This is a genomic window from Solibacillus sp. FSL K6-4121 (genome assembly GCF_038002585.1).
GTDB lineage: Bacteria > Bacillota > Bacilli > Bacillales_A > Planococcaceae > Solibacillus > Solibacillus faecavium.
On sequence record NZ_JBBOCS010000002.1, the window covers coordinates 461,180 to 576,522 of the forward strand.

Consider the following 115,343-nt stretch of genomic DNA (forward strand, 5'->3'; position numbering starts at 1 on the left):
AAAATTAATCCGGGTCAAATTTATACGACTCTAGACCGTCTAATACGTGATCAACTTGTCTTATCTGGAGGAATGGATGACCAAGAAAGAAAACTTTATGAAATCACTACGGAAGGTAAAAAAGAGTTGGAATATTGGTTATTGGAACCTGTACCCTATCATTCTACTAAAGAAGACTTTCATTTTAAATGGAGCTGTGCGCGTAAGATTAATTTCGAACAAGAAAAGAAAATGCTGGATGAACAAAAAGCGATGATAGTGAAAGATGTCATGGAATTGACTAAGTTTAAAACGGAATTTCTTCTTCAAGGTGACGAGAATAGGTATTTATTAATCACAGGTACCCTCTTACATTTAGAAGCAGATTTAAACTGGATTAATCAAGTTGAAAATCGAAATAGACCATAATTCTAGGCAAAGGTTTTTCTTTAAAAACCTTTGCCGCTATTCAATTCTTATGAAGGGGAGTGAGAACGATTGGATGTTATACTCGATTACAATTGGGAATTGTTTATCTTTTTAGAGGTATTGTCATTGGGGTGCCTGATCTTATTCGGTATATTTCGCTATTTTTTAAAAAAACCTCGATTTAGCATAATGTTTATTTTGTTATTTCTGTTTTTGTTGATAATTGAGGGATTACTCGGACTGTATGTCTATCGTCAAACAGGAGAAATATCAACTTTTCAAATCGTTATTATCATATTCATCATTTATGCTTTTACATTTGGTATACTCGATTTTATCAAATTGGATCGTTGGATGCGTAAAAAAATTGGGAAGTTACGTGGCGTTGAATTATTAACTGATAAAGATTATGAAATTATTGAAAAAAATAATAATCCTAAATATATTGCAAAGAAATATCGCGTATCATCTTATATTCATTTAGTTTTGTTCATCACAGTCCAAGCTATTCTGTGGGAATTTGGTACAGAAAGTTTGGCAGAAATAAAGATGTACTTAAGTGACTTTTCGTGGCTAGGAAATGGAAATGCTGAAGGGTCACCTTATCCAAATGATGCTGCGTTTGCAATAGGTGTAATTTGGGGAATTGTATTTATTGCTGATTTTATTAATTCATGGTCTTATACATTTTTTCCTAAAAATAGGTAGAAGTAAGTTTGAACTTAAAAATTATACATTTCTACTATCCTAGCCTATTCTTTTTTGGACATTATTAGAAATAAAGCTTTTAGCTATAGTCCTTGTTTTGTTTTTGTAGGAGAACAAAGCCCAAAGCGGGAGGCGTTCCGCAGACCAGCTTGCTGGGTGAGGACCTTAAAACGTGGTTAATGAGGTATATATGGGTTGGAGTAGCCAATTTAATTTGATGATGCATTAATCTTTGTGATGTGAAAAGAATCCTTTTGGACGATTAAGTTTATGAAGCAATGTACTTAACTAACGGGGAGGTTAGTGGCTAAATATGATAAAGTATCCATTCTTAGATAAAGACACAACGATAGGGGTAACTGCACCATCATCTGGAGTACCAAGTGAATTACATGGATTGTTAATTTCTGCATTTAAAAGTATGGAAAAGAAAGGTTTTAATATAATTAGTGATGAAACTGCTTGGACTCAGGATAAGGCAAAGTCTGCGTCTGCTAAAAAGCGTGCGGAAGAGTTTAATAAAATGATGCTTAATGGGGAAATACAACTAATTATTCCTCCTTGGGGTGGACAACTACTTATTGAGACGCTTGAGTATATTGACTTTGAAAATATACAAAATAAATGGGTATTAGGTTATTCTGATATTAGTCTGCTACTGTTAGCAATCACATTGAAAACTGGTGTTGCTACGGCCCACGGAACAAATTTAATAGATTTAAGAGGAGAGTATTCTGATGATACGACAGCAATGTGGCAATCTGTTTTATCCACCAAAATGGGTGAAGCAATTCTCCAAAAATCATCAGAAAAATATCAGAAGGAATGGCAACATGATAACCCTACTCCTTATATTTTCAATCTAACAGAACGAACTTACTGGAAATCAATTGAAAACGAAAAAGTTAAGGTGCAGGGGCGATTACTTGGAGGATGTATTGACACAATTAGGCATTTAGTTGGTACACCATATGGCGATGTACAGAACTTTAAAAAGAATTATATAGAAGGAGATTCTATCATTTGGTATTTCGAAAATTGTGAGTTATCAACCACTGACTTACGTAGATCCCTCGTACAAATGAAATTTGCTGGTTGGTTTGAGAATTGTACTGGTATTATGTTTGGTAGAAGTCCAGCAAATACACCTGTTACAAATTATACAGTGGAAGATGTCTATAAAGAACTTTCAAACGAGCTTCAAATTCCTATTTTATACGATATTGATTGCGGTCATGTTCCACCACAAATCACTTTCATAAATGGTGCATATGCTGAAGTTGAATCATATAATGGTCAAGGTATTGTATTACAAACTTTTAAATAATATTGTGCGAGATATTATTTAAACAATGTTAAGCTAATAGGGCTTTAGTCTATTAACGATCTACCACAATCGCGCACAATTGTGGAAGATCGTTTGTCTTAATAAAAGGCAACCCCCAGTATAAAACTGACAGCTGCCTTCCTATGTTTTTTTACCCTCCTAATTTCTGAACACAAGCTGGAAACGTATTAACTTTATTTACAGCAGGAAGAATCGCTTTCACAATTACAACAACAATCACATCAAATTTAGCGTCAAACAGCTGATTATCAGCACTATTATCAATAAAACCAACTTCCATAAGCGATGCGGGAGCCCTTGTATTTTTTAGTACATAAAATTGAGCTTCTTTCACACCTCGATTTCTAAATCCAACGCTCACTAAAGCATTTGGGATCTTATCTGCAGGATGCTTTGGGAACTAAATAATGGTATTGAGCGTTTTTAATAGACTGAACATGTATTTAAAGACATATTAACGAGAGGAGGGACTTATGAGAAAAAACCATTACATTATTGTTATTGTTGTTATTATCCTAGGCTGATTACTACTTTTTTGGGGAAGTCAAGCAGGCGAAAATTCAATTTCTGCTAATGAAATATACATAATGATAGAACAAGGAGAAACACAAATCGATTTAACAAAACTAACTGATTTAGAATGGACCCAAGTTGATGTGTTTGGACCGTATACAACAGATGAAATGATAGAAGATTCAATGGATATTCAATTTAATTTTCTATTTGGAGGAATTGATGTACTCGAAACTGATTTCTTGTTAGTATTTGCCAATGAAAAAAAACCAGTGGGGAAAATATACCTCTCTAGAAAATATGGAGATTATACAGTAAAAAACAATAAAATTCTGATTGTTGAATAGTAATTTATTTTTACATAAATATAAATTTTCTATAAAAATAACGTTCCCAAATGCAAGTTTGGCAAGAAGTGAAAAGGGCAGAAATGTTGTTAAATCAATATTTCTGCCCTTTTCTATCGGCATATTACTTATGCATAGTTATATGCATTTTTCATAAAAGCCAGTGCTAGTAATGATTTGAGGGTACTTTTTGATGTGTTGCGTCATTGGTTTTCTTGTATAAAATCATGCATATCATTATCGGAGTAAATTTGTATTTTCGAAGTAACCCCAATTAGAGTAAAATATAATGCTCAGAAATTATCGGAGCATTCTTAATCGCCTTTTATATAGAGAATTTACTGTCTAAATATAATGCTAATTAGCGTGTCATTTACATTGTTTTTAATACTTATCTTCTTATCAAGCGAACCCGTTATACTTATGTCCTAGCCTCTTTTTAAAATTTTTATCAACAATAAAAGATTAAATTGTTAACGACCCTCTGAATCCTCGCGCACTATAGTAAGAGTCTGCACCATTATGATACATGAAGACCGTATCATATCGACGATCGCAGAAAATCGCTCCTCCAAGTTTACGTATTTCCGGTGGTGTCAAAACCCAGCTAGAAGTTTTCAAATCAAATTTTCCAAGCTGCTGTAATGAGCGATATTCGACTTCTGATAAAATTTCGATGCCCATCGTTGCCGCCATATTCATTGCACTGTCTTCCGGCTTGTTTTTCTTTCTCGCATCCAATGCCTCCTGGTCATAACAAATACTTCTGCGACCTTTAGGGCTTTCAGGTGAGCAGTCCATAAAAGTATACGTGTCCGTTTCATAATGATAGGCAACGACATCAGGCTCACCTTCTGTACGTTCCATTTCATGAAGAGACCAAAGCTTTTCGGGATTTGCTTCAATTTTTACCTGCACATTTTCCCAATCCATATTCGGGTGACGCTCCATATGCTGTTCAAAGCGTGCTTTCAAAGTTGCAATTAATTTAATTTGTTGTTTGTTTGGTAACGTTTTTTTAGTTGCCATAAAAGAGAACACCTCGTTAAGTAGTTGATTGAGTTAATGATACTGTACATATGATAAAAATGTAAATATTTACAGCTAACGGTGCTGTAATAATGGTAAAATTTGAGGAAAGGGGCTAGGTGTCCCGAAGGCAATGCGCTACTATAGCATAAAAATGCGATAATGTTTCAACTTCTAAATATCATAAAAAGGGGTACTTACTTTGGAATATAAAATTTTTCAAGAAACCGATTTAGTTAAATGTACTGAAACGTTTATTAAAGTGTTTAATGATGAGCCGTGGAATGATGAATGGACATTTCCGAATGCTCAAAAGTACTTATTAGATTTTTATCATACGCCTGGATTTTTTGGGGTTATCGCACTAGAAAATGAAGAAGTAATCGGTTTTATAATGGGCGTACAAAGAAAATGGTGGAGTGGGGATGAATTTTATATCCATGAAATGTGTGTGGACTCCGAACATCAAAATAGGGGAATTGGTAAAGCATTGCTGGATTATTTAATTAACTCTCTAGAAAATAAGATAAGCAACATTACGCTTCTAACTGACAGAGGAATTCCAGCTGAAGCATTTTATAAGAAAAACGGGTTTGAAGAAATTGAACGTCTTGTCTTCTTAAGCAAAAATCTTGAATCATAGATGGGGGTGTAAATAATTGAAAAGAATCTTAATAGGCTTAAGTTTTATGTTTATGCTCGTTGGCTGTTCGAATAAGAATGAGGAAAATTCTCCAAATAGTGACAAAGTAGAAGAAGTAAATGCTTCAACTCAGCTTCTGGAAGATAACACTGCCCAAATCGACAAATTAGAACTACAAAACGAAGAATTGCAGGCTACTTTAGATAATCTTCAAACGGATTTTAGCTATAAAGAAGAGGAAGCGGCGTATTATAAACAATTGATTGCTGACCTTATTAAAGATTATAGTGACGCCCAATTAAAAGATTTAGCAATAAATTTATGGGATTACGAATTGCAAATTAACGGGGTACTGGTTCCAGTGAATGGTTTAGTTGATATTCAAGATCAGTCGATTGAAATTTCTTTGATAGAAAGACAAACAGAATATCCGATTTTGCCATCGGAAATATTTATGCAAGGGCAAATTAGCGGGGATTATATAGATCATATAAAAGTGAATTCAAATCCCTCTGAAACCTACGTCACTGATGGCACGGTTGTGACTGCTGTACATCATAAATATGAAAATGTAGAAAAAGGTTCAACTATTTCATTTACGATAACGGAAGAATTAAAAGAACGATTGGGACTGGAAACTACCGAAATAACGATTAATAAGAAATAATATTGATTTCGAAACATTATTTGGAGAACAGCTACTTGAATCCCTAATGAGATATTTGGATCGTGAAATTAAATTAAATCAAGATATATACCCCTGTCCTTTAACTGGAACAGGGGTATAGTCATTTTACACAAAACTAATATTTAATTTGTTAAAAGCATATTCGCAACTTCAATAAAAGTTTGTAAACTCACATTTTCTTCTGAGATAACAGGATTTCGAATTGAGATTAAATAATTTTCTTCTGGTGTTTGCTGAACAAATACTAATTTTCGTTGTTCTTCACTATAATAAGCATTTGTGGTCAAAACATTATCCAGTTTGACAAAACTAGACAGGTCTTCGCTTGTTTTTAATCGCTTGTTAATACTATCAATTGTAATATCAAATGCTTTACTGAAAGGAAATTCATTCGTTTCATACCATAAAGATATCGAGTGAACGGAAGATAATAACTCTCCTTCTAATACTGCGTAATGTTGATTTTGTTTCAGTGCTTGTTGTTTTAACTGCTCTATAATTTCCATCATTTCCTCGTAAGATTTTTCAGGGGTATTGTAAATTAAGCTTCCTTCTTTGAATTCGTATTGTTCTAATAAAGTTTTTGGAAATGTCCATCTAGTTGTTAAGTCAACAGGTAGATTATCGAATGAGCGAAACGTATCAAAATTATACAGAGAGAATATATCTGGCTCACCATATTGCTCAAATGCTTCTACATCTAAAAAGTATAAAAATTTCCCTGGTTCAATTGTTTTCCTTAATTGATCCATTAGTTCTCTATTTTTCATATTAATGTCATTCGCTTGATTGTGAGGAATCATTTCTTCATCTGTCATTGTTTCTAACTCAATTACAGAAGATGCATCCTTATTAAAAAACGCCAATCCATTGAAATTCATTGCACCGACTGTTGCGACAGAAAGAAATAACCCGAAACAAATCATAGCAAACATTGGAAACCGTCTCATCTTTTTATCTTTATGAGATGAGATTCTTTGGATAACTTGCTGTTTGTTTGGACTTTCGATTTGCTCGTATTGTTCCTTCAACTTTTTCTCAAACATATCGAAATCTTTCATATACCCAACCCCTTTCTATAATAAATTTTTCACTTTTATTTTTAATCTTTCGTAGCGTTTTCGAATTGTTGCTGGTGGTTTTTCAAAAATCTGACCAATTTCCTCAAAACTATAATTTTCAATAACACGTAATAGCAGGAGCGATCGTTCTTCAGGCTTTAAATGGACAAGTATTGATTCAAGCTGATCATCATTGTCGTGATCAAAGACTGCTGTCTTTGCTTCCTGCTCAATAAAGGGAATGAAAGACTTTAATTTTTTTCGCTTTATTTTATTAAGACAATGAAAATACGAAATTTTATAAAGCCAGGCATTCGGATTTTCAATCGAGGCTAGTTTGCCGTGCTTCATCGCCTTTATAAAAACTTCCTGTACGGCATCTTCAGCGTCATATGTATTTCGTAAGAGGCTGAAGCAATATTTATAAATTTTGTCATAGTACGCTTCAATGAGTTCATCCATCGCATGTGTAAATGATTGTTTATTGGCGATAGTCATCATTTTGTGTTGCATTAAACCACTCCTTTCGTAAATATTAGACAATTTAGAGGTTGGAAATGTGACATGATTTGGAAAATATGTATATAGAAAAAATAATGATTCAGTGATAAAATCAAAATCACTATTAAATTAGAAAATTATGTTAATAAAGAATAATTCAAATTCTCTTAAAAATAAAGGGGGGCAATCGCTTGAACAATATCATTGAAAACAATAAAAAAAGCTGGGATATCGTAGCGAAGCATTTTGCAGGGGGAGACGCGTTGCCGAGCTACGGGCCTTTAGCTCAAACAGAGGAAGAGCTGCATTTAATCGGGTCTGTTGCAGGGAAGAAGGTGCTGGAAATCGGATTTGGCAGTGGCCACTCTCTTTTATATATGAATCACAATGGAGCTAAGGAGCTTTGGGGTGTTGATTTTTCGAGTGCACAAAAAGAACTGGCTCAAACGACGTTAAATGGCATTGAGGCGAACTTACATACAGCGCCAATGGAACAGGAAATTGGCTTGCCGAAAAACTATTTTGATCTCGTGTATTCGATTTATGCAATCGGCTGGTCGAGTGATTTGTCAGCAACGTTTCAGCTCATACATAGCTACTTAAAAGAGGGTGGCGAGTTTGTTTTCAGTTGGGAGCACCCTTTTTATAGTCAAATTAAATGCCGAGATCATCAGTTTTTATTAACCGATTCTTATCAGCGTGAAGGATATATTGAAACGACGACATTTAAAGGGGAAGATGCGCCAATGCAAATACCTAAATATAAAATGGCGACCTTTATTAATGCACTGTTACGGGCGAACTTTGAAATTGTAGAGATTGTTGAAAGTGATATACCTGAACACGCAAAAAATGAAGAAGTAACGTATTCCGAGAGATATTATTCACTGCATAAAGCCAGTCACTTTCCTACAACGTTTATCGTAAAGGCTAGAAAACGCAGTTAATCAAATAGGGGGTAAGTATGATAATAAGAAAATTAACAAATAATGACCGCAAACTAACAATGGCACTAATAGAAAAAAAGCCGGCAGAAAACTTATTTATTATTGGTGATATAGAGGCTTATGGAATGGAATCGGATATTCAGGAGTTGTGGGGACAATTTGAAGATGATCAGCTGATTGCGGTTTTACTGCGCTACGATCAAAACTATATTCCCTATAGCGAAGGGGACTATGATGCAGCAGGGTTCGCAGAAATTATTAATAAAAACAAAGGTCCTATTGAAATTTCGGGGTTGCAACATTTAGTCACACCATTACGTAAATGGATTAATCGAGGGATTCGTCGGGATAGTGAAACGTATTATGCAAAATGTACAAAATTGACGGTTCCGATTTCAGATTTGGATTTTTCAAATGTGACGTATTTACAGCCGCATGAATATGAAGAAAATATTGAAATGCTCAAGTCTATTCCTGAGTTTTCAACAGGGACATTTAGTATTGAAGGAAGAGAACGTGCGGAAAAGTTTAAAACAGGACGTACATATATTATTCGAGATGAACAAGGTGTAATGGTGTCCTCTGCATCGACAACGGCTGAAAATTCTCAATCCGCCATGATCGTAGGTGTTGGAACGAGACCGGGTTACGCAAAAAAAGGGTATGCGACACACTGTATGCTAAAGCTTTGTCGAGACTTGCTTGCTGAAGGAAAATCGATTTGTTTGTTTTATGATAATCCGGCTGCAGGGCGCATTTATAAGCGAATTGGATTTGAGGATATCGGTTTTTGGTCAATGATTCGTTTTGAAGAGGAAAAATAAAGGAGGGAAATGAATTGCGCACTTTATTAGCAGAACAGCCAATACAAATAAATGCCTATGATATTGATGCAATGGGCATTGTCAGTAATATTGTGTACGTACGATGGTTTGAGGATTTACGCATGGCTTTTTTAAATGAGCATTATCCACTAGCAGAAATGATGGCAGTGAAAATTTCACCAATTCTAATGAAAACAGAAATAGAATACAAAGCCCCTTTAACGATTTTTGATAAACCGGTCGGACGGTGCTGGATGGTGAAAATCGGGCAATCCAGTTGGGAGATGGAACTGGAAATTACTACAGAAAAACATATCCATTGTACCGGCAAACAATCCGGCTGCTTCTATCATTTAGAAAAGAAAAAGGTTGCGAAAATACCGGAGCCATTGAAAAAGATTTTTGAAACAAGCAGTAGTAAATAGTTTAGGAGATTGTAATAGATGACTATAAAAATTCAGCGATTTAATTCAGAAATTCAGGAGTTAACGGATTTTCTTACTAACAACGAATGGCAGTTTTTCGCGAACCCTATAGTGAATCCTATTGAAATAAAAGAAAAAGTAGCGAATGGTTATTATGAAGATGGTCGCGAAACATTTTGGATTCTACTCGATCATGAAAAGATTGGGCTTGTAATCATTCATGATATCAATGATTCGATTCCATTATTCGATATCCGGTTAACGCCTCAAGCAAGAGGAAAGGGAGCTGGTACGCAAACTTTACGCTGGTTGCAAAACTATTTATTTGGAGAAAAACAGAAAATTCGTATCGAAGCGTATACGAGAGCGGATAATGTATCAATGCGAAAATGCTTTTCAAAGTCGGGATTTGTTAAAGAGGGCTATTTACGAAAAGCCTGGGAAAATGAGGATGGCACGGTTGTAGATAGCGTGTTGTATGCAGCTATTTATGACGACTGGAAAACTGGCAAAATAACACTAGTTCAACTTGATGAGGTGCCTTATTGAAAGGAGAAATAATCAAGGTATGAAAGAGACACTGGAATCTATTGTAAAAAAAGAAGATATAAATTTAGACGTAATTAAAGTAAATGAACTGTTAGAATTCATGCTGCAAAACATAGGAAACACGGATGCTTATTTACGTGATGACTTAATTTATCGTGGGTTTTGCGATCTAATATTGGATGAAAAGCTCAAAGTGGAACAATCAATTGTGTTATTAAAAACGTGCATGGATGACGAGCACCTTTACTTAAATATTACGCACAACTGTCCTTCAGATGATGTATTTACACGGTCTTTTTCGACCCTTGTCATCGCGCTAATTTTAGGTAAAGACCGTGAAAACAGGAAATTGCCTGAAGCGCTCATTCTGGAGGCGATTCAACGTAGTGTCGATTATTTAAAGCTTGAGAAGGATTACCGGGGGTTCGTCCATGAAAAAGGCTGGGCACATACGGTTGCACATGGGAGTGACTTATTAGCTGAAGCCATTGCACATCCGCTTATGAAAGATTTACATTTGTGTCATAAAGCATTGCAAAGTTTAAAAAGCTGCCTGCACACGGACTATGCTTTTATAGACGATGAGGAAGAACGCATGCTACCGGTAATTGAAGCTTTACTAGACAAAGGATTGACAGACGAACAGTTATTAGCGTGGGTAAAAGATTTAAATGAAGTTGAAATTGATGAATGGCATACGAAATACCGGTTTGAATGGAATGTGAAGAAGTTTGAGGGCACATTATTACGGCATTTATTAAAAACAAATAAATGTGTACTTACAACCAATTGGATTATTGAGGCTTAGCAGAAGGGAGATGAAATGGTGAAACGAGTTACCCTCATTGTTGTGCCGTTCATTTTATACATAGTCGGTTTACTCGCATATTATTTTGATAAAATTAATAGTTTTGTATTTTTTATTTTATTTGTAACGGGCTTGATCATTACACTGTCAGGGTTTTATCTTTATAGGCATGACAATAGACATAAACAGATTTTCGCAGGGTGTTTTTTGGCACTATCTTTAATTTTTTTGTTTGAATATCGACTGATGTTTTATGAAAAGCATACATATTTTGTTACTTCCTATAACGAGCCTTTTGAAATTGTAGAAGATTCAGGTATACATATACTGTCAGTGGATATCTTCGAAGCGGCATATATTGATGATTTGGATTACTTAATAAAGACGCTAGAATTATCAAATGATCAAGAAGTATTGGATGCGGAAATTGTCACGAATAAAATCAGGTATAATTCGAAAAATGAAGAGTTATTAAGTTATATACGTCCAGCGGAAAGGCATTTTGAAATAATGAAGGAAAATGTTATGGCTTATCTGCCGGAAACTTCTTCAGCAATTAAGGACTTTTTAAATAGAGAAGATTTTAATGGTGACAGTGCAGGTCTTGCCACTGTATTAAGCGGACTCGCAGAAAAAGGCAGCTTCACCAATAACGTACCGATTGCCGTAACCGGTGCGATTGACGGAGAAGGGAATGTAAAGGAGATTGGCTCGATGAAAGCTAAAACTCTGATTGCCGAAAAAAGCGGCTTTTCGCATATTTTCATACCAGAGGAAAATGCAAAAGAGGCGAGAGAAGTAAAGGACATACACCAACTTAACATCGAAATTATTGAAGTGGCAACGGTTGATCGTGCTGTAATAGAAATAGAGAAGCTAAATACGTAAGTCTTTAGAGCGCTATGGTGATTTTTCCATAGCGTTCTTATATTTTAAATAAATGGATAAATTTAAAGCCAAAGTGCATGTACAATCGTTATATAGTCAAGTGAGGTGAAGGAATGGATTTTGAACGACTTGTTCATACATATAGAGCGGCAAATTGAATAAGAATCTTTTATTTAGTGAATTTCGTTTATCCTATGCATATATTGTAATTAAAGTGACTTTACAACCGTTAATATAGGGAGGATATGCCGATTAATAATAATGGAAATAAATCCAATCAACCCTCTGATTCCACAGATATTCAAATTGCTAGACTTGCATTTATTGCAGCAACCATTACTACGCTAGGAGATGGTTTAGCAGCATTGGCTGCAGGCCTTGCTCTACAAGAATTGGAAAAATCGAACAATCAAAGTACACAACCTCAATATGATCAATCAAAACAGATGGATTCTACACAAAAGCAAATTGATTATTTAATAAAGGAACTAAAAAAAATTAAAAAGATGTTAAGTTAAGAAGAAGAAAATAGTTTTAGTTCACAAAAAAAATCGAAAAGCATCATGCTAATCGATTTTTTGTGCATTATGGTAGAAGTTTTAGAGAGGATTTAACCTCTCTTTACCCACTATTATTTATTATGATGATAATGTTTTATTTCCCCGTTTTTGAATTTTACTTCAAGCTCAAAGGACTTATAGTTTTCATCGAGAGCAAATGCTTTTAGTACTTCTTTACGAACATCGTCATCACTTGTAGTTTCGTCAAATGTTAACTGTTTTAACGCATCGACAAAATTTTCGTACGCTTGATCACCTTTATACTCGATACCTTTAATTTCATCATCTATTTCTGCATAAATATTGTTTCCATCGTTCTCATATTCAACATCATATGAATTGCGATTCGCATATTCTACGTCTAAATCAAATTCAGTAAAAGCATAATTTACATCTGCGACCTTAATTCCAGTACGTTCATTTTCATTTTCCGAGTTATTAGTGGTATTTTTGTTATTCGCTGTTTCATCAACAGTACTATTATTTCCTGTAACATCCTTATTTGTCTTTGTATCATCGTTGTTACATGCGTACAATAACCCCAACAATAATGGCATTGTAAGTAATAATTTAAATAATTTCATTTTATACTCTCCTTTAAAAGTGGCTTGATAACTTAATTTAAGCCTCTAATTTTTAATAAAAGTATTCCCAAATTAAAATAAGCTATCCATTTCTACTGAAATTAGAATTTCCCTTATTGAAGGTGACAGAGCAGGACTTGCCGCTATATTAATTGGTCTTAGCGAAAACGCCAGCTTTAATAATAACGTACCGATTGACGTAACAGGTGCGATTGACGGTGAAGGAAATGTGAAGGAAATTGGCTCAATGAAAGCTAAAATTCTCATTGCTGAAAAAAGCTGTTTTTCGCATATTTTCTTACCTGTGGAAAATGAAAAAGAGGAGAAGGAAGTAAAAAAGATGAGCAGCTTAATATAAACATTATTACGGTGGCTTCTATAGAAAATGCTGTAAAGGAAATAATGAGGCTCAATAACGACTAACCGGTATCGGGAATAGTCCTATCATTTTTAAACAGACTGTGTTATTTTTATAATAATTTAATAATTTGCAATTGATTAAGTGCTTACAGATTTTTGTAAGGTAAAAGGGAAATTAGTGAAAGACTAATGCAGCCCCCGCTACTGTAATAGCTGATGAACTCACAACAAATCACTGTCGGAATGATGGGAAGATGTGAAAGTAAAAGGAAGCTTAAGCCAGGAAACCTGCTTATTCAAACGATACTTACTTTTCGGAGGGAAAAGTATAGGCGAAACTAGTCATTGTTTTTGTGTATTTAAACACTATCCTATAATTAATTTCACATGCCTGTACCTCTTTTTCGATAAGAGGTACAGGCATTTTTAATTTTATTTGGAGATATTTACAGTAAGGAGGAAATTTAAGTGCAGGCAATTATGATTCAAGGTACAGCATCCGATGTGGGGAAAAGTGTACTATGTACAGCACTTTGCCGCATTTTTGCAAATGACGGTTATCGTGTGGCTCCATTTAAATCACAAAATATGGCACTTAATTCGTATATTACAAAAGACGGTGGAGAAATCGGGCGTGCACAGGGGGTTCAGGCAGAAGCCGCAAAAATTGACGCAACAACGGATATGAACCCGATTTTACTTAAGCCTAAAGGGGAAATGGTATCGGAAGTGATTCTCCACGGTAAACATTATGCCAATATAGATGCGCTTAGTTATCGTGAAAATATTGTTGAAGCAGTGATGCCTGAAGTTCGTTCATCACTTGCCAGTTTGTCGGAGAGCTATGATGTTCTTGTTTTGGAAGGTGCGGGAAGTCCGGCGGAAATTAACTTAAAGAACCGGGATATTGCCAATATGCGGATGGCCCATGAAACTGATGCTGCTGTAATTTTAGTTGCCGATATTGACCGGGGTGGTGTATTTGCTTCAATTGTCGGGACGTTAATGTTATTAGATGATACGGAAAGGTCCCGTGTCAAAGGAATTGTTATTAATAAGTTTCGAGGTATGAAAGAATTGCTTAATGATGGGATCGAGTGGCTGGAGGATTATACAGGTATTCCTGTGCTTGGCGTAATTCCATACTTTGATGTTCAAATTGAAGCAGAAGATTCGCTCGCTTTATCCAGCCTGCGTTTTAAAAAACCGCAGCACCATGAATTTGCGATTGACGTCGCAGTTATCCGGTTTCCGCACATTTCGAATTTTACCGACATAGATCCGCTTATTGAAGAGCCGGATGTAGGTGTGCGCTTTGTTACGGCACTTAATGATTTGAAAAATCCGGATGTCGTGATTTTACCGGGGACGAAAAATACGGTGGAAGATTTTTTATGGCTTCAGCAAACCGGGTTAATGCAAGGGATTTTACAGTTAGCGCATCAAAATGTCCGCATTATCGGTATTTGTGGGGGTTACCAGATGCTAGGTGAAATTATCCGTGATGAGCAGGCGGTTGAAAGCACGGGAGGCACATATTTAACTTTAGGTTTGCTGCCGATTGAAACAACATTTATTAATAGTAAGCAAACAGTGCAAGTTTCCGGAAGGAGCTGTACAGGTCATGAGATTGAAGGGTATGAAATTCATTTAGGGCGCAGTGTAGCAACAAAACCGTTGAAGCCTTTCATTCAATTTTATGACGGCCGGACAGATGGTGTCTTTACGGAGCAAGTATTTGGTACATATGTTCACGGGATTTTCCAAAACCGTCCGTTCACTCGCGATTATTTTAATACAATCCGTAGGCAAAAAGGGATGGAGCCTATTTTAGGTGATGTTTTATCCGATTTTGAACGCCGCGAACAAGCGTATGAAATGCTGGATCACCATGTTCGTTCTCACTTAAATATGGAGAGGATTTATTCGTTTATTTCGGAAAGTAAGATTGAAACGAAGTGAATGGATAGGTAGATATTTATAAAAAAGGGGAATGGACACGATGTATTTTATTATTTGTGTAATCGCAGTGCTCATCGATTGCATTGTAGGGGATCCAAAAAAGTGGACGCATCCTGTCATTTATATTGGCAACGTGATTTCGTTTTTTGAGAGGAAATGGAATAGCGGGAGTGACAATAGAAGACGGATCAATGGCTATCTAACAGTTTTTCTCACGGTAAGTATTACAACGGGCTCTGTTTTTTTTATTGTCATTCTTGCACTGAAAGTACATCTTCTTATTTGGCTAGTAGTCGAAATCTTTTTGATTAGTTTAGCACTAGCCCAGAAATCATTAAAAGAAGCGGCGATGCTCGTTTACGATTCTTTGGAAGCGAATGATTTATCCGAAGCAAGGAAATATTTAAGTTGGATTGTGGGCCGTGATACGAATCATTTGGATGAAACTGAAATTGTAAGAGGTGTCATTGAAACCGTCTCGGAAAATACGAGTGACGGCGTGACGGCTCCGCTTATGTATGCGCTATGTTTCGGGGCAACCGGTGCATGGTGCTATAAAGCTATTAATACGTTGGACTCGATGATCGGCTATAAAAATGAACGGTATGCAGATTTCGGATTTGCTGCAGCAACATTGGATGATGTTGCGAATTATGTGCCTAGCAGAATTTCCGGGTGGTTCCTTATAATATTTACAAAATGTGATACGGCACAACCACTCAAACAACGCTATAAAAACTGGCTAAAAGAAGCTAAAAAACATCCAAGCCCGAATAGCGGATATTTGGAGGCCGCTACAGCCGTTCAGTTAGGAATCCGTTTAGGCGGGTTTAATCGTTATGATGGGATGGAATCATTTCGTGCTTATATGGGTGAACCGGACAATACGATGCAGAAAAAACATATAAAAAAATCGATCCAGCACATGTATGTTTGTACTTGGTGTGTTGTGATAACAGGAGGAATATTGTATGGAATTGCCTGCACATGGGGCTAATGCAGCAGCGTTATATAAAGCGATGAACTTACATATGCCAGACAAAGTCATCGATGTTAGCGAAAATGTCAATCATCTCGGGTATCCGAAGCTAGTAGAGCAACAGTGGGCGATTTTGATAGATAAAATAGCGGGGTATCCGCATGAACAAGCGGAACCGTTTCGCTCGCAAGTGGCAGATGTACACGAAGTGGCAGCACAACACGTTGTCATTACAAACGGTGCAGCAGAAGGCTTAATGGCTTTGGCTCAACTTTTTAAAGGACAAGAAGTAGCTTTATTACAGCCTTCCTTTTCGGAGTATGCCAGAACATTAAAACAGCAGGGTTGTGTCATTCATTCTATTTTAGCTGAGGATATTGAAGCGTATCGATTTAATGAAGTAAAGTTGGAGAAACAGCTGAAAAATGTCCATGCCTGCTATATTTGTAATCCGAATAATCCAACAGGCATATTAATGAAAAAAAATTGGATTGAACAGTTGGTTAAAAAGTACCCTCATTGTAATTTTGTTGTCGATGAAGCGTTTATGGACTGGACCGATGAATCGGAGAGCGTCATTCCATTAGTGAACAGTTATCCTAATTTATTTGTTGTACGATCCATGACGAAAATGTATGCGCTGGCAGGAATTCGTCTCGGTTATATCATCGGGCAACAGGCAGAAGAACTCCGTCATTACTTGCCGCACTGGAATGTTAGTGCAATCGCAAATGAAATCGGCTGTCTCTGTTTACAGGACAAGGATTTTGTAATGAAATCTCGTGAAAAGAACAGCAAATTACGAAGTCAGATGGTGATGGAATTAAAATTGATGGGTTGTAAAGTATCAAACAGTGCAGCGAATTTTTTACTGTTCCAATTACCGAAACAATATAATCCAGATGAATTTTTTAAATATTTATTAGAGCGAGGTATCGTTTTACGCCATACAAAAAACTATGTCGGCTTGGACGGCGCATGGTTTCGAATCGCTGTCAAAAGTGAAGAAATCTGGAGTAAATGCAAGGATGAAATAACGTATTATGTCAATAATCATTAACTACTACCGTCATGGTGAAACTGTATGGAATAAAGAAGGGCGGCTGCAAGCATGTTTCCTGACCAGACCATTCACCAAACTGGAAATTTGCGTGAAATTAACTTAGGGCATTGGCAAGGTAACTCTATAAAAGATCTTCAACTAGATGAACAGTATTATTGCTATTTGAATACACCGCATTTATTTATGAATACGACACAGGAATCTTTTGGTGACGTAACGAACCGAATGCTCGCATTTCACGAGTATTTGGTACAGTTACCGTATGAGAGAATCGTAGTCGTTTCTCACGGTGTTGCCATTGCTTGTTTGATTACCGCGCTTCATAAACAGCCATACAACCAGCTATGGGGTTATTTGTTGGATGGTGCTGCTTGTTTTTCGATAGAAGGGAATAGTGAACAAATACATAAAGATATTTTTGTACAGTAATAATGGGGGAGAGCAATGATTTACGATGTTTGTGTAATCGGTGGTGGTCCTGCCGGGATCTTCAGTGCATTTTATAGTGCATCTAGAAGGATGAACACAGTATTAATTGAAGGCAATCATGAACTAGGTGGTCGACTTAATTTATTTTTAGACTATGAAATTTATGATATTCCTGGTCAGTTTGGCGTTTTAGCGCGTGATTATAAACGAGCGCTGATTGAACAGTTAAAAGTAAGTAAAGCTAATTTGTTACTTGGAGAAATTGTTGAGAAAATTGAAAATAGTGACGAGTTGTTTTATGTAATGACAACACAGCAAACCATTCTAGCTAAAACAATCATAGCGGCAACCGGCAATGGATTTAATGAGGTAAAAAGGATCGAACATGCGCACATCTCGGGAAAAATACAGTATGACCCGCCAGCTTACCAACAATATGACGGTCCAATTGCAGTGATCGGACATACACCGATGGCAGCAGATTGGGCAATTCAGTTAATGGGGTATGGAAATGCGGTTACATTATATACCGACAAAGAGTTGAATTTACAGCCTATTTTAATGGACGGGCTTGCCAACAATAACATTCCAATTTATAAATTCTCGGATTTTAATGATTGGGCATATGAGGCTGTCTTTTGCCATATTGGTTCAAAAAAACGTACCATTGATTTCAAAGGATGCATTGCGCAAAGAGATAATGGCTTAACAAATTGTCGCGGATATTTTGTAGCAGGTGATGCCCGCTATGAGCAAGGTAAACTGAAGCTTATACACGGCGCAACACATGATGCAATGCAAGCAGTAAATGCAGCCTTTCAATATATACATGAAGGCGCGACTTACCAACCGATAGTTTCAACACATGACCCGATTTTTAAAGAATGGATAAAATGAACTTATTAAATAGGAAGAAACGCTATACCGGAATTTTGGTATAGCGTTTCTTTTTTAGAACTTAAACGTGTCATCCGTAATTGGGGCGACTTTAGCAACGGCATAAGTAGATCCTTTTTGACTGAAGAAATCGTACGTTGAGCCAGTATTGGAAATCCCGTTCATCACTACCGGGTTGACTTCCTCGTCCGGGAACATCGTATCGAGCCCCAAGTTCATAAGCGCTTTATTCGCATTGTAGCGCACGTATTTTTTCACTTCGGGAGAAAGTCCTGTTTCTGCATATAAATCATCGGTATACTTCATTTCATTTTGATATAAATCGAGTAAATATTCATAGCCCCACAAAGTAAGCTCCTGCTGTTTTTCTGGTGAGAACGTTTTGAAAATATTCTGGGCGAAAAAGCCGACCGCTACTCCGTGAATTGATTCGTCACGCAAGATTAAACTAATCACTTCCGCACTATTTCTTAAAACACCTTGTCCTCCTAAATAAAGCGGGTAGAAGAAGCCGGAATAGAATAAAAAGCTTTCCAGCATAACTGAAGCGAACATTGCTTTCCATAAGCTTTCCGGGTCATCTTCTTTTATAGCTGTGTATACTTCGCCAATGCGGTTTGCTTTATATTGAAGAAACTCATTTTTTTGCACCCATTCGAAAACTTCGTCGATTTCAGTGTTTGTACACAGTGTTGTAAAAATATATGAATAAGACTTTGCATGGATTGCTTCAAAAGATCCGAATACGGTTAACACCGCTTTCTCCTGAAAATCGGGTGTGTACTTGGCGATTTCATTCATCCCGATGTTCGTTTGTACCGTATCAAGCAATGTCAGGCCGCCGAACACCTTTTTGTATGTATCCTGGTGTTCGAATTCCTTCCATTGTTTCACGTCTTTACTGACCGCGATCTCCTCGGGAAACCAGATTTGCTTCCATTGCTGATCCCAAAAAATGCGTGCGAGCTCACTTGTTGGGATATTCCAGTTGACCGCTTTATACGTTAAATTTGACATGCGACACACTCCTCAATTGTAAGTAAACGTTGGCGTACGTAATAAACGGTTTTAATTCCACGCGTCCACGCATAAATGTAGGCTTTTGCTAATTGTTCTGTGTTCCACTGGTCCGTTACGTAAAGCGTCATGGAAATGCCTTGATCAACATGCTTTTGCGCGGCTGCGTAAAGGTCGATCAGTTCATACGGATTTACATCATAGGCTTCGGTATAAAGTTCCTCATTGTCATTTGTTAAAAATGGCATCGGATAAATTGTACGGCTGTCCGCATAGTCACGAACTTCCACACGTTCTGTAACAGGGGAGATGGAAGCCGTACAGCTGCGGATGTAGGAAATACTGCCTGTCCTTAATACCCTCAGTTTCCTGATATTTAAAAGGGAGTAGACTATACAATATAGGCTTTTGCCTACCAAGTATTATAGTCGTTGAACCTTCACCTCATAGAAAGGTGCTTGGCTGCTGATTACCGATTGTATAGGCACTTAGGACATATTTAGCGAGAATTACAACCTCACAAAATATGCTTTTTTTCACCTTATGCTATCCAAAAATTTCTTTCTGCTTTCGCAACGTTCACGTTTATCGTTTCCAATTCCGTTGTCGTATTTTTGGCTTTACGGCTTTCCAGCAATTTCACTTGTTTTGACACTGTTTTACAACAATGAAAGCCCTAGTCAGTTAAGGCGCGATTGCCAGTCGATAGCTATGGAACAGTCCATATTTTTGAACTTGTTTTTTCAATTCAACCCACATATTTTGAGTAATATTCGGTGTAGCCCCAAGTGCTTTAATCACTTCGGCCGTAAGTTTTTTTTCTTCTTTGTTTAGATAGGTTTTAAAATAAACCCCGCTTGCATAATTACTTTCCTCAAATCGGTAAAATGTTTCGTTCTTTTCCTTCGCAATTTCCATTGAAGCTTTTAATGAATAATAGTTCAATGCTTCCATAAATGCATCAATAAATTCGATGGACTCTTTTGACCCATAACGGATTCCGCTTTGTACAAGGTGTCCATGCAAGTTCATAACTCCTAATCCAACAGAGTGCATTACTTTGTTCGCTTTAGATACAGAAGGAACGTTGACGATATCTGTCATAGTTGAAACATTCGTCAAAAGACGCATCGCTGTATCGACAAGCTGACCGAAATCCTGAACTTTCGTTGCTTCATGAATGTCGATTGAACCTAGGTTACAAGAAACATCGAGGCCATATTCATTCGGCTCATTTTGATCGGTAACGATACTTGTTTGCTGGTACTGAAGTATTTCGGTACAGAGATTGGACATCTTCACACGACCGATTTCCTTTAACGGATGAGCGTTATTAACATTATCATCAAATATCTCGAACGGATAACCCGATTCAAATTGCGCTTTTTTGATTTCCGTATATAATTTACGTGCATTTAATCGTTTAAGCTTACGAATATTTGGATTATCCAATAGCTCGTAGTACATTTCCGTAATTGAAATTTCAGACATGCGTTTTCCGTATACTTTATAAATGTCATAAGAACTAAACAAGACGATATCTTTATCACGGCGCATCAGTTCAAAGAAAATATCAGGAAGAATAATGCCAGTCGATAACGTAGCAAGGCGGATTTTATCATCAGCATTTGGTTTTTTGGAAGAGATGAACGCCTCAATATCTCCGTGGAAAACATTTAAGTAGACGACACCTGAACCATTTCGTTGACCAAGCTGATTTGAATAAGAGAATGAGTTTTCCAGAAGTTTCGCAACTGGCATAACCCCACTCGCACGGTTTAATATCCCTTTAATTGGATCACCTAGTGGACGTAGATCGGTTAAGTTTACTCCGACACCGCCCCCTAATCGGGAAAGCTCCAGGCAATAGCCGATATTTTCGGCAATCGAGTTCATTGTGTCGTCCATCGTCAGCTTAAAGCATGATACTAGTTCGCCACGCGCTTTTTTCCCGCTGTTAAGAGCAGTTGGTGTTGCCGGCTGATAGGCAGTCATGACCGCTTCAATGGCCCTTTCCGCCAATGCTTCATCACCCTGTGCTAAATAAAGGGCAATAATAACGATTCGGTCTTCATATTTTTCAAGAATTTCTTTCCCGTCTCTACTTTTCATCGCATAGCTATCGTAAAATTTCGAAGCACTCATAAACGAGGGGAAACGGAATTTGTACGAATATGCTTTTTTATACATCCGTTTAATAAAATCCATAGAGTACATTTCAAGAAATTCCTTTTCATAATAGCCTTCATCAATTAAATAGCGTACTTTTTCCTCAATATCGATAAAGTAGCGTAAGCGGACATTCACGTCTTCCAGGAAATAGCGGCGTGTTGCTTCTTTATCTTTTGCTAAATCCAGTTCACCGGTAGCGCGGTAACGATTTAATATGTCATTGTTTAATTTTAAATATTGTTTCATCATTAAACCTCTTTCCAAAGGGAATAATAGTAATTTTTAATGGTTAAGTAGTTGGATTGAGTCCCACGTAATTCTAGTTTTTCAATTAACGGAATGCCATATTGTGCAGCTAATAAATCGCCTGCACGTCCAAAAAAGGCATGACCGAAATTACGGTTCCCGCTTACGATAATTCCTTTGCATTGATTGTAATTCGCAGTCATGAACTGGTCGACGATAGGGGGGACAGAGCCTAATCCATCCGTATATGTAAATAGAAGATACGGCGTATCGATTTTATCCACATCGGCTATATCCTTCGCAGGTAAGCCAAGTTTTTGCACGATGTATCGTACATTGCCAGTTCGTGAAGCATAAATAATCATGCCGTTATTTCAGAAATTCGGTTAATAATGGAAGTTGGCTCTGCAATAAATTCACCATTTACTTCAAATAAAGGTACGGAAAGAAAACCCGCATCGATTACTTTCTGCTTAGCTTTTTCATCCTGGTCAATGTTGATGACTTCGACTTCCAAATTGGCAGCATCAAGCTCAGATTTTACCCATAGGCATTTTGGACAAATAGTTTTTGTATAAAGTTTCATTAATAGAATCCCTCGCTATATTGATATTTATTGTGCTGTACGTTCTAAAGAAAATATAAAAAAGGCTATCCCGGGAAAAAAGGATAGCCTGAAATGGAAACGTAAATGGAAAAATTGCGCCTCCATTTCCTATTCCCCGAAGAAATGTACGTAGTTTTAACATGGCAGGTCTCCTGGCTTTGCGTCATCCGTCAGACATACCTTCCCATGCACGTGGCACAGTGGCAATTTTAGTCTTCAGTCAGCATTTACAGTTGCGGGGACAGCGTTGGATTTGCACCAAACTTCCCTTTTAAACTACATTTAGTAGTACCGTGATAAAAAAACACAATATATGGTTGTGAATTGAGTATAAGCCGTTCCAAAGTAAAAGTAAAGGGAAGAAATAAACGTTTAACAGCTAATGGCACTTTTTAGAGAGAAAGATAGCAAATAACATCTAATCCAAGTCAAAAAGATGATCGTGAAGTGAATAACCATAATTTTGGGGGGGTTTCTAGTGAAATTTCACTTTAATGGTTGATGAGCTACGGCAAGACAGCGCTAAATTGACGTGATACATTTTTTATCACTTTTGGACCCTAAAATAACGGAAGACTTTACCGTTATTCAAAGGATGTAGCTCATTTTAGGTTGAAATAAAGGAACGTTTTACCTTTATTTTAAATAAAACCCTGAAATTTTATGTTTTTTAGGTCAATAACGGAACTTCCTTCCCTTACTTTTACTAGTTTTTATATAATTTTATAAATAACGGAAATTCATTCCGCTATTTATCTCATTCCGCATTTCAATCTCTCTCCCCACATCTAACTCATAGCAATAACCCTATTATTAGTAAAATTCCCAGTAAATACTACTTTGTATCTTGACACTCGATATATATACATTTTAAAATTTGAGTATCGATATATCGACAGTCAATATATGGAGGGCCTATGATTCCTTTATCAGAACCAACGTATTTAATTTTATTAGCATTAATAAAAGAACCGACACACGGCTATGGCATTATTAAAACAATTTCAGAGGTAAGCGAAGGGCAGTATGAAATTGCACCTGGAACACTTTATGGTGTATTAAAAAATATTGAAAAACAAAAGTTAATTGAAGTCGTTGGTGTGGATTTAAACAACCGAAAGAAAAAGATTTATGCCATTACAGATGCAGGAAAAGAGGCGCTAATCGATGAACAACGACGTTATGAAAAGCTATTATCATTTACATACAAATTAAGTGGTGAGGGATAAGATGGCAATTACACGAACATTGAATAAAAGATTTAATTCATTTGAAGCTGAAGAACAATGGTTAAACGAGCTTGCCCAAAGCGGTTGGCGTCTTGTAGATTACGATAAAAAAGAAATCGGTGAAAACTATTATGTATTTCAAGTTGATTTAGATGCTGTAAATATGCGATACAAAATTGATTTCAGAAGTTTAAAAGATAAAGAAGAGTTTGATGACTATAAGGAGCTTTTCCTTGAAGCTGGCTGGGAGCTAATTGCAAAAAATCATTATTATATGAAACATATTTTCATCTCAATTGAGGGAAAGGATATTTATTCAGATCAATTATCACTCATTGACCGTGAACGAAGACGTCGTAATATAATGTCTTTTTATGTAATTGGATTTACTGCTGCAGTAATTGGCGCATATATTGCAACATTTTATTTTGATTACGATTGGTTAAATGCTCTTATTATTATGGGGATACCAGTAGTTATATGGTATAGCTATGGTTTATACAAATTTCATAAAAAAGTACGTCAATTACAACATGGGAGGTAATGAGATGAAACATTTGAAAACACTCGATAATATATTCTTTGTCATGTCACTATTTGGAATTATCCCATTAATTTTAGCTGCATTTGATATTTATCGCCAGCAAGTTCAAGATTATAAAATTGTGTTTTTATTCTCGTTATATATCGGAGTAATTGGTTCCTTTATTTTAAAAAAGTACAAAACAAAAAAATATGAGCAACTCATGAGAAAAGGTGTACCAGAATCTACGAATGATTAAATATAGTAAGCATAGATAGAAAGGAGCTTGTTATGAAAAAGATACTACCATTCCTATTCACCATGCTCGTCTTAACTGGGTGTAGTGAGCAAAATGAGATGGAGGGCCAAGGAGTCATCGATACAGAAGCACCACTAGTTGAACGAGTGGAGGCGGAAATGAAAAAGAACACAAACAAGCTTGAAAATATTTTCCAAGGTCAGTTTGATGATCGTGAAATCGCTTTTGCTACATATTATGAGAATTTAGAAGAGGATGTTTATCCACAAACGGATTATACATTATCAGAGGAAAAACAAGAAGAGTTGTTGAATTATATAAAATCGATTGAAGTGAAGCTTTATAAAAAGGATTTTTATCAAAAAGATGAAGATTATGATTTTTGGATTATTCGTCCCCAATATTTTTATTTAGACGGTCCTGCGGTCGCAGTAGATTTGGATCATAATATATTAAGTGTAAGTGGGGAGGGTCTTATGCCAAACGCTTATAAAGTAGTCAATCAGGAAGATGAAGTATTTGAAAAGTTAGTCGAGCTTTTTCATAGTTCCGAAAGACAGGAGCGGAATTATTAGGAGCATTTTTGAAAGTAAGCTGGAGCGTTGATTGATGGTAAGTTGCGATTATAATCTACAAATTCTTTACATACGCTATATGGCACAATTTACTGAGTAAATGGAGGTCTGTGGATGCGAAGTTGGCAAAGTGTGTTGTTTGAAAGGTTTTTATTGATTAGGGGAACTAAAAAGAAATTTTTGGATACACGGCTAATGGAAAATTTTATAGCAAGCAAATACAATGAACGGCCCTATGTATTAGATGAGAAATTTCAGCAAAAGCACTCGATCAGAAAAAATGAGATAGCCGGGATGCTGTATTACACGATTAATGACCAGCCTTCTCCGAAAAAAGTAATTTATTATTTCCACGGGGGAGCTTATATTAATGACCCGCTCATTTTCCATTGGCGCTATTTAGTTAAGATTGCTGAAGCAACGAATTTTACAATTGTCGTACCGATTTATCCGAAACTTCCCCGGAATACGGTTAAGGAAGCATTTGATGCAATTCATGGCTTGTATGATCAATTAGTAAAAGATTATGATGTACCGTTTATATTTATGGGGGATTCTGCTGGTGGCGGGTTAGCGTTGGCATTCGCGCAAGATGTAAAGCACCTTTCGAAAAAGCAGCCGCAGCATATTGTACTTCATTCGGCATGGCTGGATGTAAGAGGAGAAGATCCTCAGTATAAAGCGCTGGAAAAACTAGATCCGATGCTTGGCGTATTAGGGGCACAGGAACTCGGTCGTATGTGGGCAAACGGACTGGATTTAACAGATTATAAAGTAAGCCCTTTACATGGAGAGATAAAGGATATTGGTCAAATAACGGTTTTTGTTGGAACGGGAGAACTTTTACTTGTCGATGCAAGAATGCTGCGAAGTAAAGCAAAAGAACAAAATGTAGCCATCCATTATTACGAATATCCGAATATGAATCATGTATTTCCGGTATTTCCAATTCCTGAAGCGAAGAAAGCTTTCAATACATTAGTGCAAATTATCAATAATTAACTGTTAACGCGTCAACTTTTTGATGCGTTTTTTTATAATATAAGGGGGATGTCATTTCATGAAACTATATATCATTCGACATTGTGAAGCAGAGGGGCAAGCTCCAGAGGCAATGCTGACGGCAGCGGGACTGGAAGCACGAAAGCGTCTTGCGAATTTTTTAATTCCTTATCATATAGAGCAAGTCATTTCCAGTCCATATAAAAGAGCCATACAGACAATAGAAACCTTCGTCCAGGAGAACGGTATTCCCTTTAAAATGGATGAACGATTAAAGGAAAGGATACTGAGTAGTGAAAATCTTACCGATTGGCTTGAAAAATTACAGCAAACCTATATCGATCAAGATTTAAAATTTGATGGCGGTGAATCGAGTAATGAGGCCGTTAATCGAATGATTGAATTAGTAAATGAACTGCGACAAGGTAATAATTCTTCTGTCGCAATTGTTACGCACGGGAATATTATGTCATTATTAATCAATCACTATAATGGTGATTTTGGATTTAATGAATGGAAACAACTATCCAATCCGGATGTTTATGAAATTGATTTTTATAAAGAAATTAAGGTGAGTCGGATATGGGGGAGTGAAATTGAATTTATTTAAGCAATCATAGTTTAAATAAAAATATGGGGGAAATATATATATAAGGAAAATGTAAGGAATTCCTACATAAACTAAAAAATGAAACAGGTTGAAAAGTGGGTGACTTATGAAAAATATCTTTGTAGTAAGCGATATTCACGGCCATTATGATCAATTTGTTCATGTACTTTCATTTTGGGACAAAAAAGATACACTGGTGATTTTAGGGGATTTAATCGACCGTGGACCAAAGTCTTTACAGGTTATACAAAAAGTGCTGGCATTAAAAGATGAATTCGGTGATCAAATAATCGTTTGCCTAGGCAATCATGAAGACATGTTGATCGATTATTTAAACTTCCCGGATATAAAACAAGACCGGTTTTTTAAAAACGGGGGTCTAGATACAATCCGAAATTTTCAAGCTCAACTTCCGAATAATTTCATGACGGTAAATCCAGTTAAGCAAGTTGAAATGATTAAGGAAAAGTTTGCGAGAGAAATTTCGATGATCAGAACAAGCAAAATTTTTGTGATTATTGGAAATGTTTTGTTTACACATGCCGGTTTTGATTCGAATTTTGAAACAATTGATAATACAAGTGCCGAAGATTTTCTTTGGATTCGTAAGCATTATTTGACTCAAAATCGCACACCCTATGTCAATGTATTTGGCCATACACCTGTGCACTTAATTCATGATTCAAGTGATGTTTGGATAAGTGAAGATGCCAAATATATAGGTATTGACGGTGGTTGCTACATGACCGGTCAACTAAATGCGTTACATATATCAGAAGCCGGAGAGATTTTAAATATTTATAAATCTGTAATGAATCCACCTAATAATTAAAAATAAATTAGTCAGTTCAATATATTTTTGATATAATGTTCTAAACTGCATTTTTGGAGGTTACTTCCTTTTCTGATTTTTAGAAAAGGGGTAACCTCTTTCGTGTTTAAAGAAGTTTTTCAAGGAGGAAACATTTTGGAGCAATATACAAATTTACGGGCTGGTGAAAAAGGAGCCTACTTATCCATTGTTGCCTACATATTTTTAAGTGTACTGAAGCTTACTGTAGGTTTTATAGGAGGTTCAGAAGCATTAAAAGCGGACGGTTTAAATAATACGACTGATATCATTGCATCGATTGCAGTATTAATCGGTCTGCGAATTTCACAGCGTCCGGCAGATGATGATCACCGTTACGGACATTTTCGTGCAGAAACAATCGCTTCACTTGTTGCCTCATTTATTATGATTTATGTCGGCATAGAAGTTCTTTTATCGGCAGGAGAGAAAATAGTTAATCCTATAAATCAAGAACCATCTGCTATTACGATTATTGTCGCGATTTTTAGTGCGGTAGTAATGTTTGCAGTGTATAAATATAATTTAAAATTAGCTACAAAAATTAATAGCTCAGCCGTAAAAGCGGCAGCCTACGATAATCGTTCGGATGCTTTAGTCAGTATAGGTACAGCGATAGGGATTAGTGCAGCAATTCTAGGATTTCCGGTAGTCGATACTATTACAGCGTTTATAATTGGATTGATTATTATTAAAACGGCAATAGAAATTTTTAAAGAAGCGGTCTTCTCTTTAACGGATGGATTTGACACGGAATTAATCTCATCAATAGAGGAACGTGTAGCACAAATTCCTCGTGTACGCGAAGTGGTCGATGTACGTGGCAGACAACATGGGAGTTTAATTTTGGTTGATGTTACGGTACGTGTGAATCCAAATCTAAATGTTAGGGACTCGCATGCTATCACCGAACAAATTGAATCAGCAGTGGAACAATTGAGTAAATATACGACAACCCTTGTTCATATAGAACCTTATGATCCAAAGGAAGAAATAATTTGTGAAGATGATTTCCATTTTTAAAAATATGGCTTCAGTAAATTAAATAAATGAAGAAGCAGAAGGTATTTAGCAATGTAAATTTGCTAAATACCTTTTTTCAAGATAAAAAAACTCCCGACCAGTAAAGCAAAGGTCGAGAGCCAGTTGTTAATTATTGATGTGTAACGTTTCACCAGGACCCATTGGTAAGCCTAGTAACAACCATACACTGAATAAAATAATCCACATAATCGCGAAGAAAATGGAATACGGAATTAAAGCTGAAATTAAAGTACCCATCTTAATGTTTTTATCATACTTACGTGCAAATGCAAGTAGCATTGCAAAGTAGGCAAGAAGTGGTGTGATTGGGTTTGTAATAGAATCACCAACGCGGTACGCCATTTGCGTGACAGCAGGTGAGTACCCTAAATACATAAACATCGGTACGAAAATTGGTGCAAGAAGAACCCATTTCGCAGAAGCTGAAGCCATTAGTAAGTTAACTAACGCTACGATGAAGATGAATCCGATGAACATCGGTACACCTGTGAAGTTCATAGCCTGTAATGTTTCAGCACCTTTAATCGCTAAAATTGTGCCAATATTACTCCAGCTGAAGAACGCGATCATTTGTGCAGCAACGAATGCTAGCACGATGAATGAGCTCAGATCTGCCATTGATTTAAACATCATTCCCGCAACGTCGCGGTCTGATTTGATTGTACCGACTACCATTCCGTATACGATACCAGGAATTAAGAAAAGGAATAACATTAATGGTACGATACCAGACATGAATGGTGACTGTAAAAATGCACCATTTTCACCGCGTAAAATACCGTTCTCAGGAAGTACTGCAACTAACAGGATAGCGATATAAATAAGCGCAGAAACGGTAGCCCAAATAAGTGCTTTGCTTTCCTTAGGTGTTACTTTTTCTAATACTTCTATTTTACCTTCGTATTTACCAAAGCGAGGTTCTACGATTTTTACCGTTACCCAAGTCGCAACTGCTATTAAAAATACAGTCGATACGATCATGAAGTAGTAGTTCATCGTTGCAAGACCTGTAAACTCCGGGTCAACTAGGCGTGCTGATTCTTGTGTAATCCCAACAAGTAATACATCCAGTGATGTAATTAAGATATTCGCACTAAATCCACCAGCAATTGCTGCATAAGCCGCAACCATACCAACTAATGGATGGCGTCCAATACTCATGAAGATCATTGCAGCAATAGGTGGCAAGATGATGTATGCGGCATCTGTTGCGACACTACCAAAAATCGCTGTGAAGATTAAAACAGGTACGATCAAGCTTTTTGGTGCAGATAGTACTGTCTTTTTCATCATAGTAGTAATTAAACCACTATGCTCAGCTACCCCAATACCAATCATTGCAACAATCACGATACCAAGTGGCGCAAAGCTCGTGAAGTTCGACACCATATTCGTTAATATTTGATGTAAGCCTTCTTTAGAAAGTAAGTTTACAACTTCCAATGTTTCACCGGAAGTTGGACTCACCGCTGTAAGACCGATTTTGTTCATTAACCAAGAAGCAAGTAAGACTAATCCTGCTAAAATAGCGAAGATAGTAATAGGGTCAGGTAACTTATTACCTGCTGTTTCTATCCCATTTAAAAATCGATCGATTAAGGATTTTTTTTGTTTTTTCTCCATCGTCTCTCCTCCAATTTTAAAATAACTTTTTAAGTATAGTAAGAAATTACTTGAAAACCGTTTTTATAAAAAATTCAGAATTATCTCTTGAAAGTGAAAATTCTATTAGATTCGGTTGTTTTTTTCTTAGAAGAAAATTACATGTCTATAAATCTTTTTTATTCCCGAAAATTTGTAGATTAGACAATAAAATTGTCGTTTACATTAAATGGGTATGGAAATATATAGATGTGTCTAAAGTGTGACAGGTGGATTTTTGATGTATGTTTAAGGGGAGCAATTGTATGAGTAGGGTGTACATTGAGAGGGAATAATGCAAATTACAGCAAAAAAAAACCTAAAGCAGTTTATTAACATCCGCTTTAGGTATTGATTATTTTATAAAAATATGGGCATCGCAGTAGCAAAGTCCTTTACAGCTTGGACATTCGACTTTGTATGGTTCAAAATAGCGCGGCATATATATGACCGATTCAAAGCCTTGTTCTACAAATTGCCGCTCAGCTGCCCAGCGCTTTGTATCAGACTGGACCCAGCCAACCGTTATAATTGTTTGTGCTATTGGTTCAACTGCATTGAGGTAAGCGAGCAAAAGTCCTTTCCCAATTCCTTTTTTCCGTTCGTTTGGATGAACAACAAAGTGGCTTGTATAAAAGGTAATGCCCGATGCCACTCGATCTTTTAAAAACTGAAGTTTATCCTGGAAATAAGGGAAGTCTTTATCGAAATCAGTAATTTCATATCCGGCAATATAGCCAATCACCTCATCAAGCTCATTAATCGCTAAAAAGCGTATGCCACCAGACAATTCAATTGTGTTGGCCGTTTCTATTTCAAATGGTAAATAATTATTTAATAATGTGGCTATTTGTGCTGCATACTTTGTTTCGTACGGGACTATATTCATGGTGTTCCTACCTTATATATTGTTTTTATTATTTTAACATATTAATGGCATGTTGTAAGGAATGGTGATAGTTTGTGTATTCTTCTCTACTAATTATTCGCTTTCGTAACAGAAAGAAGGACAGCCTCTCCCTATAGTTTAAGCAGCCTACTGCTTAGACTTATACGAAAGAAGTGTCCTTAATTTAAATCTTATACACATGAATTGCTAATTCGCTTTCCCAGGTTTTTCGCCGCGGGAATAATTAAGTGAAATTGAAATCCTCGCACACTTACGATTGTGGTGAAGGTAATGGTCTCATCTTATTTCTTTATTAAACATAAAAAACTAAGCAGCTTCAGAATATTTATTAAGTAATTCATCTAATTCCTGACTGCAATTGACTACCTGTGGATGTGTGTAACCTAAATCTTTTGCTTTTCTATACATATATTTTCTTTTTAATTCAATTCTTAGTTTTAACAATTTCTTTAACAAGTAAATCTTCAACATAAACTCTCCAATCGATATTATTAGTAATCTACGACTTGTGGTGAAATAAGATTATGACATTTATATGGTATCTTATTAAAATTTTTCCAGGTGTCGAATTGTGTTTGAGGAGGTACATTTCATAATTTTGTAACAAATATTGGAGATTCATTCGACAATCTATTGTTCAAACTTGACTTGTAATAAAATTCATCATAACTATGTAAATTAATTTTAGAACGAAAATGAATTAGATTTCCGATTATCCACACAATCCAATCTTTGTACATCTCGGAAAATCATTGATATAATGGGCATTGTGAATAGATAAGAAACAGAAAGAGGTTATGAAAAATGACAAATGCTTATGATGAATACATGCGTCAAGTAACACAGCCAATGCGTACAGAGCTTGAAAATTCAGGCTTCACACAATTAACAACGGCGGATAGTGTACATGAATTCATGGCAGAAACGAAGGGGACAGCTCTTGTTGTCATTAACTCAGTATGTGGTTGTGCGGCAGGCTTAGCACGTCCGGCTGCCCGTGAAGCAGTGGCGGATGTAAAACCGGATCAATTAGTAACGGTTTTTGCTGGCCAAGATCCTGAAGCAACAGCAGCAATGCGCGGCTATTTTGATGAAGTGCCACCAAGTTCGCCTTCTATGGCCATTCTAAAAGGCGGTCAATTAGCATATTTCATTCCACGTGAACAAATCGAAGGCTTCCCAATGGAGCAAATTCGTGATCATTTAGTAGATGTGTTAAAGCAAGTATGTGCCGATTAACAATCGTCACGACTGCAGGTAGACCAGACGAGCAATCGCTAAAATTAGCTGAATTGGCAAGTCAGGAACTAAATGCAGAGATTATACCAAGACAAAAACGTTCTGTACGTAAACTTGCAGAAATTTACGATGCGAACGTAATTGTTGCAGGTAAAAATCGTTTTGAATACTATGCGAAAGGTGCTGAGGCGCCTTTCTTTTTTCATCCGAATTCAGCTGCCTTTCGATTAAAACGTTTCGCTCGTGGTGAAGAAGAGCCATTGCTTACAGCGTCTGCTTTACAAAAAGGCGATACGTTTTTAGATTGTACGCTCGGGATCGGATCGGACAGCTTATTAGCAGCCTTTGCAGTAGGTGAAACAGGTAAAGTGACGGGTTTGGAAGCAGATAAAAATGTAGCGTTTATTGTGAAAACAGGAATGCAAACATACGATACGACCGAACTTCCGTTAACTAGCTGCATGCGAAATATTGAAGTCATACATTCTACTGCGCTAGAATTTTTAAAGAAGCAGGAAGATGCCAGCTTTGATATTGTATACATGGATCCAATGTTCGAGGAAGTCATTGAGGAATCGACAAATTTCGAAGCATTACGCTTTGCAGGTGATCATATACCGTTAACGGACGAATGGGTGAAAGAAGCAAAGCGGGTTGCTAAAAGGCGAGTTGTACTAAAAGCACATTATAAATCGGATTGGTTTGAACAGTATCAGTTTCAGCGCGATGTCCGTTTAACTGCAAAATTCCATTATGGTATATATATAAAATAATCGCGTTGAAGTTCTTTTATAAGAGCTTCAGCGCTTTTTTTGACTTAATGCATATGTAGGAGGAAAATGCACATAAATAAGAGCGTCTTCACACTTTACATACCCCTTATAGGTATGATAATGTAAAAATAAGTAAGGGGGATTGATTGCATGATTCATGAAAACAATGAAATATTGGACACTCATGAAGTGAGCTGTCGTAAAAGTCATCATCCTGAACCAATCAAAAAAGATTTGACGACAAGGTTAAATCGTATAGAAGGGCAAATTCGTGGGATTAAAGGTATGATTGAGAAAGATATTTACTGTGATGATGTCATTACACAATTATCGGCCACTCAATCTGCTTTAAATAGTGTCGCAAAGATTTTGCTCGAAGGTCATCTAAAAGGCTGTGTAGTCGATCGTTTAAATGAAGGCGATACGGAAGTATTAGACGAGCTAGTCGTTACAATTCAAAAAATGATGAAAAAATAAGGAGTGTTCGAGAATGGAAAACGTAATTTTAAATGTAAATGGTATGACATGCGGGCATTGTGTAAAAGCTGTAGAAACAAGTGTTGGCGCATTAGCTGGTGTACAGGAAGTAAAAGTTGACCTGGCTGAAAAAAAGGTAGCAGTTGCATATAACGAAGATACTGTTACTGTGGAGCAAATTAAAGAAACAATTGATGAACAAGGATACGATGTAGTTTAAATGGTAAGGTTCTCTATATTAATAGTAGAGAACCTCTCTTTTTAAAAGTTTTATACCCCCAATAGGTATAAGTGAGGTGGAAGTATGACAAAGGAACTGACAGTACAAGTGACGGGCATGACATGTGCAGCTTGTGCAACGCGTATTGAAAAAGTCTTAAACCGAATGGATGGTGTCAAATCTGCCAATGTCAATCTAGCTATTGAAAAAGCGGCAGTCCAGTATGATGAAACGGTGTTAAAGCCACTTGAAATCGAGAAAAAAATACAGGCTCTTGGTTATGATGTTGTAAAGGAAAAAGTCGATTTTACAATAGAGGGGATGACATGCGCTTCGTGTTCGGCAAGGATTGAGAAAGTTCTTGGAAAGCTTGACGGTATTTCAAATGCAAATGTGAATCTGGCATTGGAAAAAGCGACAGTAGAGTTTAACCCTTCCGAAGTTTCCGTTGCAGATATTATCGCACGCATTGAAAAAATTGGTTTCGGTGCACAGCCAGTCGTTGAAGGAAACCCGGTCGATCATCGGGAGAAGGCAATCCAGCATCAAACGATTAAATTCTTAGCAGCAGCCATACTGTCATTACCACTTTTATGGACGATGGTTGCTCACTTTTCATTTACAAGCTTTTTATATGTTCCAGATCTTTTAATGAATCCGTGGATACAGCTTAGTTTAGCTACACCGGTCCAATTTATAATCGGCTGGCAATTTTACGAGGGTGCCTATAAATCGCTGCGAAATGGTTCGGCCAATATGGATGTACTTGTTGCCATGGGGACGAGTGCAGCGTATTTTTATAGTATTTATCAAATGCTGGCACACCCCAGTGGCCATATGCCGCATTTATATTTTGAAACGAGTGCTGTACTAATTACGTTAATTTTATTAGGTAAATTATTTGAAGCTCGTGCAAAGGGGAAGTCTTCACAAGCTATTAAACAATTAATGGGCATGCAGGCAAAATCGGCACTTGTGATTCGCGATGGAGTTGAACAATTAGTTCCACTAGAAGAAGTACGAATAGGCGATCACATCAGAGTCAAGCCTGGTGAAAAAATCCCTGTCGACGGAGAAGTAATATCCGGAATCTCGGCTGTTGATGAATCTATGCTGACAGGCGAAAGCTTACCGATTGAAAAAAGTGAGGGGCATCTTGTATATGGTGCAACCCTTAATAAAAATGGTTCAATTGAGATGAAAGCGTTAAAGGTAGGTCATGAAACAGCACTAGCGCAAATCATTAAAATCGTCGAATCAGCACAAGGCTCCAAAGCACCGATTCAACGACTTGCGGATAAAATATCAAGTATTTTTGTACCGGTAGTTATTGGAATTGCTGCATTAACATTTATAGCATGGTGGTTAATCGGCGGAGAATTTATCCAGGCATTCGAAGCGACGATTGCCGTACTGGTTATCGCTTGTCCATGTGCACTAGGATTGGCAACACCGACTTCAATCATGGCCGGCTCAGGACGTGCAGCGCAATTCGGCATCTTGTTCAAAGGTGGCGAACATCTGGAACAAACCGGCTTTGTCGATACTGTTGTCGTCGATAAAACAGGAACGGTTACAAACGGTAAGCCTGTTTTAACCGATGTGGTTATGTTCAATGGCTTTAATGAAAATGATGTGCTAAGCATTGTTGCAGCAGCAGAAAAACAATCAGAGCATCCTCTAGCAGAAGCAATAGTAGAGGGAGTATTACAGCGCGGTATTGAGTTGCCGACAGTTTCAAGCTTTCAGGCGCTTCCGGGGCTCGGTATTGAAGCACAAGTGAATGACCGTGAAGTAGTTGTTGGGACGAGAAAACTATTACGTCAACGACAAATTGATATGAATGATCAAATTGAAACGCAGATGGTTTCATTTGAAAAGCATGGAAAAACAGCTATGTTAGTGGCAATTAATCATCAATTAGCAGCGATCGTTGCCGTTGCGGATACCGTAAAGGAAACATCTGCAGAAGCGGTAAACCGTTTACATGCGCTAGGTCTGAAAGTCATTATGCTTACGGGTGATAATGAACGTACGGCTCAAGCGATTGCAGCTGAAGTGGGTATTGATGAAGTCATCGCAGAAGTACTTCCAGAGCAAAAGGCACTGCAGATCGAAAATTTACAGCAGCAAGGTCGTAAAGTAGCGATGGTTGGTGACGGAATTAACGATGCCCCAGCTCTTGCTGTCGCACATATTGGTATGGCGATTGGCACAGGAACAGACGTCGCAATGGAAGCGGCAGATATTACATTGATCCGCGGGGATTTAAACAGCATTGCGGATGCTATATTAATGAGCCGTAAAACGATGACAAATATTAAGCAAAATCTATTTTGGGCATTTGCCTATAATGTGATCGGAATACCGATTGCCGCACTCGGTTTCCTCGCTCCATGGGTAGCAGGCGCAGCGATGGCATTCAGTTCTGTATCCGTTGTGTTGAACGCATTGAGACTGCAACGTGTGAAATTGTAAAAATACCCACTTCCTGAATAAAGAAGGCTAATGATTCATAAATAAGAATATATCAATTATGAAAAGCAGTATAGGTTTTGAAAATGATTGTAGTGGAATCTTACTATCGAAGTGTTAAATGGATGTAACAAATTATCACTCAAATTTCTCACTCCATCTTTTTAAAAAATAGACCAATAATGATAGGAGCCATCAATATGAAGGAAGATTTAAAGGTATATGACGTCACGATTATCGGTGGAGGCCCTGCAGGTATGTTTACAGCATTCTACGGAGGCATGCGCCAGCTTGAAGTTAAGTTAATTGAAAGTCTCTCGCAATTAGGTGGACAGCTTGCTGCACTTTATCCAGATAAATATATTTATGATATCGCAGGATTTCCGAAGGTGCGAGCGCAGGAACTTGTTAATAATCTAAAAGAGCAAATGTCAGCTTTTGACCAAGCGATCGTAACGGGACAAAGTGTTGAAGCAATTACAAAGTTGGAGGATGGCACATTTAAGCTGACAACTAACGAAGAAATCCATTATTCAAAAACCATCATTATTACAGCAGGTCTTGGTGCATTCCAGCCAAGACAGTTGGAAGTTGAAGGTGCGGAATATTACGAGGGTAAAAACCTTCATTATTTCATCAACAATATAAATGAATTTAAAGGAAAGAATGTAGTCATTTTCGGCGGAGGGGACTCAGCTATCGACTGGTCCCTTATGCTTGAGCCCATTGCAAAGAAAGTTACGATTGTTCATAGAAGAGATCAATTCAGAGCACATGAGCACAGTGTTGAAAATCTTTTCAAGTCAAGTGTAGACATAAAAACGCCTTATATGCCTGATGCGTTGTTTGGTGATGAAAAGGGCATTAAACAAGTTGTCATCCGGAATGCAGAAGGTCTAAAAGAAACACTTGATGTTGATGACATTATCGTAAACTATGGATTTAAATCCTCATTAGGTCCAATCAAACAGTGGGGGTTGGAAATCGAGAAAAATTCCATTATCGTCAACTCTAAAATGGAAACCAATATCGAAGGGATCTATGCTGTTGGTGACGTATCAACATACGATGGAAAAGTGAAATTGATTGCAACTGGATTCGGTGAAGCGCCGGTAGCAATCAATGCGGCACGATTGTTTATTGATCCTACAGCAAAAAAACATGTACCGCACAGCACCGACTTTTTTAGCAAAAAATAGTATAGGGGAGAGGAGACACAATTCGCATATGGATTTGTGTCTCTTTTTTTCATATTCAGCGGGAAAAAAGGAGACCTTTACCTATTACTTTCTGAAAATTCCATTATTCGTTATGATATATGTAGCAGGAAAAATAATGAGATTCAAAGGGAGTGCCTAAACTATGGAATACATCACACTTAATAATGGAGTAAAAATGCCGATTGTTGGTACCGGTACAAATACGTATGGAAAAGAAAATAACGAATTTAAAGGAGCATTAAAAAATGAAATTCCTGAACTCGTATCAGCACTTGAGTTGGGATATCGATCAATAGACGGTGCGATTATGTATAACAACGAAGAGCTTGTCGGAAGAGTTTTAGCAGAAAGTAATGTGCCTCGAGAAGAGTTATTTATTACGACAAAAATTCCGGCGAATGAAGAATATATTTCTTCAAAGGAAGCGACTAGAGCAGCTATCGATTCTAGTCTAAAAAACTTCCAAACAGATTATCTGGACTTGCTTCTAATTCATTTCCCTATTGAAGACAAGGAACAGTTAAAAAATACTTGGGAAGTCTTTGAAGAATATTACGAGGCTGGTAAACTAAAAGCAATCGGCGTTTCGAACTTTGGAAAAAGCCAGCTAGATGAATTGAAAGAATTCGCGAAAGTGAAGCCAGCAGTTAACCAAATACAAATTAATTTGAAAGAGAAGAACAATGAACTTCTTGCTTTATTGGAGGAAGAGGGCATTACACCTGTTGCATGGGGACCGATGAAAACGGAAGCTCATCAAAATGAGGTATTGGATGAAATCGGTAAAGCGTATGGAAAAACTGGCGCACAAGTATTACTAAAATATCAAATTGCGCGTGGTGTAATCGTTATTCCAAAATCACACAACCGTGAAAATCAAGCAGCGAATCTAGATCTTTTCGATTTCGAATTAACTGCAGCAGATGTAGAGAGAATTGAAAGTCTATAAATGTGAACAAGCGTCTCCTAGTATGGAGACGCTTCAGACTGTAGACAAACTCGAAGAAATTCGAGTTTGCCTACAGTCTTTTTTGTTTTAAAATAAAGTTAACTAATGAAAACCGTTGATTTCCATTCCAGGGGACGCGTTTCGCGGGCGGGTGCCAATCCTCCTCGTCGCTACGCTCCTGCGGTGTATCGGCAGTCCCGCTTTTCCCGCAGAAGTCGCCCCTTCCATTCCAATCAACTTGATCTATTCTATCTAATAAAGTTTATCTAAATCAAAGAGGTGTCCCGATATGATGACTAAAAACCAAATGAATGAACGTAATCAATTAGAAATGTTGACGATTGAACAGCTTGTCCCAGAAAATCATCTTGTTCGTAAATTAGATGCAGCCATTGACTTTTCGTTTGTATATCCATTAGTTGAAAACTTATATTCACCTTTCGGTAGACCAAGTATTGATCCTGTTGTTTTATTCAAAATGACGATGATTCAATACGTTTTTGGTATTCGTTCGATGCGTCAAACGATTAAGGAAATTGAAACCAATGTAGCGTACCGTTGGTTTTTAGGGTTCGGTTTTCATACAGAAGTGCCTCACTTTTCAACGTTTGGGAAAAATTATGTGCGGCGTTTTGAGGATACAGATGTATTTGAACAGATTTTCTATCGCATCTTGAAAGAAATTGTTGATGCGGGTTTATTATCAGCTGACCATATCTTTATTGACTCCACGCATGTTAAGGCAAGTGCGAATAAACGAAAATTTGATAAAAAGATGGTTCGAAAAGAGACACGTGCCTATGAAGAAAAGCTACAGGAAGAGTTAAACATAGACCGTGAAAAGAACGGAAAAAAGCCGTTTCCACCGGAGAAGTTTGAAAAGGAAGAATGGAAAGAAATCAAAGAGAGCACAACGGACCCTGAAAGTGGTTACTATGTGAAGGACGAACGGACAAAACAATTTGCCTATTCATTTCATGCAGCGACAGATGAACGGGGCTTTGTATTAGGAACGATTGTGACACCTGGCAATATACATGATAGTCATATGCTGCAACCGCTTGTTGAAAAGGTCATTCATCGTGTGAAAAAGCCTGTGGCTGTTGCTGCGGATGCTGCTTATAAAACGCCTGCGATTGCGAACTTTTTATTAGAAAATCAAATGTTGCCTGTTCTTCCTTATACAAGACCAAAAACGAAAGATGGCTTCTTCCGTAAACATGAGTATGTCTATGATGAACATTATGATTGCTATATTTGCCCGAATGACCAGATGTTGCGCTATACAACTACGACGAAAGAGGGCTATCGCCAATACAAATCGAATCCAGCGGTTTGTGCAGACTGCCCATTTCTAGCACAATGTACAGAAAGTAAAAATCATACGAAAATGATTCAGCGACATATTTGGGCAGATTATCTGGAAGAAGCCGAACATCTTCGTCACCATCATGAAATAAAATCCATTTATGCAAAACGAAAAGAGACGGTTGAACGTGTCTTTGCGGATGCGAAAGAAAAGCATGGTATGCGATGGACAACGCTAAGAGGTCTAAAAAAATTGTCCATGCAGGCGATGCTTACTTTTGCTGCCATGAATTTGAAGAAACTTGCCACATGGACTTGGCAAGGGGCTTAATAGAGGGAATATTCCCTCGAAGAGGAGAGCCTTTACAGAACTTTTGGAACTAATTTGATATGAGAAATGACAAAAGGCATCGAGAGACGAGCTCTCGATGCCTTTTGTCGACAATCTGAAGCGTCTCCTAGTATGGAGACGCTTGTTTTATCTAGTTTAGTAGTGTGGTTTTCATTTTCTAATAACCGGGTCGGATTTTCTAATATCGTGGAAAATGTGCTAATAAAATTTCAGTTTTCTAATATATCCGTCTAACGTGCTAATAAGCTGTTGAAATGTGCAAATATCGTCCGGGGATTTTCTAATATCCCGGTTGGATTTTCTAATAAATTGAAAAAAGTGCTAATATATACTCATTTTTTAGTATGAATATTTCCTGTGTAGCCAAGTGCTAACATTTTCTAATAACCGGGTCAAATTTTCTAATAAATTGAAAAATGTGCTAATAAAATATCGATTTGCTAATAAATCCGTCCAATGTGCTAATAAGCTGTTGAAATGTGCAAATATCGCTTCAAGATCTGCTAATATCCGAACTAAATTTTCTAATATCTAATCAAAAAGTTCTAATAAAAAAATCCTTCATCTATTCTCTCCGCATAACAAAACTCAAATGTCTGCCTATACTGCGATCTTGGCGATGGGAAAATCCTTCATCATCCAAAAACGTGCACATGCGGTCAATTGTAATATTCTCTTCAGGAACACCTGCGAGCATACATTGCTTTTTCACGGTTAACTGATTATCGATATGGAATTTACCTGTATCTTCATTCCAGTACATAAATTCATCCGCATAGCCGAGCGCTTTGAATTTCTCTTGCACATCTGCATCCACTTCAAATTTTTCCTGGCTAATTGCAGGTCCGATTAAAACTTTTAGATCAAGCAAATCACAATTTTCCTCTGTTTTTAAATGCTGGAGTAGCTTTAAAGTAATCTCTTTAATCGTACCTTGCCAACCAGAATGAACGGCACCGACTAATTTAGTTTTTTCATTATAAAATAAGACTGGTACACAATCGGCAGTAAAGCTTGAGATCACGACATTCGGTTCATACGTATAGAGGGCATCGGTATCGGAAATGGCTGTAGAATTATCTATTGTCCCTTTGCCAATTTCTGATTTCTCAACGCGGAAGAAGTTGGCGCTATGTGTTTGGTTAGCGCACACAAACCTTGATAAATCAGTTTGCAGCAGTGATGCGAGCTGCTGGCGGTTTTCGATAATATTGGCTTCGTTTTTGCAAACATGTAGGGCCATATTATTATCCTCGGCAAATGCTGAATCTTTGAGTGTAATACCCATTACTCTTTTTTCATTATTTTCATAAAATTTTACTTTCATTTTATCACCCCCTGTACTATACCCTCAAAAACAAATTTTGTATAGGCAAATGGGGTTTGGTATAATGATGGGAAATAGGGGGAATCGGATGAAAAGTTGGCAAATCATTTTGACAGGTTTTTTACCTTATGTAATGGCGGTTATTGTTTTTATAGCGGTTGCAATACCTTATGCGAATGAAGCAATTACATTCGGTACGGCCGTGTCCATAATTGTTTATGTTTTGCCGATTTACTTCTTTGTCGTCATCCCTTGGTATTATGTGATGTACATCATGCGCAAGCGTTACAGCAAACGTGCTCTTTTATACACAAGTCTTGTTTTTTGTGTGCTTCAGCCAATCGTTTTCGGAACGGTTCTAAAAGTACCGGTCGGCAGTGCGGATTTTTTACTTTTTGTATCACCACCGTTTATAGTTGGCATAATGGTTAGTACACTGTGTATTAACTGGTTCTTTCCCGCATTAATGGGTAGTAATTTATCTGCCTCGAAAGCGTCGCGGCAGAGGCAAGACTCCAGCCTCGGAACTTAAGCAGGGCGAAAAGGATATGCGGGAGATCAACTACCCGTAAAAGCCCGATTGGTTCAACTAACAATCAGTGGGGGATCAAAAAACCCCACTGATTGAAGTTTCACTTTATAAAGAAGAATTATAGCAACTGACAGATGGAAGGGGAGAGCCGATTGGAATTGACGATTGAATGGCACTATATCACTAAGTCTAAGCAGGAAATCATATGGCGAAGTGAGGCAATTCCTGCTGCACATGCCTATACGCTCGTACTGGATATGGAAAATACGGGCCGTACAAAACACATTGTGATGACAGATGAGCATGACAGTACATGGACATTAAAAGAACTAAAAAAATATTTAAAATCACTCGAAACAGAACCTTCTGAAGTAGAGGTGTATTTCGATGGCGGTTTTCATAGGGAAGAAAAGCTGGCTGGTTTAGGGATAGTCGTCTATTATAAACAAAATGGGAAAAACTATCGTTTGCGCACGAACCGACTGGCGGAGTATTTAACATCAAACAATGAAGCGGAATATGCGGCACTGAATCTTGCTGTTGAACAGCTTGAGGAAATGGGTGTCCACCATCAAAAAGTGAAGATTTACGGTGATTCGCAAGTCGTCATTAATGAAATGAACGGCGAATGGGCAGTAACGGATAGTGTCCTCACAACATGGGCGGATAAAATTGATGCGAAGCTCCAAAAGCTTGGCATTCGACCTCATTATGAATATATTGACCGCAAACTAAATGGTGAAGCGGATCAACTCGCTAATCAGGCACTTCAGGAAATCGAAATATACGCGGATATTGACGTACAAAAAAGTAGGAAAAAGAAGGGTGATCTTTCATGATTCGATCTGTTGGGACGGGTAGCTCAAGTTTAACGAACCAGACTCGTCCAAGAAGTCAACAAACTACAGCCTTCCCGAAAATAGGAGAAGAGCAAGGATTCGCACCAAAGCAGGAAAAGCTACGTACTGAAGAGTTCGAAAAAGCACCAATGATGGTTGGTGTAAAACCGAAAGCACAGCTAAAATCCATTTTTGACGAAATAAATGATGTCGTTAAGAAAAATGCGGATGGGGATCGTTTGGAAGTAAGTAAACGTGCTATTTCTTTAGCAAAGGAAACATTATTTAGTTAAAAAATAAGCTCCACCGGGAAATAAATTTTCTCAGTGGAGCTTTCTTTTATAATTATAGAATTACTTTTTTCTCAAAAGCACGTTCCCCAGCAATACCTGGTTGTGTTAATTCAAATGGATTTAAAATAATATCCAATTGTTCGATTGTGAAATAACTATATTGTAGGCAAAGTTCACGTACAGATTTACCACTATGAAGTGCTTCACGGGCTATCTGGCTTGAACGCTCATAGCCTAAATGAGGAGCTAAAGCTGTTACGACACCGATTGATTGCTCCACAAAATCATGTAAACGTGCTTCATTTGCTTCGATATGATCTAAGCAGTATTTCGTGAATACTGTAAATCCGTTTGTCATAATTTCGATTGATTGTAACAAGTTGAATACTAACACTGGTTCCATTACATTCAATTCGAATTGTCCTGCTTCAGAAGCAAGAGAGATTGTGACATCATTCCCAATTACTTGGAAGGCAATTTGGTTAATCACTTCAGGCATAACTGGATTTACTTTACCAGGCATAATCGACGAACCAGGCTGGCGTTCCGGTAAACGGATTTCTGCAAAACCGGCTTTTGGACCTGATGCCATTAAGCGTAAATCATTAGCGATTTTCGACATATTCATCATCGCGATTTTTAACATTGATGAAACTTCTGCGTACGTATCTGTATTTTGTGTACCATCGATTAAATTATCTACTTTAATGAATGGGAATCCACTATAAGCAGCAATGTTTTCTACAGCTAATTTCATATATTGTGTATCTGCATTTAAACCAGTACCGATAGCAGTTGCACCGATATTGATTTGCAGCATTGTTTGCTGAGCTTTTTTAATACGGGCAATATCACGTGCTACTACTGCCGCGTATGCACCAAATTCTTGACCTAAACGGATTGGTACTGCATCTTGTAAATGAGTACGACCCATTTTTACAATAGAATCAAATTCTACTGATTTTTGAATGAAACTGTCACGCATTACTTCCATCGCCATAATTAACTTATCTAAAGTTGTGACTGTTGCGATATGAATAGCAGATGGGAATGCATCATTAGTTGATTGGGCCATATTAACATGGCTGTTAGGACTGATGATTGAATAAGTACCTTTTTCTTCCCCTAATATTTCTAACGCACGGTTAGCAATGACTTCATTGGCATTCATGTTCATAGAAGTACCTGCGCCGCCTTGAATTGGATCTACAACGAATTGATCGTGTAAATGCCCTTTAATAATGTCATCAGATGCTTGCGCAATCGCATTAGCAATTGTTGCGTCTAATTTACCGATCGCTGCATTCGCAAGTGCTGAGCTTTTTTTCACAATGGCAAATGCGCGGATCAATTCCGGATGCATAGTCATTTTTGTGATGGGGAAGTTTTCTATTGCACGAGTTGTCTGAACGCCGTAATATGCGTCCTTTGGAATTTCTAATGTGCCTAAAAAGTCTTTTTCAATACGTGTACTCATTTGTACGAACCCTCCAAGAGAATGGTGTAATAGTTGGATAAACAATTACATTATACGTCAAAAAAACATAAAAGCTTACTTGCTGAATAATTAGATTATTTGACGTGTTCATGTGAACTTTAAAAAGTTGTTTACGAAGTTCATTATAAACGGATTCTAGTCAATTACGAAACTTTTTTCTGCTTCATGCGACTAATTAAGAAAGAAATGAGGTGGAATACAATGAAGAAATGGTTACCATACATGTTTGTACTAATTATGTTATTGGCTGCCTGTAATACAGGTGAGCAAACAGGTAATTCAGGTGAAAACAGTGGGGAAGATGCAGCGGAAGATAATATTGACTATAAACTACTACATCAGTTGAACTACATGCCTCCAGAGGTAGGTTCAAGTATTTCAATCGTACAGGATGAAAAACTATATTTGACATGGGCTGAAATATTCGACTTTGATCCAGTCCATGCAATAGACTTTGAAACAGAAGAAGTGTTATTTGTAACGGCTTATTCAGATGGCTGTGGCAGAGTATTCGAGAGTGTTAAAAAAGAAGGGGAAACATTAATTGTTAAGTTAAATTACCCTGAAGATATTCGTAAAGAAAAAGATGTTGTATGTACGGAGATTGCACTACCAAATACTTATGTCATAAAGATGGAAAAGACGAACACAACAAAAGGAAAATTAATTGATATTAACCGGACAATTTTTGAAGATGATGCGATTGTTCAAGAAAAACTGCAATAGAATAATTTTGTGTCTAGGGGTTTCTTCGCTTGAAGCCCCCCTAAAAATTAGGAAGCGGGATTGTACGGGGGGGATAGTTAACAAATTATGGTTTGGAAAGGTATACTTCAATTAAGGCAACAATGAACTTGTACAAGATTAATTGGAGGGAATGCTATGAAACCAAAAATACAAAGAAAAGATTTAATAAGTAAGACAGATATCACGAATGCTGTAATGGCTGTTTTAAGTGAATCAAGTTTGTCATCAGAAGACCCTATTTTAAATAAAGCATTAATTGTCTATCATTACTACTCAGAACTTGAAAGTGGGGGACACGAAAGTTTATTCAGGTGGTATGGACAGGAAATTAATGAGATGGGAATAGATAATTACTTGAATAAACTAATTGGCGTCCTTGAGGAAATCGGCGCTCACAATTATGCGATGATTGAGAAAAAATATGGTAAAAAGTTGTGGAGCTTATATGTCGCTTTAGAAAATAATGAAATTGAAGAAGAAGAATTTTATAGTGTCGTGGAAAAAGCGACAGATGAGTATTATAAGCTTGATGATGAGTTAAGAGATTTATTGGAAACTTATTTAGTTGAGATCTATTCGGATTTGATTGAAGTAGTGGAGGATTGAGTATTCTTCAACTATCGATACATAAATAAACACAATGATATTTTATTTAGGGGGAATTTTGATGAACACTACAAATAATAAATGGAACATCTCTGAAGTAAAAACGAGCTATTTTGTATTTTTTGGTGCCGCGATTGGTGCGATTGTTGGGTTAATAGCTTATGTGAAGGAATGGTTATAACAAGCTTATTACTCTTAAATACAAACTGCCCAAAATCGGGCAGTTTTTTTATGTTTCTCTAAAATGTCCTTCAAACTTACTTAGAAAAAAGGGATAATACAAGAGGTGCACTAAAAGAATGAAAAGACTTTAATTGTTTTTATACTATTCCTTGCTCTTATTACTTCTTTTCAATTAACAACAGTTTCGTCAGATAAATCAGCAAAAGATTCTGAAGAGCTAAGATTACAGGATATGCTTATGATTATGCTGGCTCCTTATATTGAACAAAATTTACGTTACTATTATTATCCGAATATTGTAAAGGGTTTTCCACCTATTGTTGACCTTTGGAAAGTTGAAGTGTTAGAAACATTTTTATTATTATTGTATTCCATATTTCCACACTTAAATGTAACCATAAGAAAAAACATTATTTTTTTCTTGCAATTCATTAAATCATCGTTTATATTTAAATTAACAAATTGTTAATTGTTAATAAAACAACATACACTTATTCTTTAAAGCGGATTTGTAATATCAAGTAAGAATATTTTCACTTAGGAGGACTTAAAATGGCAAAGTATCATTCAGAAGAAGAAGCATTAAAAAATTATGACACAAGTAAATACCGCACACCCGATGGTTACACATCAGACATCGCCATCTTTACACTTTTACCAAACGAACAATACAAAGCAAAAGATGAAAAAAGTTCGAAATATTGCTTAGCTTTAATGTTGATTAAACGAGCTGGACTTGACGCAGAAGGCGAACCGAATATTGAAGGCAACAAGTGGGCATTACCCGGTGGCTTCACACAAATTGAAGGGGATAAGGGAAGTGCTTTTGAATCAGCGAAACGAGAGTTATTAGAAGAAACAAGTATTAAAGGTGTTCATATTAAACATTTCGGCGTGTACGATACATTTGGTCGTGATAAGAGAGGTTGGATTATTTCAAACGCTCATTATGCGATTGTACCTGAACAACATATCCAAGACCGAAGAGCAGCAGATGATGCAGCGGAAGTGCAATTATTCACGATTGATGAAGTGTTTAAATTGGACATTGCATTCGACCATCGTCAAATTATCGAAGATGCAATTTCATCAGTTAAAAAAGATATGCAACAAACAACAGTAGCAAAAAACTTCTTACCAGTAGAATTCAAGTTAGAAGAATTGCGACAAGTATTATTAGCAGTGATTGATGACAACGTGGTAAACACAAAATCTGCCTTTTTCCGAAAAGCACCATCACTTGATTTCATTGAAGAAGCAAAAGACGCACAAGGGAATCCAAAAGTAACCGAACCAACAGGTAAAAATAAACGACCTTCAAAATTGTACAAATTCGAAGAAGTTGAGCCTGTACCGTCCATTTGGAATTAAGTTCGATGACAAAAATTTCAAATTTCAATTTTTAGCATTTAAAAACGATTATTTTTTATAAAAAACAATTAACAATTACTGAATTGTTATTAATGATTTTAAAAAAGGAGTGGGATGTAATGAAGACAAATTTTGAAAAGATTGTTCATATTGAGAAAATAGGAAAAGCGAATACAGCGAAGCTTAACGATTTACTAACATTAGCAAAAAAATTCAAACCTTCTGTTGAAGATAAAGAAAAGGTGTTATTTATCGGTATCGATTTTCAAAACGATTTCATGGAAAACGGAGAACTCGGTGTACTAAATTCCCATAAAGATATTGAAAATACAACACATTTCCTCTATCGAAATTTAGAAAAAATCACCGACATTGCAGTATCTCTTGATACGCATGAATTACACCAAATCTTCCATCCTTGCTGGTGGGTGGATGAACAGGGGAATCACCCCAAACCATTTACGATTATCACAGCAGAAAATGTAAAAACCGGTAAATGGAAAGCTATTAATTACGAAAAAGCAAGTGCTGATTACGTAGAGAACCTTGAAAAAATCGGTAAAAAGCAATTATGTATTTGGACATATCACTGTATTGAAGGTACATTCGGTGCAGCTTTAGAAGGGCAATTCTCAAATATGATCCATTTCCATTCGATTGTACGAAAAACACCGATTCAAAAAATAACCAAAGGAAAAGACCCGTTAAGCGAAATGTACGGTATTATCAAACCGGAATATTCTCTTTATGCAGAAGGCGAAAATAATGAGTTCTTATTATCTCTTAAAAATTACGATAAAATCTTTATCGCAGGAGAAGCGAAATCACATTGTGTATTAGAATCGGTTCGTCAAATCGTTGAATTTTATGACCATAACAAAGAACTTACGAAAAATATCTATTTATTAGAAGACTGTACGAGTCCTATTGCTGGATATGAAGAAACAACTGAACAAGCATTTCAAGAATTAGAAAAAACATATGGCATTCAACGTGTGTTATCTACGGAAGTGACACTTTAACAGGGGGCGGGTTTTCTCGCTCCTAATGATTACAAACCTTAGGAGGGAATTTTGATGAAAAAATATCAAGACGATAGCTTAACGCTTCACACAGACCTTTACCAAATTAACATGGTGGAAACATACTTTAAAGACGGTATTGCAGAAAAAAAGGCAATCTTTGAAGTGTATTTCAGAAAATTACCGTTCGGAAATGGTTATACAATTTTTGCGGGCTTAGAACGTGTAATCCAATACTTAAAAGGATTTAAATTCTCAGGAAGCGATATCGACTATCTTCGTGAAGAAGGTGGTTATGATAAAGAATTTTTAGACTATCTAGCAAACATGCGTTTTACAGGGGATATCCGTGCGATGAAAGAAGGGGAATTGGCTTTTGCGAACGAACCACTAATTCGAATAGAAGCACCACTTGCTCAAGCTCAAATCATCGAAACGGCAATTTTGAACATTGTCAATTATCAAACACTCATTGCGACAAAAGCGGCTCGTATTAAACAAGTGGTTGGTGAAGACGTTGCGTTCGAATTTGGTACACGTAGAGCGCAAGAATTAGATGCGGCTATTTGGGGTACAAGAGCAGCATATATAGGCGGGTTTGAAGGTACGAGTAATGTTCGTGCAAGTAAAAAGTTCGGCATCCCTGCTGTTGGTACTCACGCCCATGCATTGGTACAAACTTATCAAGATGATTATACTGCATTCAAAAAGTATGCGGAAACACATAAAGATTGTGTGTTCTTAGTGGATACGTATGACACGCTTCGTTCAGGTGTACCTAATGCTATTCGTGTAGCTAAAGAAATGGGCGATAAAATCAATTTCGTTGGAATTCGCTTAGATAGCGGAGACCTAGCTTACTTATCAAAAGAAGCAAGAAAAATGTTGGATAAAGCGGGTTACAAAAAGGCAAAAATCACTGCTTCAAACGATTTAGATGAATATACAATTATCAACTTAAAAGCACAAGGGGCTAAAATTGATACATGGGGAATTGGAACAAAATTAATTACAGCTTATGACCAACCCGCACTTGGCGCGGTGTACAAAATGGTTGCGATTGAAAATGACCAAGGGGAATTTGAAGATACTATTAAAATTTCAGGAAACCCTGAAAAAGTATCAACACCGGGATTAAAAACACCTTATCGCATTATTAATGTAGCAAGTGGGAAAAGCGAAGGTGATTATATCGCGCTCGATACAGAAAACCCAGAACAAGAAGAACGATTAAAAATGTTCCATCCCGTTCATACCTATATTTCAAAATTCGTAACGGGTTTTAAAGCGAAAAAACTCCACGAAGATATCTTCGTTGCGGGAGAACTTGTATACACAATCCCTAACATTGAAGAAATCAAAGTGTATGCAAAAGACAACCTTACATTACTTTGGGATGAGTACACACGAACATTACATCCAGAACAATACCCTGTTGATTTAAGTCAAAAATGTTGGGATAACAAAATGAAAAAAATCGAAGAAGTAAAAGCGAAAGTGCAAGAAATGATTGATAACTAAGTGGGGGGGATAACCCTCCTTCCAAGTTTTTATAAAGAAAAGAGGAAAAGACATGGCGAAATATGGATTTTTAGGAAGTGCATTTGACCCTATTACAACAGGGCATTTAAATACTATTCAAGAAATCTTGGAACGAAAAGGGTTTGATAAAATCTTTTTAATGCCTTCGAATAATCACCGAAAAGATAAAGATATGCACGTCAGCGATGAACATCGTGTAAATATGCTTAAATTAGCCATCGAGGGACATAGTAAGTTTGAAATCGAAGATATCGAATTGCACCAACCTCCGTGGGATATACAAACATATAACACAATGCGAAAATTACGAGAAATGGAAAAATACAAAGGACATGACTTATATTTCTTAATGGGAGCAGACTTGCTTCGCGACATTGCGAGTGGCGAAAAGTGGTCACATAAAGAGGACCTTTTAAAAGAAAATAAATTCGTTGTGATTCGAAGAGAAAACATTGATATGCATGAAATCATTGCAAAAGATAAATTACTTCGAAAATACGAAGAACACTTTGACTTCATTTATTGGCAAGTAGACAACAATATCAGTTCTTCTTACATTCGGGATGAGTTTGAAATCGGGCATCACCCAAAATTCTATATGCCTGAAAAAGTATACAAATACATCGAAGAACACCAATTATACGGATTCGTTCCGGAAAAGGATTGACCATAGCACGAATAGTGTTTGTAGGAAATCTTATCTTCTGTTTGTAAACATTGTCCCTACCTAGTGGCGAATTTTAAAAATACATTTTAAAATTTGGGAGGAAAACCAAATGAGAAATTTACAAAAAGAAATCATTAAGGCATTAGAAGTAAAAACCTGTGATTGATGTGAAAGAAGAAATTAGAAAACGCGTGGATGTTTTAAAACAATATTGCCAACAAGCAAAAGCAAACGATGAGAAATCGTACCCAACGCAGTGTTTGGGTGCGATTTCTCGTATAGTCACAAAAATCATCCAAAATCATTTTCTCTTTTTGTAGTGTATTACTGAGTTAACTCCCCATTAATATTGACACGACTACTCCGATCACCCATAAACAGTAGGGGTTGGGAATATGACTTTAGCTATTAAAGTGAAAAACATGCTTGAAAAGAAGTGATAAATATGTGCTTGACAATTTAATGCAACTATTTGTGGAATAGACAGTAAAATTTCAAAAAAAATAAAATGAGGCGTTTAGGAATGCTATCATTAAACTAATTTCAAAAATAAGGAATGGATAGATAGGAGGAGTTATCATGTTAAAAGATGATTGGTTTACGGTTCGGAAAATTGATAAAAATACATATGCAATTAGTGAATTAGGTCATTGGGAAAAAGTCCATTCCTTTTTATTATTAGGGGAAACAAAAGCTGCTCTTATAGATACAGGCTTAGGTATTGATTGTATGAAGAGAATTACAGACCAGCTAACGGCCTTACCAATTGATGTTATTACGACACATGTACATTCAGATCATATTGGAAGTCATGGGGAATATACACGTATTTTTGTACATAAAGACGAAGAATCTTGGTTAGTAAATGGAATTGTAGGATTGTCGTTAGAGCAGATTCGAGCAAATACAGCAAGGGATATTACAATTCCGATCCCCAAAACCTTTAATCCAGATACATACAAGCCATATACAGGAAAGCCTACTGGATTATTAAAGGATGGCGATGTTGTTGATTTAGGAAATCGGAAATTAATTATTTATCATACACCCGGTCATTCACCAGGCCATATTTGTATATATGATGAATTAAAAAGCTATTTATTTACTGGCGATTTACTATATGATGAGACGCCAATTTATGCCTTTTATCCAACAACCAATCCAGTAGATTTAGTGAATTCATTAGAAACAATTACAACAATCCCTAACGTGAACATGATTTATGGTTCGCATAATACATTAGGCATTAAGCCCGATATTTTAGAAGACGTTAAAAACGCGGTCATCTACTTGAGGGAAAACGATTTAGTAAAATTCGGAACAGGCATACATACATTCAAAGGGTTTAGTGTTCAATTTTAGAAATTGAATTTAAATTACAAAAAGCATTAATTCAAGTGACTCTGGATTAATGCTTTTGTATTGGAGTTATTTACTTTTCATTTGCTCAAAGACAGATTGTACAAATTGCTCTTTATAATCTGTATAGGATTGAATACCTTTTAGTTCTGTACTAAAGAAGGATTCTTTTAGATTTTCATACTGCTTTTTAATATCTTTATGAGTATTCAAATAATCTCTGAAGAATAGCATTTGGTTCCATTTTTCCTTTTCCAACTCAACAATATGAATAAAATGTGTTTTTGTTTCAAATGTATCATCCGTAAACTTGGCACAAACAATTTCGTTTGGTCTTTCCACCTTCAACCTGTAAAATCCTGCATTTTGAAGGTTTTTGAAAAATGTTTTATCAAGTGCTGCCAGACTTTCGACACCTATTAAAATATCAATAATCGGCTTAGCCCGAATCCCCTCAATAGAAGTACTTCCAATGTGCTCAATTTGGTTCGGTTTTAAATGAGTAGTTTGAAGAATTTCCGTTTTTGCTTTGTTAAATTCATCTTTCCATTCAGGAGCATACGGAACAATGACAACCTCGTTATTTTTTAAGCCTAACTTCATACTTAACCCTCGCTTCCCAAAATTCAGTAAATACATTGCCCTAAAATATATATCAGAATGCAGTATCCAAAATGAATTTAATCTATCTTTTCCAATGTTATAGCTTGAACCATAACGGGAGCCCTTTCAAAAGTCATACCGTTATATCCAACTGTTACCTTATCGCCAACATTAAATTTTTCAGTTGTACCATCTGGTATACCTACATCAACAAGCCCACCTAATTTTTTTTCTGTTGCTTCCTCAATATTCACTCTCATACCGCCATATTCATTTACTGTTTCAATTGTTCCGGTAAATGTCTCTTTCACTTTGGAATCGGCATTACAAGCAAAAAGTACAAAGCTTGCTGAAATTATCATTAATAAAAAAGGGAAGTGTTTCAACTTAACAGTACTCATCTTTATCACCTCTGTAGGACCAACCTTGTTCGTTTTTAAGAGAAGATTAGGTTTATGCTATAATTTAGTAATCAAATATTGAAGGGTTTGAAATGATTTATGATATTAATAAACGTACTTGGGAACAGTGTAGCTGTATTTTCGGTTTTAATGCTAACTGCCTGTCTTTACTTTATTCTTTCTTACTTTGAATATTTAAAAGAGGAAGATAAACGTTTAACAAAACAAACAAAACTTTTTGCTGCGATTACATTATTTCTTGGATTAGGGGTTCCTGCAGTATACGAACTATTTAAGTAGGAATTAGGTTTTAAAATTTTACTGCCAAATGGAAAATTATTTTCGCCCTTCTAAATAAAAAGATACGATAGCCGGAATACATAGTGCTGCTAATAACGTCCATACATTGAAAAATAAATCATTTGTATAAGGATTGAGGTAGCCGATTTCATATTCAAAATAAGGTTGAGCCACTCTATTAAAATCTATTATTCGATATAAAGTGAAACTTATGAGGGCTAAAAATAGTATGGTATAACCCGCAATAAAACGTCTTCTATTCACTTTATATGTATTATGGATCTTCTCAAATACGAAGATCATTGAAAATATAAAGTAGAAAATAAACGGCATTGGCCACAGCATAAAAAACAAACCAGGATTGCCATTACTCCACATTGGATTACTACCGTCTGGATTGAAATTTGCAGTCATTTGATGCACAATCCATATTGCGCCAAGTGAAACTAAGCCTGACAAGAAAACACTAATTATAAAGAAAACACGCATAAATTCCCCTCCATCTCAGGTGACTATCTATTATTCTAACTTTAATACTAGTGTAAATCATCTGAAAAGTTACTAGTGTGTCGGTGGATCATTCAAATTTTTTCTTTTTGTATTTTATTAATGAGTTAATTCCTATCCAGATTGATGTAACTACACCTGCCGAGAAGAAACTAATATAGCCAATACCCCTACCTTCTGAAATACCTTGAATGACTACAATTACTGCAAGAAACGCTTGAAAAATCCTATAAAAATATATGCATAATAAAACCCTACTTCATTTTCTTTATTGATATATTTCTTCAATTTAATCCTCTCTTTCTAAATACAAATGTATGAAAGCGATGCAACTAGTTTACAATTAAAACGTCGAAATGTAAAAATAAGGATATGGTAGGTGGGGGCAATAGAACTTATAACAGAAAAACTCATAATGATTGCTTTATTTATATTAATCATTCACTCGATAGAAACATTAGCGTACGCAGTGCGACTTTCTGGAGCTCGTGTTCGCTTATTAGCATCAGCATTATCACTTTTTAATGTAATGGTGATGGTTTCAAGATTATCTAACATGATGCAGCAGCCATTTACAGGGAGCTTGATAGATAATGCTCCTGATGATCATGCTTTACAATTTGTCGAGCATCAATTCCGATTTCTTATCGGTTCAGCTTCACTCGGCACGTTGCTTGGTATTATTTGTTTACCGACCTTTGTAGCCATTTTTTCTAGAGCGATTATTCATTTGGCTGGTGAAAGGGGTTCAATCCCAGCTTTATTGAAAAAAGGTATTACATTCGACTATATAAGTAGGACATTCAAACATTTACGCAAGCCAAGCCTGTCATATTTACGAGGAATAGGGATACGAGATATTCCAATAAAGCTATTTATGATTAATATTGTCATTACGGCTGTTTATACAATAGGGGTGTTATCGGCTTTATATGCTAGCTTATTGGTTCCTGAATACAAAACAACGGCAATTATGGCTTCGGGATTAATCAACGGTATAGCCACAATGTTATTAATTATATTTATTGACCCTAAAATATCTATTTTGGCTGATGATGTCATTAATAAAAAAGGGAATTATTCTGATTTGAAAAGAGCTTCGGTTATGATGATGAGTTCAAGACTTTTAGGGACGTTATTTGCCCAACTCCTATTTATTCCAGGAGCGCATTATGTAGCTTGGTTTGCAAAATTCATTGCATAGGAATTTAAAATTGAGGAGGTTTAACTTACTTTTTAGAAGGAGGGTATTCTAAATGTTCTATCGTAGAAAATATTACGTTGTAAAAAATGAATTTGTAGATCGATTTAATCATCACTTTAATGAAACGAATTTACCTAATCAACTGAGCCATGGTAGTCGGCTTATTGGCAGGTGGATGAAACCAAATGATGATCATACTACAGAAATTTTTGCTATTTGGGAATATGATAACTATGAAGCTTATATTGAAATCGAAACGAAAATAAAAGCAGATCTCAATCATGTAAATAAAATAAAAAAATGGTATGAAGAAAATGGTGGGAGAGATTACGTTTTATCGAAATACATATTACAAGTAAAAAATGAAGAATTGATTTCTACGGTAACTATGTCTTGATGGGGGATTTGTTTAATGCATGTTAACATTATAATTATAGGTAAAATATGTTAATTTAAAGTTACCTTTAATCTTATGTGACGATACAATAGAAAGCCAGTCATCTCCTTAAAGACATTTACAAGGATTAAAATAAAATTAATTTGGAGGTATCTAGTATGAAAACTTCTTTATATTTATTTATTTCAATTTGTTTAATGCAATTATTTATATTAATAAACGTAACTTTTTTAAACGGTGAATATGATGGATTGATGATGTGGTTATGTAGTGGCATTTTTATTTACGCATGTGCAATTTTTGGATTAAGTCGTAAAGGCAAAGATGCGTCTAACTAATATGGGGTCTCTTCAATAACGCTTTAGAAAGGTTATAATTCTAATAATTGTGTAGTTTAGTGAAAGAAGGAATGTATGAAAAGAGGTTATTTACATTGAAAGAAGAAAAGCTTATAAGAGCACTTGAATTACGAAAAGATAATAAAAAGAAAGAATCTAATCAATTACTTTTGAAAATAGTTGAGGAATACCCTGATAATGCATTGGTTAACTATCAATGTGCTTGGAGTTTTGATATTTTAGGAGAAGAATCAAAAGCAGTTCCCTTTTATGAAAGGGCTATTAAGTTAGGGTTATCTGGTAAAGATCTAGAAGGAGCAATATTGGGACTTGGAAGTACATATAGAACATTAGGGGAATACGAAAAATCAAAAAATACATTTCTAAAAGGAATCGAATTATTTCCAAATAACAGAGCAATTCAAGTGTTTTATTCTATGACTCTGTATAATTTAAACGATCATAGAAAAGCGATGGAAATTTTATTGAAATGCCTGCTAGATACCACTGCAGACTCTGAAATACTGAGTTATAAAAAAGCTATCAATTTCTATGCTGATAAATTAGATGAAATATGGAAATAGGTTGTAAAAATTTGTACTTATACAAAAGCGTGCTTAAATAAAGCTCTAGAATAATAAAAATTTCAGTCGGTTGTTCACAATCTTATTTAATTATTGTTCCCTTTCAATTCTTTTAATGATAGGGGACCCTTTACTTCGTTTTTATTCATTTCAATTATCCAATAAGAATACTCGGCATCACTAGGTTTTTTTGGAGGTTCTTCTATCCCTCGTCCGTTTGACTTTAAGTGCAATTGTTTTGCGATAATATACTGTTCATTACACCATACAGCAGTCACTTCAGCTGGTACATACAAATAGTTTATTGTATTTTCCTTTCCATCATTTACTGGTTCTTCTCCGTATATTTGAATTTGATGAGCTGAAAGTCTATCAATTCGATAACCATTCTCCAATGAAATTGTATAATCTGCTAATCCTGCGCATCCTGATAAAATCAAACAAGATCCGATCAATAAAATTAATTGTTTCAAAGTTGTCCCTCCATTAAAAAGCGTTTCGTCCTTTATTTTAATACGTATAAAATGGGAATAAGTTCCTTCCGTAAAACTTGAAGAAATCGCTAAAATTTTCATCCTACCCCAAATAAATAAGTTAAATCACCATAAGTTGGGGATGACAAAATTGAAAAAATAAGATTTGCTACGTGAAAACGCGTTGAAGCTGTCCGTTGTACTACATTCCGGGCGACGTGACTACAAAGCTTTTGTAAATTGAATTGCGTAATGAGATAAATAGCGGAAGGAATTTCCGTTATTTCGAAAATGACATAAAAAATAGTAAAAATAAGGGAAAAAAGTCCGTTATTGACTTAAAAAACATGAAATTTCAGAATTTTATTTAAAATAACGGTAAAACGTTCCCTTATTTACCCCTAAATGAGCTATATACTTTAAATAAGGGAAAAATTTACCCTTATTTTAGGGGGGCACTGAAAATTTTAAATAAGGCACTTAACTCGAAGTTGGACGGACGCTTCAAGATTAAATTTTCCGGATTGATAGGCCTCACATACGGCAATAAACGCGTTACGCGGCTTTAGCACTGTCTTTTCATAGCCCACGAATCAATTGGAAAATTATTAGAAAATCAACCCTATGTTATGGCGATTAAACTAAATATTAATATAAAAACAAAAATTTGAGAGGAAATGAATTTTATTTCGTTAGGTGAGAGTTTTTTTTCTATGGGTGAAAATCTTATCCAAATCTCATTTCTTTATAATTAATTTAAAAGTATAACTCCCAAAAGAATAACACATCAATATTTCAAAGGGATTGTTAATCTCTCTCTTCAATAAAGCTTGATATAAAAAACTAGACTAATAAACGCACATAGTAAAATAATACTGAAAATTATTAGTGGTCCAAAAAAGGCTGCTAAAATAACTGTGAATGGTGCCAACAAACGTCCAATTGTAAATTGCATGTTAGATGCAGCCATATACTGTCCTCTTGCATTTTCGGGGGCATATTCACTCACAAAATTGTATAGAACAGACGCTCTTACAATTTCACCAAAAGTAAATATAATCGTTAGAAATAACAACATCCATATATTTGTTGTAAAACCAACTGCAAACATACCAAAGCCTGCTAATAGACAGCTTAAAATAAACACATGCTTATCGCTCCAACCTTTTAACCATTTGGTAATAGGTAGAACAAATAGTACAAATAAAATACCATTTAGTCCTAACATATAACCTAATACGTCTTTACTGGAAAGCTCGAAGTTTATAAATGAAACGATTGTCTGATTTGGTACGTAATCGTAAATATAAACTGATAAGTATAAATCTAATTGCATAATCGCAATAACAGAGAAAATTCCTGCCAATAAATAATAAGCAAATTTATTGTCCTTTAGTATGATAATGTAGTCTTTTAATTGTTTTATTGGTGAAAATAAACCTTCATTTGAAGTCCAAGTTAGCGTTTCTTCTAACCAAAAATAGATAAATAAAAAGAAAATCATCAGTACAATAGCGCAGCTCCATAGTAGCAAATCACGGTAATCAAAAAATAACCATGCACCTAAGATAGGTCCTATAACTGCCCCTAAATTACTTCCTGTTAAAAATGTGGCAAATACTTCTTTTCTATATTCTGCTGAAACTGTATCTGCAACCATCGCATCACTTGCCGGTTTATATAGACCCTTTCCTATTGTAATTCCTAAAAAAGCAAAATAATCGAGCCAAATTATACTAGACGTAGCAAATAGAATAAACATAGTAAACTGAATACCAACGCCCCAGAGCATTACTCTTTTTCGTCCAAATCTATCTGCAAATGAACCTCCTATGAGTCCGGTAATTAGGCTGAGAACTGGTGGAACCATCATCAGTGCACCTGCCAAAGCCAATCCCAATGATTGACTAAAGTAAATCGCAATGAAGGGGAAATACATCCAATAAAATAAATTAAAGATTGTTTCTCCACAAAGTCTTACCTTTAAATTGCGTGTCCATATATTTTTTTTAACCATATAATACCTCATTGATTTATTTCGGCCGATGGGTTTATTTTAGAATTAAAAATATGGAAAATATAGACTTTAATAAAAAAATTTGATATACTAATAATATGAAAAACGAGTAAATACTACTTTTATTTGACGAGCACTATAAATAGAACATACATTCCTAAATATAATACCCCTCCACTAATCGACTATTTAAATCGATTAATGGAGGGGTTTTTTTACATAAAAATAAAGCTACAAATCCTTAAAATACCCAATGAAAATAAATATTCATTATTTTCAGTGTGATACTTTTTTAAGGATAAAAATTCTGTAACACGTTTACAAAATAGTGGAAACATTGATAAATTGCTTGTTTCGATTTAATTTTATTTTGTAACCATTGTAACAACACAAAATAGTTGTTAGTATTAATTATTGTACAATAATAGTATCGTGAGCGACCTGTTTGGAGTTGGGGGTTGCTGACAACAAATAGGGATTAATTACATACATATCAAGCGAAGATCGTCGTGGATAGCACTACTGACGGGAGCAGTTTCTGGAGAGAGCGCGTGTACCGCGTCGCCGAAGGGTTCATTATCTCAGGCAAAAGGACAGAAGACAGGAATAATAAGGGACGTTATTATTCTTATCTACAGGAACTGGTGAATTATCAGTTCCTTTTTTAATTTTCAGAAAACATGATTGGATGAACCGCGAACATTTACCTATTATTTTGCGCTGTCCTTGTGGCAGACAAAATACTTATCCTTTGGAGGAATTCGTTTTGGAACAACATGAACTAAAGCGCGATCTTAAAAATCGGCATGTACAACTAATTGCGATTGGCGGAACAATCGGTACAGGTCTATTTTTAGGATCAGGAAAAGCGATCTCACTTGCAGGACCATCAATAATCATCGGGTATTTAATCGTAGGGATAGCTTTATTTTTCGTCATGCGGGCACTTGGAGAGCTCCTATTATCAAAAGGGGGCTATGCTTCATTTACAGAGTTCGCTACAGAATATTTAGGAGATTGGGCAGGGTACGTTACTGGCTGGACATATTGGTTCTGCTGGATTATGACGGCTATGGCAGATATTATAGCGGTCGGAATGTATACACAATACTGGTTTGATATCCCTCAATGGGTGCCGGCCATTGCCTGTTTAGTAGTCTTACTAATCTTAAATTTATTGACTGTAAAATTATTCGGTGAACTGGAATTTTGGTTTGCTCTTATAAAAATTATTACGATCATTGCACTTATTGCAATCGGGATTGTATTACTCATCATTGGATTTGAAACAGATGCTGGAAAAGTTGCCGTATCTAATCTTTGGGAGCATGGCGGTTTATTCCCGAACGGAGCATTTGGCTTCCTTATGGCTTTCCAAATGGTTGTCTTTGCATTTGTTGGAGTGGAATTAGTAGGGGTAGCAGCTGCTGAAACGGAAAATCCGCAAAAAAATATACCATCGGCCATTAATAAAATACCGATCCGTATATTACTGTTTTACGTAGGTGCGCTATTTGTTATTTTAACGATTAACCCTTGGGATACGTTAAGTGCTACAAGCTCACCGTTCGTTCAAGTATTTGCTTTAGTCGGTATTCCGATTGCGGCAGGACTTATTAATTTTGTCGTATTAACATCAGCTGCCTCTGCAGGAAATAGTGGGATGTTCTCAACAAGCCGTATGCTGTTTAGTTTAAGTAAAGGGGAACAGGCTCCGAAATCTTTCGGTAAATTAAATAAAAATGCCGTTCCGCAAAACGGATTATTATTTTCTGCAATCGTCGTATCAATCGGTGCGCTGCTTAGCTATCTGATGCCGGATGATGCCTTTAGCATTGTAACGACAATCAGCGCGATTTGCTTTATTTGGGTGTGGAGCATTATTTTAATCTCGCATATCATTTACAAAAAGCGCCACCCGGATTTGCATGCGAAATCGATATTTAAAGCACCATTAACGCCGTTTGTGAACTATTTGGTTTTAGCCTTTTTCTTCTTTCTATTAATTATTATGGCGATTTCAGAGGCTACAAGAACTTCTCTTATGCTGACGCCATTATGGTTTATTTTGCTATTTGTTTTATATGCAATTCGGAAAAAATAAATATAAGGAAGGCGCTCCGCATGTGCGAGGCGCCTTTTTTTGATGATTGACGAATAACGGGGTCAAAGTGGCGAATGTCAAATGAAGAGTGACGATTAAGAGAGGAAAAGTGACGAATATCTGCATAAAAGTGGCGAATAACCCGATAAAACTGGCGAATATCTACCGCAGTTTCCCCAGTAAATTTTTCCGTGCCTCCATATGGATTTTATCGTCGCAACTATCACAGGAAAACTTGCCACGCATATTCCGTTTATACTTTTGGTATTTTGTTGTGCCTTCCACCAATAAAAAAGGCTGTTTACAGCAAAAACAAACTGCTTCATAAGTAATCATTTTAACTCCTCCTGTAAGAATAACATTGAATTTCTTAGTAAATAAACGTACACAAGACAGGCCATTAAGACACCAATAAAAGCAAATAAACTTGTTATCAGCTGGATGGAATAGATTTCAGCTAAAACACCAATAACCAGTGTCAACACGATTTGCATCACACTTTCGATTAAACCTAACGTACTGCCAAACCGACCCATAATTTCAGTAGGAATCGTTTGCTGATAAAATGTTGCATAGCCCGCATTACTAAATGCCATAAATAATCCAAGTAAAATGAACGAAGCAATGGCCAATATCAGATTCGATGAAAAATAAAACACAAAATAACATACTAATGTTAAAGAAAAGCCTGCTCCAATATATGAAATGAGTGATAATTTTTTGACATATTTAGCAGCCATAAAACCACCAACGATTGCACCAATTCCAGTCAATCCAACAATGATGCCGTATGCAGTATCCGACACTTTATGAAAATCCTTTAAAAATGACATTTCCTGTGAATCAAGTGAATAACAGATCATGAGAGCAGTTGAATATAACACAAAAAAGTATAAAATCGCTTTTTTCTCTCGAATGAATTTCCAGACGATATAAATGTCATCCCGAATAATGGCAGGGGTAATCGTCTTTGAGAGTTTCGTCATTTCACCTTGAACATTTGGCAGTAAGTACATCATCCATGCACTAAAAAGAAGCATGCATGCGTTTACCAACATCGCAGTAAATGTACTGCTAAAGGCAATGATGGCTCCACTTAAGGCAGGACCAACCATAAAACTACCGGAGCCAAGCATAGCGTTAATAGAGTTGAAGCGTAGACGATCATTTGGCTGTACAAGCTTTGTAATCATATAGGTAGTGCTCGGATTGGAAAAACATACTGCAATATTAGCAAGAAATATGAAGCAGTAAATTAGCCAAATTTCCGTAAGCAGCGGCATCATACAAACAATCCCTGCGCGGAATAAATCACTGAATATAAGAATCGTCCTTTTATTGGACCGGTCTACTATAGAGCCGGCAAAAAAGCTGCAAAGGATTCGGGCAATTGGACCAATGATATAAATACCTGCAACGGCTGCAGGAGACTCTGTTAAATGCCAAACAGTTAGATTAAGTGCAATTAAATAAATCCAGCTCCCTAACTTGGATACACCAAATCCAAACCATAAATAAAAATACTCTTTTCTTAACTCCATACAACCACCTCTTAGCTACTCATTCGTTGTCGTACTTTTTCACTTGCAAATAAAGCTTGTTTATAGCATTGGCTAGCATGCTTATAGGCATGGAGCTGTTCGTAAAACTGTCCCCATAAAGGGGCATAAAAAAGTATTAACGCATAGTACTGCTCTTCATTGAAATGCAAAAAAGCCTGTTCTTCCAGATCTTTTAGGCCGTGAATGGTCTGCTCCTGCTGAACTGCATATTGTAAAAGCTTTCGCTGATGAATGTGGTGCTGGATTGAAAACCGCTGTTCCTCATAACGGTGGAAGAGCTTTTCTAATTGCGTGAAATCTTTATTTTGAAAACAGGTGCGCATCCAGTTAATAACGGAATGCAGATCTTCATCATATTGATTAGCGGTCTCATAATGCTTACTGGCTTTTTGGAAATCCTGTTGGCATTCATAACAGTAGGCAATGTTATTATGAAGCGAGCTCCACTGCATCGGTGTTTGAATCGATTCGACATTTTCCAGTAGCTCAATACCCGCCTCATATTCCTGTAATGCTTCGCGGTAACGGTGGAGATCATTAAAAATAACGCCCTTCATCGAGTACAGCTTTAATTGAAATAATGGTTTAAACTGATGCGTGAAATAGTGTGCTGCAAGCTCGATATGTTGCAGAGCCTTTTGAAATTGGTAGCTGCGGTGGTTCGCAAAGGCGATATGATAATGATAATTGGCAAGCTCAAAAGGATGTGCGTTGGATAAATATTGCGCATGCTGCTCCTGCTGTTCTTTTTTAGCTAAAAGGTCAAATTCCATAAAGGATAAATGTCCAAACGCTGTAATGGATACAAATAACTCAGTAATACGATCTTTTTTCCAACTGACAACAGGTTTGATTTCATTCAAAAGCTTTCTTGCATCCATATCTTCTTTTATGGAATACAAATATCGACTGTAAATAAGCTTGGCGGTGATTTGAAGTTCAACGGAATATTCATTTTGCATGAGCGTCGTTAATAGCTCTCTATCACTTTCTGCAATAGCACCATTCGATAAAAGCTTTTCGTACACAGCTTCCATAAAGGCTGTATGCTCGGAAATATCGTGCTGAAGGCTAGAAAAATCTATGTTTAATTTTGCAAATAACTGTTCATACAAGGCATATTCTGCAATGACAATGCCATTCTCAATGCGGCTTAAGTAGGAAGGTGTACATAACCCTGTTGCTACTTCATCTTGTTTTAGTTTCTTTTTCTGTCTGTAGTATTTTAAAAGCTTACCCCATGATTGTTGTTGTTTATCCATATGGAACACCTCTTACTCTATTTTATCAAAATTAAGTTATGAAATATTGTGAATTTTTGGATTAATAATGATTGTGAGCAGCTCTAAATAATCGGACTTACACAAATGTATAAAATATTGCGTTATTTAATTGCATAATATAACCCTGCTCTTATATGATAAGGAAATAAAAAAGATAGTTTTGTTTTTATTGGGAGATTAGATAGGAGAGATCGTATGTTTTATTATGAAGTGGATAATGAAATACAATTAAAGTTAATTACGCAAAATGATGCAGAGGAAATTTTTGCATTCATTGACCGTTCCCGCAGTTATTTGCGTGGGTGGCTTGGTTGGGTAGACAATACAAAAACTGTGGAAGATACGCGTGCCTTTGCGGCAATGAATTTGGAAAAGTTTGCAAAGCGTGAAGGTCTGGACACAGCGATTTTTTATAAAGGACAATTTGTCGGGAAAGTTTCAATAAATACGATTAACTGGTCGCTGAAAAAATGCGAGATTGGCTATTTTCTAGATGAAAAATTTCAAGGTGAAGGCATTATGACACGCGCTGTAAAAGGGATTATAGATATTGCCTTCCACGAATATAAGCTTCAGAAGGTAGAAATTCATGCTGCAGTCGATAATAAGAAGAGCCGCCACATTGCTGAGCGTTTAAGTTTTATGCACGAAGGAACGATTCGTCAGGCGGAATGGCTATACGATCATTATGTCGATCACGCAGTTTATGGTTTAATGGCAGAAGATTGGGTAGGCGAGGATAAATAAAGAAAAATGGACCTCATCATTTATGTGATGAGGTTTTTATTATGGAAAAATGAAACTTTTTTGGTATTTAACAAGTATAGTAACTGTTATCTTTTTTATAAATACTTACATAGTTAAGGAAAGCAGGTGTGGGCAATTGACGAAACCCATTGTTGAAATTAAGAATTTGAACAAAAAGATCAAAGGGAAGCATATTATTAAAAACTTGAACCTGGATTTTCATCCGGGGCAAATAACAGGATTTTTAGGTCCAAACGGGGCAGGTAAAACGACAACGATTCGAATGATGACAGGCTTAATGTACCCATCAGAAGGTGAGGTAATTATTGATGGTCATACACTATCGAAAGACTATGAAAAGGCCATTAGTAAAATAGGGGTAATCGTTGAAAATCCGGAAATGTATAAATTTATGTCCGGCTACAAAAACTTGCAGCACTTTGCGCGTATGCATAAAGGTGTAACGAAAGAGCGTATCGATGAAGTGGTGGCGCAAGTAGGATTGCAAAATCGGATCCATGAGAAAGTAAAGACGTATTCATTAGGGATGCGTCAGCGACTAGGGTTGGCACAGGCAATGTTGCATCGTCCGAAGTTTTTAATATTGGATGAGCCTACAAATGGCTTGGACCCGGCAGGTATTCGAGAGTTCCGTATGTATTTACGGAAAATAGCTACAGAAGATAATGTCGCAATTGTTGTATCGAGTCACCTTTTATCGGAGATTGAACTAATGGTAGACCGTATCGCCATCATTCAAAACGGGGAACTGATCGACATTCGAGAGCTTGAGCAACAGGTTGCTGCGCAATATTACATTGAAGTGGGCCAGCCAGAGCAGCTTCTTGGATTATTTGAAGAACCAGTATATAAAGTAAACGGTGGCTACGTTGTTAATTTAACAAAAGAAGAAGTCCCTGCATTCGTCCGCAAGTTAGTTGAATCCGGAATTGATCTATACACAATTCAACCAATTCAAAAAAATCTTGAGGATCAATTTATCGAGATGACAGGTGGAGGTGCAATCGATGCAATACGTTAAAAATGAATGGATCAAAATGTGGTCACAAAAAAATGCTTGGATCATGCTAGGGATTTTACTCGCATTGCTTGCATTTGTTACAGGTATGAACAAATATTACAGCGTTGATTCGGCTACGAAAGAAGACCGTATTGAAGCGAATGAGAAATGGATATCCCATTATAATGACATGTTAAACGAAGAAGGTTTAGCAGAAGAAGATGTACAATATTACAACGATGAAATCGCGATGACTGAATATCGTATCGCACAGGATTTACCTTCGTTTGATGCAATGAGTTTTTCAGAGCATATGGAATTGTCGATTTCCATAACAATTATGATTATCGGTATTTTTACCGTGGTAATTGCCGCTGGTATTGTGTCCTCTGAATTTGGTACAGGGACAATTAAAATGCTATTAACGCGCCCAGTATCACGCTGGAAAATCTTATTATCTAAACTGGTTACATCGATTCTTTACGGAGCAACATTATTGGCAAGTGGCTTAATTTTCTCCTATATACTAGGTATTGTATTATTTAATACGGATCCAACCGTAACTTTATCGGTTATGAACGGTCAAGTAATTGAGGAAACAGTTAATACGCCGTTTATGGAAATGATTTTATACTCAGTTGGCTCAATCCTTATGACAATATTATTTGCATTTATGATTGGGACAATATTCGGGTCAAGTACACTGGCAGTAAGTTTATCATTATTCATCCTGTTAATGGGCTCAACAGCTACGATGTTTATTGCACAATATGACTTTGCCAAATATGTTTGGTTTGCAAATGATTTATCATTTTATGCACCTGGTAGCATGCCACTAATTGAAGGGCTAACATTTACATTCTCATTAATCGTGAATATCGTATATGCCATTGTCTTTTTGGCGATTACATTCATTTACTTTATGAAACGTGATGTAACTGCGTAAAATAATTTAAGAAAAAAATATATAGCAATAAAACAAAAAAACCTCATCTATTATCTATCAGGATAATAAGAATGAGGTTTTTTATTTGGATAAAATTTCAAAATAATAGTTTACAATATTATTCTAACATTGCATTTCAGAATATTCAGAAAAATATATTGTAATTATCCAGTTTCAACCATATAATCAGTTTTAACAAAGTTAACTGGTACGGACGTTATGATGTTCGGACCAATGGAGGTGGACAATGGATGAACTTTGAGAGCCATATTCCATTACATATTCAGCTGAAAGATTTGTTGAAAACTGAAATTTTTGATGGAAAGCATGTTGAAAAAATACCGAGCGAACGAGAATTAATGGAGCGTTTTACGATAAGTCGTTCGACAGTAAGAGAAGCAGTAAGTCATCTTGTAAATGAAGGGGTCCTGAAAAAAATACATGGGAAGGGCACGTATATTACAAAAAACAAAACGGTGCATGACTGGTTAAATACTTTGAACAGCTTTACAGATACAGTGCGGAATATGGGGATGAAGCCCGGTGCTAAGCTACTTCATGCAAAAATGATCGACAATTTTCCGGAACTGAAAGATTTGCTGAAGCATTCTACATTATTTTCAATTGCGCGATTACGAACTGCTGATGACCAGCCCATTGCGATCGAACGGCATTATTATAATCCGCATTTAGGTCAACAAATTTCTGATTACGATTTAAACACGGCCACAATTTATGATGTTCTTGAGAAAGATCTTAATATCGCTATTATTGAAGCGGAACAAACTGTAAGATGCCACCCTATAAGTCTAGAAGATGCGAAACTATTAAACCTTCCGCCTAATATTAATGTTCTCTGTGTAGAAAGAATCCTTTTAGGAGCACAGGGTGAAATAATTGAATACTACAGCAGCTTATTTCATCCGGAATTATATATGTTAAAACTGAAAACGAAACGAGCGGTACAGGGGGTTGGCTAATGAATAATGAATTATTTTTACCTAAGCATGTCGTAAGTGGTATTGGCTCATTTAAGCAACTGCAACACATTGCGGAACAAAAAAATTGGGTAGCCCCTTTTTTTATCTATAGTGCGAGTGCGCTTTCTGAACAGCTTGATACGTTGAAGCAACAATGGAGTCAAGGGAGTTTTTTTGAAATCACTAAAGGTGAACCTACCATATCTGAACTAAAGCGGGCCATTAAAGAATTAAACAGTGGGCAAAGTGATTGTGTCATTGCTATTGGTGGTGGGAGTGTCATCGATCTAGCGAAAGCAGTGGCTGTATGTACGATAAATCCGACATTAGCCTTAACTGATATTCCAAATAAGCCTTTTTTAGACCGACTCCCGTTAATTGCAGTGCCTACAACAGCAGGTACTGGTTCGGAGGCAACAAAAATAACGGTGATTACTGATGAGAAACTTCAAACAAAGCTTAATCCTGCCCATCCAAGCTTAATACCAGATGTGGTCATCTTAGATGCATCGTTTACGGTGAATTTGCCGCAGCACATTACGAGCTTTACGGCTTTAGATGCACTGACACATGCAATAGAAGCTTATGTTTCAACAAAGGCAAATGACATGAGCGATTTGTATGCATTAGAAGCTATTCGACGATTGAAAAATATAGAAAAAGTATTCAAAGAGCCAACTAATATTGATGTACGTCAGGATCTGCTTATCGGAAGCTTTTATGCCGGGATTGCCTTTTCCAATGCATCTACTAATCTAGCACATGCTACAGGCCGAGCATTAGGGGCAAAATTCCATATGCCGCATGGTCAATGTGTCGCACTGATGCATCCGTTTGTCATTGATTTTTCAATGGATAGTGCATCTGAGCGCTATAAGGATATTGCAAAAATAATCGGCATTTCTGATCAAATGGCGTTAAGTGCTTATTTGAATCAGCTGAATACAGAGCAACAAGTTTGGGAAAGTGCAAGCTTTTTAGCACCTTTACTGACCGATGAAGTAATTGAACACTTAGCAAACCAAGCTCTTACTGGAAATGGAATCGTAACAAACCGACAAGTTCCAGCAAAAGAGGATGTTGAGTCTATTTTTAAAGCATTAAGAAAGCGTTTACAAAATAAAGGGGGAAATAAATGATGGTATTGATGACGGGTGGAGAAGTTGTAGCGAAAATGTTGGCAAAAGAAGGGGTAGACAACGTATTCGGAATTATAGATGGTACGTATTTTGGCTTTTATTCAAATTTACAGAAGCACGGTATCGAACTGATTTCACCGCGTCATGAAACGAGTGCCGCTCATATGGCGGGCGCATATGCCAGAGTGACAAATCGACTAGGTGTTTGTATGGCAAGTAATGGTCCAGGGGTAGCGAATATTTTACCAGGTCTCGTTGTAGAAGAAGCAGAAGGAAATCGGGTTCTTTGTATTACGAGCGCAAGACGTACAGGCATCATGTACCCGGATCGTGGCGGAACATATCAATGCTTCGATCAAACGGCTACGATTAAACAGTTTGCAAAATGGAGTGAAGCGGTGCCTTCTTTTGACCGTATTCCTGAAATGCTGCGGATGGCTTTACGTAAATGCTATGAAGGGCGCCCAGGTGTCGTCCATCTGGACATTCCGGAAAATATAATGAACACAAAAGTGAATTGTGACCTTCATTTTTGGGAGCCGTCCGAGTATCGTATGCTGGAGCTGCCGAAAGCTTCGAATTATCAAATTGAACGTACAGCGCAGCTTTTAAAGTCTGCTACATTCCCAATCATTCATGCAGGTAGCGGGGTGATTCATTCAGGAGCAAAAAGTGAGCTAACAGAAGTAGCGGAAAAATTGCAGGCGATGGTCACGACAAGCTGGGCGGGACGCGGTGCGATGAGTGAGGAAAATCCGCTAATGATGCCAATGGTGCATATTGAAGCGAATAATAATGTAAGAAACGATGCGGATGTTGTTCTCGTATTAGGTTCCCGCTTAGGCGAAACGGATTGGTGGGGGAAAGCACCATATTGGAACGCCAATCAAACGGTTATCCAAGTAGATTTAGAACCGTCCATTTTAGGAGCAAACAAGCCTGCCGAGCTTTTAATTCAGGCAGATATTAAAGCGTTTTTACAGGACCTTTTAGTAGCGCTTAATAATAATGACTTTGATCAACCGGTCGATACAAACCGCCAACAATTAATTGAAAAGCATTTGGAAAGTAAAAAACAACATCGCAAAAAATTAAATGAACATATTGCGGATAAAAATAGCCCATTAAATCCAGCACAAATTCCGCATTTAGCTAATAAAATATTCCCGAAAAATACACCACTCGTTATAGATGGTGGCAATACAGCGATTTGGACGAATTTCTATTATGAAGTAAATGATGAAATGCCGTTACTATCTACTTTTAAATTTGGAATGCTTGGTGCAGGGTTGGGGCAGGCGTTAGGGGCAGCAGTAGCAAAACCGGAGCAGCCGGTTCTATGTATTATCGGTGACGGTGCAATGGGCTTCCATCCGCAGGAAATCGAAACGGCTATCCGCAATAATCTTCATGTCGTTTTCATCGTACTGTGTGATAAACAATGGGGCATGGTAAAAATGAATCAGCACTTCGCATTAAGACCGTTAAAAACAATGTGGAAGAAAACACTCGATCCACATGAAAGCATTAATGCGGATTTAGGTGAAATTCGTTTTGATAAAGTCGCAGAAGCGATGGGGGCACATGGTGAATTTGTAGACAGTATTGAACAACTTGAGAACGCACTACGTACATCGATATCAGTAGGGAAATGTACAGTTATTCATACTGAAGTTGACCCTGTTAAGCATATGTGGGCACCAGGACTTCGTTATTTCAAAGATATGCATGCCGAACCGAAAGGAAAATAATGTATGGGAATCGATTCTATTCAAATCAACTTTAATGAAACTGCGTTATTAATTATGAATATCGTGATTGGTTTTATTATGTTTGGCGTAGCGCTTGATTTACAAGTTTCGGATTTTAAGAGATCGTTAAAAACACCGAAGCCTGCTTTAATCGGCCTTGCTTGTCAATTTTTCCTATTACCGGCGATTACATTTGTGCTCGTCAGTATCATCCAGCCTATTCCGAGCATTGCGCTAGGTCTGTTTTTAGTCGCATCTTGTCCTGGGGGGAATTTATCGAATTTCTTAACACATTACGCAAAGGGTAATACCCCCCTTTCAATAAGCATGTCAGCTATTTCGATGGTAATTGCAATCGTAATGACACCGCTGAATACAATGTTTTGGGCATCGATGTACGGACCGACAAAGGAAATTATGACATCGTTCAGTATTAATGTAGTGGATATGTTTACGACCATTTTCTTTATGCTGGGATTGCCTCTTATTGCTGGGATGTATATTCGAAAGGTCATGCCAAAATTTGCGGCACGATTCAATCAAATTATGATGAAGCTATCGATTGTTATTTTCGTTTTATTTGTCATCGTTATGGTAGCGAACAATTTCGATGCATTTATTGATAATGTAGGAGCAGTTGTGTGGGTAGTAATTATTCAAAATGCACTAGCTATATGCATAGGTTACTTTGCATCACGCGCATTAAAGGTAGTCGATCGGGATCGGCGTGCCATTGCCATTGAAGTTGGTATTCAAAATTCGGGTCTTGGGTTAGTATTAATTTTCAACTTTTTTGGAGGACTTGGTGGAATGGCTCTTGTCGCAGCATTTTGGGGTATTTGGCACATCATTTCAGGACTAATCATCGCCACTTACTGGTCAAGACGTGATCCGGATAATACCGTTACAGTTCATCAGGAGGTCCATACATGAAAGTTCTCATAACAGGTGCAGGCGGCTATTTAGGGCAGCAGCTCGTCCACCATTTATTACAAACGACAAGCCATACGATTATCGCTGCAGATATTAGGGAAACATCACCGTTTGAAGCACACAACAATTTGCACTATATCGTTTTGGATGTAAGATCTAACGAAGCACAAAAGTACTTTGAACAATATGATGTCAATGTAGTCGTTCATTTAGCTTCTATTGTGACGCCAGGAAAGAAAAGTAATCGTGAATTTGAATATTCAGTTGATGTTTTAGGAACAAAGAATATTTTAGAGGCATGTGTGCAGACAAATGTGAAGCGTATTATTGTTTCATCAAGTGGTGCATCGTACGGGTATTATGCGGATAATGCCGATTGGATTGAGGAAACCGATCCGATTCGCGGTAATGAAGCATTTGCATACTCCTACCATAAGCGGTTAGTAGAAGAAATGCTTGAGCAATACCGATTACAGCACCCTGAGCTTGAACAGACGATTTTTAGAATCGGAACGATATTAGGGGAAAATGTACGCAATCAAATTACGAATTTATTTGAACAAAAAATGTTGGTCGGTGTGGCGAAATCCAAAAGTCCGTTTGTCTTTATTTGGGATCAGGATGTTGTAGCTTGTTTTGCACAGGCCATTGATAGTGAAACAACTGGCATTTTCAATTTAGCTGGCGATGGTGCTGTCACAATCGATGAAATTGGGGCTTTATTGAATAAAAAAGTAATCAAAATACCCTCGAATGTGATAAAGGGCAGTTTGTTTATTTTAAAAAGGCTGAATTTGAGTCAATACGGTGAGGAACAAGTTGATTTTCTACGCTATCGACCAGTGCTTAGTAACCAAAAGCTTAAGGAAAGTTTTCAATATGTCCCTAAAAAATCTTCCATCGAAGTATTTGAATATTATATGAAGAGTCGTATGAAAGCGCAAAGTAAATAGAGGGGGAAAACGGATTTTCGAGTAGTTTATCGAATCCGTTTTTTTATTTGTAGGTCTTTATGACCGTGTATTTCGTCATTTGTTGACAATGGTAAATGGGAGTGTTCGAAAAGTCGGTTAAAATTTCATTTTGCGACAAATTTTTTAAAAAAGTCTCGTTAATTTTACAAATTATACAAGATATATTGATAAATGATATAGTATTTAAAAAATACCGCTTTATACTAGAGAAATGGGTAATCTATTTTAGGGGATGAGTAGATGATTAAAGACAAATATCAAATCATGATGTGTGATCGAATTAATGCCACAATACAATCATGGGAACAACAACCAGCGATCCAGGAGCATGATTTATACACGTTCCTACATAATTTAAAGGGTACTGCGGGCTCAATTGGTATGGAGGATTTATCAGAAATTTCCGGCCGGAAGCTCGATTTGCTAGAGGAAAACAGTAAAAAAGCATGGACTAAAGAAGAGTGGAAAGATTTAATCGTGCAGATTGAGGAAGTTGTCAGCTTCTTCGACACAAACCTGCAGCGCAGTAATGCAGATGTAAATGAAATCAGTTATATAAATGAGCAATTTAATAAAAACTTTATACTAGTGATTGACGATGATATGGTATTTGTTTCGTTTATTAAGAACGTTTTGGAAACGAAAGGTTTTATAGTAATTGTTGCACATAATGGTCAGCGTGGTTTAGAGCTGATCTATGAGCTAAACCCGGCACTTATTTTTTTAGATATCAAGTTACCGGATATTAATGGGTTTTCTATTTTGGAAAACATTAATAAAGTCAGCTCCAATCATATGTTCGTTACGATAATGAGCGTGGATGACAGCAAGGAAAATCGGATAAAGGCTTATGATTTAGGTGCAATGGACTTTATTAAAAAGCCACTCGATGGAAATATTTTAGCTGCCTATGTAAGAAACCGCTTATCATTTAAACAAGCACTTGAACTTTCCATTGTTACTGATGAGTTGACACAAGTGTTTAACCGCAAATATATGAACTATCAATTAAGTATGTTAACGGAGCAATATGAAAAAGAACGAAAAACATTTTCTGTCGCAATTGCAGATATTGATTATTTCAAAAAGGTGAATGATACTTACGGCCATATTAAGGGTGATGAAGTATTAAGAGGTTTTGCTAAGACCGTGATGGCTGCAAAGCGGAATGAAGATATTTTCTGTCGTTACGGCGGAGAGGAATTTGTCCTCATTATGCCAAATACTACAAAAGAAGCTGCTTATGGCGTTATAGAGCGGATTAGAAGTTTAGTCAGTGAACAGCACTATATAGGCAATGAAAATGTATTTGAAATTACTGCTTCCTTTGGATTAACAGAAATTGATGAAACTAATAAACATCCAAAAATGTTGCTAGAACAGGCAGATCGAGCACTATATAAAGCAAAAGTATCAGGCCGTAATCAATCCGTTGTGTTCACAGAGGAGGAAACATATAGCATTATCCAAAAGGTGACATTAATCGTTATAGACGATGTTTCGATTATTCGTAAATTTATTACAAATCATTTCGCCGAGATTAAGTTACCGGAGGATTATATACTGGAAATCATAACATTTGAAGACGGCGTAAAGTTTTTAAACTCCAATTGGTACGACAAAAACACGAAATATATTATTCTGCTAGATGGAATTATGCCGCATATGGATGGTTTGGAAGTATTAAAGGAAATCCGTAAAAATCATTCTTCAAACGATGTGATTGTATCGATGTTAACCGGTCGTAATGATGAGGAATATGTACTGGAAGCATTCGCTAATGGCGCGGATGACTTCATAGTAAAGCCGTTTAATATAGCGGATGTTTCGAACCGGATTTTGCAGTTGGCCAATCAGTTATTTGTAAAAGTTCGTCAATAGGGGGCAGAACAGTGAATAGAATTTTAATCGTAGATGATGAAGAAATATTAAGAATGCTTATTTGCGACACACTGGAAGAATTTAATTTTACCATTGATGAGGCGGACAATGGCTTAGATGCATTGAACAAGATGCAGCAAAACAGTTATGATTTAGTTTTTCTCGATTATATGATGCCGGATTTAACCGGTATAGAAGTAATAGAAAAGCTTTCTCCTGAGTATAAAGAGAATACGCCGATTGTGATGCTGACTGCGAAAGCGCAGGAATCGGACCGTCAAATTGCAATGCAAAAGGGCGCTAAATATTTCATCTCAAAACCATTCAGCCCGATAAAATTAATTTCCTTTGTAGAGGAGCTAAGTAATGCCTAAATTAATTCCCACAGTAAAAAAAAGTGTCCGAAATCAGTTTGTTCGGATGCTTGTGTCGATGCTATTTTTATTTATATTATTTGTGGGGGCATTTTTTGTATACACAAGCTTAACGAATGAAAGATTGATAGAAGAACGCGACGACATCAATGAAAAGGCACAGCTCGTCAGGAAGTTGGATGAAAGCTTCAATGGGATTTTCTTTCGCTCAAGAGGATATTATGCTTTTAAAGCGACCAATGAATTAAATGCTCTTTACGATGAAATGAATAGGTTTGAATTGCATCTAGAGGAGTTTGGGAAATTGCCGCTTTCTAATGAAGAAAGACTTTTATATGAGGATTTAAGTGACTTTATAATTGTTTACCGAAATGAGATTCTGCCAAAAGCAATGGGCTATGTCGAGGAAGATAATTACGAAGCGTTGCGTGAATTGTCTAGTAGTGGAACAAATGATTTGGTAAACAATTTCATTTCCTATACGAAAACATACACTGCCGAAACGGATTTAATCGTAAGGGATTTATTTAATCGAACACTAGAGCAAGTGCAGCTTTTGACAGTTTTATATATATTATTTGGCATGATTGTCGTAGTCATTATCGGAATCATATTGCGGAAGGTTATTCAAAATTTAATTTCGCCAATTGAAAAGTTAACAACGGCAACAGATGCCTTTGCTAGTGGCGTCTATGTAGATATAACCCCACTTAAGAAGAAAGAGGATGAGCTCGGTTTATTAGCTACTTCCTTTTATAATATGACGCTATCCATACAGGATAAGGAAGAAGTATTAACGACTCAAAACGAAGAATTAATGGCACAGCAGGATGAGCTTCAGGGGAACCAGGAACAGCTGAAACAATCATTGAATCAGCTGCAGCAATATAGTGAGCTGAATCACGTATTGACTTTCACATTGGACAAAGGTAAGTTGCTGGAAGATTTGCATGCCTATTTGCGCAGTATTTACGAGTTCGATTCGAGCCTCCTGTATTTAGTAGGGAGCGATGAATATGTATCGAAAGGGCTGGCAAAGGAGACAACTGAACGATTAATCAAAAGTCTAGATATTGATAAAATTGCCAGGCTGGAAGAAGAAAAAACATTTGTCATTTGTCGGGAAGTTAATCCCTCTCATCAACATATAGCGGGCGCAACCTATTATGCATATGATTTATATTCATGTATACTAAATTCCGAAAAAAAGATTGTCGCTATCCTATTGGCAACACGCGAGGGAAGAAAGTTCACGGCAACAGACTATTCAGATATCAATGGTCATATGAATCAAGCCTCGATTGCCTTTGAACGGATATTTATGTATGAGGAAGTAGAACGCGCAAGAAAACTAAACCAAAGCATTATCGATACAACAAATGAAGGAATTCAATTCGTCTCGATTTATGGGGAAGTATTGCTTTTAAACGAAGCGCTCTTTAAAATTATTCGCTATCCGCATTATGAAATTCAGGATAAAGTCCCGCAGGAAGTTTGGATGAAGCATTTCCAAAGGATGGTGTGCGAACCGGAAGAGCTTATTTCGTTCTTAAAGAATGCCATTATTGAACAATTTACGAATACGAGAACAATGCGTTATTCGATAAACGATGACATCACGGCATTTATAGAAGTTTATGCGACAAGCGTATTTGAAGGTGATGAAAAGGTAGGTACAATGTTTGTTCACCGTGATATTACGAGTGAATACGAAGTGGATCAGATGAAGTCAGAGCTTGTGAGTACAGTAAGCCATGAACTACGTACACCACTATCGAGTGTATTAGGCTTTACCGAACTGCTATTGACGAAAGAAATGCAGCCAGAACGCCAAAAACGTTATATAGAGACGATTCATAAAGAAGCAAAACGTTTAACGAACTTAATTAACGACTTTTTGGATCTTCAGCGTATGGAGTCAGGAAGACAAGTGTATGTCATGGAGAAAGTAGCGTTTAATGAAGTAGTTCAAGAAGTATTGAATAAATTCGACTTTAATTCGCAATATAAAGTTCAATTTGAGGACTTATCCGAAAGTACATTTGTGAAAGCGGATGAAGAGCGTCTAGTACAGTTATTAATCAATTTAATCGGGAATGCGGTTAAGTTTTCTCCAAATGGCGGCGATATTATTATTCGGGCGGAGAAAAGTGAGAACTGTCTCAAAGTATCGATTCAGGATAATGGGATCGGCATACCAGAAAATGAAATTCCGACATTGTTCCAGAAATTTAAGCGCATCGATAATAGCTCCCGACGGAAAATAGGGGGTACTGGATTAGGTCTCGCTTTAAGTAAGGAAATCGTTTCAAATCATAATGGGGAAATTTGGATAGAGTCTCAGGAGAATGTTGGCACAACGGTTTACTTTACATTACCATTGTTTGAACAAGCCAATATTGTAAATAGGGAGGACTTATCTGGGCATAGGTCAAGTTCCAATCCAACGGTTATGATTGTAGAGGATGATTTTAGCCAGGCACTGTTATTATCGGAGGAGCTAAAAAGCAAAGGATTTTCGATTTTATATCATGAGGATATCGAGCGAGCAATGGACGATGCTCAGCAAGTACCGTTAGTAGGAGTCGTTATGGATTTGAAGTTTGGAGAGAATCTACTGGGAATGGATTTAGTCGAGTTTTTACGTACGAATGAAAAGACAAAAGACATACCAATTATTATTTCGTCTGCATTAGATAAGTCGATGGTTGATGTGGAAAAATACAACGTAGAAAAATACTTTACAAAGCCATATCCGCCTGATGAACTGTCTACACTGTTATTAACTTTAATCGAAGAAAGATAAAATGGATAGGAGGTGGGAAAATGGCAGCCAACATTATCTTTCATTTAGATATGAATAGCTTTTATGCATCTGTCGAACAGGCGCATGATCCAAGTTTAAAAGGAAAACCAATAGCTGTAGCCGGAAATGTAAAAGAACGTCGCGGCATTATTGTGACAAGCTCTTATGAAGCGCGCGCAAAAGGTATTTATACGACGATGAATGTAGCAGAAGCAAAAAGGTTATGTCCTGAGCTGCTATTATTACCACCGGACTTTCCGAAGTATCGAGCAGCCAGTGCAGCGATTTTTTCTATATTACGAAGCTATACAGAAATCGTCGAGCCGGTATCCATTGATGAAGGTTATATGGATGTAACTGAGCTTTCAAAAACGCGGCACCCGTTACAAGTAGCGGAGGAAATTCAGCAACGCATATTACATGAACTTGATTTACCGTGTTCAATCGGTATAGCCCCGAATAAGTTTTTAGCGAAAACGGCTTCGAATATGAAAAAGCCGATGGGGATAACGGTTTTAAGAATCAGGGAATTAAAAGAGCTACTCTGGCCGCTACCTGTCGTATCAATGCACGGAGTCGGGGAAAAAACTGCGAAAAAATTAAATTCCATTCAGATTTTCACAATCGGTGACTTAGCCAATGCCAATGAACGAACTTTATACAGGGAGCTAGGCAAAAATGGTGTCCGTCTGATTAAGCGAGCAAATGGCATAGATAATCGAGCGGTCGATCCAAACTCGATATTCGATACGAAAAGTGTCGGCAATTCAACGACGCTGCCGAGGGATGAAAGTGAGTATTACATTTTAAAGGAAACGTTTGAGAAGTTAAGTAAAAGTGTTGCGGAACGGTTAAAAGTTAAGTATTTAGCAGGAACAACCGTAACGATTCAAATTCGGAATTATGATTGGCAAAATTCATCACGCAGTAAAACGGTTCGTAATGCCGTTCATCAGGCAGATGAAATTTTTGAAATCGCCTGGAAGTTGTTCACGGATTACTGGGATGAAACACCTGTCCGATTATTGGGCGTTACTGTTTCGAATGTGGTGGATCAGTCAGAACTGACGCAGCAACTCAATCTATTCAATTTCGAGCAGCATATTAAAGACGAGCCGATTGTCCAATTAGTCGATTTAATTGAAACGAAATTCGGTAAAGGGACGATCAAGCGCGGTGTCCGGGTGAAATCCAAAAGCTATGCCTCTAAAACAAGCTTTAGCAAGGACTTTTTGGATGATCATATGAAGTGAATTTTAGAGTGGGACTACGAAACATACTAACATTAGTAGTACAAACCAAGACCATGGTTTGTGCTACTATTTTTTTATAGTAAAAGTAAAGAAAAGCCAAACTGACACAACCTTTTCGCCACTTTTGAGCACGGGGACTTTAATCGCCACTTCTTTCACGATATTAGTCACTTCAGTTCACATATTCGCCACTTCACCACTGATATTCGTCACTTGCATTTTTATTGTCCACTTCAGCACACTTATTCGCCAGCTCACCGCCGATATTCGTCAACTGACACAACCTTTTTCGCCACTTTTGAGCACTGGAACTTTAATCGCCACTGCTTTCGCGATATTAGTCACTTCAGTTCACTTATTCACCACTTCTTCACCGATATTCCTCTCTGTGGGGAACGGCTCTACTTGAGCGTTTCTCTCAAAGATTGAGGCATGACATTATTTTACCTTTATATTTTCTATATACAGATCAACATCTTTCATTAATTGTTTGAATAAGACGCGGTTTTTCTTTTTAATATTGATTTTCTTTCTTGCAGATTTTAAAGAGAATTCTTCATGAACAATACAGCTTCTAAGATTTGCTAATAATTTAGTATTATTTTTAAAATTTAAATGATCTCCCAATTTCTCTTCTAAATCAAGAATGATATTTTTATCGGATGTATTTTTATATTTATGCTTAAAAATAACTTTATAAATGTCTTTTAATAGTTGTTCAGTTAATGAATACAGCTCTACTGTGAGCGTTGCATATTTTCGATCTCTGCGCCTTCCATAAAATTCGTCCAATTCATAATTGCTTAATAGCTCCACCCATTTAAAAGTACCTGATTGATTCGAAGTATTTTTTACAACTTGCTGAAATTCCTTTTCAACTAAGTAAAGATCTGCAAATGCATGGTCCTTTAATTTTTTAATTTCTTTCTTTTTACTCATCTGAAACACTCCTTCCATCGATTGATTTTAATGTTCATTCGGTGTTGCGCCATTGTGCAGCAACTCGCCTATATTTTCATACCCGAAATATTGTGCTATTCAACCTTTTTTTCCCTCCCTGACACGACAAGGAGGCTTTTTTATAAGGAATGTTTTGACTTATTTCAAGAAAAGGCAAAGTTCTTGATGAGAGAATGTTTTATTTAATGCGGAACGTGGAAAAACCCATGAATAGGAGGGATGATGATGGATTATAATTTATTTGGCAAATCCGATTTGAATGTTTCTAAATATGCTTTGGGTACGGTAATGTTCAGTACAAATGGTCTTGAAGAAGCAGGGGCGATGGATCAGGCAACGGCAAACTATATGGTGGATTATGCATTAGATCATGGCATCAACCATTTCGATACAGCGAATATGTACACGAAGGGTGATGCAGAGGTTATTTTTGGCAATGCGATAAGAAATAAGCGCCAAGATATGATTATCAGCAGTAAAACAGGATTTCAACTGATAGATAAACCCACGGATACAGGCGCTATACTGAACGTTGATTCATCTATTGATATACTCTTAAAAAGACTTGGTACGGACTATCTGGATTTATATTATGTACATTCCTGGGATGGGCAAGTACCGGTAAGCGAAACTGTCGAAATGATGAATGACCTCATTAAGAAAGGGAAAATTCGTCATTGGGGGGTATCTAACTATAGCGGCTGGGCGCTTGCGAAGACACATACGTGGGCAGTAGAAAATAATATGATCCCGCCAATTGCACAGCAAATCTATTACACACCAGAATCACGTGAGGCAGAGTACGAAATTTTGCCGGCCGGTAAAGAGTTAGGGATTGCTAATAGTATTAGATCTCCACTAGGCGAAGGGCTGCTCACTGGTAAATATACAAGAAATAATAAAGCGGAACTTGCTACAAGGCAAGGGAATGGTTGGCCGGAAACATATATTAAAAACCCGGATTTATTTTATAATTTAATCGATGTATTGCAAGATGTGGCTTCAAAACATAAGGCGACAGTAGCGCAAGTTGTTCTAGCATGGTTACGTGATCGACCAAATGTAGATTCAATTGTTTTGTCGGCAAGAACGAAAGAACAGTTGCATGAAAACATTGCATCCTACAGTCTGAAATTAACTAACGAGGATATTTCACAAATTAATAGTGTCTCAGCACTTGAACCGATTTATCCATTATGGCATCGTGCAATCAATTCATTAGATAGAGCTTCAGATGCAGAAAAGGTATATTTAGATGAATTCAATAAGTTAATTGAAAGCAAAATTTAATAATATATGAGACGAACAATCACGAATTGCTTAAAATATCGTGATTGTTCGTTTTTCAAAATACTGAAATTTATGTACATAAGGGAAAAAATTAGTATGAACGATCTGAATAGGGGGGGCATTGGTTTTTGCTTGACGGTTTCGAGAGAAAATTAGTTGTTCGGAGTGAAGGCGGCGACTCCCAGGGGATAAGCAAAATTTATTTTGCGACGAGTAATCGCAGGAGCACGCGGGAGAGCGAAAGGAACAAAAGCTAAAAACGCCACGTCCTGTGGCAACGCTTTTGTGACCAACATCCTGTTGGCCTCGTGCCCCCAGGAAAGCGTCCGCCGTAACGGAGAACAACGGCTACAAAGTAGACAGATAATAATAATCCTTATCTTTTATAGTCACCTAATTCATTGAAACTATACTTCTGATTACTAAGTTTTATTTATATTTTAAATAACTGTAAATATGTATATCCTATAAAAGTCTAAAATTTGACATTTATATGAGAATAATTTTCATTTAGTTAGGTAACATCGAAATACCCATGCTATAATAGGAGGGATTTCATTCTTCAGGAGGACATAATGGGAATACATCCGATACGTTTTTTACGAATAATGGGCTTACTTGATGGTTTATCGCTCATTACGTTATTATTTATTTCCATGCCATTTAAATACTTTGCTGATTTACCGCAGTTCGTGACGATAAATGGCAGTATTCATGGTGGCATATTTATACTTTATTTACTAGCAATTGCTATTGTTCAATTACGCATTCAATGGAATATCGGCTGGTCCTTTTTAGCCATTTTTGTCGCATTTATACCTTTTGGTAATTTTGTTTTCGATTCTAAATTAAAAAAAATGCAGCCGTTATTACATATAAAGCCATTTCCTAAGCAGTGGCTTGTTTATGCTATTATTTTCTTTTCTTTCTTTGACCTATTTGTACAACTGCCGATTATGAGTACATATGCTCTTTCTGTAGGAGCCTCTACGTTTGTTGCAGGAATTGTTGTGGGACTGTACTCATTTATGAATACGTTCGGGAATATATTTTCAGGTATTTATACGGACAAAATTGGAGCATTTCGAATTTTGGTCTTTGGCCTATTTGTTTCTGTAGCATCACTGCTATGCTACCAGCTTGTCGATAATACGACGGTACTACTAATTGTCCGTTGTGTTCACGGTTTCAGTAGCGGATTTATAACACCGGCCGCATTTACACTGCTTGCAAATATGCGGGCAGCAAATGAACAAGGCAGTGGGAGTGCGTTTACGGGCTCATTTGTTGGGATCGCCGCAATTGTTGGACCAGCCTCGAGCGGTATTTTAGCAAGTAAAATATCTGTGGCGAATGTATTTAGCCTTGTTGCGTTATATGGGCTTGTACTATTGATCGGCCTACTTCTCTTTTTGCGTAAAACACAGTTGCCTAAACGTGAAAAGAAAAAGACTTCTGAAACGTTGCATTGGAACAGTAATTTGCTAAAAGCATATGGTGGAGCCTTTTTCCTCATGTTTTCTCAAGGGGTGCTGGCGTACTTATTGCCGATTTATGTGCAGGATTTAGGGTATGGCTCCAGAGTAGCCGGGACATTACTGAGTGTATTCGGTATCGTAGCTGTATTGATTTTTATTTTACCAACGAACAAAATATTTGATTATCTTAATGCCCAATACACATTGTTAATCGGCGTTCTATTAATGGGGGTTGCCCAAATAGGCATTGGACTGGCATCTGAAATGACAATGCTTTATGGCATTCTAGCACTATACGGAGTCGGGTTTGCATTTTTATTCCCATCCATTAATGCACTCCTAATTGAAGCTACGACGCAGGAAATTCGCGGAAAAGCATATGGTTATTTTTATGCGTTTTTCTCTATTGGCGTAGTTGCCGGATCATCGGTTCTAGGTGCACTGAATTTAGTAGGGACACCCGGATTTGTATTTACAGGGGGGATTTTGTTTACGTTCTGTCTCGTTATCATCATTTCATTAATTAAATCAAATAGCTCGTTACTGAAAGTGAGCCGTAAAGAAAATTTACATCAATCATAAAGCTGATGCGCCAAAGTACGTCAAATTTCGACTAAATACTTTCTAATGCGCATTATTCGATTGTCATGTATACTAAACAAGGTGAAATTTACGAGCGAATTATATTTGAAAGGATTTAAAACATGATGAAATTAAATTTAGAAGTATTAGAACGATGCAGTAAAGAAACAGAAGATACAATTACTGCAGAAAGTAGTGCGTTTGCATCGACGCCTATTCAATATTTGAAGGAAAATCAAGGCGAATTTATCTATGTCGAATGTGCACAATTTAATGACATCCGTATCGATGCCGTTGCCCTTGAATATGATGATGCATTTAACTTATATACGGCTTTGTTCGGATTAAAATTACAAAAGAAGCATAGCGAAGCAATCCGCAGTTATTTAAAGGAGCATGTAAAATCTGCTCTAGGCAGTAGCAGTGCAGCCTTTTCTGGTCAAGAAGGGCTTTGGGAACTGAATATTGCAGTTGATTGTATAGAAGGCTTTAATGATCAGTTATCAATCGAACAAGTATGTGAATTACTTTATGAATTTGTTGCGCAATTAATAAAGACTGTCGAAAAATAAATGACAGAAAAGTATTTATACAGTTTTGCCTGGCGAAAAGATGAATATGAACTTTCACGACTGGAAATGCGCACATTTTTTAATTTCCATGTGGAAGGTAATATTTTAATGAGCCAGAAAAAAGTAGAACCAAGTCGAAGCCCTTATATGCGACTAAGACTTGATATACTACTTGAAGGAAATACGTTTGAACAACTTGTAGAAACTGCTAAACAGCTACAGTTAGGAGAACGGACTTTTAAAATTCATTGTTTAAATAATAGTAGAGATGCGATCGAGCCAGCTTTAAACCGTACGATTCGAAATGAGTATATGCTAAAGCTTAGCTATGCGATAGAAGCTGAACCGGATTTAGAACAGCCTGATATAGTACTGGGGTTAGCTATTCATGATGGTACCTTTTATTTAGGGGAGCTTGTTGCCGGAGAGTCTGTATGGCTGAAGCATATGCAAAAGCCCGAAATGTACTCCACTGCGCTTAGTACGCGTGATGCGCGGGCTATTGTGAATATTGCAGCTCCATATCCGGATGGATTGAAAATTATTGATCCATGCTGCGGAATTGGTACTGTCTTAGTTGAGGCAATGAGTATGGGCATTAATATCGAAGGACGGGATATGAATAAGCGTGTCGTATGGGGTTCACGTATTAATTTACGCCACTTCGGATATGAACCGAATGTAGAGATCGGACCAATTGAAGAAGCGGAAGAAGGATATGATGTAGCAATTATTGATATGCCGTACAATTTATTTACACATATATCGAGTGAATTGCAGCAGAGCATAATTACAAATGCACGACGAATCGCAAAACGGGTCGTCATCGTAACAATCGAAACGATGGATGATAAAATCCAAAACGCCAATTTAACGATTAAAGACCGGGCTATATTGAAAAAAGGCAATTTCGAGCGTCAAGTTTTAATATGTGAATAAGTAGGCAGGAGTAATACCATTGCGATTACTTATTACGAACAAGGCAGTGTTAAAAGTCAGAAGACTGATAACACTGCCTTGTTTTTTTAGGTAATCAGTTTATCGAACGGAATACGCTGGTACCATGATGGAGAGTATTGGCTCACAATAGTGGAGTTGAATGACAGAAGAAAGACCACTTTTTTAAGAAAGTGGTCTACTGAAACTTAGTCTACTTCAATTCGTAGAGCATCAATTTTTTGACAGTCTACGATAAGAGTTGAACCACGTTCTATTGTTGTATCAATAAAGAATGCACAGCAATTATTATGGTCAAATCTTTTGAAAACGACATCTTCTAATATTTTACCTCCGGATAAGAAAACATCAACTTCTGTACCTTTTCTTAATTCTCTTAATAGGTCACAGATACAACCATTGCAACGACCTTTATTATTACCAGAATTTGATTCACTTCTACATTTGCTACAATTACAACCCATTTGTAACACCACTTTTCTTGTCTGTTTTTGTAAGGCTAGCATTACATTAATAGATTATGATTTGAAAATAAAAAGAGCTAGGTAACGTAACTACAGAGAATATAAAACTTTTAATAAAGAATTAATTAGTAAAAGAACTAAAGTGTGCAGTAGTAAGGTTCGAACTAAATATGTATAAGGATCACTCTGGGTGGCGGGAAAGTGATCCTATTTCAAAAAAAATAAATTAAAAAGATGACAAGCTATTCTTAATTAACTCTCATACCTAACACTTACTACTTTTTGTTAGCATTTTTTGTTTGGTAGGAAAGTAGCACCGACAATAACTAAAAGTATGAAAAGTACGACGATTAAAACGAACGTTAAACTATTGTTATTGCTATAACTATTGTATCCACCATAACCACCATAGCAATTACCATATCCTGAATAGTCCATTAAAATCCCTCCTTCCGTCTTATATTATTCTTAAAAGGGGGAGAAAATAGGGCAAAAGTACAGGAATAAGTTTGTAGTGCAGATATAGTTATGACTCTTAAACAGGCTCTTCATTATATAGCAAATAATTACATTAGCTGTAAAACTTTTATTTAACAAAACAGCGCTTCAATCATTTTCCCTATGAATTGTGATACAGGGAAAGTCCGATAGTGTCACTAATTGTAAGTCATTGCTTAAAGTGTAATTTGGATAAAATGAATAAAAATGTAAATTATATGTTAATATACTAATGTGCAATGGAGTATTCTGCATTCTCTTATAGAAGAAATATGGAAGCTTAGATGTACAAAAAATATTGGAGAGTGATAGAGTGAATTGGTTGAAGTATGTTATTGGATTATTAATAGTAATAGCTTTATGTACTGTCATTTGGTTTATTCGTCCTACGAATGATCAATTAGAGGTAAAAGTAAGTGCTCTAGAAGAACAAATTGGTCGTCATTACTTAAACGACCTCAGTTCATTGGAAAGAACAGCTGAGCAACTCCTGGAATATGATTTAAGTCTACCTATTACTGAAGAAAACGGAAAAATAATTGATGAACTTTCCCGAGATTTAGACACTATATTGGACAACCTCTTTTTTGAGCATCCGTTTATGTACTCAGAAGAAAGTACAATAATACATTCAAAATGGCATAATGAATAATCAAAAGCAAAATGGAATTTACCGTTTTATGGTAAAGAAGTTCCGCTTACAAAAGAAGAAGCTGCCGACTTATATCAAATTCTCCAGGCAAGTCGTTTCATTGCTAAGGATTTTAGAGATATTGTTAGGTACGCTAATCAATCCGCATATGATGCAATGCACGATAAAGAGCACGAAATGGTAGAAAGAATCAATTACCGTCTATCTATTAAATATTAATTTAACAATAAAATTTGAGGGGAATATTGTTAAAGAAGCACTTAAAACGTTCAGAGTTATTTCTGTGCGTTTTTGTTTACTGATTAATTATTGAAAAGTATTTTTACCCCCAAATCCCAAGTCTATTATAGCGAGTATGTTCCTATGTGGGCTACTCCCTGTGTAACAAATAATTCCATTAGAAGTAAAACTTTCATTAAATAAAACAGCGCTTAATTCATTTGCCATTTGCCAATCCTGTATTTTAAGGAGTGGTAAAGATGGAGAATCGTTTTTTCATTGGGCTATTTAACGGCTTAATTTTAAGCATTATATTATGGACGTCTATTTTTGGCTGGGTAAGAATACTATCCGGTTTAATTAAGTAATGGGGGTACATTGATAAATACAATTGTTTGACAGTGTAAGGAATCAATGATATATTTATCTCGAATTAAAGATAAATGAATTCGTGATAAAGAAGGAGTGAAACTTTATGAGTGAATTTGATAAACAGCTAAAAGCATTTACTGTATTACACCGAGCAACGACAGCCGTACATGAGGCAACAAAGAAGGATATCCAACAAAGTGATTTAAATTTAACGGAGTTTGCTGTAATGGAACTGCTTTATCATAAAGGCGATCAACCTATCCAAGTCATCGGAAAAAAGGTATTAATTGCAAGCAGCAGTATAACGTATGTTGTCGATAAACTGGAGAAGAAAAATCTAATCAAACGAGTTGCATGTCCAACTGACCGCCGTGTGACATTTGTATCGCTGACGGGCGAAGGATCTGCAATGATCGAATCCATATTTCCAACGCATGAGAAAAAGATTGCGGCTATATTTGACGTTTTGTCAGAGGAAGAGCTACAAGCTTTAACCGATTATTTAAAACGGGTCGGCCTTCACGCAAATACTTTATAAACGGTAAACTTTATATTGAAAAAGAAAACGGAGGAATTACACATGAACCACATTAAAGGAATACACCACGTAACAGCCATTACGAGCAGTGCAGAAAAAAATTATGAATTCTTTACGTATACATTAGGTATGCGTCTTGTGAAGAAAACGGTAAATCAGGATGATATTCAAACATATCACCTGTTTTTCGCGGATGATAAAGGCTCTGCCGGAACAGATATGACATTTTTTGATTTCCCGGGAATCCCAAAAGGCACACATGGTACAGATGAAATATACAAAACAGCATTCCGTGTCCCAAATGATGCAGCACTGGATTATTGGGTAAAACGCTTTGACCGTTTAAACGTAAAGCATGAAGGCATTAGTACGCTATTTGGCAAACAAGTATTATCATTTGTTGATTTCGACGATCAGCAGTACATGCTTATTTCGGATGAAAATAATGAAGGCATCGCATCGGGTACGCCATGGCAAAAAGGACCGATTCCATTGGAGTTTGCAATTACTGGCTTAGGACCGATTCATATCCGCGTTTCACAATTTGATTATTTCAAAGAGGTACTTGAAAAAGTAATGGTGATGCGTGAAGTTCAGCAGGACGGTTCATTGCACTTATTCGAAGTTGGTGAAGGTGGCAACGGGGCATCTGTTATCGTCGAGCACAATACAGAGCTAGCACCGGGACGCCAAGGCTTTGGTACGGTTCACCATGCGGCATTCCGATTAGAAAATACGGAAGTACTGCATGAATGGACAAAACGTTTGGAAGGCTTTGGTTTCGGTACATCAGGCTATGTTGACCGCTTCTTCTTTGAATCACTTTATGCGCGTGTAGCACCTGGCATACTATTTGAGTGGGCTACTGACGGGCCAGGATTTATGGGCGATGAGCCGTATGAAACAGTTGGGGAATCGCTATCATTACCACCGTTTTTAGAAAGCAAACGTGAATATATTGAAAGCGTTGTTCGTCCAATTGATACAGTACGTTCAACAAAAACAATTGAAAAAGAGTATGAATAGTTTCTACTATATAAGAACGGAGAATGACTATGAACTATATTTTTAATAAAGGAAAAAGCAATAAGCCTGTATTGTTACTGCTGCACGGCACAGGAGGAGATGAAAACAGCCTACTTGCACTGGCAGAAATCATTGATCCGGAAGCATCTGTTTTAAGTGTACGAGGCAATGTGCTGGAACAGGGAATGCCACGATTTTTCCGCCGTTTAGCAGAAGGTGTTTTTGATATGGAAGATTTGGCACTGCGTACGAAGGAACTCTATGATTTTTTAGATAAGAAAGCGGTAGAATACGAGTTTAATCGTAACAATATCATTGCAATCGGTTATTCAAACGGTGCCAATATTGCTGCTAACTTGTTATTTGAATATGAAAATGCATTAAAAGGTGCGATACTGCATCATCCTATGGTGCCTAACCGTGAAACGACTGTTGCCAAACAGGGGGGGACAGCTGTCTTTATCGCAGCTGGTATTAATGACCCAATTTGCCCACAACAGGAAGCAACAGATTTAGAACGTTATTTGTTGGGTGCAGGTGCAAAGGTGACATTGGAATGGGAAACAAACGGCCACCAACTTACTATGGGTGAAGTACAAAAAGCAAAAGCGTGGTATGAATCGAATTTTCGATAAAAATATGGACCCTTTCTGATAGATCTTTCAGGAAGGGTTTTTACTGTCGTGTAGGAGATGTTTATTCCATTAATAAAAGGTGTTTTAATTACATAATTTGGTATTTATGGTATATATATTAATAGGATGGAAGTTTTTTTCTAACGGTTTTACGGAACAGGGGGATGAACGATTGCAAAAGAAAATAAAAATAATTGAGGATAGAAAAGCATTTATTTTAGCTATTGGTTTATTAATTTTTATTTGGGTCTTTTTCAGTAATTACTGGCATTATCCATCTCCACCGTTTGATTCACTCACTGCTAAAGAGGTTATTCGTATTTTAGAGGAAGAGGATCCTGAGAGCGGGTTTATGAAAATCGCTACTGAAAATGATTTTGATTGGTATGTTAGTAAGGGTGCTTTCTATTTTGGCAATAATATATCTAATTCACTCTCAGATAGAGGTTGGCATTATCAAAAGTCAATACCTTATTATAAACCGAACGGAAAACTGATACGTATTGAGGAGATTTTCACTAAAAATCAATTCGCCGGTAACCTAGGCACTACTCTCAAATTAGAATTATACAGTTGGGAGGAAGGAATTTTGTTTTTGAAAATACCGAAAGATATAGAATTTAAAAATGATTGACGAGAGAGAGAAAGGGGGAGTTCCCAATTAATAAGCGGAGAAATTCCGTTTATTTTATGAATTTCTTAAATTTTCATGAAAATAAGGGTAAAAATTCCGCCTATATGCCCGTGAACCCTCACATTTTGCTGCTTTTTAGTGAAATAAGCGGAAATTCTCCGTCTATTTAGCCGGATTTTTGAGTGATTTTCAAAATAAGTGGAAATCTTCCTTCTATTCTAAGAATTATTGGAATTTCCGTTGAGGAGCTTTTAAAAATAAGCGGAATTTTTACCTCTATTGTGCCGCACGCTCGATCGATCTATTAGCGACCTCACTTTATCCTTTGCATAAATTTATTTGCAACCTATAATAAATACAACGATAGTAAAAGCTTCTACATGAGGCAGACTATACTCGTGTTAGGAGGAAATGAAATGCAAATACAGTTTTTAGGTACTGGTGCGGGAATGCCGTCAAAAGAGCGCAATACAAGTTCCATTGCATTCAAACTTTTGGAAGAACGAGGATCAATTTGGTTGTTTGATTGTGGGGAAGCGTCACAGCACCAAATTTTGCATACATCAATAAAACCGCGGAAAATTGATAAAATCTTTATTACGCATTTACACGGTGACCATATATTCGGCTTGCCCGGCTTTTTGAGTTCCCGGTCTTTTCTAGGTGGGGAGAGTGTGTTAACTATTTACGGGCCAGTCGGTTTAAAGCAGTGGATCGAACAAACGCTGCAATTGTCGAAAACTCATTTGACGTATCCCCTTGAATTTGTCGAAGTAACAGAAGGAATCGTATTTGAAGATGACAAATTTACCGTTCGGGCATTGCCGCTTCAGCACGTCGTTCCATGCTTCGGCTACCGGATTGAACAAAAGCCTATGCAAGGTGAGCTACTGATTGAAAAAGCGTTAGCATACGGGGTGCCAAAAGGTCCGTTATTAGGCCGATTAAAAGCAGGTCATTCGGTACAATTAGAGGATGGAACGATTGTGGAAAGCAGTGATGTGACGTCACCTCCGCAGCCAGGATTTATCGTGGCGATTTTAGGGGATACAAAGTATTGCGAAAACAGTATCCGGTTAGCACAGAATGCGGATGTTGTGGTACATGAAGCAACATTTGACCATTCGACAATCGAACTTGCGGCACAATACGGACATGCAACCAATACTGAAGCAGCTCAAATTGCAAAACAGGCACAAGCAAAAAATCTCTTACTGAATCATATTAGCGCCCGTTTCCTGAAGCATGATTTAATCCCGTTTTTAGAAGAAGTTAAAGCGATCTTCAAAAACAGTTATTTAACGAATGATTTCAGCCAGTATGAGTGGCGGAAAAATGAATTGATTGAAATTGAATAAGCGAATTTAAATTGAGGCGTATAGTAAATGCTAGAATATTTACTATACGCCTCTCTACTTATTTGAGAAAAATCTAGTCATTTGTAGAAAGTTTTAGCTATAATGGAGAAAAGGGGGATGAATGATGCAGCAACCGACAATTTCACCAAAAGTATTACGATTGCTAGTTATTTTTCCAAATGTCATGAGTTATATTTTATTATTTGGAGTAGTCGTCTACATACGTACAAACCTAGATATGTTAAAGGCAACAGATAGTTTAAATACGTGGCTAATTATCGCCGCGGTATTAGGTCCGATTTCTTTGTATACGACATTTAGTATTGTGAAGCGGATTAAAAATGGAACGTTGTAAAAGATTCAGGTCCGCATAAGGGGTAGAAAATCACATTTTAAAACACTCGGTCATTTTTTTAACTGAGTGTTTTCTTTACTTTGATAAGAGACTTTAATTCATTATGACAGCAGGAGAGAAAATGAAAACCCCTCCACAAAGCAGCAGGATAATTATCAAGTGGGGAAATTAGGGAGGAGAAACTAAACTGAAAAATTTCATGATTGTCATATGTTTGCTATCCATAATTTTATGGGGATGTGAAAATCAGAGCAGAAAACCCAATCATCCAATAATATCAGAATCAATTGTCGCAATAAGTAATGTACAGAATTCTGATGAAGAAGTGATGCATTTTAATGTATCTGTAAAAGATTATGGGTTGGGTCCAGAACAAGAGTTTAGTATCCGAATTCGAATTCAAGACTCTAACATTAGTGATTTGATTAAAACTGAAACGATGGAATCCGCTGATACGTGGCAAACGCTATCTGAAAATTCAGGAGGGGTATTCGAAGTTTTCTTTATAGATTTCCGAGAGATTAAAGGCACATACTCCATTGAGGAAGTACAAAATCTTGTTGAAAATGAACAAGCAATAATCGTGGAACTTTATAATAGTAATGGTGTAATAACTCAAAGTGTGATGACTACATTTGAAGACCGTCGAGATCACTAAAAATACTTAGACTTCAAACGGGGTATATTCACATCTCACAATTAAGCTCATATTATTCAATTACAGGAGCTTTAGTTGAATAACAATCATCAACAATCTGGCGCTTTTCCTGAATGAAGAGCGCTTTTTTCATGAAAATGAACTTGTTTAATTGAACAATTAGGTCTTCAGTTTACAGGTCATAAATTTAAAACAAGGCAAAGTTAAAATATGTATAGTAGATTTTTTCATATTGTTTAACTTTAAAAGTTTTGAGATACTGTTAATTGAGGTGGATAAAAAATGAATAAAATACATATTTTGGTTAGTCTTCTTGTAGGGGCAGCGTCGGGTGTGAGTGCTACGTTTTTAATTATGAATAATGATGAAAAAGAAGTAGATTTGAAAATCGCTGAAAATGGAATAGCAAAAAGCGAAGAAGTATTTGTTTCAACAGTAGATATCTATAGCGGTTGGGAAAATGTTATTCTTTCTAAGAAGATTGATGAATGGCACAATGATGTTGGATTGTTTGACGACTATTTGATTCAAGAAATTATTCAATTAATGGCACATCAAAAGATTATCGCCAATGAAAAAGAATCATCAATAATGATAACACCAAAAAGAATTGATACACTTCTTCGAATGGTAGAAGAGAATGAAGATGTGTACGAACACGGTGATAAATATTTAGATATATTAAAACGATGGAGACAAGGTGACTTTGCAATGGTTGACGTTGACCATAATGTTATGATGCAAGTTCAAAATAATAATTCTTTGAATGGTAGAGCGGAAGGGATTGCAACAAAGGAACAAGAAATACATTATATAGCTCAGGTATTTGGGAAAAGTGTGGATAAAGTCTTTAATTCAAATACTTTAAAAGAATATGAAAAAGAAGAATCAATTGCAACAGAGGATAAGGATTTATCTTGGGTAGATGATGCACAAGCCGATATGCTTGATGCATGGAAAAGTGGCGATAAAACGTTTGATGAGCGTCTAATAGAAGAAGTGATGCTGAAAATGGCACACCAACAAGCTGAGGTTCATGTTGAAGACGGGTCAATAGAAATAACTTCAAAGCGAATAAAAAATTTAAAGCAGATAATCGAAGAAGATAAAAATTTCCTATTCCATTACGAATCATATTTAGGGATATTAAAGCGGTGGGAAAAAGGTGATTTTACAAAAATCCACGATGACCTTGTACTTCTACATTCCATTTGTGACGGTAAAGAATAAATGCATTATTTGGATGGCGCTATTATTAAGGATATTCGTTTAAAATGAAGTATTTATTAAATGATAAGAAGGTGTTCATACTGGGATATGTTATGGATTTACGAAAGCAGATTGGTACGGCTCCTATAATTATGGTGGGAGCTTGTGTTTTAATATTGAATGAAAAAACACAATTACTATTACAGCATAGAAAAGATAATCAAAGTTGGGGACTTCCTGGTGGTGCAATGGAATTAGGTGAGAGCTTGGAAGAAGTTGCAACTAGGGAAATGGAAGAGGAGACAGGATTAACCCCAGCACGGTTAGAGTTATTAAAAACATTTTCAGGTAAAGATTTTTATTATAAATATCCTCATGGTGATGAAGTTTATAACGTTGTTACAGCGTTTATTTGTAAAAACTATAAAGGTTCAATTAAATTCGATGAAACAGAAGCTGTTGATATACGATTTTTTGATTTAACAGATTTACCTTTACGAATAAGCCCACCAGATTACCTAGTGATTAAGGAATTCTTAACAACTTATCATTCAAATTAAGTGTAAGCAAAAACGCTCAGAAATTTTGAGCGTTTGTTGCTTCTTTCACTAAATTCTTCATAATCAAGTTTATTCCCCGCGTGCCAGTTCTCTAGAGCGGTTTTCTGCACTTCTAACACAGTTTGCAATTGTCTCGTTAAAGGACATCGATTCCAGTGCTTTAATCCCAGCCTCTGTCGTTCCGCCTGGACTCGTTACTTTTTTGCGCAATGTTTGCGGCTCGACATTACCGGATTTCAGCATTTCCGCAGATCCTGCAATCGTCTGAACCATTAGCTCCCGTACGACTTCCTTTGATAAACCGAATTCAGCTCCGGCGTTTTCAAACGCTTCAACTAAATAGTATAAGTAGGCAGGACCACTGCCAGATAGAGCTGTTACCGCATGGAGTTTTTCCTCCTCAACTTCAATAACAGTGCCAACCGCTTCAAGCATTTGAATATAAAGTGCATGCTGGACTTTTGTTACATGTTGATTGAATGCAATACCTGAAGCAGACATGCCGATTGTAGCGGAAGTGTTTGGCATGACACGGGCAATTGGTCGGCTTCCAAGATACTGTTCCATCGTATCAATGCTGACACCTGCCAGTACCGATAAAATCGCAGTATCAGTACCTAAATGAGGTGCAATTACCTCCATAGCAGCGCGAGCATCTTTTGGCTTCATCGCTAATATAACGAGATCCGCATCGTGCAGCTGCGAAGTATCCTCCATTAGGTTGACATCATAGGCTTCAACAAGTTCCTGTAAGCGTTCTTTATTGGACCGATTGGATATAAACAAAGCCTTTGGGTTAACGACACTCTTTTTGATCCAACCCTGAATGAGCGCTTCTGCCATGGACCCAGCGCCGATAAATATAATCTTTTGCATATTGTATCCCTCCGATTTTTAAATCCGATTCCTAAACGTTAAGATTATTGTTTTAAGAACATAAAAAAAGCATCTTCATCCCTACAATTAGTAAGGACGAAAATACATTGATTTCCGCGGTACCACCTTTATTCACACATAATGTGTGCAGCTTTAGCCTTTTTATCGCAAAGGGTACGGTTATGTTGTCATAACGGCTCAAAAGGAGGTTCGATTATTTCAGCGGGTTATGCCGATTTCAGCAAAGACGGCACTCTCTAAAACCTTAAAATAATGTACTTGGCTTTCTCATTGCCTGTAAATTTAGAATTATCAAAAATTATAGTGGTGTATTGAAAAACTGTCAACCTTTAACGTGACGAATTAGAAAAAAAGAGTTAAAATAAATGAATAGTCATTCAGAACGAGCAAGCCAAAGGGGATTAAAACATGAAAGTACATAAAATAGTTATTCCAACACCATATGCAGTGGGGGACGTAAATGCTTTTCTAGTAAAAGGAGATGCACTTACTTTATTCGATGCAGGACCAAAAACAGAAGAAGCCTATGAAGCGATCAAATGGGGTCTGCGCAGTGCAGGTTATGATTTAAAAGACGTGGAACAAGTCGTATTAACCCATCATCACCCGGACCATGCAGGATGGATCGATGCATTTCCAGGCGCGGAAGTGTTAGGGCATGAATATGTAGATTACTGGATGAAAAAAGAACCATCATTTTTACAGTATCACGAGCAGTTTTTTAAAAAGCTTCTAAAAGAGCAAGGTGTACCTGATAAATATGTAAACCGGATTTTACATGTAAAAGGGGAAATCGAGCTATTCGGTACAATTCCGTTGACAGGTTATTTAAAAGAAGGCGATGAAGTGCCAGGCCACCCAGGGATGAAAGTATACGAAACACCAGGCCATGCGCAAAGCCATTTAATTTTTGTTGAAGACGAGACAAGAGAATGTATCGGCGGAGATTTACTACTGGAACGCACATCTTCCAATCCATTAGTAGAGCCACCAATTGATTTATCAATGGAACGACCTAAATCACTCTTGCAGTATAATGAATCACTAAAACGCCTGAAAAACTTAGAAATTTCAAAAGTGTACTCAGGACACGGTGGGGAACTAACACAAATTGAGCCCCTTATCGATGAGCGTTTGGAAAAACAAAGACAACGTGCATTTAAAGTCTACGGTCTACTAGATAAGCCGCAAACAAACTTTGAAATGACAACACAATTATTCGAACGCATTTATCAGCAGCAATTAGGGCTGACGCTATCTGAGACGTTGGGGCAATTTGATTATTTAGTGGATCAAGGAATGGTTGAGATTGAGGAGCAGGACGGGGTTCAGTACTATAAGAAGAATTGAATTGTTTGATTTTGCTAAATAGGATGGAACAGGTATGGTCACACAGAAGATGTTTGAGGTTTATATGAAATGTCCGATTGCTCTAACTATAACAGGTTTTCCTTTTAATGAATTTGAAATATTAAATAAGTATGAAATTTATAATGAAAAATCATTAGAATTATACCTTTATTTTAAATCTAGAAATAGTACTAACTTTCAACGCTCTGACTCATGAGCTTTATTCACAAAAAAACCTCTATTACGAGGTTTTTTTGTTATGCTTTTTTTGTTTAACATCGTCCAATTGATGATGCAGTAGTGCAGTAGCCGGTCTGCTGTTAATGAGCTCTAGTAGCTCGATTGGATAGTCTCCCGCCTGGATTTCTGCCTTTTGGGCATCAGAAAGCCGGAACCATTCGCCGTTGAGTCGTTCCTTTTGATAGGTCTTATGGAACCACTTTTCGACGTCCAGTGGTACATGCGTAGGGATGAGGTGTAGCACTTCGATGGCATAGGGTGATTTCGCTCCGAGGCCGTTTACCACACGTTTCATCGGATCGTTAGCCTTTCCAATCTTCACGTAACCATTACTACCCTCCTCAATGATATACACATACCCTGCATACATATCGCCATACAAATTATAGAACGACTCTTTCAACCGCTTCTTCCGGTTCAGGTCAACTTTCGACAGATTATGCTTTTCAAGACGAAGTATCTTGTTTAAGCAGTCCCGCATCTTCTGGATGACCTTTCTCTGTAAGGCCGAATTGTAGCGAAGAAGTTCCTGACGCCGTATCTCAGCTTGTTTCCTCCTCTCCTGCCAGATATAGAGAATCAGAATGGTAATAAGGACACCAGAAAGGAAAGTCAGAACTGGGTGGTTAACTAATAATTGCCACACTACTGACCCAACAAAGAAAAGAATGAAGAGGAATGGTACTGGGCCGGAATCTTTACCTTTCATAGACTGTTTTGCTTTTTTTACAATCGTCATCGCCCCCCGCCTTTTTTCGTTATTGTGTCCAGAGGTGTTGTGTTTTACTCGGAGCTGTATCATCGAATATGCTTTCTTGGAAATAATATTTTCTGGAAAAGTTAGGTGATGAATGATATTATTGCTCCGAATAATTATTACTTGCAACTGATTTATTCAAAATAGAAAGAGATGTATATAGACATTTGAGTTGGAAAGTTTTAAAAAATGTTAAATACTGTTGATTTTTGTGTCTTTTATCCTATACTTAGATTAAGTATAAAATACTGGAATTCATTGAAATATGGTGGAAATAAATATGGTAGGTTAAAAAAGATGTTACGAAAAAGGAGGAAGGAACTAAAAAATTAAAAAATAAGGAACTTCATAAGTAAAAGGTGTGAGGTTTTCTTTAAATAATACCTATGTAAATGGTAAAAATGTCGTAAATAATGTAGTTAATAGCAATAAAGAACAGTTAATAATGAGATAAAAGAACTTAGTAAGACCGTTGCGGTAGCTACATTAACGATTGACTTTTCAGATGCATTGGATGTAGTAAATGTACAAGCTGCTGAACCTGAAAATAGTGAAATGTATCATATTGAAATTTGATACTAGTATAAGGATTTAGTGGGAGAACAACATACTGTCTCAGGGGGTTAGTTAGAATCAAAGACAGTTACCATTTCGTCTGGAGATGTTGTCGAAGTAGTTTTCCTATATTTAGAAGTTAATTTACGGAACAATACTAGAGTCTACCTTAGTAATGTATAAATTTTTAAAGGACGTGAAGGTTTGCCTGTTTTAGTTGAAACGATCCTTCACAGCCTTAAATGGGACATGTCATTTCTACATACCTATAAAATAAAGCTATATTTTTGTATGTAAATATGATACATTTTTGTATATATTGATATTTTAGTAAAATAATCGTTCTCTGAATAGGTAAGTGTTACGCTACCATTTCTCAACGTGGACATTAAGCTTTCGCCTTCGTTGCACGAAGAAAAAGAGGGGCCTGTTTCCGACATAGTCGGACCTTTTAGGAGGCCAGGCATTTGCATACGCAAAATAGGATTATTTTACACAAGGTGCTGCGTGATTTATTGCGCAGCATTTGTTTTGGAAAAAAATAGAATGGATGATGAGAGATGAAAAAGATCAAGCCAATAATGCATCAGAAGCAAATAGCCGAATTACTAGGAGTTTCATTTCAACAAATAGATGATTTGTTACATGATTCCAATCGTTATCATTCATTTTCTATCGGGAAAAAGCAGGCAGGTCGTCGGACTATTTATGCGCCAAACGAACAACTAAAGTTTGTTCAGCAACAACTGTTAATTGCGCTTGAACAATATCCGATTCATCGACAAGCGTTTGGCTTTATGAAGGGAAAAGACTTTGTATCAAATGCCGCATTGCATGTAGGGAAAAAATATATTTTTACATTTGATCTTGAAAATTTCTTTCCATCAATTAAGCGAAAAACAGTAAAATCGTATTTCCATTCGCAGCTGCGCATAGTCAATTATACAGCTGAAATTTTAACGGAACTTATTTGTCATCCAGACGGCTTTCTGCCACAAGGGGCACCGACGTCTCCAGTTATGACAAATTTGATTTTGTATCATTTTGATCAGAAAATGGAAGGTCTTGCTAAAAAATATCATTGTACGTATAGCCGCTATGCAGACGATTTAACGTTCTCAACGAATGAGGATCAGTTTCCAACGGCGATTGCTAAGCAAATCAGTGATTCGCGCTGGGAGGTCAATCCTTCCATTGTAGACTTTTTAAAGGTTTACGGCTTAAAGGTGCATCCTCAAAAGATTCATATGCAGCAACCGAATATGAAAAAGGTTGTTACGGGAGTCGTAGTTAATGAAAAATTAAATGTGAATCGCAGCTATATTAAGCAGGTGCGCGCGGCTATCTATAATTTGAAAACGAAAAAGGCATACAAGCAAGAAATTTGTAAGGTGCTTGGTCGACCAGAGAAGCATTGGCACTGGATGAAACGTGAAGAGATCATTCAGGCTTTCCGCGTGCTTCGTGGACAAATTGAACATATAGGAAATATTCGAGGGAAAGCCGACACATATTATATACAGCTGTTAAAACAGCATCGGGCATTAATGGAAATTTATCGCTATAGAAAATTAATTTAAAGCAAATAATTGAATAGTGGATATCGAGAATAGCCAACAGTTTGCTTTACAGACTGTTGGCTCGTTTCAATTTGTAGGCTTTTTTACTGAAGAATGTCATAGCTGCTTCGTTTTCACTTTAGAAATTCCGTAATTAATTTTTTTATTTGATGATTTATAGAATAGAAAAATAGTAATATTAACCCATACAATGAACCTATAGCAGGAAAAAATGTTATTATATAACCAATATGCCAAATGATGAATTTTGAATTCCAAAGCTACAGTGGAAAAGGAGTTTTAGTATGCACGATGTTAAACTGGATGATGAAATTTTCAACCCCAAAAATCATTATAAACCTACACTTCACTTAGCAGATCGTTATCGTGAACGAATGATCGAAAACAGTTCGAAGGTAGTTGCGAAACATATTATGAATGCGACAGATGAAGAAATCGGTCATAGAGCCAATTATATGTTATTGTTTTCAATCTACGGTCGACCAGGAGAAACGCCGAACACAGAAGTTCGCTATTATTTCAACTGGGAAATCATTATCGACACAAAGAAAAAGACTATTATTACTTTGTATGAAGATAAAAAGAAACGTCCGTTACCAGCGCACCTATTTGGCGACTCAAAACAGCGCAAAGCTATTTATAAGCTTTGGTTTTTGAAAAAATTTGAAACGAATAGTAAGGATGAAGATGAAAAGTCATCGTTCTAAATCTCATAAATGTAGTGGTGCAGCTCCAGACAAGCAATCTCAACATGGCTTAGCATATGCATGATGTATCTTCATTGCTAATAGCGCGTCAACAAAGGCAACCGTCAAGCCTTGCCCCAATTTATAGCCGATTATTTTATGCAGAATCTTGATTTATAAGAAATACCATTTCAATGAAAACATTTTAATAGAATCCAACTATACCCCACTTGAAAGGTGTCGAATGAAATGAATCCTCGTAAACAGCCTTGCCCTTGTGGCTCTGGTCTTGAATATCGAAAGTGCTGTGAAAAAAAAGACAAAAAAACTGGCCGACCAGCTACACGTACTTTCACTAATAATCAAATAATGGAAAAAGTTAAGCAAATAAATGAAATTGTACTCCACCTTTGTTTAGCTAAAATTGATGATACGCTTGAACAGCTTATTGATAATCTTGATGAAGAAGTGCAACGCCTCGTTCAAGATGTATTGATGAATGATGGGAAGCAAGCACTGATGCGCATTTTACAAACTGTGCCAGATGCGATGGCTAGTAAAAAAATTCAATATTTATACATGAATGAACTTCCTAAAGTCATTACAAATATGTTGATCGAAATGTTGCATACAGCAAATGATACGAAAAGAGAACGTTATGAAAAGGGACAACCAGCGATTCGTATAGACTTCGCCCACGTTACAGCGGAGGAAGACTTTACAATACAAGATGGCTGCGTCACGTATGTTGGAAATGATGTATTTGTAAATATTCCAGAAACAGTGCGCGGTGAAACCGTAATTGGTATTGCAGAACAAGGATTTGTTAATAAAAGTGAGATACAAGCTTTAAAACTTCCATCGACCTTGAAGCATATTTCAGATCGAGCATTTGTTGATTGTACCAGCTTGTATTTTATTGAATGGAATGAAGGGCTTGTTCATATCGGCAAGCATGCGTTTAACGGGTGTATTAAGCTTATCTCGGCTATTTTGCCACAGTCAGTTCAAGTAATTGATAGTTATGCATTCAATGAATGTAAAAACCTTGTACGAGTTGATTTCCCTGAAACGATGGAGCATATTGGTACATTTGCATTTTCTGAAACAGCATTATGCTATGTTGTGTTACCTAAAGGGCTAACGTTTCTATCGAATGCGGTCTTTTCTGATTGTCAACAATTAGAGTTTGTTCGTATACCTGAAGGAGTTGAAGAACTTTATATGAATTGCTTTGCTGGCTGTACATCGTTACGTCATATTGTACTACCGACTACTGTAACAACTATTCAGGCTATGGCATTTGTGAATTGTTATCAGGTGAAGCAGCTTATGTTACCAAGTAAATTAAAGGAAATTCATCCGAGTGCATTTAATGGGGTGAGTGAGAACGTAGCGATATATTCAACATTTTCTCCAAAAGCATCTCTTCCTGTAGCAAACGTGCTGCTGATGCCACAGCAAGATGATTTCAAAGTAAAAGCATTGCAATATTTCTTCGCATCCAAAAACTGGAATGAATTAACCCGCGAGGAATATGAGCAAAAGCAGGCGCAATTATTACGCGATGTTGAAAATATGTATGAAATAATTTTAGGATTGCGCGAGCCTAAGGGACCATCGATTAATGCACAATACATGCGTCTAATGGATGAAGGGGTTGCCCTTAAACGTAACGGCCGTTATGAGCAGGCGAAGGAAACGTATATACAAGCAATTCGCCTAATTCCAGAGCGTTCGGTAGCGTATTACAATTTAGGTAAAGTGCTCTATATTTTAGGTGACTATAATGCCGCTGTAAAAGCATATCGCACTGCACTTGAGCGCGAGCATGAAGTTGAAGAAACAATGTACCATTTAGGACACGCACTATTAGACCGTGAAGTTAGCTCAAATGAGAAACATATCGTTACACATTACTTACAGCGCGTAGATCCTGCGATGAAACGACAATTTAAACAACCTACTAAGGCTGAAATTGAACACTACGATAAAAAATGTGTAGAAGCGGCAAGTCATTATATAAATTCGCTTGTGTAGGTGATATCGATGAAAATAACAAAAGATTTTTTCAAGCATGTTCCACGCGAAAAGCAGCAGGCTGTTTTAGACCGCCTGCAAAGCTTTTCTGAGCAAATTATTGCAGCAAATGTGTTTCATTCCATCCCAAAAGGGTTTTGGATTCGAAAAGTAGCAGGCACAAATATTTATAAGTTTCGCGTTAATAGTGGTGACCGTATTTTATTTACGTTTGACGACGATCGAACTGTAACGTTTTTAAGCTTCGAAACGCATGATAATCAAATTCGAGCAGCTAAAAATGTAACAGCATTTCAGCAAGTAACGGACTTCCAAATTTATTTAGGACAGTATGAAAATGATATGGTCGATGAGGCGATTGATGATTACGTAAAATATGAATTAGCTAGTAAGCTGATGCAAATTGAGCAAGATGAAGTATTAGAAGATGAGTATATTTCGTTAGTAATTGAAGATGAGCAGCTACGAAAGCAGCAGGCAGTTTTTACACGCGAACAGTTTGAATGCTTGAACGTTCTCGCAGACAACACAATAATATTAGGCTGTGCGGGCAGTGGCAAAACAAATATAGCCCTTCGTAAAATTGCCATGCTAGCACCCTATGAGCCAACCGATTACGTTACGCATTCACAATATTTAATGAACGATGTGAAGCAATATTATAAAGCGAATACATCTGATCATCAAGTGCGCTTTTATTCACTAGCCGCCTATTTTGCGGAAGCCTTACAGCAATCTTACATTGTAATTTATGAAGAAGATTTTTATCGTTGGTATAAGACAAGCAACTTTCATCAGCTAACTTCCTTGTTGCCGGAAGAAGTGCACGCGGAAATTTATAGTGTCATAAAAGGGTCGATGGTCGAGAAAATAGTATCAGAGCAGCAGTATATGCAACGTAAAAGTAATTTAACGACTGCGTTAAAGCGTGAAATTTATTTTATCGCATGTCAATACGAGCGCTGGCTTTCGCAAAATAAATATGTCGATCTTAATGATTTAGCCTATTTCGTATTAGAGAGAAAAGTGACGATTAAGCGTTATCTAATTGTTGACGAAATACAGGAGCTTACGCTGAAGCAGCTGACAGCACTTTTACAGCTTTTAGCCCAGCGCAAAGCATTATTTTTAGGCGATACAGAGCAAGCATTAACCAATCATTTATTTACAACGGATAGTGTAACAACACAACTTACGAATAATAATAAGCATTTTGTATTACGTCAAATGAATAAAAATTTCCGCTCAGGTGATCAAATTATTGATGTTTTAAATAATGTAAAGACACTAATACCACAGCCTAGTATTGCACATGAGATTGCGGTTCGACAATCAGATAAGCCTAAGCTTTTTGTAGGGAGTTTGGATGAGACTATGTTCGAAACGATTTCGAATGACCCGGAGGCGATTATCATTGTGCCTACATTCGAGGACAAGGAGCAATTTTTATCATTAGGCATTCAACGTGTATTTACAGTGAAGGAAGTACAAGGCTTACAATACAAACGTGTTTATTGCTATAACTTACTTCGTTTCGTTAGTGATTCTCAAATGCGAAGCACACCATTTCATCATCTTTTCTTTCACAGTTTATACGTGGCTGCTTCTCGCGCGGTATTCGAGCTCGTATTTATTGAAGAGGAATATAATACGCAGCTACTTAAGCCTGAACTATTAATGCCCACTCAAACATTGCAATCTCTTGATCAGACTGTGCAACATTTAGAGCAATGGCTTGAAGAAGGGCAAAAATTAGAGCGTCTCGGAAAGTTTGTACAAGCAATAGATGCTTATAAGAAGGCCAATGATTCTAAGGCAGTTGAACGCTGCAAAGCTATGGTTGATCGCCAATTAAATTATAATCATACTCAAAACTATAGGACGGTAATTAAGTTTGACTTTGTTGTAGATTGTGCTGAAAAAATTGAGCAAGTGCTTCAACAATTTGCACAATTAGGAGTGCAATTAAAAGGGGCAACTCAATCATTCCATCGCTTAGAAAACGGGCAAATTGAATTCGAAAATTTATATATATCAAGTACGATGAAAGCAGCACAAATCAGTGACAAGCTTTTTGCATTACACAATTTGTCAGATGTGAATCGCCAGTCATTGGTTTTATGTGGTGTCTTGTATGAACAGGATGAACCTATCTCAATCGCTACAAAATGGAATTTACAAAATGCATATGATTATGGGCTTTGTTGTACTTTTACCGCAGACGGAACAGTACAAATCGAGCCACGGCATATGCCTGCTGAAACAAACCTTGTTCGTCTGAAAAAAAGTATATATGAGAAGGACCCATTATTTAATGGACTTTATGAAAAAACAAAGCTCATCCAACTGATTGAAACATCTCAAAAAAATCAATCAGCTGATGACATTTTAGACGATATTTTTTCATAAGGAAAAGTACCAGGTACAAAAACAATTCATAAAATACGCCTTTCTCAATGGCTGAGAAAGGCGTATTTTTATGAATTGTAGTAAATAGTGTGAGTACCTGGCACTTAAATCTTTGGTCTATTTACAGCATTCTTCTCGATCATTTTAACGAAATCAATTAAACAAGTGAAGCATAGATAAAACGATACCTGTAGGTCGATTAAACGATCTACAGGTATTTTTAATAAAGTGATATAACGTTTCAGGTATAGAAACTGTTATCTTTGTTTTATAAATGAATTATTATAATTTGAGATGAATTACTGGAACTACGGATGAAGCTTAAACTGCAATTCATTTAAATGGCAATTTACGTCTTGAGAATGGTTTTGGGTTTTGATAGAAATTATGCACCGCCGCGCCAAAGCTCATATAACCTTCATCCACTTCTAATTCATCGTACGCTTCTTCAATTGTATCGATTGTGTATGTCATTAAGTAGCCCTCCTAATTATAAAGTAGGTATGTCCATCACTTGCGTAAATAAATGCCATGTTTGTTGCAGTTTATTTTTTTGTGGTACGTAAATAATCGTTGCGTCGCGACCGCGTGTTAGTAGGACACGGTATGCATTAAGCTTCATTTGTAGTGGATCTTTTGCGCCATTTTTCGTATAAAAGGCGCGCCACTTTGAACCGTCCCAGCATAAATCCTCATCCCAATGAACGATCGCTGTATCCAGCTCAAGTCCTTGTGTTTGGAATTCTGTAGCAGCGTACTGTAGGTTTTTACAGTAATAAGCGCTATTTGGGTAATTGAAATAAGCAGTAGTAGGTTTTGGTGGTACGTTACGTCCACCAAATGGTACAACCTCTACATTTTTTAAACGGTCTGCACCAGAGGCACATAAAAAGCCATACGTTTTAAAATCATCGGTATATAAATTTTGTAGTTGTTCTGTTGCACGCTGCAAGTCGTTTGTTACGAAAATAGGGTAACGTTGCTCTTCAAGGGGTTGCTTTAACAATTGAGCACTTTCAATATCTCCATCAAGCAAAGCATTCACAAACGCATAGTATTTTAGGGCGGCATGTGAACGCAAGGAACAATTTAAATGTAAGTGTTCATGTTGTTCATAATGTTCAGCATTACTGAATAAATGGTGTTCATGTTTCGCATGAACAGTAATTCCTTGATTTTTAATCGCCGTATTCCATAAACCTAATCCACTTTCCTCACCTAAATGAATCTCCTGACCATCACCAATTAATCCAATGATCATACTCCAAGGCTTATTCGCTTTAGCTATTTGAATAATGACGTCGGGTTCGCTTAAATGGCCATTCATTTTTTGTGAGTCCCAGGCACGTTGAGCTTCGTCGAAAATGATAATTTGCTCATGAGGTGTTTTACCATGCTGTAAATAATCACGCTTATACCCATATAGCGATTGAACAAATGTTTTATTGTTGAGGGTATCTTGTAATACTTCTACTAACGGGCCATTTCCTGATAGATAAACTGAATTTGGTGTGTTATGTGCGATCTTTAGTCCTAAAAAGGTTTTTCCAGCACCAGGCTCACCTGAAACTAAAATGAGATGGTGTGAATTTGTTTGGCGCGCTTCTTCAATAACATATTGAATGGTGTTATAGACATTCTCAAAATTACTGCTATCAATAGCTTTAATACGCGGCAAATTTTCATTGTTTAAAATAGCCCGGGCAGCCTCCAGCATAGAAGGAGAGGGTTGATATGTACCTGCTAAAAATTGATCTGCGGTAATTATATTGCTTGTACTTCGTTTAATAAGTCCATTAATTAATTTATGGAGACTATTTTGAGACGCTAAGTACACTTGGAATTCATTCTTCGGCACCAATGCATCACTGGTATGGTTAGTAAGTAGTAATACACCAGTTACCTTCAGAGAATGTTGCAGGACTGTCGAATGATAATGCTCGATATCACGTACATAAAGTGAAGTTTGTAAGTATTCTGCAGTACTAACAGCGTTATAGCTTTTGCACTCAATGACAAGTACATGGCCAGGAAGTAACAACAGTACATCCGGACGACGCCCGCTTCCGCGCAAAATTGTGTACTCGAAAATAAGCCAGCCATCAAGATCGTTGTAGTTTTCTAAAATTAATTGCAGCTTTTCGAAGCAGTCTTTCCATGCTCTTTGCTGTGATTGTATTTTTTCTTGTTCATCTTGCCATTGTTGTGAATTGAGTGAACCGTATACAGAAGAAGTTAATGTTTGAAGGAAATCATGTAATGAGAGTTGTAGAAATTCTTTGATTGTACCTTTCCAGCCATAGTTCATTGTGTTCACCATCCTGTTAATAGAATAATACGATAGAAATTAATTTGATTTCCTATTTAATTATACTTGAAATAAATGTATTTTAAATATAAAGACCTATTAAGTATATAAATTGGGAGGTATGAATTGCATAAAAAAATGAGTTCTAAAATTTAAAATTAAAGGTAAATGTATGCCATCATAGTATAATTGAATTAATAATATGGATTCATAATATTAGGGAGGCAATTCTATGACAATGACACGTCCGTTAGCAATAAATGAAGTTATAAATAACCAGCAACTTTGTGAGGTATTTTTATGTGCACCACAGGGAGGAATGCGTAAGTCAAATCGTACGAATACGTTGACGCTTATTTCGGATAAGACAAAGCTTTATGATGATAAGGTTGTGGGGGATATTTATCACTACACGGGTATGGGCCAGAGTGGTGATCAGAAAATGAGCGGTCAAAATTTAACATTAGCTGAATCAGACAATAATGGAGTCGAGGTTCATTTTTTTGAGGTAATAAAGCCAAGAGAATATACATATCGAGGACAGGTAGAGCTTGCAGGTGAGCCTTATCAGGGGCAGCAAAAGGATCAAGATGGAAGAGAGCGCCTTGTATGGATTTTCCCTCTGCGGTTAAAGGATAGTAAAGCAAAATTTACAAAACTAACATCAGCTATGAATGATAAACAGGAGTTGCAGGAAGAATTTAAAGAAATTGTGGAAGTTGATAACCTACCAATACCTCAAACTGAAAAAGAACGCTTAATTAAAGGGCGAATAGGTCAGGGGAAGTTTAAAGAATTTCTTATCGAGCGTGAATGTAAATGTGCATTATGCGGTGTTACAAATCCACGAGTTTTGATTGCAAGTCATATTAAACCATGGAGTGTTTCTACAAATGAAGAACGCCTTGATGTGAATAATGGGCTATTACTATGTCCAAATCATGATGCATTGTTTGATAAATATTTAATTTCGTTTGATTTACAAGGAAAGATTGTAATATCACAAACATTAGATGAAACAGCTCGAATGTTTTTGAATGTTCATAATGGGTTGCGAGTAAAGTTGAATGATATGCAATTGGGTTATATGAAGGAGCATTATCAAAAATTTAATTTAATCAATGATAAAATATAGAATGAATTCTTTATGGGTGGGAGAAGGAAAATATAACGAAACTTAAAAATATAGTAAGTAAGGGGAAAAGATAATGCCTTGTAAAAGTTGTGTAGTTTTGGAATTACAGTTTGACATTTTGTTAAAGGAATCAAAAAATTTATCGATGATACCTATATTAGTCAACCACTTTCAAAGAAGAGATCTAATGATTAAAGTCATAGATGATAATCAGGTACTCATTAATGAATCAGGTGTAAGAGAACTTTTAGATTTTAGTGAACACTTTATGGATATAGAGAATCTCTATTTCCGTTTTGAGGAGAATGACTGGAAACCTATCAAGGAAATAGAAAACATTTTAGACATGAAGTGGATTGATGAGGTTATACATAGAAAATCCATTGTTAGCTATTCGCAACCTATTGTCAATTCAAATGAGGAAATTTACGCCTATGAGGTGTTATCTCGATTTACACGTGAAGATGGAAGCCTTATATATCCAAATGAAGTTTTTGCTGCTGCCAAAAGTCGTGGACGTTTATATGCTTTGGATCGCTTATGTCGAATGGCCGCTGTTAGCTACTCAGCGATTTTGAATAAAAAGACATTTATCAATTTTATCCCTACTTCAATCTACTCACCTGAGTTTTGCTTACAGTCAACGGTTAAACTAGCTAATACATTAGGAATTGATCCGAATCAACTTGTATTTGAAGTGGTTGAATCGGAGCAAGTAGATGACATAGAACATTTAAAGTCTATTTTAAATTACTATAAAGAAAAAGGTTTCCAATATGCTTTAGATGATGTCGGTGAAGGTTACAGCACATTGGAAATGCTAAAAGATATTCAACCTCATTATATGAAATTGGATATGAAGTATGTACAAGGTGTAAGTGCCGATCACGAAAAACAAAAAATTGCTCAAATGTTTTTAGAAAAAGCAATTGAAGTTAGCGCAACACCATTAGCAGAGGGAATTGAAAGCAGAGAAGATTTTGAATGGTTAAAGCAATGTGGTTATCAACTTTTCCAAGGCTACCTATTTGGAAAACCTAGCATTGAGCCTAAAAGATAGATAGTGGAATTGATAGAATAAACGGCATGAAGTGCCAGGTTACCTAGGTATGAAAGTATTCAAAACTCTGTCATACACAAAGCTATTTAATTTTTGTTGGAGACGAGACAAGAGAATGTATCGGCGGGGATTTACTACTGGAACGCACATCTCCCAATCCATTAGTAGAGCCACATTTATTAGGATTTACTTTCTAGATAACTTTTAATGAGATTATCGAGATAACAAAAGTAGTTGAGCAAATCTATAGTGAGTTGTAAGAGTAACAAAAGGATTAGGGGAATACCTCTATCACGAGAGATGTTCCTCATTCTTTTAAGTTTGTATTTAAAGTATGGACAAAAGTAGTTAACTTACGAAAGGTCATCCAAGCTGTATTTTTTATTTAAAATAAAAAAAGAAATTGAATTATGCTTGATGTAAAGGAGAATCAACTGGGTTGATTGAGAAAGAGATATTAAATGAAGACTTATTTATCGATAAGGGTACTGGATATGCGGTATTTAATAGTAAGGTTAATCCAACTAAAAGGTATTTTTTAGAGAAGCGATGGAAGAATGAAGGGGAAGTATTAGCAATAATAATGACAAATCCTAGCAACGCAAATGCCCTTGGTAGCGATAAGACTGTTGAGTTTTTGATGGAGTATGCGAGCTTTAATGATTTTGCAGCTTTACATGTAATAAATATTATTCCAATCATCAATGGATATAGCGCAAAAGTTAGTAAAATAGAAAAAGAAGTACTTGAAAAGAATGTTGTGGAGAAAAAATCCATCCACTACATTAAAACAACAATTGAAAATGCAGATAAAATAATTCTTGGGTGGGGAGATTTAGGACATAAATATTTCAAATATCTAATTAAAGAGGAGGAAGAATTAATAGCGACTTTTAGGAATAAAATGGATGTGACATTTGCTTTTGGATTTGGAGCAAAAGATAATTTTCCAAAGCATCCTAGACCTAATAATGCTGAAAAGTATGTATTTCAAAAAGATAGTAAAGTTTATAATGTAAAAGGAAAGATGGAAAAGTGGTTAGGGATTAAGAAGAAGTAGTAGTTGATGAGTATGTTTGAAAAAATTGCTTATTTAAAGTACGAAATTAGTGAGAGCTAATTTCTATAAACCTTTGCTATTAATTAATACATTCGGAATCCGTACCATTCACCTCTTAGTGAGTTACCAAAAGAGAAACTAAGTAGTACGAGAGTGGGTGTAAGAATGGATGAATTAGTACTTATAGAAGACCTTATAGAAGTAAAGCAAAATATGATTCAATTCAATAAAGATATAAAAGAAAATGAAGAATTGAGAAGAAGATTCTTTTCTCACTTTAGACAATGGTATTACATCAAAGAGTTAGACATGTTTGCTCCCAGTAAATATATTGGGTATAAAAATATGAATGTTTTAAAGTATAACAATAAGGATGGTACTGGTGCAGATGGAAGGAAAACTGAAGCTGTATTGAGAAATTGGTTTGAGAAAAAGGATATACCAGAACTATTAGAAGAATTGCAAGAGAGAATGAATGGGTATGGAAAAGTTAAAATAAATTCAGAGATACATATTTTGAAAGAGGAAATTAAACAAATTGAATATGAACTAGCATTAAATAAAAAAAGCAATAGTGAAGGAATACCTGCAATTAGACTTTTACCGATGTCTGCAGATGATCCAGAGTTTGGTGAGAAAACAATAGAGGACGTACAAGAATGGTTTACTAATGAACTTCCATATAGAGTATATAATTTCAAAAGAGGAATGGGTACTCCTCCAGGGACTTTAGTATTATTTCAGTATAAAGGCCGTGTAATAGCTTCAGCTATTCTTGAAGAAAAAATATTGTATAAAGAGAGAACAGAAAGAGGATATAGTGGAGCATACAATTTTGTTCCTTCATCCATAGCTATATTTACACCAATTAAACCTAATGAACTAAAAAGTGTTTGGGATAAATTTAAAGGGTTTAATCAATCCTCTCAAAATTTGGATATTAATCAGTTCAATTCTTTTAGTAATCTTTTATTAAACAAAAATTTTAGATATGTTCTTGAAGAAAATCGAGATGAAGAATATTTTCAAGAAGAAATTGAGAGAACAGAAATTGATTCCTCTATTTTAGTTGAAGATATACCTAGAGAACCAATAATAGGTAAATACAATCATTCTCTAACAATCAAATGGAAGAGAAACCATGTTACCTCTAAAAAGGCTATTGTTTTGGCTGGCTTTAAGTGTGAGTATGATAATTCCCATATGTTTTTTAAATCATCTACATCAGGTGAAAATTATGTAGAAGCACATCATTTAATTCCAATGGAATTTCAAAAGCAATTCGAAAATAGTTTAGATGTTGAAGCGAATATTATTTCTCTATGTGCTTTATGCCACAAAAAAGTACATCACTCAACAATGGAAGAAAAGAAACCAATACTTAAAAAATTATTTTTAGAAAGAAGAAATAGGCTAGAAAAGTGCGAAATAAGTATTGAGCTATTAGATTTAATAACTATGTATAAATAAAACCTACTTTTAGAGCCTTTTTAAAGCAAAGAGAGTTCAAAAATATGTTGAACAAACGCTTTGCGCCAGGACTTAATCAACACGAATTTTATGGAACTGTAAAGGGATATTTCAGTAAGTTGTTAATTCGTTAATTGATAAATTAAAGAAAAGAAATAAGAAAAAGCCTTCCGCAATGATTCTGATGGAAGGCGTACTTTTTACCTCCTTATAAATCCAATTTAGATTCAAAAATTCGTTTCAATTAATATTCATTAACATCGCCATGTTTTCCAAAGTTTTTTAAAAATGGAACTGTTCATAGTATTTCGCTAATCATTTAGTTTCAGCATAAAGTGCAAGTGGAAGTTGTATATCATTTGAAAATTTAATGAGTTCGTTGATAATATTGGAGGTTGAACCTTTAATCTTTGAATGTAACTGTGCAATTTGAATAACTTCTTCACTTTTTCAATTCATGGATAGTAAGCTCAGCAAATAAACCCTTGGTGGTTACAGAGAACTATCAATGGCTACAAAATGTATATGAATCATTTTTGAGTAGCTAAGGGTAACCGATGATATAATTAGGAAAAATCAGGAGGTTATTCAAATGGAATACAATGATATTTTAAAACAATATGAACACGATAAAGATATTAAAGCTGCTTTTAACAGGGGATATAACCATGGTAAAAAAGAAGCGAATTGGACAAAAAAGAGAAATGACAACCTTGAATCTACTTTGAAAGCTTTTATAGGGTATGAAAATGAATGGTTAATGACTAATCCAGCCTACAAAAAATTAAATAATAGTGATTTAATACAAACTGTTAAAGAACAAAGACAATTATTAAAATGGTTATTTGATAATTTAGATGAAAATAAAAAACTGGAGTTAAAAGTAAAAGTAGATGATATTATCTGGAACGAGGAATATACAGTCATTTTAGATTCAATAAAAGAAATAAAATTAGATTAATTTCCTATAATTTTAACTTTAGTGTTGCCGTGCCACAAATACGATTATGAACTATATTTAATAATGAAAAAGAATGAGCAAAAGCGTGAACTAAAGAGTAGAAGTACTCCAGTATATTTAATAGAACCCCTTTATTGAATTAAAGGGGTTCCCATTCCACTCAAATAATATCCAAAGTAGTCAATTTCTCACTGATGCTTCTGTATAACTTCAATTATCTCCGCTCCAAAAGAATTGATTTTCATTTCACCAAGTCCGTTAACTGATTTTAATTCGTCTAGACTTCTTGGTTGCTTTTCTAATAAATCTTCTAATGTTTTATTAGTAAAGATGTGAAATGCTTTCATGTTTTTTTCCGTGGCTAATTTCATACGGAACTTTTTTAATGCTTCTTCTAATTCTGTATGATTTGGTTTGACGGGTGTAATGGTTACGTTACTTTCACTTTGATTATTTATTGTTTCTTCTAAAAGTTTGATCTCCACTGTGTCCATTTCTTCATCAGTATTTGAATATTTAAAATGCGAGGCTTTAATATATTCGCTCATTTCTCTCATGCGGTTATCCATAAAGTGAACGGGAGAAGGGTTTTTTAGTTCTCCTTTTATAAACTCAACTAAGCCGTCTACGCGCAGTATTTTATCCTTTACATGTTTACTAGCTTTTTTTGAATTAATTACGGTTCTGTTATTTGTAAAAACAACGACACTTTTAATGGGTGTTCGACTAACTGCCCCCATGTCCTTCATATACGATTCAAATATTTCGACTTGTCTTCCCACTTGGCGAACGGGACTATAGAATCCCTCCTGAAATGCTAATTTGTTACCTTTATAAGCTTGTCGAATAAATTCATCTTTCTCATTGACTAAAATATTGCCGTAGTAATTTTTCACTTCAATTATCAATAGAAACTTCCTTGTAAGAACTACAAAGTCAATTTGAGCTTTTAAATCATTATGAAAGACTCGAACATCGTGCAGTATATGTAATGGTAAAAACGAATTTTGTAATTCAAAAAGGACACTGTTTTCACCTTTTAACCCTAATTCTATTAGCTTTATTTTTTCATTAAGGGATTTTTGTGTATTCAAATCTTGTGTATGTTCTAGTTCTTTTTTATATTGTTCAATTAGCTGAACACTTTCTGTCGATTCTTTGACAAGGATAGATGTTTTTAATTTTTCTTTGTCCGTTAAAGCATTTGCCATTCTTTTAAGAAAGCCAACCTGTTTGAATTCCATGTAATTTAAACCTCCGATTTATGTTATCGTAAAATGTATATTATTTACATTTTATCACAAATATTCAATATAGATTAGATTGCAAAGAAATCTACATTAAATGTTGAGGTTTTCTTTGTGTGGTAACAAACGGTGATCAAGCATATGCTGTCGTTTTAGTAGACAAACAGAAAAACCAGTCACCGGCAAACAACCGGAAACTGGTTTTTCTTCTTATTTAATTGTATCTAATAATTAAACCGTCTTTTTAATCTGCAACGCCATTGCTGCACCAAAGAACTCATAGTGAATTTTATCAGCCGGTACACCTAGCTCGACCAAATATTGAATCACAGTTTCCATGAATGCAGTTGGGCCACATACATACACATCCATACCTGGTACGAGGAATTCCTCGATTTGGGCTTTTGTTACATAGCCGTCCAGATCAGAATAAACTGCTTTGTATTTACCGTCTGTAGCTGCTACATTTTGTTCGATTGTTTCTTTAAATGCTGCTACATTTTCGTTGCGGGCACATTGGATGAATGATGCTTGGCGGCTTTCCATTGTTTTAAGCATGCCTTGTAGTGGTGTTACACCAACACCGCCGCTAATGAATAGAACAGGGCTATCATTTTGTACTAATGTGAATACACCTGCTGGAGCACTAACATCTACTTTCGTGCCGATTTCTGCGTTATGCAGGAAGTTTGAAACAATGCCGTTTGGTGTTACATCGTCTTCACGTTTAACAGAAATGCGGAAATAGTCATCCGTTCCGTCTGTAATTGTGTATTGACGGTTCATTAAGAACTCTTCACCTGGTACTTGTGTACGCAATGTAATGAATTGACCAGCTTTAAATGCAGGTAATTTCGCTCCATCTGCAGGTTTTAAATAGAATGATTTTACTGCTTCGCTTTCTTCAACCACTTCTTCAATCGTAAATTCCTTGAATGCGCGCCAGCCTCCAGCATTTTCTGCTGCTTTGTATAAATCTTCTTCCACTGAAATAAATACATCCGCAATGACGCCGTAAGCTTTACCCCAAGCATCGATAATTTCATCAGTAGCTGCGTCTCCAAGTACTTCTTTAATCGCTGCTAATAAATATTGTCCTACAATCGGATAATGCTCTGGTAAAATACCTAAACTTACATGCTTATGCGCAATTTGAACAACAGCCGGAACGATTGCCTCCAGTTTGTCGATATGAACTGCTGCTGCATACACTGTGTTTGCTAAAGCCGTTTGCTGACGGTCTTTCTTTTGGTTTGTATGATTAAAGATGTTTAATAGTGCCGGATTATCTTTAAAAAGGTTTGAATAGAAAGTTTTTGTAATAGCTAGTCCGTGTACTTCTAATACCGGTACCGTAGCTTTAATTGTATCAATTGTTTGTTGTGCTAACATACATTGCACGTCCCCTCAAAGTTGGTTAGATTATTTCTTGCACACTCAATATACTGCTCAGTAAAATTTAAAGCAATATCAAAAATACATCTTTAACAAATCTGTCACAAAGATATATCAAAAATACATCTTTTAAAATTAAGTCGTTCTAGTCGACCAAACCTTAGAAAATGTTATACTGAAAGGGAAGAAAGATGGTGAACAGCGTGCGCTTAACAGTATATACAGATTATTCTTTACGTACGCTCATGTATTTAGGTGTACGTGGTAGAGAACATTTAGTAACAATCCAGGAAATCGCAAATGCGTATCAAATTTCCAAAAATCATTTAATGAAAGTTACTTATGATTTAGGACAGCATGGATATATTGAAACAATCCGTGGACGCGGAGGCG

The 115,343-nt window shown here is 36.4% G+C and carries 121 protein-coding genes, 3 riboswitches and 1 other annotated feature (2 of these 125 running past the window's edge); of the genes, 89 read left to right on the forward strand and 32 right to left on the reverse strand.

Annotation, left to right across the window (positions count from 1 at the left end; genetic code table 11):
• The 3 genes from MHH95_RS11735 to MHH95_RS11745 all read left to right on the forward strand — a co-directional run.
• A protein-coding gene (locus MHH95_RS11735; protein ID WP_340727706.1) for a PadR family transcriptional regulator crosses the window boundary here: on the forward strand, positions 1 to 408 show its 3' portion. The gene continues 99 nt to the left of window position 1, outside the view; only the last 408 of its 507 coding nucleotides appear in the window; its start codon lies off the left edge, out of view; it ends in the stop codon at positions 406 to 408.
• A 69-nt stretch (positions 409 to 477) separates the two neighbouring features.
• Positions 478 to 1,116, forward strand: a complete 639-nt coding sequence (locus MHH95_RS11740; protein WP_340727707.1) for a hypothetical protein — start codon at positions 478 to 480, stop codon at positions 1,114 to 1,116.
• Positions 1,117 to 1,429: 313 nt separating this feature from the next.
• Complete coding sequence (locus MHH95_RS11745; RefSeq protein WP_340727708.1) at positions 1,430 to 2,443, forward strand: S66 family peptidase; 1,014 nt, start codon at positions 1,430 to 1,432, stop codon at positions 2,441 to 2,443.
• A gap of 151 nt (positions 2,444 to 2,594) precedes the next feature.
• Here MHH95_RS11745 and MHH95_RS11750 read toward each other — a convergent pair whose 3' ends face one another.
• The gene (locus tag MHH95_RS11750) at positions 2,595 to 2,840 is read right to left on the reverse strand and encodes an N-acetylmuramoyl-L-alanine amidase (protein ID WP_340728753.1); all 246 of its coding nucleotides are present in this window, start codon (positions 2,838 to 2,840) and stop codon (positions 2,595 to 2,597) included.
• A gap of 211 nt (positions 2,841 to 3,051) precedes the next feature.
• Here MHH95_RS11750 and MHH95_RS11755 point away from each other — a divergent pair, with 211 nt between their 5' ends.
• On the forward strand, positions 3,052 to 3,324 hold the full coding sequence (locus MHH95_RS11755; protein WP_340727709.1) for a hypothetical protein: 273 nt from the start codon (positions 3,052 to 3,054) through the stop codon (positions 3,322 to 3,324).
• A 465-nt stretch (positions 3,325 to 3,789) separates the two neighbouring features.
• Here the strand turns inward: MHH95_RS11755 and MHH95_RS11760 are convergent, their stop codons facing one another.
• A complete protein-coding gene (locus MHH95_RS11760) occupies positions 3,790 to 4,353 on the reverse strand; it encodes a DUF4256 domain-containing protein (RefSeq protein ID WP_340727710.1) in 564 nt (187 codons plus the stop codon).
• Positions 4,354 to 4,555: 202 nt separating this feature from the next.
• On the opposite strand from MHH95_RS11760, the gene MHH95_RS11765 reads away from it, so the two are divergent.
• Both MHH95_RS11765 and MHH95_RS11770 read left to right on the forward strand, forming a co-directional pair.
• On the forward strand, positions 4,556 to 4,996 hold the full coding sequence (locus MHH95_RS11765; RefSeq protein WP_340727711.1) for a GNAT family N-acetyltransferase: 441 nt from the start codon (positions 4,556 to 4,558) through the stop codon (positions 4,994 to 4,996).
• A gap of 16 nt (positions 4,997 to 5,012) precedes the next feature.
• Complete coding sequence (locus MHH95_RS11770; RefSeq protein WP_340727712.1) at positions 5,013 to 5,663, forward strand: hypothetical protein; 651 nt, start codon at positions 5,013 to 5,015, stop codon at positions 5,661 to 5,663.
• 143 nt (positions 5,664 to 5,806) lie between these two features.
• Here MHH95_RS11770 and MHH95_RS11775 read toward each other — a convergent pair whose 3' ends face one another.
• Together MHH95_RS11775 and MHH95_RS11780 are read right to left on the reverse strand one after the other, a co-directional pair.
• Positions 5,807 to 6,745, reverse strand: a complete 939-nt coding sequence (locus MHH95_RS11775) for a hypothetical protein (RefSeq protein WP_340727713.1) — start codon at positions 6,743 to 6,745, stop codon at positions 5,807 to 5,809.
• Positions 6,746 to 6,760: 15 nt separating this feature from the next.
• Positions 6,761 to 7,258 carry an RNA polymerase sigma factor gene (locus tag MHH95_RS11780; protein ID WP_340727714.1) on the reverse strand — a complete coding sequence of 166 codons (498 nt, stop codon included), beginning with the start codon at positions 7,256 to 7,258 and terminating at the stop codon, positions 6,761 to 6,763.
• Between the two features lie 179 nt (positions 7,259 to 7,437).
• Between MHH95_RS11780 and MHH95_RS11785 the strand changes: the two genes are divergently transcribed.
• The 7 genes from MHH95_RS11785 to MHH95_RS11815 all read left to right on the forward strand — a co-directional run bounded on the left by MHH95_RS11785 (position 7,438) and on the right by MHH95_RS11815 (position 12,205).
• The gene (locus tag MHH95_RS11785) at positions 7,438 to 8,193 is read left to right on the forward strand and encodes a class I SAM-dependent methyltransferase (protein ID WP_340727715.1); all 756 of its coding nucleotides are present in this window, start codon (positions 7,438 to 7,440) and stop codon (positions 8,191 to 8,193) included.
• 20 nt (positions 8,194 to 8,213) lie between these two features.
• Entirely contained in the window at positions 8,214 to 9,017 is an 804-nt protein-coding gene (locus MHH95_RS11790) for a GNAT family N-acetyltransferase (protein ID WP_340728754.1), read from the forward strand.
• A 14-nt stretch (positions 9,018 to 9,031) separates the two neighbouring features.
• A complete protein-coding gene (locus MHH95_RS11795) occupies positions 9,032 to 9,442 on the forward strand; it encodes an acyl-CoA thioesterase (RefSeq protein ID WP_340727716.1) in 411 nt (136 codons plus the stop codon).
• An 18-nt stretch (positions 9,443 to 9,460) separates the two neighbouring features.
• Positions 9,461 to 9,991: a GNAT family N-acetyltransferase gene (locus MHH95_RS11800; RefSeq protein WP_340727717.1), complete on the forward strand. Its 531-nt coding sequence runs from the start codon at positions 9,461 to 9,463 to the stop codon at positions 9,989 to 9,991.
• Between the two features lie 19 nt (positions 9,992 to 10,010).
• Positions 10,011 to 10,799, forward strand: a complete 789-nt coding sequence (locus MHH95_RS11805) for a DUF2785 domain-containing protein (protein WP_340727718.1) — start codon at positions 10,011 to 10,013, stop codon at positions 10,797 to 10,799.
• 18 nt (positions 10,800 to 10,817) lie between these two features.
• Positions 10,818 to 11,687, forward strand: coding sequence for a S16 family serine protease (locus tag MHH95_RS11810; RefSeq protein WP_340727719.1), 870 nt, complete (start codon positions 10,818 to 10,820; stop codon positions 11,685 to 11,687).
• 245 nt (positions 11,688 to 11,932) lie between these two features.
• Positions 11,933 to 12,205 carry a translation initiation factor 2 gene (locus tag MHH95_RS11815; protein WP_340727720.1) on the forward strand — a complete coding sequence of 91 codons (273 nt, stop codon included), beginning with the start codon at positions 11,933 to 11,935 and terminating at the stop codon, positions 12,203 to 12,205.
• Between the two features lie 113 nt (positions 12,206 to 12,318).
• Here the strand turns inward: MHH95_RS11815 and MHH95_RS11820 are convergent, their stop codons facing one another.
• On the reverse strand, positions 12,319 to 12,831 hold the full coding sequence (locus MHH95_RS11820) for a YusW family protein (RefSeq protein WP_340727721.1): 513 nt from the start codon (positions 12,829 to 12,831) through the stop codon (positions 12,319 to 12,321).
• Positions 12,832 to 12,982: 151 nt separating this feature from the next.
• On the opposite strand from MHH95_RS11820, the gene MHH95_RS11825 reads away from it, so the two are divergent.
• From MHH95_RS11825 to MHH95_RS11850, 6 genes are all read left to right on the forward strand, one after another.
• Positions 12,983 to 13,189 (forward strand): S16 family serine protease, encoded by a 207-nt coding sequence (locus MHH95_RS11825; RefSeq protein WP_340728755.1) that lies wholly within the window; start codon positions 12,983 to 12,985, stop codon positions 13,187 to 13,189.
• Positions 13,190 to 13,314: 125 nt separating this feature from the next.
• A riboswitch (cobalamin riboswitch) is annotated at positions 13,315 to 13,501 on the forward strand.
• Between the two features lie 158 nt (positions 13,502 to 13,659).
• Entirely contained in the window at positions 13,660 to 15,153 is a 1,494-nt protein-coding gene (locus tag MHH95_RS11830; protein WP_340727722.1) for a cobyric acid synthase, read from the forward strand.
• 40 nt (positions 15,154 to 15,193) lie between these two features.
• Positions 15,194 to 16,150, forward strand: a complete 957-nt coding sequence (gene cbiB / locus MHH95_RS11835; RefSeq protein ID WP_340727723.1) for an adenosylcobinamide-phosphate synthase CbiB — start codon at positions 15,194 to 15,196, stop codon at positions 16,148 to 16,150.
• Entirely contained in the window at positions 16,125 to 17,192 is a 1,068-nt protein-coding gene (locus tag MHH95_RS11840) for a pyridoxal phosphate-dependent aminotransferase (RefSeq protein WP_340727724.1), read from the forward strand. The genes cbiB and MHH95_RS11840 overlap by 26 nt, the downstream gene beginning before the upstream one ends.
• A gap of 51 nt (positions 17,193 to 17,243) precedes the next feature.
• Complete coding sequence (locus MHH95_RS11845; protein WP_340727725.1) at positions 17,244 to 17,624, forward strand: histidine phosphatase family protein; 381 nt, start codon at positions 17,244 to 17,246, stop codon at positions 17,622 to 17,624.
• A 15-nt stretch (positions 17,625 to 17,639) separates the two neighbouring features.
• Positions 17,640 to 18,521, forward strand: coding sequence for an NAD(P)/FAD-dependent oxidoreductase (locus MHH95_RS11850; protein WP_340727726.1), 882 nt, complete (start codon positions 17,640 to 17,642; stop codon positions 18,519 to 18,521).
• A gap of 54 nt (positions 18,522 to 18,575) precedes the next feature.
• Here the strand turns inward: MHH95_RS11850 and nrdF are convergent, their stop codons facing one another.
• From nrdF to MHH95_RS11875, 5 genes are all read right to left on the reverse strand, one after another.
• Positions 18,576 to 19,538: a class 1b ribonucleoside-diphosphate reductase subunit beta gene (gene nrdF / locus MHH95_RS11855; RefSeq protein ID WP_340727727.1), complete on the reverse strand. Its 963-nt coding sequence runs from the start codon at positions 19,536 to 19,538 to the stop codon at positions 18,576 to 18,578.
• Positions 19,526 to 19,828, reverse strand: a complete 303-nt coding sequence (locus MHH95_RS11860; RefSeq protein ID WP_445683010.1) for a hypothetical protein — start codon at positions 19,826 to 19,828, stop codon at positions 19,526 to 19,528. The genes nrdF and MHH95_RS11860 overlap by 13 nt, the downstream gene beginning before the upstream one ends.
• A gap of 394 nt (positions 19,829 to 20,222) precedes the next feature.
• Positions 20,223 to 21,956, reverse strand: a complete 1,734-nt coding sequence (locus MHH95_RS11865; RefSeq protein WP_340727729.1) for a ribonucleoside-diphosphate reductase subunit alpha — start codon at positions 21,954 to 21,956, stop codon at positions 20,223 to 20,225.
• A 2-nt stretch (positions 21,957 to 21,958) separates the two neighbouring features.
• On the reverse strand, positions 21,959 to 22,321 hold the full coding sequence (gene nrdI, locus MHH95_RS11870; RefSeq protein ID WP_340727730.1) for a class Ib ribonucleoside-diphosphate reductase assembly flavoprotein NrdI: 363 nt from the start codon (positions 22,319 to 22,321) through the stop codon (positions 21,959 to 21,961).
• Positions 22,318 to 22,542 (reverse strand): glutaredoxin family protein, encoded by a 225-nt coding sequence (locus MHH95_RS11875; protein WP_191699194.1) that lies wholly within the window; start codon positions 22,540 to 22,542, stop codon positions 22,318 to 22,320. Before MHH95_RS11875 ends, nrdI begins: the two co-directional genes overlap by 4 nt.
• 146 nt (positions 22,543 to 22,688) lie before the next feature.
• Positions 22,689 to 22,874: riboswitch (cobalamin riboswitch) on the reverse strand.
• A gap of 606 nt (positions 22,875 to 23,480) precedes the next feature.
• Between MHH95_RS11875 and MHH95_RS11880 the strand changes: the two genes are divergently transcribed.
• The 8 genes from MHH95_RS11880 to MHH95_RS11915 all read left to right on the forward strand — a co-directional run bounded on the left by MHH95_RS11880 (position 23,481) and on the right by MHH95_RS11915 (position 28,634).
• Positions 23,481 to 23,792 (forward strand): PadR family transcriptional regulator, encoded by a 312-nt coding sequence (locus tag MHH95_RS11880; protein ID WP_340727731.1) that lies wholly within the window; start codon positions 23,481 to 23,483, stop codon positions 23,790 to 23,792.
• A gap of 1 nt (position 23,793) precedes the next feature.
• Positions 23,794 to 24,336: a DUF2812 domain-containing protein gene (locus tag MHH95_RS11885; protein WP_340727732.1), complete on the forward strand. Its 543-nt coding sequence runs from the start codon at positions 23,794 to 23,796 to the stop codon at positions 24,334 to 24,336.
• Between the two features lie 4 nt (positions 24,337 to 24,340).
• Positions 24,341 to 24,574, forward strand: coding sequence for a hypothetical protein (locus MHH95_RS11890; RefSeq protein WP_340727733.1), 234 nt, complete (start codon positions 24,341 to 24,343; stop codon positions 24,572 to 24,574).
• Between the two features lie 32 nt (positions 24,575 to 24,606).
• Positions 24,607 to 25,149: a membrane lipoprotein lipid attachment site-containing protein gene (locus MHH95_RS11895; protein WP_340727734.1), complete on the forward strand. Its 543-nt coding sequence runs from the start codon at positions 24,607 to 24,609 to the stop codon at positions 25,147 to 25,149.
• 195 nt (positions 25,150 to 25,344) lie between these two features.
• Positions 25,345 to 26,151, forward strand: a complete 807-nt coding sequence (locus MHH95_RS11900) for an alpha/beta hydrolase (protein ID WP_340727735.1) — start codon at positions 25,345 to 25,347, stop codon at positions 26,149 to 26,151.
• A gap of 58 nt (positions 26,152 to 26,209) precedes the next feature.
• Positions 26,210 to 26,761 carry a histidine phosphatase family protein gene (locus MHH95_RS11905; RefSeq protein ID WP_340727736.1) on the forward strand — a complete coding sequence of 184 codons (552 nt, stop codon included), beginning with the start codon at positions 26,210 to 26,212 and terminating at the stop codon, positions 26,759 to 26,761.
• 106 nt (positions 26,762 to 26,867) lie between these two features.
• Entirely contained in the window at positions 26,868 to 27,593 is a 726-nt protein-coding gene (locus MHH95_RS11910) for a metallophosphoesterase family protein (RefSeq protein WP_340727737.1), read from the forward strand.
• Between the two features lie 135 nt (positions 27,594 to 27,728).
• The gene (locus MHH95_RS11915) at positions 27,729 to 28,634 is read left to right on the forward strand and encodes a cation diffusion facilitator family transporter (protein WP_340727738.1); all 906 of its coding nucleotides are present in this window, start codon (positions 27,729 to 27,731) and stop codon (positions 28,632 to 28,634) included.
• A gap of 126 nt (positions 28,635 to 28,760) precedes the next feature.
• Here the strand turns inward: MHH95_RS11915 and MHH95_RS11920 are convergent, their stop codons facing one another.
• From MHH95_RS11920 to MHH95_RS11930, 3 genes are all read right to left on the reverse strand, one after another.
• The gene (locus MHH95_RS11920; RefSeq protein ID WP_340727739.1) at positions 28,761 to 30,278 is read right to left on the reverse strand and encodes an AbgT family transporter; all 1,518 of its coding nucleotides are present in this window, start codon (positions 30,276 to 30,278) and stop codon (positions 28,761 to 28,763) included.
• A 373-nt stretch (positions 30,279 to 30,651) separates the two neighbouring features.
• Positions 30,652 to 31,185, reverse strand: a complete 534-nt coding sequence (locus MHH95_RS11925; protein WP_340727740.1) for a GNAT family N-acetyltransferase — start codon at positions 31,183 to 31,185, stop codon at positions 30,652 to 30,654.
• Between the two features lie 327 nt (positions 31,186 to 31,512).
• Positions 31,513 to 31,677 (reverse strand): aspartyl-phosphate phosphatase Spo0E family protein, encoded by a 165-nt coding sequence (locus MHH95_RS11930; protein WP_340727741.1) that lies wholly within the window; start codon positions 31,675 to 31,677, stop codon positions 31,513 to 31,515.
• Between the two features lie 333 nt (positions 31,678 to 32,010).
• Between MHH95_RS11930 and MHH95_RS11935 the strand changes: the two genes are divergently transcribed.
• The 8 genes from MHH95_RS11935 (at position 32,011) to MHH95_RS11970 (ending at position 40,198) form a co-directional block, all read left to right on the forward strand.
• A complete protein-coding gene (locus MHH95_RS11935) occupies positions 32,011 to 32,445 on the forward strand; it encodes a BrxA/BrxB family bacilliredoxin (protein ID WP_340727742.1) in 435 nt (144 codons plus the stop codon).
• The gene (locus MHH95_RS11940) at positions 32,433 to 33,218 is read left to right on the forward strand and encodes a class I SAM-dependent methyltransferase (RefSeq protein ID WP_340727744.1); all 786 of its coding nucleotides are present in this window, start codon (positions 32,433 to 32,435) and stop codon (positions 33,216 to 33,218) included. The genes MHH95_RS11935 and MHH95_RS11940 overlap by 13 nt, the downstream gene beginning before the upstream one ends.
• 150 nt (positions 33,219 to 33,368) lie before the next feature.
• The gene (locus tag MHH95_RS11945) at positions 33,369 to 33,695 is read left to right on the forward strand and encodes a metal-sensitive transcriptional regulator (protein WP_191699179.1); all 327 of its coding nucleotides are present in this window, start codon (positions 33,369 to 33,371) and stop codon (positions 33,693 to 33,695) included.
• A gap of 13 nt (positions 33,696 to 33,708) precedes the next feature.
• A complete protein-coding gene (gene copZ, locus MHH95_RS11950; protein WP_191699178.1) occupies positions 33,709 to 33,915 on the forward strand; it encodes a copper chaperone CopZ in 207 nt (68 codons plus the stop codon).
• An 84-nt stretch (positions 33,916 to 33,999) separates the two neighbouring features.
• Positions 34,000 to 36,393 carry a heavy metal translocating P-type ATPase gene (locus MHH95_RS11955; RefSeq protein ID WP_340727745.1) on the forward strand — a complete coding sequence of 798 codons (2,394 nt, stop codon included), beginning with the start codon at positions 34,000 to 34,002 and terminating at the stop codon, positions 36,391 to 36,393.
• Positions 36,394 to 36,590: 197 nt separating this feature from the next.
• A complete protein-coding gene (locus tag MHH95_RS11960; RefSeq protein ID WP_340727746.1) occupies positions 36,591 to 37,589 on the forward strand; it encodes an NAD(P)/FAD-dependent oxidoreductase in 999 nt (332 codons plus the stop codon).
• A 163-nt stretch (positions 37,590 to 37,752) separates the two neighbouring features.
• Positions 37,753 to 38,559: an aldo/keto reductase gene (locus MHH95_RS11965; RefSeq protein WP_340727747.1), complete on the forward strand. Its 807-nt coding sequence runs from the start codon at positions 37,753 to 37,755 to the stop codon at positions 38,557 to 38,559.
• A 289-nt stretch (positions 38,560 to 38,848) separates the two neighbouring features.
• Positions 38,849 to 40,198, forward strand: coding sequence for an IS1182 family transposase (locus MHH95_RS11970; RefSeq protein ID WP_340727034.1), 1,350 nt, complete (start codon positions 38,849 to 38,851; stop codon positions 40,196 to 40,198).
• A gap of 586 nt (positions 40,199 to 40,784) precedes the next feature.
• On the opposite strand, the gene pgeF is transcribed toward MHH95_RS11970, so the two are convergent.
• Positions 40,785 to 41,546: a peptidoglycan editing factor PgeF gene (gene pgeF, locus MHH95_RS11975; RefSeq protein WP_340727748.1), complete on the reverse strand. Its 762-nt coding sequence runs from the start codon at positions 41,544 to 41,546 to the stop codon at positions 40,785 to 40,787.
• Between the two features lie 88 nt (positions 41,547 to 41,634).
• Between pgeF and MHH95_RS11980 the strand changes: the two genes are divergently transcribed.
• The 3 genes from MHH95_RS11980 to MHH95_RS11990 all read left to right on the forward strand — a co-directional run bounded on the left by MHH95_RS11980 (position 41,635) and on the right by MHH95_RS11990 (position 43,210).
• Positions 41,635 to 42,078, forward strand: coding sequence for an ATPase (locus MHH95_RS11980; RefSeq protein ID WP_340727749.1), 444 nt, complete (start codon positions 41,635 to 41,637; stop codon positions 42,076 to 42,078).
• 152 nt (positions 42,079 to 42,230) lie between these two features.
• A complete protein-coding gene (locus MHH95_RS11985; protein WP_340727750.1) occupies positions 42,231 to 42,917 on the forward strand; it encodes a DUF771 domain-containing protein in 687 nt (228 codons plus the stop codon).
• A complete protein-coding gene (locus MHH95_RS11990) occupies positions 42,914 to 43,210 on the forward strand; it encodes a DNA primase (protein WP_340727751.1) in 297 nt (98 codons plus the stop codon). Before MHH95_RS11985 ends, MHH95_RS11990 begins: the two co-directional genes overlap by 4 nt.
• A gap of 52 nt (positions 43,211 to 43,262) precedes the next feature.
• Here MHH95_RS11990 and aspA read toward each other — a convergent pair whose 3' ends face one another.
• Positions 43,263 to 44,687, reverse strand: a complete 1,425-nt coding sequence (aspA, locus tag MHH95_RS11995; protein ID WP_340727752.1) for an aspartate ammonia-lyase — start codon at positions 44,685 to 44,687, stop codon at positions 43,263 to 43,265.
• A gap of 222 nt (positions 44,688 to 44,909) precedes the next feature.
• Here aspA and MHH95_RS12000 point away from each other — a divergent pair, with 222 nt between their 5' ends.
• From MHH95_RS12000 to MHH95_RS12035, 8 genes are all read left to right on the forward strand, one after another.
• Positions 44,910 to 45,434, forward strand: coding sequence for a dehydrogenase (locus MHH95_RS12000; protein WP_340727753.1), 525 nt, complete (start codon positions 44,910 to 44,912; stop codon positions 45,432 to 45,434).
• Between the two features lie 156 nt (positions 45,435 to 45,590).
• Positions 45,591 to 46,061, forward strand: coding sequence for a DMP19 family protein (locus MHH95_RS12005; RefSeq protein WP_340727754.1), 471 nt, complete (start codon positions 45,591 to 45,593; stop codon positions 46,059 to 46,061).
• A gap of 735 nt (positions 46,062 to 46,796) precedes the next feature.
• Entirely contained in the window at positions 46,797 to 47,615 is an 819-nt protein-coding gene (locus MHH95_RS12010) for an NUDIX hydrolase (protein WP_340727755.1), read from the forward strand.
• 119 nt (positions 47,616 to 47,734) lie between these two features.
• The gene (locus MHH95_RS12015) at positions 47,735 to 48,637 is read left to right on the forward strand and encodes a hypothetical protein (protein ID WP_340727756.1); all 903 of its coding nucleotides are present in this window, start codon (positions 47,735 to 47,737) and stop codon (positions 48,635 to 48,637) included.
• Between the two features lie 54 nt (positions 48,638 to 48,691).
• Positions 48,692 to 50,158, forward strand: a complete 1,467-nt coding sequence (locus MHH95_RS12020; RefSeq protein ID WP_340727757.1) for a nicotinate phosphoribosyltransferase — start codon at positions 48,692 to 48,694, stop codon at positions 50,156 to 50,158.
• 52 nt (positions 50,159 to 50,210) lie between these two features.
• On the forward strand, positions 50,211 to 50,846 hold the full coding sequence (nadD, locus tag MHH95_RS12025) for a nicotinate (nicotinamide) nucleotide adenylyltransferase (RefSeq protein WP_340727758.1): 636 nt from the start codon (positions 50,211 to 50,213) through the stop codon (positions 50,844 to 50,846).
• Positions 50,847 to 51,004: 158 nt separating this feature from the next.
• Complete coding sequence (locus MHH95_RS12030) at positions 51,005 to 51,166, forward strand: hypothetical protein (protein ID WP_340727759.1); 162 nt, start codon at positions 51,005 to 51,007, stop codon at positions 51,164 to 51,166.
• 259 nt (positions 51,167 to 51,425) lie between these two features.
• Positions 51,426 to 52,208: an MBL fold metallo-hydrolase gene (locus tag MHH95_RS12035; protein ID WP_340727760.1), complete on the forward strand. Its 783-nt coding sequence runs from the start codon at positions 51,426 to 51,428 to the stop codon at positions 52,206 to 52,208.
• A gap of 66 nt (positions 52,209 to 52,274) precedes the next feature.
• On the opposite strand, the gene MHH95_RS12040 is transcribed toward MHH95_RS12035, so the two are convergent.
• Together MHH95_RS12040 and MHH95_RS12045 are read right to left on the reverse strand one after the other, a co-directional pair.
• Positions 52,275 to 52,808: a GrpB family protein gene (locus tag MHH95_RS12040; RefSeq protein WP_340727761.1), complete on the reverse strand. Its 534-nt coding sequence runs from the start codon at positions 52,806 to 52,808 to the stop codon at positions 52,275 to 52,277.
• Positions 52,809 to 52,885: 77 nt separating this feature from the next.
• Positions 52,886 to 53,209 (reverse strand): hypothetical protein, encoded by a 324-nt coding sequence (locus tag MHH95_RS12045; RefSeq protein ID WP_340727762.1) that lies wholly within the window; start codon positions 53,207 to 53,209, stop codon positions 52,886 to 52,888.
• Positions 53,210 to 53,308: 99 nt separating this feature from the next.
• Here MHH95_RS12045 and MHH95_RS12050 point away from each other — a divergent pair, with 99 nt between their 5' ends.
• Positions 53,309 to 53,509, forward strand: a complete 201-nt coding sequence (locus MHH95_RS12050) for a hypothetical protein (RefSeq protein ID WP_340727763.1) — start codon at positions 53,309 to 53,311, stop codon at positions 53,507 to 53,509.
• A 36-nt stretch (positions 53,510 to 53,545) separates the two neighbouring features.
• On the opposite strand, the gene MHH95_RS12055 is transcribed toward MHH95_RS12050, so the two are convergent.
• Positions 53,546 to 53,998, reverse strand: coding sequence for a hypothetical protein (locus tag MHH95_RS12055; protein WP_340727764.1), 453 nt, complete (start codon positions 53,996 to 53,998; stop codon positions 53,546 to 53,548).
• A gap of 433 nt (positions 53,999 to 54,431) precedes the next feature.
• On the opposite strand from MHH95_RS12055, the gene MHH95_RS12060 reads away from it, so the two are divergent.
• The 4 genes from MHH95_RS12060 (at position 54,432) to MHH95_RS12075 (ending at position 56,539) form a co-directional block, all read left to right on the forward strand.
• Positions 54,432 to 55,220, forward strand: coding sequence for a lipid II flippase Amj family protein (locus tag MHH95_RS12060; protein ID WP_340727765.1), 789 nt, complete (start codon positions 54,432 to 54,434; stop codon positions 55,218 to 55,220).
• Positions 55,221 to 55,272: 52 nt separating this feature from the next.
• Entirely contained in the window at positions 55,273 to 55,617 is a 345-nt protein-coding gene (locus tag MHH95_RS12065) for an NIPSNAP family protein (RefSeq protein ID WP_340727766.1), read from the forward strand.
• A gap of 158 nt (positions 55,618 to 55,775) precedes the next feature.
• Positions 55,776 to 55,955 (forward strand): hypothetical protein, encoded by a 180-nt coding sequence (locus MHH95_RS12070; RefSeq protein ID WP_340727767.1) that lies wholly within the window; start codon positions 55,776 to 55,778, stop codon positions 55,953 to 55,955.
• A gap of 71 nt (positions 55,956 to 56,026) precedes the next feature.
• A complete protein-coding gene (locus MHH95_RS12075) occupies positions 56,027 to 56,539 on the forward strand; it encodes a tetratricopeptide repeat protein (protein ID WP_340728756.1) in 513 nt (170 codons plus the stop codon).
• 86 nt (positions 56,540 to 56,625) lie between these two features.
• Here MHH95_RS12075 and MHH95_RS12080 read toward each other — a convergent pair whose 3' ends face one another.
• On the reverse strand, positions 56,626 to 57,012 hold the full coding sequence (locus MHH95_RS12080) for a DUF3997 domain-containing protein (RefSeq protein ID WP_339216369.1): 387 nt from the start codon (positions 57,010 to 57,012) through the stop codon (positions 56,626 to 56,628).
• Positions 57,013 to 57,832: 820 nt separating this feature from the next.
• Positions 57,833 to 59,029: an MDR family MFS transporter gene (locus MHH95_RS12085; protein ID WP_340727768.1), complete on the reverse strand. Its 1,197-nt coding sequence runs from the start codon at positions 59,027 to 59,029 to the stop codon at positions 57,833 to 57,835.
• A gap of 528 nt (positions 59,030 to 59,557) precedes the next feature.
• Positions 59,558 to 59,636: riboswitch (glycine riboswitch) on the forward strand.
• 159 nt (positions 59,637 to 59,795) lie between these two features.
• Between MHH95_RS12085 and MHH95_RS12090 the strand changes: the two genes are divergently transcribed.
• A complete protein-coding gene (locus MHH95_RS12090) occupies positions 59,796 to 61,133 on the forward strand; it encodes an amino acid permease (RefSeq protein WP_340727769.1) in 1,338 nt (445 codons plus the stop codon).
• 162 nt (positions 61,134 to 61,295) lie between these two features.
• On the opposite strand, the gene MHH95_RS12095 is transcribed toward MHH95_RS12090, so the two are convergent.
• The 3 genes from MHH95_RS12095 to MHH95_RS12105 are packed head-to-tail and all read right to left on the reverse strand — an operon-like array spanning position 61,296 to position 63,957.
• Positions 61,296 to 61,469 (reverse strand): hypothetical protein, encoded by a 174-nt coding sequence (locus MHH95_RS12095; protein ID WP_191699148.1) that lies wholly within the window; start codon positions 61,467 to 61,469, stop codon positions 61,296 to 61,298.
• Positions 61,466 to 62,674: an MFS transporter gene (locus MHH95_RS12100; RefSeq protein ID WP_340727770.1), complete on the reverse strand. Its 1,209-nt coding sequence runs from the start codon at positions 62,672 to 62,674 to the stop codon at positions 61,466 to 61,468. The genes MHH95_RS12095 and MHH95_RS12100 overlap by 4 nt, the downstream gene beginning before the upstream one ends.
• Before the next feature lie 11 nt (positions 62,675 to 62,685).
• On the reverse strand, positions 62,686 to 63,957 hold the full coding sequence (locus MHH95_RS12105) for a helix-turn-helix domain-containing protein (RefSeq protein WP_340727772.1): 1,272 nt from the start codon (positions 63,955 to 63,957) through the stop codon (positions 62,686 to 62,688).
• A 216-nt stretch (positions 63,958 to 64,173) separates the two neighbouring features.
• Here MHH95_RS12105 and MHH95_RS12110 point away from each other — a divergent pair, with 216 nt between their 5' ends.
• From MHH95_RS12110 to MHH95_RS12165, 12 genes are all read left to right on the forward strand, one after another.
• On the forward strand, positions 64,174 to 64,725 hold the full coding sequence (locus MHH95_RS12110; protein ID WP_340727773.1) for a GNAT family N-acetyltransferase: 552 nt from the start codon (positions 64,174 to 64,176) through the stop codon (positions 64,723 to 64,725).
• Positions 64,726 to 64,861: 136 nt separating this feature from the next.
• Complete coding sequence (locus MHH95_RS12115; RefSeq protein ID WP_340727774.1) at positions 64,862 to 65,767, forward strand: ABC transporter ATP-binding protein; 906 nt, start codon at positions 64,862 to 64,864, stop codon at positions 65,765 to 65,767.
• A complete protein-coding gene (locus MHH95_RS12120; RefSeq protein WP_340727775.1) occupies positions 65,754 to 66,692 on the forward strand; it encodes an ABC transporter permease in 939 nt (312 codons plus the stop codon). The genes MHH95_RS12115 and MHH95_RS12120 overlap by 14 nt, the downstream gene beginning before the upstream one ends.
• Before the next feature lie 251 nt (positions 66,693 to 66,943).
• A complete protein-coding gene (locus tag MHH95_RS12125; protein WP_191699142.1) occupies positions 66,944 to 67,672 on the forward strand; it encodes a GntR family transcriptional regulator in 729 nt (242 codons plus the stop codon).
• The gene (locus MHH95_RS12130) at positions 67,672 to 68,811 is read left to right on the forward strand and encodes an iron-containing alcohol dehydrogenase (RefSeq protein ID WP_340727776.1); all 1,140 of its coding nucleotides are present in this window, start codon (positions 67,672 to 67,674) and stop codon (positions 68,809 to 68,811) included. The genes MHH95_RS12125 and MHH95_RS12130 overlap by 1 nt, the downstream gene beginning before the upstream one ends.
• Positions 68,808 to 70,562: a thiamine pyrophosphate-binding protein gene (locus MHH95_RS12135; RefSeq protein ID WP_340727777.1), complete on the forward strand. Its 1,755-nt coding sequence runs from the start codon at positions 68,808 to 68,810 to the stop codon at positions 70,560 to 70,562. Before MHH95_RS12130 ends, MHH95_RS12135 begins: the two co-directional genes overlap by 4 nt.
• A 3-nt stretch (positions 70,563 to 70,565) precedes the next feature.
• Positions 70,566 to 71,495, forward strand: a complete 930-nt coding sequence (locus MHH95_RS12140) for a bile acid:sodium symporter family protein (protein ID WP_340727778.1) — start codon at positions 70,566 to 70,568, stop codon at positions 71,493 to 71,495.
• On the forward strand, positions 71,492 to 72,448 hold the full coding sequence (locus MHH95_RS12145) for an NAD-dependent epimerase/dehydratase family protein (protein ID WP_340727779.1): 957 nt from the start codon (positions 71,492 to 71,494) through the stop codon (positions 72,446 to 72,448). Before MHH95_RS12140 ends, MHH95_RS12145 begins: the two co-directional genes overlap by 4 nt.
• 261 nt (positions 72,449 to 72,709) lie before the next feature.
• The gene (locus tag MHH95_RS12150; protein WP_340727780.1) at positions 72,710 to 74,350 is read left to right on the forward strand and encodes a diguanylate cyclase; all 1,641 of its coding nucleotides are present in this window, start codon (positions 72,710 to 72,712) and stop codon (positions 74,348 to 74,350) included.
• Positions 74,351 to 74,361: 11 nt separating this feature from the next.
• Positions 74,362 to 74,724 (forward strand): response regulator transcription factor, encoded by a 363-nt coding sequence (locus MHH95_RS12155; protein ID WP_340727781.1) that lies wholly within the window; start codon positions 74,362 to 74,364, stop codon positions 74,722 to 74,724.
• Entirely contained in the window at positions 74,717 to 77,530 is a 2,814-nt protein-coding gene (locus MHH95_RS12160) for an ATP-binding response regulator (RefSeq protein WP_340727782.1), read from the forward strand. The genes MHH95_RS12155 and MHH95_RS12160 overlap by 8 nt, the downstream gene beginning before the upstream one ends.
• A 20-nt stretch (positions 77,531 to 77,550) precedes the next feature.
• Complete coding sequence (locus MHH95_RS12165) at positions 77,551 to 78,783, forward strand: DNA polymerase IV (protein WP_340727783.1); 1,233 nt, start codon at positions 77,551 to 77,553, stop codon at positions 78,781 to 78,783.
• A 438-nt stretch (positions 78,784 to 79,221) separates the two neighbouring features.
• Here MHH95_RS12165 and MHH95_RS12170 read toward each other — a convergent pair whose 3' ends face one another.
• Positions 79,222 to 79,722 carry a nucleoside-diphosphate sugar epimerase gene (locus tag MHH95_RS12170; RefSeq protein ID WP_340727784.1) on the reverse strand — a complete coding sequence of 167 codons (501 nt, stop codon included), beginning with the start codon at positions 79,720 to 79,722 and terminating at the stop codon, positions 79,222 to 79,224.
• Between the two features lie 246 nt (positions 79,723 to 79,968).
• On the opposite strand from MHH95_RS12170, the gene MHH95_RS12175 reads away from it, so the two are divergent.
• The 4 genes from MHH95_RS12175 (at position 79,969) to MHH95_RS12190 (ending at position 84,604) form a co-directional block, all read left to right on the forward strand.
• Positions 79,969 to 81,033, forward strand: coding sequence for an aldo/keto reductase (locus MHH95_RS12175; RefSeq protein ID WP_340727785.1), 1,065 nt, complete (start codon positions 79,969 to 79,971; stop codon positions 81,031 to 81,033).
• Between the two features lie 575 nt (positions 81,034 to 81,608).
• Positions 81,609 to 83,093: an MFS transporter gene (locus tag MHH95_RS12180; protein ID WP_340727786.1), complete on the forward strand. Its 1,485-nt coding sequence runs from the start codon at positions 81,609 to 81,611 to the stop codon at positions 83,091 to 83,093.
• A gap of 122 nt (positions 83,094 to 83,215) precedes the next feature.
• Complete coding sequence (locus tag MHH95_RS12185) at positions 83,216 to 83,665, forward strand: protoporphyrinogen oxidase (RefSeq protein WP_340727787.1); 450 nt, start codon at positions 83,216 to 83,218, stop codon at positions 83,663 to 83,665.
• Complete coding sequence (locus tag MHH95_RS12190; protein ID WP_340727788.1) at positions 83,666 to 84,604, forward strand: TRM11 family SAM-dependent methyltransferase; 939 nt, start codon at positions 83,666 to 83,668, stop codon at positions 84,602 to 84,604.
• 206 nt (positions 84,605 to 84,810) lie between these two features.
• On the opposite strand, the gene MHH95_RS12195 is transcribed toward MHH95_RS12190, so the two are convergent.
• Both MHH95_RS12195 and MHH95_RS12200 read right to left on the reverse strand, forming a co-directional pair.
• Positions 84,811 to 85,128, reverse strand: a complete 318-nt coding sequence (locus MHH95_RS12195) for a hydrolase (RefSeq protein WP_445683011.1) — start codon at positions 85,126 to 85,128, stop codon at positions 84,811 to 84,813.
• A gap of 243 nt (positions 85,129 to 85,371) precedes the next feature.
• Positions 85,372 to 85,524, reverse strand: coding sequence for a YjcZ family sporulation protein (locus tag MHH95_RS12200; protein ID WP_340727789.1), 153 nt, complete (start codon positions 85,522 to 85,524; stop codon positions 85,372 to 85,374).
• Positions 85,525 to 85,897: 373 nt separating this feature from the next.
• Between MHH95_RS12200 and MHH95_RS12205 the strand changes: the two genes are divergently transcribed.
• The 10 genes from MHH95_RS12205 to MHH95_RS12250 all read left to right on the forward strand — a co-directional run bounded on the left by MHH95_RS12205 (position 85,898) and on the right by MHH95_RS12250 (position 93,800).
• Entirely contained in the window at positions 85,898 to 86,236 is a 339-nt protein-coding gene (locus MHH95_RS12205) for a hypothetical protein (protein WP_340727790.1), read from the forward strand.
• Between the two features lie 694 nt (positions 86,237 to 86,930).
• Positions 86,931 to 87,365 (forward strand): MarR family winged helix-turn-helix transcriptional regulator, encoded by a 435-nt coding sequence (locus tag MHH95_RS12210; protein ID WP_340727791.1) that lies wholly within the window; start codon positions 86,931 to 86,933, stop codon positions 87,363 to 87,365.
• A 42-nt stretch (positions 87,366 to 87,407) separates the two neighbouring features.
• A complete protein-coding gene (locus tag MHH95_RS12215; RefSeq protein ID WP_340727792.1) occupies positions 87,408 to 88,391 on the forward strand; it encodes a ring-cleaving dioxygenase in 984 nt (327 codons plus the stop codon).
• Between the two features lie 29 nt (positions 88,392 to 88,420).
• Positions 88,421 to 89,026 (forward strand): alpha/beta hydrolase, encoded by a 606-nt coding sequence (locus MHH95_RS12220; protein WP_340727793.1) that lies wholly within the window; start codon positions 88,421 to 88,423, stop codon positions 89,024 to 89,026.
• Between the two features lie 172 nt (positions 89,027 to 89,198).
• Positions 89,199 to 89,660: a hypothetical protein gene (locus MHH95_RS12225; RefSeq protein WP_340727794.1), complete on the forward strand. Its 462-nt coding sequence runs from the start codon at positions 89,199 to 89,201 to the stop codon at positions 89,658 to 89,660.
• A gap of 416 nt (positions 89,661 to 90,076) precedes the next feature.
• Positions 90,077 to 91,018, forward strand: coding sequence for a ribonuclease Z (gene rnz / locus MHH95_RS12230; protein WP_340727795.1), 942 nt, complete (start codon positions 90,077 to 90,079; stop codon positions 91,016 to 91,018).
• A gap of 124 nt (positions 91,019 to 91,142) precedes the next feature.
• Positions 91,143 to 91,373 (forward strand): acyl-phosphate glycerol 3-phosphate acyltransferase, encoded by a 231-nt coding sequence (locus tag MHH95_RS12235; protein ID WP_340727796.1) that lies wholly within the window; start codon positions 91,143 to 91,145, stop codon positions 91,371 to 91,373.
• Positions 91,374 to 91,701: 328 nt separating this feature from the next.
• Positions 91,702 to 92,031 (forward strand): hypothetical protein, encoded by a 330-nt coding sequence (locus tag MHH95_RS12240; RefSeq protein WP_340727797.1) that lies wholly within the window; start codon positions 91,702 to 91,704, stop codon positions 92,029 to 92,031.
• Positions 92,032 to 92,313: 282 nt separating this feature from the next.
• Positions 92,314 to 93,261 (forward strand): DUF6241 domain-containing protein, encoded by a 948-nt coding sequence (locus MHH95_RS12245; protein ID WP_340727798.1) that lies wholly within the window; start codon positions 92,314 to 92,316, stop codon positions 93,259 to 93,261.
• A gap of 80 nt (positions 93,262 to 93,341) precedes the next feature.
• Positions 93,342 to 93,800 carry an NUDIX hydrolase gene (locus MHH95_RS12250; RefSeq protein WP_340728758.1) on the forward strand — a complete coding sequence of 153 codons (459 nt, stop codon included), beginning with the start codon at positions 93,342 to 93,344 and terminating at the stop codon, positions 93,798 to 93,800.
• Positions 93,801 to 93,869: 69 nt separating this feature from the next.
• On the opposite strand, the gene proC is transcribed toward MHH95_RS12250, so the two are convergent.
• Complete coding sequence (gene proC, locus MHH95_RS12255; RefSeq protein WP_340727799.1) at positions 93,870 to 94,676, reverse strand: pyrroline-5-carboxylate reductase; 807 nt, start codon at positions 94,674 to 94,676, stop codon at positions 93,870 to 93,872.
• Between the two features lie 89 nt (positions 94,677 to 94,765).
• Positions 94,766 to 94,977 (reverse strand) — a binding site (T-box leader).
• Positions 94,978 to 95,105: 128 nt separating this feature from the next.
• Between proC and MHH95_RS12260 the strand changes: the two genes are divergently transcribed.
• The gene (locus MHH95_RS12260) at positions 95,106 to 96,047 is read left to right on the forward strand and encodes an MBL fold metallo-hydrolase (protein ID WP_340727800.1); all 942 of its coding nucleotides are present in this window, start codon (positions 95,106 to 95,108) and stop codon (positions 96,045 to 96,047) included.
• Positions 96,048 to 96,288: 241 nt separating this feature from the next.
• Here MHH95_RS12260 and MHH95_RS12265 read toward each other — a convergent pair whose 3' ends face one another.
• The gene (locus MHH95_RS12265; RefSeq protein WP_340727801.1) at positions 96,289 to 97,026 is read right to left on the reverse strand and encodes a GIY-YIG nuclease family protein; all 738 of its coding nucleotides are present in this window, start codon (positions 97,024 to 97,026) and stop codon (positions 96,289 to 96,291) included.
• 1,133 nt (positions 97,027 to 98,159) lie between these two features.
• On the opposite strand from MHH95_RS12265, the gene MHH95_RS12270 reads away from it, so the two are divergent.
• The 4 genes from MHH95_RS12270 to MHH95_RS12285 all read left to right on the forward strand — a co-directional run bounded on the left by MHH95_RS12270 (position 98,160) and on the right by MHH95_RS12285 (position 104,314).
• Entirely contained in the window at positions 98,160 to 99,179 is a 1,020-nt protein-coding gene (locus MHH95_RS12270) for a reverse transcriptase domain-containing protein (RefSeq protein ID WP_340727802.1), read from the forward strand.
• A gap of 284 nt (positions 99,180 to 99,463) precedes the next feature.
• Positions 99,464 to 99,886: a hypothetical protein gene (locus MHH95_RS12275; protein ID WP_340727803.1), complete on the forward strand. Its 423-nt coding sequence runs from the start codon at positions 99,464 to 99,466 to the stop codon at positions 99,884 to 99,886.
• Positions 99,887 to 100,114: 228 nt separating this feature from the next.
• The gene (locus MHH95_RS12280) at positions 100,115 to 101,905 is read left to right on the forward strand and encodes a leucine-rich repeat protein (protein ID WP_340727804.1); all 1,791 of its coding nucleotides are present in this window, start codon (positions 100,115 to 100,117) and stop codon (positions 101,903 to 101,905) included.
• 9 nt (positions 101,906 to 101,914) lie between these two features.
• Positions 101,915 to 104,314 (forward strand): AAA family ATPase, encoded by a 2,400-nt coding sequence (locus MHH95_RS12285; protein WP_340727805.1) that lies wholly within the window; start codon positions 101,915 to 101,917, stop codon positions 104,312 to 104,314.
• Positions 104,315 to 104,647: 333 nt separating this feature from the next.
• On the opposite strand, the gene MHH95_RS12290 is transcribed toward MHH95_RS12285, so the two are convergent.
• Both MHH95_RS12290 and MHH95_RS12295 read right to left on the reverse strand, forming a co-directional pair.
• Positions 104,648 to 104,788, reverse strand: a complete 141-nt coding sequence (locus MHH95_RS12290; protein ID WP_340727806.1) for a hypothetical protein — start codon at positions 104,786 to 104,788, stop codon at positions 104,648 to 104,650.
• Between the two features lie 16 nt (positions 104,789 to 104,804).
• Complete coding sequence (locus MHH95_RS12295) at positions 104,805 to 106,622, reverse strand: DNA/RNA helicase domain-containing protein (RefSeq protein WP_340727807.1); 1,818 nt, start codon at positions 106,620 to 106,622, stop codon at positions 104,805 to 104,807.
• Positions 106,623 to 106,854: 232 nt separating this feature from the next.
• On the opposite strand from MHH95_RS12295, the gene MHH95_RS12300 reads away from it, so the two are divergent.
• The 5 genes from MHH95_RS12300 to MHH95_RS12320 all read left to right on the forward strand — a co-directional run bounded on the left by MHH95_RS12300 (position 106,855) and on the right by MHH95_RS12320 (position 112,308).
• Positions 106,855 to 107,757 (forward strand): HNH endonuclease, encoded by a 903-nt coding sequence (locus MHH95_RS12300; protein ID WP_340727808.1) that lies wholly within the window; start codon positions 106,855 to 106,857, stop codon positions 107,755 to 107,757.
• Positions 107,758 to 107,944: 187 nt separating this feature from the next.
• Complete coding sequence (locus tag MHH95_RS12305) at positions 107,945 to 108,817, forward strand: EAL domain-containing protein (RefSeq protein WP_340727810.1); 873 nt, start codon at positions 107,945 to 107,947, stop codon at positions 108,815 to 108,817.
• Between the two features lie 439 nt (positions 108,818 to 109,256).
• The gene (locus MHH95_RS12310) at positions 109,257 to 109,877 is read left to right on the forward strand and encodes a DUF1643 domain-containing protein (protein WP_340727811.1); all 621 of its coding nucleotides are present in this window, start codon (positions 109,257 to 109,259) and stop codon (positions 109,875 to 109,877) included.
• 165 nt (positions 109,878 to 110,042) lie between these two features.
• On the forward strand, positions 110,043 to 111,347 hold the full coding sequence (locus MHH95_RS12315; RefSeq protein WP_340727812.1) for an HNH endonuclease: 1,305 nt from the start codon (positions 110,043 to 110,045) through the stop codon (positions 111,345 to 111,347).
• 592 nt (positions 111,348 to 111,939) lie between these two features.
• A complete protein-coding gene (locus MHH95_RS12320) occupies positions 111,940 to 112,308 on the forward strand; it encodes a hypothetical protein (RefSeq protein WP_340727813.1) in 369 nt (122 codons plus the stop codon).
• Between the two features lie 188 nt (positions 112,309 to 112,496).
• Here the strand turns inward: MHH95_RS12320 and MHH95_RS12325 are convergent, their stop codons facing one another.
• The gene (locus MHH95_RS12325; protein WP_340727814.1) at positions 112,497 to 113,552 is read right to left on the reverse strand and encodes an NERD domain-containing protein; all 1,056 of its coding nucleotides are present in this window, start codon (positions 113,550 to 113,552) and stop codon (positions 112,497 to 112,499) included.
• Positions 113,553 to 113,786: 234 nt separating this feature from the next.
• A complete protein-coding gene (hmpA, locus tag MHH95_RS12330) occupies positions 113,787 to 114,947 on the reverse strand; it encodes an NO-inducible flavohemoprotein (protein WP_340727815.1) in 1,161 nt (386 codons plus the stop codon).
• 206 nt (positions 114,948 to 115,153) lie between these two features.
• Here hmpA and MHH95_RS12335 point away from each other — a divergent pair, with 206 nt between their 5' ends.
• A protein-coding gene (locus MHH95_RS12335) for an RrF2 family transcriptional regulator (RefSeq protein WP_340727816.1) crosses the window boundary here: on the forward strand, positions 115,154 to 115,343 show its 5' end (the start). 260 nt of this gene lie beyond the right edge of the window; 190 of the gene's 450 nt are visible here — the first part of the coding sequence; the start codon lies at positions 115,154 to 115,156; its stop codon lies off the right edge, out of view.

What these genes read in the sequence shown, in the direction of transcription:
- MHH95_RS12060 (WP_340727765.1), top strand. Translation starts at nt 54,432, where the DNA reads ATGATTGCTTTATTTATATTAATCATTCACTCGATAGAAACATTAGCG.
- aspA (WP_340727752.1), bottom strand. Translation starts at nt 44,687, where the DNA reads ATGAGTACACGTATTGAAAAAGACTTTTTAGGCACATTAGAAATTCCA.
- MHH95_RS11965 (WP_340727747.1), top strand. Translation starts at nt 37,753, where the DNA reads ATGGAATACATCACACTTAATAATGGAGTAAAAATGCCGATTGTTGGT.
- MHH95_RS12065 (WP_340727766.1), top strand. Translation starts at nt 55,273, where the DNA reads ATGTTCTATCGTAGAAAATATTACGTTGTAAAAAATGAATTTGTAGAT.
- MHH95_RS12145 (WP_340727779.1), top strand. Translation starts at nt 71,492, where the DNA reads ATGAAAGTTCTCATAACAGGTGCAGGCGGCTATTTAGGGCAGCAGCTC.
- MHH95_RS11990 (WP_340727751.1), top strand. Translation starts at nt 42,914, where the DNA reads ATGATTCGATCTGTTGGGACGGGTAGCTCAAGTTTAACGAACCAGACT.
- MHH95_RS12190 (WP_340727788.1), top strand. Translation starts at nt 83,666, where the DNA reads ATGACAGAAAAGTATTTATACAGTTTTGCCTGGCGAAAAGATGAATAT.
- MHH95_RS11895 (WP_340727734.1), top strand. Translation starts at nt 24,607, where the DNA reads ATGAAAAAGATACTACCATTCCTATTCACCATGCTCGTCTTAACTGGG.
- MHH95_RS12130 (WP_340727776.1), top strand. Translation starts at nt 67,672, where the DNA reads ATGAATAATGAATTATTTTTACCTAAGCATGTCGTAAGTGGTATTGGC.
- MHH95_RS11815 (WP_340727720.1), top strand. Translation starts at nt 11,933, where the DNA reads ATGCCGATTAATAATAATGGAAATAAATCCAATCAACCCTCTGATTCC.
- MHH95_RS11840 (WP_340727724.1), top strand. Translation starts at nt 16,125, where the DNA reads ATGGAATTGCCTGCACATGGGGCTAATGCAGCAGCGTTATATAAAGCG.
- MHH95_RS12185 (WP_340727787.1), top strand. Translation starts at nt 83,216, where the DNA reads ATGATGAAATTAAATTTAGAAGTATTAGAACGATGCAGTAAAGAAACA.
- hmpA (WP_340727815.1), bottom strand. Translation starts at nt 114,947, where the DNA reads ATGTTAGCACAACAAACAATTGATACAATTAAAGCTACGGTACCGGTA.
- MHH95_RS11805 (WP_340727718.1), top strand. Translation starts at nt 10,011, where the DNA reads ATGAAAGAGACACTGGAATCTATTGTAAAAAAAGAAGATATAAATTTA.
- MHH95_RS12020 (WP_340727757.1), top strand. Translation starts at nt 48,692, where the DNA reads ATGAAAAAATATCAAGACGATAGCTTAACGCTTCACACAGACCTTTAC.
- MHH95_RS12050 (WP_340727763.1), top strand. Translation starts at nt 53,309, where the DNA reads ATGATATTAATAAACGTACTTGGGAACAGTGTAGCTGTATTTTCGGTT.
- MHH95_RS12120 (WP_340727775.1), top strand. Translation starts at nt 65,754, where the DNA reads ATGCAATACGTTAAAAATGAATGGATCAAAATGTGGTCACAAAAAAAT.
- MHH95_RS12290 (WP_340727806.1), bottom strand. Translation starts at nt 104,788, where the DNA reads ATGACATACACAATCGATACAATTGAAGAAGCGTACGATGAATTAGAA.
- nrdI (WP_340727730.1), bottom strand. Translation starts at nt 22,321, where the DNA reads ATGATTATTTATGCTTCACGAACTGGCAATGTACGATACATCGTGCAA.
- cbiB (WP_340727723.1), top strand. Translation starts at nt 15,194, where the DNA reads ATGTATTTTATTATTTGTGTAATCGCAGTGCTCATCGATTGCATTGTA.
- MHH95_RS11745 (WP_340727708.1), top strand. Translation starts at nt 1,430, where the DNA reads ATGATAAAGTATCCATTCTTAGATAAAGACACAACGATAGGGGTAACT.
- MHH95_RS12055 (WP_340727764.1), bottom strand. Translation starts at nt 53,998, where the DNA reads ATGCGTGTTTTCTTTATAATTAGTGTTTTCTTGTCAGGCTTAGTTTCA.
- MHH95_RS12270 (WP_340727802.1), top strand. Translation starts at nt 98,160, where the DNA reads ATGAAAAAGATCAAGCCAATAATGCATCAGAAGCAAATAGCCGAATTA.
- MHH95_RS12235 (WP_340727796.1), top strand. Translation starts at nt 91,143, where the DNA reads ATGCAGCAACCGACAATTTCACCAAAAGTATTACGATTGCTAGTTATT.
- MHH95_RS12070 (WP_340727767.1), top strand. Translation starts at nt 55,776, where the DNA reads ATGAAAACTTCTTTATATTTATTTATTTCAATTTGTTTAATGCAATTA.
- MHH95_RS12180 (WP_340727786.1), top strand. Translation starts at nt 81,609, where the DNA reads ATGGGAATACATCCGATACGTTTTTTACGAATAATGGGCTTACTTGAT.
- MHH95_RS11820 (WP_340727721.1), bottom strand. Translation starts at nt 12,831, where the DNA reads ATGAAATTATTTAAATTATTACTTACAATGCCATTATTGTTGGGGTTA.
- MHH95_RS12200 (WP_340727789.1), bottom strand. Translation starts at nt 85,524, where the DNA reads ATGGACTATTCAGGATATGGTAATTGCTATGGTGGTTATGGTGGATAC.
- MHH95_RS12075 (WP_340728756.1), top strand. Translation starts at nt 56,027, where the DNA reads ATGTATGAAAAGAGGTTATTTACATTGAAAGAAGAAAAGCTTATAAGA.
- MHH95_RS11910 (WP_340727737.1), top strand. Translation starts at nt 26,868, where the DNA reads ATGAAAAATATCTTTGTAGTAAGCGATATTCACGGCCATTATGATCAA.
- MHH95_RS12100 (WP_340727770.1), bottom strand. Translation starts at nt 62,674, where the DNA reads ATGGAGTTAAGAAAAGAGTATTTTTATTTATGGTTTGGATTTGGTGTA.
- MHH95_RS12220 (WP_340727793.1), top strand. Translation starts at nt 88,421, where the DNA reads ATGAACTATATTTTTAATAAAGGAAAAAGCAATAAGCCTGTATTGTTA.
- MHH95_RS12265 (WP_340727801.1), bottom strand. Translation starts at nt 97,026, where the DNA reads ATGACGATTGTAAAAAAAGCAAAACAGTCTATGAAAGGTAAAGATTCC.
- MHH95_RS11760 (WP_340727710.1), bottom strand. Translation starts at nt 4,353, where the DNA reads ATGGCAACTAAAAAAACGTTACCAAACAAACAACAAATTAAATTAATT.
- MHH95_RS11955 (WP_340727745.1), top strand. Translation starts at nt 34,000, where the DNA reads ATGACAAAGGAACTGACAGTACAAGTGACGGGCATGACATGTGCAGCT.
- MHH95_RS11775 (WP_340727713.1), bottom strand. Translation starts at nt 6,745, where the DNA reads ATGAAAGATTTCGATATGTTTGAGAAAAAGTTGAAGGAACAATACGAG.
- MHH95_RS12300 (WP_340727808.1), top strand. Translation starts at nt 106,855, where the DNA reads ATGACAATGACACGTCCGTTAGCAATAAATGAAGTTATAAATAACCAG.
- MHH95_RS11845 (WP_340727725.1), top strand. Translation starts at nt 17,244, where the DNA reads ATGTTTCCTGACCAGACCATTCACCAAACTGGAAATTTGCGTGAAATT.
- MHH95_RS12035 (WP_340727760.1), top strand. Translation starts at nt 51,426, where the DNA reads ATGTTAAAAGATGATTGGTTTACGGTTCGGAAAATTGATAAAAATACA.
- MHH95_RS12275 (WP_340727803.1), top strand. Translation starts at nt 99,464, where the DNA reads ATGCACGATGTTAAACTGGATGATGAAATTTTCAACCCCAAAAATCAT.
- MHH95_RS12305 (WP_340727810.1), top strand. Translation starts at nt 107,945, where the DNA reads ATGATTAAAGTCATAGATGATAATCAGGTACTCATTAATGAATCAGGT.
- MHH95_RS12150 (WP_340727780.1), top strand. Translation starts at nt 72,710, where the DNA reads ATGATTAAAGACAAATATCAAATCATGATGTGTGATCGAATTAATGCC.
- MHH95_RS12280 (WP_340727804.1), top strand. Translation starts at nt 100,115, where the DNA reads ATGAATCCTCGTAAACAGCCTTGCCCTTGTGGCTCTGGTCTTGAATAT.
- MHH95_RS12085 (WP_340727768.1), bottom strand. Translation starts at nt 59,029, where the DNA reads ATGGTTAAAAAAAATATATGGACACGCAATTTAAAGGTAAGACTTTGT.
- pgeF (WP_340727748.1), bottom strand. Translation starts at nt 41,546, where the DNA reads ATGAAAGTAAAATTTTATGAAAATAATGAAAAAAGAGTAATGGGTATT.
- MHH95_RS12125 (WP_191699142.1), top strand. Translation starts at nt 66,944, where the DNA reads ATGAACTTTGAGAGCCATATTCCATTACATATTCAGCTGAAAGATTTG.
- MHH95_RS11925 (WP_340727740.1), bottom strand. Translation starts at nt 31,185, where the DNA reads ATGAATATAGTCCCGTACGAAACAAAGTATGCAGCACAAATAGCCACA.
- MHH95_RS11930 (WP_340727741.1), bottom strand. Translation starts at nt 31,677, where the DNA reads ATGTTGAAGATTTACTTGTTAAAGAAATTGTTAAAACTAAGAATTGAA.
- MHH95_RS11905 (WP_340727736.1), top strand. Translation starts at nt 26,210, where the DNA reads ATGAAACTATATATCATTCGACATTGTGAAGCAGAGGGGCAAGCTCCA.
- MHH95_RS12195 (WP_445683011.1), bottom strand. Translation starts at nt 85,128, where the DNA reads ATGCTAGCCTTACAAAAACAGACAAGAAAAGTGGTGTTACAAATGGGT.
- MHH95_RS12325 (WP_340727814.1), bottom strand. Translation starts at nt 113,552, where the DNA reads ATGGAATTCAAACAGGTTGGCTTTCTTAAAAGAATGGCAAATGCTTTA.
- MHH95_RS12110 (WP_340727773.1), top strand. Translation starts at nt 64,174, where the DNA reads ATGTTTTATTATGAAGTGGATAATGAAATACAATTAAAGTTAATTACG.
- MHH95_RS11920 (WP_340727739.1), bottom strand. Translation starts at nt 30,278, where the DNA reads ATGGAGAAAAAACAAAAAAAATCCTTAATCGATCGATTTTTAAATGGG.
- MHH95_RS12295 (WP_340727807.1), bottom strand. Translation starts at nt 106,622, where the DNA reads ATGAACTATGGCTGGAAAGGTACAATCAAAGAATTTCTACAACTCTCA.
- MHH95_RS11940 (WP_340727744.1), top strand. Translation starts at nt 32,433, where the DNA reads ATGTGCCGATTAACAATCGTCACGACTGCAGGTAGACCAGACGAGCAA.
- MHH95_RS11780 (WP_340727714.1), bottom strand. Translation starts at nt 7,258, where the DNA reads ATGCAACACAAAATGATGACTATCGCCAATAAACAATCATTTACACAT.
- MHH95_RS12140 (WP_340727778.1), top strand. Translation starts at nt 70,566, where the DNA reads ATGGGAATCGATTCTATTCAAATCAACTTTAATGAAACTGCGTTATTA.
- MHH95_RS11960 (WP_340727746.1), top strand. Translation starts at nt 36,591, where the DNA reads ATGAAGGAAGATTTAAAGGTATATGACGTCACGATTATCGGTGGAGGC.
- MHH95_RS12135 (WP_340727777.1), top strand. Translation starts at nt 68,808, where the DNA reads ATGATGGTATTGATGACGGGTGGAGAAGTTGTAGCGAAAATGTTGGCA.
- MHH95_RS12240 (WP_340727797.1), top strand. Translation starts at nt 91,702, where the DNA reads ATGCATTTTAATGTATCTGTAAAAGATTATGGGTTGGGTCCAGAACAA.
- MHH95_RS12315 (WP_340727812.1), top strand. Translation starts at nt 110,043, where the DNA reads ATGGATGAATTAGTACTTATAGAAGACCTTATAGAAGTAAAGCAAAAT.
- MHH95_RS11880 (WP_340727731.1), top strand. Translation starts at nt 23,481, where the DNA reads ATGATTCCTTTATCAGAACCAACGTATTTAATTTTATTAGCATTAATA.
- MHH95_RS12245 (WP_340727798.1), top strand. Translation starts at nt 92,314, where the DNA reads ATGAATAAAATACATATTTTGGTTAGTCTTCTTGTAGGGGCAGCGTCG.
- MHH95_RS12260 (WP_340727800.1), top strand. Translation starts at nt 95,106, where the DNA reads ATGAAAGTACATAAAATAGTTATTCCAACACCATATGCAGTGGGGGAC.
- MHH95_RS12095 (WP_191699148.1), bottom strand. Translation starts at nt 61,469, where the DNA reads ATGATTACTTATGAAGCAGTTTGTTTTTGCTGTAAACAGCCTTTTTTA.
- MHH95_RS11970 (WP_340727034.1), top strand. Translation starts at nt 38,849, where the DNA reads ATGATGACTAAAAACCAAATGAATGAACGTAATCAATTAGAAATGTTG.
- MHH95_RS11935 (WP_340727742.1), top strand. Translation starts at nt 32,011, where the DNA reads ATGACAAATGCTTATGATGAATACATGCGTCAAGTAACACAGCCAATG.
- MHH95_RS11980 (WP_340727749.1), top strand. Translation starts at nt 41,635, where the DNA reads ATGAAAAGTTGGCAAATCATTTTGACAGGTTTTTTACCTTATGTAATG.
- MHH95_RS12040 (WP_340727761.1), bottom strand. Translation starts at nt 52,808, where the DNA reads ATGAAGTTAGGCTTAAAAAATAACGAGGTTGTCATTGTTCCGTATGCT.
- proC (WP_340727799.1), bottom strand. Translation starts at nt 94,676, where the DNA reads ATGCAAAAGATTATATTTATCGGCGCTGGGTCCATGGCAGAAGCGCTC.
- MHH95_RS12005 (WP_340727754.1), top strand. Translation starts at nt 45,591, where the DNA reads ATGAAACCAAAAATACAAAGAAAAGATTTAATAAGTAAGACAGATATC.
- MHH95_RS11850 (WP_340727726.1), top strand. Translation starts at nt 17,640, where the DNA reads ATGATTTACGATGTTTGTGTAATCGGTGGTGGTCCTGCCGGGATCTTC.
- MHH95_RS12320 (WP_340727813.1), top strand. Translation starts at nt 111,940, where the DNA reads ATGGAATACAATGATATTTTAAAACAATATGAACACGATAAAGATATT.
- MHH95_RS11885 (WP_340727732.1), top strand. Translation starts at nt 23,794, where the DNA reads ATGGCAATTACACGAACATTGAATAAAAGATTTAATTCATTTGAAGCT.
- copZ (WP_191699178.1), top strand. Translation starts at nt 33,709, where the DNA reads ATGGAAAACGTAATTTTAAATGTAAATGGTATGACATGCGGGCATTGT.
- MHH95_RS11800 (WP_340727717.1), top strand. Translation starts at nt 9,461, where the DNA reads ATGACTATAAAAATTCAGCGATTTAATTCAGAAATTCAGGAGTTAACG.
- MHH95_RS12210 (WP_340727791.1), top strand. Translation starts at nt 86,931, where the DNA reads ATGAGTGAATTTGATAAACAGCTAAAAGCATTTACTGTATTACACCGA.
- nadD (WP_340727758.1), top strand. Translation starts at nt 50,211, where the DNA reads ATGGCGAAATATGGATTTTTAGGAAGTGCATTTGACCCTATTACAACA.
- MHH95_RS12015 (WP_340727756.1), top strand. Translation starts at nt 47,735, where the DNA reads ATGAAGACAAATTTTGAAAAGATTGTTCATATTGAGAAAATAGGAAAA.
- MHH95_RS11890 (WP_340727733.1), top strand. Translation starts at nt 24,341, where the DNA reads ATGAAACATTTGAAAACACTCGATAATATATTCTTTGTCATGTCACTA.
- MHH95_RS11865 (WP_340727729.1), bottom strand. Translation starts at nt 21,956, where the DNA reads ATGAAACAATATTTAAAATTAAACAATGACATATTAAATCGTTACCGC.
- MHH95_RS12010 (WP_340727755.1), top strand. Translation starts at nt 46,797, where the DNA reads ATGGCAAAGTATCATTCAGAAGAAGAAGCATTAAAAAATTATGACACA.
- MHH95_RS12160 (WP_340727782.1), top strand. Translation starts at nt 74,717, where the DNA reads ATGCCTAAATTAATTCCCACAGTAAAAAAAAGTGTCCGAAATCAGTTT.
- nrdF (WP_340727727.1), bottom strand. Translation starts at nt 19,538, where the DNA reads ATGTCAAATTTAACGTATAAAGCGGTCAACTGGAATATCCCAACAAGT.
- MHH95_RS12000 (WP_340727753.1), top strand. Translation starts at nt 44,910, where the DNA reads ATGAAGAAATGGTTACCATACATGTTTGTACTAATTATGTTATTGGCT.
- MHH95_RS12045 (WP_340727762.1), bottom strand. Translation starts at nt 53,209, where the DNA reads ATGAGTACTGTTAAGTTGAAACACTTCCCTTTTTTATTAATGATAATT.
- rnz (WP_340727795.1), top strand. Translation starts at nt 90,077, where the DNA reads ATGCAAATACAGTTTTTAGGTACTGGTGCGGGAATGCCGTCAAAAGAG.
- MHH95_RS12105 (WP_340727772.1), bottom strand. Translation starts at nt 63,957, where the DNA reads ATGGATAAACAACAACAATCATGGGGTAAGCTTTTAAAATACTACAGA.
- MHH95_RS12285 (WP_340727805.1), top strand. Translation starts at nt 101,915, where the DNA reads ATGAAAATAACAAAAGATTTTTTCAAGCATGTTCCACGCGAAAAGCAG.
- MHH95_RS11945 (WP_191699179.1), top strand. Translation starts at nt 33,369, where the DNA reads ATGATTCATGAAAACAATGAAATATTGGACACTCATGAAGTGAGCTGT.
- MHH95_RS12170 (WP_340727784.1), bottom strand. Translation starts at nt 79,722, where the DNA reads ATGAGTAAAAAGAAAGAAATTAAAAAATTAAAGGACCATGCATTTGCA.
- MHH95_RS12165 (WP_340727783.1), top strand. Translation starts at nt 77,551, where the DNA reads ATGGCAGCCAACATTATCTTTCATTTAGATATGAATAGCTTTTATGCA.
- MHH95_RS11755 (WP_340727709.1), top strand. Translation starts at nt 3,052, where the DNA reads ATGATAGAACAAGGAGAAACACAAATCGATTTAACAAAACTAACTGAT.
- MHH95_RS11875 (WP_191699194.1), bottom strand. Translation starts at nt 22,542, where the DNA reads ATGAAACTTTATACAAAAACTATTTGTCCAAAATGCCTATGGGTAAAA.
- MHH95_RS11900 (WP_340727735.1), top strand. Translation starts at nt 25,345, where the DNA reads ATGGAAAATTTTATAGCAAGCAAATACAATGAACGGCCCTATGTATTA.
- MHH95_RS12215 (WP_340727792.1), top strand. Translation starts at nt 87,408, where the DNA reads ATGAACCACATTAAAGGAATACACCACGTAACAGCCATTACGAGCAGT.
- MHH95_RS12175 (WP_340727785.1), top strand. Translation starts at nt 79,969, where the DNA reads ATGGATTATAATTTATTTGGCAAATCCGATTTGAATGTTTCTAAATAT.